A 115,343-nucleotide genomic window follows, 5' to 3' on the forward strand; every position below is an offset into this window, starting at 1 on the left:
CTGCTTTGCGCCAGATTCCGAAGAACCCGGCCCGCATCGCACATCAAGCGCCCACACTTATCGGCTGTTAATTTTTAAAGATCGAGTCCGCATTCACTACCGAACCAGCACCGTATCGCCAACCTCGCAACACCCGGCACCGCTTCGTTCTGCGTCGCTGCATCAGCAGCAGAGAAACGAGATTATGGAGAGCGAGAGACATATCGTCAACCCCCTTCGCGCAATATTTTTCAAAAAGTTGAGGAGCACCGAAACAGACCTCACAGCGACACCGCCAATTTAGTTAGCCATCCGATCTAATTGGCCGCTCGCGGAACAATTCTACTTGCGGCATCGAGACAGTGACCCACGACCGCACCTCTACCAAACCCATCTGGCAATGACCAACCTCGCTATATATAGAGCACTCGCCGCCCAACATAAAGCAGCGCCAGAAGAAACCAAAGCCGAGTCAGCCGAGAAAACTAAAGTTTCCGCCTTGCCGGCCGTCAACCAAGATATCCCGTCACTCCAATTACCGCCGACCATGGACAATCCAGTCGAGGAACACGTCGACGAACGCTCACCCGCCGCGCAAACGCCAGCCCTCAATCTGGATAATGTCCCGGTGGGCACCGCTCTCGACTGGCCGATCGTCGACGCCGACGGCACGCTCCTTTTCACGAGCGGCACCATCCTCGCGACCACGGACGAACGCACCTTCCTGTTCAACCACTTCCGTCCTCAACGAGGCGACCTGCTGGATGCGGGCACACAAGCGCCACCTCAGCCAGACACTCAGGCAGACCCTGGCGGCCCATTGACGCTAAAGGACATGCACCTGGAAATCGGTGCATTGATCGGTGTGCGTCCGCAACTCGGCAGCGGCGCGCCGATGCATCCATGCCGCATCATCGGCTTCGCACCGAATCACGCGCTCTTCGTCACGCCGCCAATGCACGACGGTCGCATGCTCCCCTTGGGCCTCGGCGAAAACATCGAAATCGTCGCGATTGCCAGTCATGCCGTGTTTCGTTTCGTCTGCACGATCGAGGCAATCTGCCGCTCGCCGTTCGACTACGTCGTGTTGTCGAAACCCGGCGTGATCCGTCGCCTGCGCGAGCGCAAGTCGATCCGCGTCCGCACGCACCTCGCGGTGCGTTTCGGCATCGGTGAAAACGGAGATTCGTATGAGGGGCTTGGACTCGCGAAAGGCATTAGCGCACTGGGCATGCAGTTGATCGCCTCCTGGACGCTGGGTGCTGTCGGCGACCGGTTGCGTCTGGCGTTCCGCCTGAAATCGAAAGATCTCGATACGGAGATCGAAACCACGGCCGTAATCCGCAATGTGCACAAAGGCAACGGGCCGGGCGAGCCTTCGACTCATGGGCTCGAACTCGATCAGCTCGACGCGACCCAGCAAATGGCGATGAAAGTCTTCGTATTCGACCGCCAGGACGACGTGGTGTATTGGTCGAACGGCTTGAAATAAATCAGCGCAGGACGGCGAGCGGCGCAACGCACCCGCTGCTCAGCCCATCAATTCTTCCGGCGTACAACGTCGCGCGCCCCACGCATCGGCGAGCACTTCGCAGCGGCCCAACCGTAACGCCTCACGCTCGAAATCGACGAACACGACTTCGTCCACGTCGAGCGGGCGCACGGGCGTATCGTGCGTGCGCCCGTCGGTGAGGATCCACAGCCAGCGTTGCTGCGCAGGTTTGCGGCGCGCGCTGCGCTCCAGCAGCTGGGTCGCTCGCTGAATGCCGGCAGTGAGCGGTGTGCCGCCGCCGCCGCCCACCGGACTCAACCACCGCTCGTTCCACCAACGCGGCACGGCGGGACCGAATCGCACATCCGCCCCCGCACCGCCGAAACAGACCAGGGCGGCCTCGGCACGCGCGGCGCTCGCGTGGTCGAACAAGGCGACCAACAGTCCCTTGGCGAGCGCGAGGCGCTGCCCGCCCAGCATGGAACCCGAACAATCGAGCACGAAACAATGCAGCACGCCGCCACGCGGCGCCTCGCGCATGAAACGCAGATGCCCGGTTCGTAAAGCGCCTTGGCCCTTCGCCGCGAGTGTGTGAGGCCACGCGATGCGCTTGCCCGGCGTCCCATGCAAGCGGCTGTACGCACCCGCACCTTGCCGCCATCGAAAACCGCTGCGCGAGTCAGCGGCGGCGCCCTTCCGATGGCTCAGCGTTTTTTTGCGCTGAGCGGTATGACGCCTTTGACCTGCGTGGTGGCGGCCGGCTCGGGGGCAAGGTAGCCCCACTCGCTGTCGCCCGCCGCATCAACCGGCGGCGCATTACCTTGCGCAGACGCGGACGACCGCCCCGCGCCGCCGCCCTCAGAAGCGCCACTCTCACGCGCGTCACGACGCGCATGGGAATCACGAGAATGTCGCCGATGAATCAACACCGCCTCGGCAACCCGATCGACATGCTCCGCCGTCACCGCAGCCGCCTGCTCGAACGCCGCCAACGCCCGCGCCGCGCGCAGCATCACGAGATCGGCGCGCAAACCGTCCACGGCGGCGTCGATGCACAACGTGCTGACACGCGCGTGCACGGCGTCGTCCAACGCAAGCTGCGGCAGCGTGGCGCGCGCCGCTCGAATCTGCTGCACATAAGCCGCCTGCTGCTGCGCATAACCCGCACGAAACCCCTGCGGATCGAGATCGAATGCCAGCCGGGCTTTTACGATCGCCTGCCGCACATGCTGCTCGAAGCAGTTCTGCAACTCGACCATCAAGCCGAAACGGTCGATCAGTTGCGGCCGCAGCTCGCCCTCTTCAGGATTCATCGTGCCGATCAGCACGAAGCTCGCGTCGTGGCTATGCGACACGCCATCGCGCTCGACGGTATTCACGCCGCTTGCCGCCGCATCGAGCAAGGCGTCGACGAGCGCGTCGGGCAGCAGGTTGACTTCATCCACATACAGCACGCCGAGATGCGCTTTCGCGAGCAGACCCGGCGAGAAGCGCACCGAGCCGTCGCGCAGCACCGTTTCGATATCGAGCGTACCGATCAAGCGGTCTTCGCTCGCGCCAAGCGGCAAATTCACCAGTTGCCCCTCCGGCAACAACTCGGCGAGCGCCCGGGCCGCCGTCGACTTGGCGGTGCCGCGCGGCCCCGTCACCAGCACGCCGCCCAGCGCCGGATCGATAGCGGCCAGCAAGAGCGCCTGCTGCAAGGGCGCCTGGCCGATCAGCGCGGCAAAAGGAAAAACAGGCCGCCGGGCTGCTGAGTTCATGTTTGCATTCCTTCAATCTGTTGCTCGCTCGCGAGCAGATGCTGTTCCACTTGCGCGCGATAGTCGCCGGGCGTCTGCCACAAACCGCGCTGCATCGCTTCGAGCAGGCGCTCGCAAATCGAATGCAACGCGTGCGGGTTGTGCCGCTGCAAGAACGCGCGGGTGTCAGCGTCGTTCAGATAGGCATCGGTCACGAGCGCGTACTGATGATCCGCGATCACGCGCGCGGTCGCATCGTAGCCGTACAGATAATCGACGGTCGCGGCGATTTCCGCCGCGCCCTTGTAGCCGTGACGCTTCACGCCATCGAGCCATTTTGGATTGACCACCCGCGAGCGGATCACGCGGGCAATCTCCTCATGCAGCGTGCGCACGCGCGGCGCGGCCGGATTGCTATGGTCGGCGTGATACACGCTCGGCTGATCGCCGGCCAGATGCCGTACCGCGGCGACCATGCCACCCTGGAACTGGTAGTAGTCGTTCGAATCGAGCAGATCGTGCTCGCGGTTGTCCTGGTTCTGCAGCACCACGTCCAGCGCCGCGAGGCGCGTGCCGAACGCGTGACGCGCTTCTTCGCCCGCGCTCTTTTGCGTGTACGCGTAACCGCCCCACGACTGATAGGCGTTCGCGAGATCGGCGTCGGTCTGCCATTGCCGCGAGTCGATCATGTCCTGCAGTCCCGCGCCATACGCGCCGGGCCGTGCGCTGAACACGCGCCAGCCGGCGCGCTTGCGCGCCTCGGCGGCGTCCATGCCGCGCGCAATGAGCGCATCGCGCTCACGCAGCACGCGCGCGCGAATCGGATTCAGGTCTTCGGGTTCGTCGAGTTCCGCGACCGCCTGCACGGCGGCGTCGAACAGATGCATCACGTTGGCAAAGGCATCGCGGAAGAAACCGGACACACGCAACGTGACGTCGATGCGCGGCCGGTCGAACACCTCGATCGGCATGATTTCGAAATCGGTCACGCGGTGGCTGCCGGGCGCCCACTTCGGCCGCACGCCCAGCAACGCGAGCGCCTGGGCGATATCGTCGCCGCCGGTGCGCATGGTCGCGGTGCCCCACACGGAGAGGCCAATGGCGCGCGGATAGTCGCCCTTCTCCTGTAAATGCCGTTCGATCAGTTGCTGAGCGGACTTCAATCCCAACGACCAGGCCGCTTGCGTGGGAAGCGCGCGCGTGTCGACAGAATAAAAGTTCCGGCCGGTGGGCAGCACATCGGGCCGTCCGCGCGATGGCGAACCGCTCGGTCCCGGCGGCACGAAGCGCCCTTCGAGACCGCGCTTCAGATGAAGCATTTCCTGCGGGCCGCAGGCGTCGAGCCGCGGCAGCACATCGGCACGCAGTCGCCCGATTACGCGCGCCGCTTGCGGCAATCCGGCAGCGAGCGGAGCCGAAGAGATGGCCTCCTGATCGCCGCACACGCCGCGCAACAACTCGGCCGCCAACAACTCCAGCCGTTCACGCGTGTCGCCGCAGTGCCGCCACGGCGTATCGCTGACATTGCGCAGCACGTCGGGGCGCGGCCCGTCCCACACCGCCGACCAGTCCACCGACAACGGATCGAACAAATGGTCCATCTGCAGATCGCGCGCCAACGCATCGATCAGGCCGGCCTTCGCGCCTTGCCCGTCGCCGACAGGAAAACGCCCAAGCGCCAGCAATGTGTCGCGCCGTTGCACACCGTCCGGCGATTGCCCGAACGTATGCAAGCCGTCGCGAATCTGCGCTTCCTTCAACTCGCACAGCCATGCATCGACGCGCGTGAGGAGCGCGTCCTCATCGTCCTGCCCGGTCGGCGCCGCGAGGCTCAACTCCTCATGCAGCTTATGTTCGACGATGGTCGCCAGAATCGTGCGCCGCAACAGCTTCGAGCGGCGCGGGTCGACCATCAGCGCTTCATAGTATTCGTCCACCTGCCGCTCGAGGTCCTGCAACGGCCCATAGGTTTCGGCGCGCGTGAGCGGCGGCATCAGGTGATCGATGATCACGGCCTGCGCGCGGCGTTTCGCCTGGCTACCCTCGCCCGGATCGTTGACGATGAACGGATACAGATGCGGCATCGGCCCGAGAATCAGATCAGGCCAGCAGGCAGCGCTCAACGCGACGCTCTTGCCAGGCAGCCATTCCAGATTGCCGTGCTTGCCGACATGCACGATCGCGTCGATGCCGAACTGGTGGCGCAGCCAGAAATAGAACGCCAGATAGGCATGCGGCGGCACGAGGTCGGCGTCGTGATAGCTGGCGTAATCGCCCTGTTCGCGCGAACGCGCGGGCTGAATGCCGACGAACACCTGCCCGCAACGCCAGCCCGCGATCATGAAACGGCCGCGCCGCAGCGTCGGATCCTGCTCCGGTGCGCCCCAACGCGCGTTCAACGCCTGCCGCGCCTCGAGGGGCAACGCATTGAAGTGCGCGAGGTAATCAGCGAGCGCGAGGCTTTGCAGTGCGGGACGCAGATCGCGCACCACCGGATCGTTGGTCACGCCCTCGGTGAGCTTCTTCAGCAGCGCGTCGCCGTCGGCGGGCAAGTCGGCGAGACGGTAGCCTTCGTCGCGCAGCATCGACAGAATGCGGACCACCGAGGCCGGCGTATCCAGTCCCACGCCGTTGCCGATGCGCCCTTCGCTCATCGGATAGTTGGCGAGAATCAGCGCGACTGTTTTGTCCGCGTTATCGAGTGAACGCAGACGGCACCAGCGTCGGGCCAGTTCCGCGAGAAACGCCACGCGCTCGGCGTCCGGCTGATACCGCACCACGTCGACCTGAGTGTGCGGACAACGGTAAGCCAGCCCCTTGAAGCTGATGGCGCGCGTAATGATGCGGCCGTCCACTTCCGGCAGCGCGATATGCATGGCGATATCGCGCGAATTGAGGCCGTGATTGTCCTTCTGCCAGTCTTCACGATTGCCGCCGCTCAGAATCACCTGGAACACCGGCGCGTCGCCGGCGAGCGCGAGCGGCTCCGGGTCGTCGATCGCGGAAGCGGCGAAGGCGGTCGTATTCAGCACCAGCGCGGCATTGTGCTCTGCGCACAGCGATTGCACGACTTCGCGGCTGAATGCGTCTTTGAGCGAGGTAATCGCGATCGGCAACGGATTCAGGCCTTGCGATTCGAGCGCGTCGATCAGCGCGTCGAACACAGCCGTATTGGCCGCCTGCAGATGCGCCTTGTAGAACAGGATCGCCGCGACCGGCGCGTCCGGTTGCCAGCGCGCCTGCCAGTCGGTGATAGTCGGCGTTTCACGCCCGGGATGATAGAGCGTCGCGGCAGGCAACACGCGCGGCGGCGCAGGCTCGCGTCCCCAGCCGAAGGTGCGGTGCGCGATACAGCGCAGGAACGCCTCGGCATTCTGCGCACCGCCCTCGCGCAGATAACGCCACAGTTGATGGCACAGCTCGGCGCTTGCAGTACTGCGCGCGAGCAGGTTCGGATCTTCCTGCAAATCGCCGGAGAACATCGCGAGCGTCTGCTGCTTGCGCTCGGCGAGCGCCACCACCTGCTCGATACCGTAAGGCCAATACGCTTCGCCGCCGAGGTGATCGACCACCACCACACGCGCGTGCTGCAAGACGTCTTCGACGTAGAAATCGACCGAGGCCGGTTGCCGCAAATACGTGACGTTCGCGAGCCGCACGCTCGGGAAACCTTCACCCAGGCGCGCAATCACGCTCGCGAGCAGCGACAGCGTTGTATCGGCGGAGCTGAGCACGACGATGTCGGCGGGCTGCTGATCGATACGGATCACGCCTTGTGTATCGTCGACGAAACCGCCCGGCGTGGTGCGCAGCAGATGCATGAGCGCTTACGCCTGTTCCGTTTCGACGCTCGACGGCACGCCGAGCGCCACGTCGAACGCACGCTGCAACGCGGCCTGATCGAGATCCTCGCCAATCAGCACGAAGCGGCTCGGGCCGCTTTCGCCAGCCTGCCAGCGTCGATCGAAATAGCTGTCGAAGCGGCGGCCCACGCCCTGAATCACGAGGCGCATCGCCGCGCCCGGCAGCGCCGCGAACCCTTTGACGCGGTAGATCGTATTCGTTTCGACGAGCCCTTGCAGCGCGGCGATCACTGCTTCGCGCGAGAGCGCATTCGCCTGCACGACCACCGAATCGAATTCGTCGTGATGGTGGTCGGCGTCTTCGGCGGAACCGTGGTGATCGTGGCGCAGGTGGATCGTCTCTTCCGAGGCGGCTTCGAGCCCCAGTAACGTATGCAGATCGAGCCGGCCCATCTGCGCGCGCACGATCTTCACTTGCGGCGGAATCTCTTCGCGAATCACCAGCTCGACCGCGTTTTGCTGCGCGTCGTCGAGCAAATCGGTCTTGTTCAGAATCACCAGATCGGCGGCGGACAACTGATCTTCGAACAGTTCGTGCAACGGCGATTCGTGGTCGAGATTCGGATCGGCCTTGCGCTGTGCATCCACGGCGACCGGGTTGTCGGCGAACTGACCGCTTGCCGCAGCCGGGCCGTCCACCACGGTGACCACGGCATCCACGGTAAAGCTGCTCTTGATCTGCGGCCAGTTGAAGGCCTGCACCAGCGGCTTGGGCAACGCGAGCCCCGACGTCTCGATCAGCACGTGATCGATCTGATCGCGGCGCTCGACGAGTTTTTCCATCACCGGAAAGAACTCTTCCTGCACGGTGCAGCACAGGCACCCGTTGGCGAGTTCATACAATTGGCCTTCGGTTTCGACGCCGTTTTCATCGCAACCGATTCCGCAACCCTTGAGAATTTCCCCGTCGATACCGAGTTCGCCGAACTCGTTGACGATCACCGCGATGCGCTTGCCGCCCGCATGCTGAAGAATGTGCCGCAGCAGCGTGGTCTTGCCGCTGCCGAGAAAGCCCGTGACGATGGTGACGGGGATCTTGCGCATTTGAGTTTGCATCGTGAGGTCCATCCGTAGGAGTTGCACGTGCACGCCGGCGTGTTTTTGTGTGTCTGTCTGCGCGTCTGCGTGCATCGGCCGGGTAGCCAGGTAAGCGGCGCGTAAGCCCAGCGAGCCAGGACGACAACACAACACGGGGACGAACGACGGGTTGCCGCGACAACAGAAAAACAGGAAGCGGGAATGAGATCATGAACGCACCGCCGCATCCCCGCGGCGTTCGCCCTTCGTATTCTGGCCGGTATCCGGGCTGGCGAAAGCGCCGCTTCCCCTTCCCGGGCGAGTGATTTCTCGCCCAGTGGTGATATGCCGACGCGGCCTTGCGCGTGGACATCGAAGCCGGCTCCGTGGCGCTAAAGAACTTACCGCAGCACCACATTTCGCTTACCGTTGCGGGGGCAGCACAGGTTGACCCGATCCATGGCAGGCGGGCACCCTGTTTCCCGTTTAACTGCATGCGCACGAGCGCGCACACGAGCACCAAAGTGCGTGCGAGTGTAGGCCCGCGGCCCGGTGCCGTCAAGGAAACGCAAGCCGCAAGCGCTTATCGGGCGGGACGCCATGTGCTATCGTATGCGCGCGTTTGGTGCCCGCACATGCATTCGCGTGTGCAGTTAAACGGGAAACAGGCCGCGCTTTACGCGCTCAACCTGTGCTGTCCCCGCAACGGTAAGCGACCTGCGGCGCGGTGTCTTTCAGCTCGCGCCGCGCATGCGTTTTTTCGATGCCACTGTCCATGACATTCCAACGAATGCGGACGGGAAGGCAAAGCGCATGAGGCCGCCAGCCCGGATACCGGCCAGACGCGGAGGCGGCGAACCTCAGGGCAACATCACGCCGCCGGCCGCCGGAATCCGCGAGGGACGGATGTGAAGGCGCTGAAGCACGACGTGGCGCATCCGTTCGTCGATCCGTTCCCAAAGGGACCGTGGCGAGCCGCGCGTTTCGCCGTGCCTGAATCCGTAGCACTGCATGCCCCCAAAGTCCGTCATCCGGCGCGCCTGCGCGCTTCGCCCCTTTCCGCCCGTCACGACGTGGCGCTCGCCATGCACGTCGCGATGACCCGCGCCTGGCTGATCGGCGCCGGCCCCGGCGACGTCGAACTCATGACCCTCAAGGCGACCCGCGCATTGGCCCAAGCCGATGTGGTGCTGGTCGACGACCTGGTGAATCCCGACGTGCTGCAGTTCGCGCGCGCCGACGCGCAGGTCGTCTACGTCGGCAAACGCGGCGGCCATCCGTCCACGCCGCAGGCCGGCATCGTCGCGCAGTTGCTCGAACACGTGCGGGCCGGGCGCAGCGTCGCGCGCCTGAAAGGCGGCGATCCGTTCGTGTTCGGCCGGGGCGGCGAAGAACAGCAGGCGCTGCATGCGGCGGGCGTCGAGGTGGAGGTCATCAACGGCATTACGGCGGGCATCGCCGCGCCCGCGGCCATCGGCATTCCCGTCACGCACCGCGATCACGCTCAAGGCGTGGTATTCGTCACCGGGCACGGCGCGGGTAGCGGCGAACCCGACTGGGCCGCGCTCGTCGCTACGCGCATGACCCTCGTGATCTATATGGGCATGCGCCGGCTGCACGATATCGTCGACGCGTTGCTCGCGGCCGGCATGAGCGCCGACACGCCATGCGCGGCGATCGAATCGGCCACCCGTCCGGAGCAGCGCCATGCGCTCGCGCGGCTCGGCGAGTTCGCCGACACCGTCGCGCGTGCCGGACTCGGCTCGCCGGCGATCGTGGTGATCGGCGGTGTGGCGTCGCTCGCGCTGGCGCGCGCAGCGGCGCGGGCCGATGACGAAGCGCCTTGCGCAGACGGCGCGGCTACACAATGAAGACGCTGAGCGTGGGCATTGGTTGCCGTGCGCACAGCTCGGCCGAACAGATCGACGCGGCGGTGCGCGCCGCGCTCGGCGCGCATGCGTTCGATGAAATCGGCACCGTAGCGTCCATCGATACCAAAGCCCACGAAGCCGGCCTGCTCGAATTTTGCGCGCGTCATGCGCTGCGGCTGACATTCTTCAGCCGTGAACGGATCGCTGCGATGCCCGTGGCGGAGCCTTCGGCGGCAGCGCGTGAGCACCTCGGCGTGGATGGCGTGTGCGAGCCGTGCGCGCTGCTTGCAGCGACGGACGGACTCGGTGAATCCACCACGTCCGGAGCGCCTCGAGCACGGCTCCTCGTGCGCAAGACCGTCCATGCCGGCGTCACCGTGGCGATCGCCTCGACCACGGCCTAAGCCCAACGCGAACACCCAAACAACGACACTCAGGAACAGAACCTGCCATGAAGACCGATCCCGAATCGCATCAACGCATGACCGAGCGCCGACGCGAAGGCCACGAGAAGAAACAGGCCAACGCCACCGTCGAAAAAGGCCTGCTGATCGTCAACACCGGCACCGGCAAGGGCAAAACCACCGCCGCATTCGGCATGGCCGTACGGGTGTTGGGCCACGGCATGCGCCTTGGCGTCGTGCAGTTCATCAAGGGCGCGCTGCACACGTCGGAGCGCGACTTTCTCGGCGCGATCGCCAACTGCGATTTCGTCACGATGGGCGACGGCTACACCTGGAACACGCAGAACCGCGACGCCGATATCGCGACCGCGCGCAAAGGCTGGGACGAAGCGCGCCGCATGATCGAAAGCGGCGAGTATCAGATGGTGATCCTCGACGAGCTGAACACGGTGCTCAAGTACGAATACCTGCCGCTCGACGAAGTGCTCGCGGTGCTGAACGCGCGCGCGCCGATGCTGCACGTGGTGGTGACCGGCCGCCACGCGCCGGACGCGTTGATCGAAGCCGCCGACCTCGTCACCGAAATGCGCATCGTCAAGCATCCGTATCGCGAGCAGGGTGTGAAAGCGCAGCGCGGCGTGGAGTTCTGAGCGATGTCCGCGTCCCCCGAGGGCACCTCGGCCGGCGAGTCTTCAAAAGAGACGTCCTCCGGTGCATGCCCCGCCCTCTTCATCAGCGCGCCCGCGTCGGGTCAAGGCAAGACCACGATCACCGCGGGTCTGGCGCGCTACCATCGGCGGCTGGGGCGACGCGTGCGCGTCTTCAAGACCGGACCGGATTTTCTCGATCCGATGATTCTGGCGCGCGCAAGCGGCGCGCCCGTCCTCTCGCTCGATCTGTGGATGGTGGGCGAAGCCGCCTGCCGCAGCCTGCTCGCGCAAGCGGCCGCCGAAGCCGACCTGATCCTGATAGAAGGCGTGATGGGTTTGTTCGACGGCACGCCGAGCAGCGCCGATCTCGCCACCACGTTCCGCGTGCCCGTGCTCGCGGTGATTTCGGCGAAGGCAATGGCGCAGACCTTCGGCGCGGTGGCCTTCGGCCTCGCGCAATTCCGGCCGCAAGTGCCGTTTTACGGCGTGCTCGCCAATCGCGTCGGCTCCGCGCGACACGCGCAGATGCTCGAAGAAGCGTTGCCGCCAGGTCTGCGCTGGTGCGGGCACATTGCCGCCAGCGATGAAATCGCCTTACCCGACCGTCATCTCGGCTTGCACCAGGCGGACGAAATCGACGATCTCAATGCGCGCCTGGATCACGCCGCCGATACGCTCGGCCGCACCGCGCTGTGCGAACTGCCGCCGCCGGTCGAGTTCGGCGCGCCCGTGCCGGACGTGCTGCCGCGTCTGCTGGAGGGCAAGACGATCGCCATCGCGCGCGACGCCGCATTCTCGTTCATCTATCCGGCCAACGTCGCGCTGCTGGAAGCGCTCGGCGCGCGGATCGATTACTTCTCGCCGCTCGCCGACCAGCCACTGCCCGAACACGCGGACGCGCTGTACCTGCCCGGCGGCTACCCGGAGCTGCACGCGGCAACGCTGGCGGCCAGCACGCGCAGCGCCGCGAGCATTCGCGCGCACGCGGCCGCGGGCAAGCCGCTCGTTGCCGAATGCGGCGGCATGCTCTATCTGCTCGACCGCCTCACCGACACGCAAGGCGTCAGCACGCCGATGCTCGGCCTGCTGCGAGGCCACGCGACGATGCAAACGCGCTTCACCGCGCTCGGCATGCAACGGATCGACAGCCTGCACGGGCCGATGACCGGCCACACGTTTCACTACTCGAAGCTCGACACCTCGCTCACGCCTCTGCGTTCGGCGATCCGGCCGCAAGGCGACGCGCCCGGTGAGGCCGTCTACCGCGCAGGTTCGATCGTGGCGAGCTACATGCACGCTTATTGGCCCTCCAACCCGGCCTTCGCGGCCGCCCTGTTCCATGGCGAAGCCTTTTGACGATTTCGAGCGCGACGCTGTCTACCGCGCCATTTACGAACGCCGCGACATGCGCCATTTCGTGCGCGATCCGGTCGACGCCGCCGTGCTGCAGCGCCTGCTCGACGCGGCGCATCACGCGCCGAGCGTCGGCTTCATGCAGCCGTGGCGGATCGCGCGAATCACCGATCCGGCGCTGCGCACGGCCTTGCATGACACGGTGGAAACCGAACGCCTCGCCACCGCCGACGCGCTCGGCCAACGCCGCGAAGCGTTCATGAAGCTGAAAGTGGAAGGCATGCTGGACTGCGGCGAACTATTGGTGATGGCGCTGATGGACGGGCGCGAGCGCCATATCTTCGGCCGCCGCACCTTGCCGGAAATGGACCTCGCGTCGGTGGCGTGTGCGATCCAGAACATGTGGCTCGCGGCCCGCGCGGAAGGTCTGGGAATGGGCTGGGTGTCGCTGTTCGATGTCGACGCGGTTCGCCAGCTACTGCACATGCCGGAGGGCGCGCGGCCCGTGGCGATTCTGTGCCTGGGTCACGTCGACCAGTTCTACGACGAGCCGATGCTGGAAACCGAACGCTGGGCGAGCCGCCTGCCGCTCGCCGACTGTGTCTTCGAAAACCGTTGGCCGCAAGACCGCGACGCGCCGGAGTGATCGTGGCGCACTACGGTTGCAGCGGCTTCACCGACATCACCGTCGGCACGCCGCTCGTCTCGTCAGCACGCAGTTTCACGCGCCAGTCGTGCGGCGCGTCGAAGGGAAACCTGGCCAGCGCGCTTTTGACGAGCGCCGGCATGGCATGCAGCGGATCCGCGTCGCGATCGCTGCTCGACGCGCTGACTTTATAGACCTCCCGCCCGCTCGCGCGCTCGAAAAACCGCAGCGTCAGCGCGTGCCGATAGACAGGGCCGCCGAACAGCGAGAACGGTGCATCGGGCGCTCGTTCGCAGGCGCCCGGCGCGCAGCCTTTTTCACTGACGCCGATCGTCGCCGGCCGCGTGTCGTAAGCAATCGAGAGCAGATAACGCGCGGACCGATCCGCCGTTTCAACGAAGCCCTGCTTTGCCAGTTCATCCGCCAGCAAGCTTTCGAAGCGCGGATGATCCGCGCCGGCCTCTTGCGACGGCATGCGCGTGATCGCATAGGTCCGCTCACCTTGCAGCGCGGCGGCGGCGTTCGAGGTGTCGGAGCTATGCACGTCGGCGCTCAGGCCGGTGCAACCGGTCAGACTCGCCGCGGCCAGCGCGGCACAGAACAGGATGGCTTTCACGATCTTCTCGCTTCGATAAGGTGCATAGTCATACGTCACGTGCGCGGCGTGAGGAAAGCGCCGGATTGCGCGTCTTCGAGCACCGGCAGACGGATCGTGAACGCCGTGCCCTGACCGGGTTCGCTCGCCACCTCGACATCGCCGCCGTGGCGCGTGACGACCGTCTTGACGAAGGCCATGCCGAGCCCCGCGCCGCCCACTTCCGGCCGCTCGGCTTCGTGAAAGCGCCGGAAGCGCTCGAACAGGCCCGCCTGCTGTTCCTTCGGAATGCCGTAGCCCTGGTCACGAACCGTGCACGACACGCGCCTCGCCACACCCGGCATCGCCTTCGGTGTCGGGCTCGCCACGCTGCATACGATCCGCGTATCCGGCGGACTGTATTTGACCGCGTTGTTCAGAATGTTGACGAGCGCGCGCGTCATCAACGAACGGTCGGCGCAGATCCAGTGGTCGTCGTCATCGGCGCCGGTCCCGTCGGCCGCGGCGGTTTCGGTGAGCAAAGTAATGCGCTTGGCGTGCGCCTGCGGCCAGACTTCGTCGCTGGCGTCGATCAGCAACTCGTTTAGATTCACCGGTTCCAGCACATAGGTTTGCGATTCGGCGCGCGCCAGTTGCACGAAGTCGTCGGCCAGCGTGAGCGCGCGCTGCGCGTAGCGCTCGATGCGTTCCAGCAAACCGCGCGCGAGCACCGGCTCGCTACGGGCGCGTTCGATCTCCACCAGCGCGAGAATCGACGCCTGCGGCGAGCGCATGTCGTGCGACAGGAGCCGCAGCGCGTCTTCCCGTTGACGCTCGGCCGCATGCAGGGCCGACACGTCGACGAGGCCCGCAATCCAGCCGGTGGTCTCGCCCTGCTCGTTGGTGCAGTTCGCGTAACGCAGCAAATGGTCGCGCTCGCGCGCGTCGCGCACTTCCACGCCGTGCGCCATCAGCGCGGCGAATTCATGGCGCGCCGGATCGAGCGGCGCCGGCCAGTGCGCGCGGGCGAACAGGTTGTTTTCGGCATCCGACGCCGCGTCGCTGTCGATCGTCTTCATGAGCGTCAGGCCGCCCAGCACGGCCTGCATCGGGCGGCCTTCGGGCAGTGGCGCGGCGAGACGCGCGAAATGCGCCTTGGCGGCATGGTTCGCGATCAGCACGACGCCGCGCACGTCGCTGACGAGGATCGGCTCCGGCATGCTGTCGAGGCTGTCCCACACGAAGCGCTTCATGTCCTGCACACGCTGCGCGGCCTGCGCCATCAGCGCCATGTGCTGCTCCAGCACGTCGCCGCCGAACTCGCGGCGGCGCTGCGGCGTTTCCGGCAGCAGATGGGGTTCGTCGGCGAGACGTTGCAGTTCTTCGCGCAGATAGGCCATGGTCATTTCAAGGCGCCGCCAGTTCCAGATCGGATAGACGGCCACCACGCCGACGATCGCCGGCACCGGCGACATCCAGAGCCGCGCGCCGTAGAGCAAGGCGGCGCTGCCGGACGCCGCGAGCAGGCACAGCGCGCCGGTCAGCAGCAGCGAACGGCGCGGCGACAACACCAGAAAACCGGCCAGCAGCGCGGCGAGCGGCACGAGCGACACCGCGAATAGCGCCCAACGCGCGGCCGGCTCGATCTCGCGGCCGGTCAGCAGCGTGTCGAGCACGTTGGCATGGATATACACGCCGGGCAACGGCCCGAGTTCGCCCGACACCGGCGTCGCAAAGCGGTCGTACAAACCGGACGCGGTCACGCCGATCAGCACGATGCGGCCGCGCAACTGCTCCGGCGACACGTCGCCGGCGAGCACGCGGGCAAAACTCAGCTTCGGATAGTTCTGGGCGTTCGGACCGAACGGGATGAGGAAACGGCCGTCGTCGCCGTTGTCGGGTGAGGCCGCGGCCGAAACACGGGTGGGCTGTCCGCCGTTCAGGTGCAGCACGCCATGCTCGACGGCCTGGGCGACCGGCAGCATCAATTGCGGCCAGCGCGAATCGGCGTCGCCCTCATATTGCGCGACGCTGCGCACGATTCCGTCGCTGTCGACTTCGAGATTGATATGACCGAGCCCCGCCGCCGCATGCGCGAGCGGCGCCACCGGCTCGACCACGGTGCGGCGCCCGGCGCTGTCGGGCGCGCCGAGCAGTATCGGCAGATAGGTCGGACTCAGCGCGATAGCGGGGGCCAGTTCGGCGTCTTGCGCATTGGGCTCGGTGAACAGCACGTCGTAGATCACCGCGGCGGGATTCGCTTTCGCGATCTGTTCGAGCAGCTTCGCATGGACACTGCGCGGCCACGGCCAGCGGCCCAGTTGCGCGATGCTCGCGTTGTCGATTTCGAGCACCACGATATCGTGCAGCACAGGCTGTGCGCGCAGGCTCAGAAAGCGGTCATAGACCAGATGATCGACGCTCGCGCTCAGACGGCCGAGCGAACTGAGCAGAATCACCACGACGCCGAGGCAGCCGATGCCCGCCCATTCGATCAGGAAGCGGCGGCCGGCGCGCCGTCCGAGACGGGCGCGCGGATCGAGGCTCAGGCGCGTAGGAGTGGTCGGCAAAGCGTTGTTCGGTTCGAAGCCAGGAAGCGGGCTGATGAATTGCTCAGCCCCGTGAATCTATCAGCGTCAGCGCGCAAGCGTAAACGAGCGCACGGCGCTGCTCTTTTCGTAGAGGCGGCCGTTCTCGAACTGCTCGGCGACGATCGTCCAATAGTAATCGCCAGCCGGCAGATCGCTCACGACCAGTTGGCCGCCGGACAAATCGGTGCGGTCCACGAGCGGATGCCGCAGATCGGCCGTCTTCGCCAGCACGAAACGGAAGCGCGTCTCGACCGTGGCGCGGCTCACGAACCAGCGGAACTCATAGTCGCGGCTGCCGGCGCGCTGGCCGGCCGAGGCGGCCAGCCCGAGCTGACGGCGCTCGAACGCATACACCTGCGGCAGTCCTTCGAGTCCGTTGCCGTCGATCGCGGCGATGCGCACGAAATAGGTGCCGTCGGGCAGGTCGCCGAAATCCGCGTGCGGCCCGCTCGCGCGCAGATCGCGGATCAGGTCGAGCTGGTCGGCGTCGCGTGCGATCTGCACGCGATACGCCACGGCGTGCTCGGCCGGAACGAGGTCGAACGCGACCGTCTTGCCGTCCTGCACCTTGCCCGGCTGCGCGAGCGCGGGCGCGGGCAGCAGTTCGACCGGCCCGCCGATCGTTTCGCCTGCCCGCGTCACGCTGCCGAAGCGCGCCTTCACGAGCTGCGCGGAAGCCTGCAGCGGCACGCCCGGCGGCGGCGGAACGCGCCCGCCGAACGCGGCAGGGTCGACGCCGACCGCTCCGTCCAGCACTTCCACTGCGGTGATTCGCGCGTCGCCGTCGTAGGCGACCTTGAAGCGCGTTCCGCGCACGCCGGCCACGACGGACGGCGAGCGGATCTGGAAGCGGTCGTCTTTTTTCGTCGCATGCGTGACCTGGCTCTCGACTTCGCCGCTGCGCAATTCGAGCACGCGATCGCTGGCGCCGGTCAGCGTGGTGCGCCGCAGCGTGTTGACATCCAGCAGGCCATTCTGCGCAACCGTGACATGCGACCCGTCGGGCAATTCCAGCGACACAAAACCGTTTTCGCCGGTGCGGATGCGATCGCCCTCGCCCAGCGTCGCGCCTTGTGCGAGCGGCACGTAGGGATTCTTGCCGAACGCATGCTCGACCGGGCCGCTCGTCGCGATCACGCGGGCCGATTCCTGTTCCTGTTTGAGCTTGTCGGCGGGCAGGCGCAACACGACTCCGGCCGGCATGCGGCGCGGCGCGGGCACATGATTCACGCGGCTCAACACAGCCCAATCGTTCGGATCGCGCAGATAGTGGCCCGCGATGTCGTACAGCGTGTCGCCCTCGTGCGTCACATACGACAGGTACACGGGCGCACGCATCGACTGCGCAACCGATGATGCCGGCGCGAAGCAGGCCATCGCGAGCACGCCGGCGGCTGCGAGCAACGCGCCACCGCGGCGGCCCGGCGAAACCGCGCTGCCGCGCGGCGCCACACCGGCGGACAACGTCACGCGTCCCCCGCTTCAGGGCGTTGGCCGAGCGCCGCCGACGGCGCGGCGGATTCGATCCGCTCCAGCCGGTAGCCATAGCCGTAAATCGGCGTCAGACGGTAACCGTGCTCCGGGCGCAAACCGAGCTTGCTGCGCAGCATCGATACGTGCGTGTCCATGGTGCGCGACGGAATGTCGGTCGCCTGCTTCCAGATCACGTCGAGAATGTGCGCGCGCGAGAGTGGCCGGCTCAGATGCTGGAACAGCAACAGCGCGAGGTCGAATTCCTTCTGCGTGACGGCAACCGCCGTGCCGCGCACCACCACGTGCTTCGCGCCCAGATCGAATTCGAATTCGCCGAAAACTTCCTTCACCGCGGCCGGCTTGAGGTGATAAGCGCGGCGCAGCAAGGAGCCGACTCGCGCCAGCAAGACTGCGGCGGAAACCGGTTTGACGACGTAGTCGTCCGCACCCGTGTTGAGAATCGACGTGATGTCGGTTTCACGGCCGCGGCTCGTCATGAACAGCACCGGCAAGCGCTCGGAAAGACTTTCCCGCACCCAGCGCAGCACCTCTTCACCCGACATGTCGGGCACGTTCCAGTCGAGCACCAGCAGATCGAACGTCTGGCGCCGCAGCTGCCGCACCAGTTCGCGACCCGCACCGTATGCGTGACAGATATGACCCGCCGCCGACAGCGTTTGGCAAACAAGGTCGGCCTGAGCCGAATCGTCATCCAGGACAGCAATTCTCATAAAACCCCGCAACGCGACATCGTCGTTCGTAACTGGTGGCCGGCTGACCGGCAGATGACCGGGATGACGGCACAAGCACCGACGATCCGGCTTCCAATTTCATCTTCGGCGGCACATTTTTCGACTTGTGGTCCTTTGCCTTGCGCCCTGTTCGATCCCGCCTCCGTCTCAAAATTAGCGCGCAGTGTTCGCTTTATCGCGCCGCGTATCGAGGGGCAGGTCATCATAATCGAAAAAACGGCTGTTCTTTCCCGGATAAGATCACGCGAATCTCCGGTCAGGCGATGCGGTTGTTCAACCATCCCAGCATTTTTCAGCGGCACAGTCGCCCGCTGCGCCGTGTGTGTGCATCGATCGCAAGGGCCGTCGTTTTCAGCGGCTGGTCTCGCCCGCACGGTAGTTGGCCCCGTTCGCCGTTGTCTTTTTCAGGCTGCGTCCCCCACTTGGGAAACCGCGATTTGACAATTTGCGAGTCAGTATAGAAACAGTCTCAAAATAAATCGTTTAAAGATTGTTAAGCCGTGGTGTGATCTGGGAAAAAATGCGGCGTCCCTTCTTTCCAAGGCCGACGCCGCTCAAAACACTACACGCTCGCGGGGGTCTAACCGCACGAGTGACCCAAAAATAGCCGCGCCGAAATTGCAGCTCAAGATGAAAAAACTGCCTTTGTAACGTGGCTTCAGGTAGCTATTACGCAAACGATAATGGGTCACGCATAGAAGCGTTGTGTCGTCTCACTCTGAAAATGATATGAATTGAAGCGGCGGCAACAGCGCATTTACAGATGCAGACGATTTGTTACAGAAGTTGTCGATTGCCGGAACGCCGCGGCAACGCAGTACGTCGTACGGCAAGCGAGTGTCAGGCGACAGCGTTGACGGCATCGCCGCGAGCGCAGCGCGTTATCTGCCGCCTTCGATTTCCGGCATCGGCGCGAACAGCGCGTCGAGGTCGTCGTCCGAGAACTTGGCGGCGCCGGCGGCGTCTTCGGAAAGAATGCTGTCGGCCAGTCCCGCCTTCTGCTCCTGCAACTCCACGATCTTTTCTTCGATGCTGCCCGCCGCAATCAGCTTGTACACGAACACGGGCTTGTCCTGCCCCAACCGATGCGCGCGGTCCGTTGCCTGATTCTCGGCAGCCGGGTTCCACCACGGATCGTAGTGGATCACCGTGTCGGCGGCGGTCAGGTTCAGGCCCACGCCGCCGGCCTTCAGGCTGATCAGGAACAACGGCACCTCGCCTTGCTGGAAACGCTCGACAGGCGTCACGCGATCCGCCGTGTCGCCGGTGAGCACGACGTACGGAATGGCGGCTTCTTCGAGCGCTTCGGCGATCAGCGACAACATGCCGGTGAACTGCGAGAACAACAGCACGCGGCGCCCTTCCTCGATCAGTTCCGGCAGCATCGACAGGAGCAGGTCGAGCTTGGCGGAACGCATGGCGCGCGCGCCCTTCTCGACCTTATCCACTCTGTCGCGCGAGTCCTGCCCCTCGCCCGCCTCGCCGGTGGTCTTGAGCATGCGAACAAGGCGCGGATCGCAGCACACCTGGCGCAGCTTCAGCAACGCATCGAGCACGATGATGTGGCTGCGCGCGAGACCCTGCGCGCTGACCGCCGCGCGCACTTTCTCCTGCATTGCCGTGCGCACGGTTTCGTAGAGGTCGCGCTGCGCGCCTTCCAGGTCCACGGAGCACACAATCGTGGTCTTGGCCGGCAACTCTTTGGCGACTTCGTCCTTGCGACGGCGCAGCATGAACGGCCGGATGCGCCGCGCGAGCAACGCGCGGCGCACGCCGTCGCCGTTCTTCTCGATCGGATTGCGCCAGCGTTTGGTGAAGTCTTTCTGGCTGCCGAGAAACCCCGGCAACAGAAAATCGAACTGCGACCACAGCTCGCCGAGATGATTCTCGAGCGGCGTGCCCGTCAAACACAGCCGATGCCGCGCGCGCAAACCGCGAATGGCCTGCGCGGCTTTGGTGGTGGCGTTCTTCACGTACTGCGCTTCGTCGAGGATCAGCAGGTGATACTCATGCTCGGCGAGCACCTTCTGATCGCGCCACAGCAGCGCGTAGGTGGTCAGAATCAGTTCGTGTTCGCCGATCTGCTCGAAACGCTCCTTGCGCTGCGGGCCGTTCAACACCAGCACCTTCAGTTCGGGCGCGAAGCGTCGCGCTTCCTCGCGCCAGTTGTGCACGAGCGTGGTCGGCACGACGATCAGCACGGGCCGGTTCAGTCGCCCCGCTTCTTTCTCCGCGAGGATATGGGCAAGCGTCTGCACCGTCTTGCCCAGACCCATGTCGTCGGCGAGTACGCCGGCAAGATCGTGTTCGCGCAGAAACTGCATCCAGTTCAAGCCCTGTTGCTGATAGACGCGCAGTTCGGCCTTCAGGCCGCGCGGCACCGGCACCTCGCGCAGCCCCGGACCGGCTTGCAGACGCTGCGCCAGTTGCCGGATCGAATCTTCGCCGCGAAATTGCCAGCGGCCGGTGCCGTTCAAGGCTTCCAGCCGGCCCGCGTCGACGGACGCCACACGCAGCGGCGCACCCTCGGCGAGCGAGCCGCCGAGCGCGTCGAACAGATCGACGAGCACGCGCACCACCGGCTTCAGACGGTCGGCGCGCAAGCGCAAACGCTTGTTCTCCTCGGTCTTCAGCTCGATCGGCTCGTCGTCGGCAATGGCTTCGAGCGCCCCGCTCAGCCAGCGCCGGTCGCGCCGGAACAAATCGGCAAGCAGCGGTTCGAGCCGCACGTTGCGCTCGCCGATGCGGATACCCATTTCCAGATCGAACCAGCCGTCGCCGGCCTGATGCGCGGTGCCTTCGATCGCATCGATTTCGATGACGTTGTAGCGGAACTCGGGCGCCATCGTCACGCGCCAGCCCTTGCTCACGAGCTCCGGCACGGCGTCGTTGACGAACGCGGTCCACGCCTCGGCATCGGGCAGGCCGAGCATGGTGTCGGGCAGCAGGCGCGACGCGTAGACGCGGCTGGTCGGCACCTTCTGCAAGCCGGTCTTGCGCAGTTCGAGCAGACGCTTTTTCTCGGCCTCGTAGCGGCGGCGGATATGAATCACGTCGCCGCCCGGCATTGGCACGAGCGTCACGCTGCTGTCGACATTGATGCTCACGCCGTCGTAATCGAAACTGACGCCCGCCAGTTCGACCGCAGCGGATTGACGCAAACCCGCCTTGCTCGTCGCCGACGGCAGCGCGTGGCTGTTGAGCGTGAGCACCGGCACGGGATCGACGTCGATCACGCGAATCGCGGACGCGTCGTGCGTGGGCGGCAGCGGCAACTCGGGCGCGATCTCGCGCAGCACCGAGGCGACCAGCGGCGCTTCGGCGAGCGAGATAGGCGGCATGGCGAGGTAATCCGGCAACTGCTGGAACGGCAACGACGATTGAACGATGCCAGCTTCATTCGCGACGCCGTCCACATACCAGACCGGTTCGGTGGGCAGCACCATGCTCGCGCGCGGCTCGGTGCACAGCACGGGCCGCAGGCGCTCGTCAGCGAGCGGCTCCCATTCGATCCGGCCGGGCCGGTCGGCGCCGCGCGTGAGCGGCGCGGGTCCGTCGTGACCGGAGCCGGGCGTGAAATCGAAGAACAGCCGGCCGGTTGCGATCAGCTTCTGCAGCATCTCCGCACCGCTCGTGCCGCGCAGGATGAACTGTCCGAAGTCCTCGCGTGAGCGGCCGAGCCACAGGCCGCGCAGGATCGACAGGTCTTCGTCGGAGACGAACTTCGGCTGTTTGAGGAGCGCCGCTTCCACATTGCCCCAAGGTTCGTCGACCGCGATGATCGCGCCGTGCGCATCGCAGCGCGCGCGGTACAGCACGACCTCGTGGCGCATGTGGAAGCTGGACCAGTTAAGCCGGTAAGCCAGGGTCTGCGAACGCGGAGCACTCGCCTTCTGAGCGTCCGCATCCGCAGCCTCAGCGCGGGCACGAAAACGTTCGAGCCAACTGACCAGTTCCGGCCGCACGCCTGACGGCGGCCCGACGTTAGCCATCGGTTCGCGCGGCAGGTCGCGCGCGGTGTCGCCCTCGTCCGGCTCGACGTGGGTGATATGGTCCATCTCGTCGTGATAGTTCAACTCGGCGAGCAGCAACGCGGCAACGTGCTTGCAGTTGCGGCCGACCGGACAACTGCAATCGCCCTGTGCCCAGGGTGAACCGCCATCGGTACGAAAGCGCACGCGCGTTTGATAGGGAAGCCGCTGCGTGCCCTGCACGTCGCCGCTCAGCGTGGCGCCGTGCCATTTCACGTGGGTGACGGGGCCGACCGAGCGCGCCTTGGCGACGGTGTGGTCCCCGAGCCATTCCGCAATGCGTTCCCGATCAAAGAAAACTGACGACATCGGCGTCCATTCCTATTCAAGCCGGCAAAGGCAAGCGCGCGCGGACAGGATCACCCGGGCGGAGCGTGAGCGGCGCCGGCCGGCGAATTTTCGTGCGGCATCGATTGCCTGTGGTAACCGGCCATTTTACGCGTTGGACGCACCTGGCTGTGGGGCCACCTCCACATCCAGCCCGGCCGCGGCGAACACCTGAGCCAGCGCGGGTACCGGCGCTTCATCCGTTACCAGCAGGTCGACGGCATCCGCGCCGAAAGCGTGCACCAGCGCGCTGTGGCCGAACTTCGCGTGGTCCGCGGCGACCACCCGCCGCTCGGCCTGAGCGAAGGCCGCCAGCGAAAAGGCCACGTCGGCGGGCAGCGCGTCCATGAAACGCCCCTGCATGTCGATTGCCGTGACCGAGGCGATCGCGTAGCGCACGTGGAACTGGCGCAGAAAGGCCAGCATGCTGTCTCCGAACGCGGCGCAGTCGTCCGGGCGCAACTCGCCGCCCGCGATGAATACACGGTTGCCATTGCGCGGCGCGAGCACGCGCGCGACTTCAATGGAATTGGTCACGACCGTGAGCCGCGATCGGACCACCAACGCCTGCGCGATATGCAGACACGTCGTGCCGCCCTCGAGGATCAGCGAATCGCCGTCCCGCACCAGTTCGCCGATGCGCGCGCCGATCGCCCGCTTGCCCTCGAGGCTCGCCGCCATGCGCCGCTGGAACGGCGGTTCATCCAGGCGTTCGGGCAGCATGATGCCGCCGTGAACCTTGATCAGCAGGCCGTCGGCGATCAACGGCTTGATATTGCGGCGGATGGTTTCGTCGGACACGTCGAAGCGGCCGGCCAGATCGGTGATCGTGCAGGTGCGCTGCTCTCGGACGAGTCGCAGGATTTCGGCTTGGCGCTGGTTGGAGAACATGGAAATTGAGCGGTGACTGTCAGGTGGAGTCTAGCAAAAGTCACGCGTCTTCGGGGTTGATAGCCACGCGTTTCCATGCAAACCCACACTGTGGCGCCTTCGGGCAGCGGGTGCGCGCCGAGCCGCGGCGCAGGTACGCCTGACCTCGATAAACGACGAGACGCACGGCTGATCAGCGTGACGGTCGTATGACACGAGCGGATTTCCAACAATGACAGAGGTCGTTGCATTTCGTGTCTTTTTGGGGCAATCTACGCCAACTCAATCCACGCACTCCCACACATGTCCACATCCATTCCCAAGCACGCTCGCGTCGTTATCGTCGGCGGCGGGATCATCGGCTGTTCGGTCGCCTACCATCTGACCAAACTGGGTTGGTCCGATGTGGTGCTGCTCGAACAGGGCCAACTGTCGTGCGGCACGACGTGGCATGCGGCCGGCCTCGTCGGTCAGTTGCGCGCCCAGGAGAGCATGACGAAGCTGATCCGCTATTCGACCGCGCTCTACGCCGAACTCGAAGCCGATACCGGACTCGCCACCGGCTGGAAGCAATGCGGCTCGCTCTCGGTAGCCCGCACCGCCGAGCGGATGTCGCAACTCAAACGCACCGCGGCCGTCGCGCGGGCCTACGGCGTGGCCTGCGATGTCATCGGCCCGCAGGAAGCCGGCGACCTGTGGCCGGTCATGCGCACCGACGACCTGCTCGGCGCGGTCTGGCTGCCCGGCGACGGCAAGGCGAATCCCACCGACCTGACCTAGGCCCTCGCCCGCGGCGCCCGCATGCGCGGCGCGCGCATCGTCGAAAACACTCGTGTCACGGCGATCCACACGCGCAGCGCGCAAGACGGCAAGGCAAGCGGCGCGCGCGAGGTCAGCGGACTCGCGTGGCGCAACAAGGACGGCGAAGAAGGCACGATCAGCGCGGACATCGTCGTGAATTGCGCGGGTCAGTGGGCCAAGGCGGTTGGCCGCCTGTGCGGCGTGACCGTGCCGCTGCATTCGGCGGAGCACTACTACATCGTCACGGAACGCATTGCCGGCGTGCATCCGGATCTGCCGGTCATGCGCGATCCGGACGGCTTTATCTACTTCAAGGAAGAAGTCGGCGGCCTCGTCATGGGCGGCTTCGAACCGGATGCGAAACCGTGGGGCATGAACGGCATTCCCGAGAATTTCGAGTTCCAGTTGCTGCCGGACGATTGGGATCAGTTCGAAATCCTGATGAAAAATGCGTTGCAGCGCGTGCCCGCGCTCGAAACGGCCCAGGTGCGGCAGTTCTATAACGGCCCCGAATCCTTCACGCCGGACAACAACTTCATGCTGGGCGAAGCACCTGAGTTGCGGCGCTTTTTCGTCGGCGCGGGTTTCAATTCCATGGGAATCGCCTCGGCGGGCGGCGCCGGCATGGCGCTCGCGGAATGGATCGTGGCGGGCGAGCCAACCATGGATCTATGGCCGGTGGATATTCGCCGCTTCGCGCGCTTCAACGGCAACGATACGTGGCTGCACGATCGCGTGAAGGAAACGCTCGGCCTGCATTACGCGATGCCGTGGCCGAATCGCGAACTCGACAGCGCGCGGCCGTTTCGCCGCTCACCGCTGTATTCGCTGTTGCGTGACGAGGGCGCCTGCTTCGGCAGCAAGATGGGCTGGGAGCGCGCCAACTTTTTCGCGCCCTCGCCTGAAGAAGCAAAAATCGACTACGCCTTCGGCCAGCAGAACTGGCTGCCCTGGAGCGGCGCAGAACACCGCGCGTGCCGTCAAGGCGTAGCGCTGTTCGACATGACGTCGTTCTCCAAATTTCTCGTGAAGGGCCGCGACGCGCAAAGCGTGCTGCAAGGCATCGTCGCCAACGACGTAGACGTGCCGACCGGCACCACGGTATACACCGGCATGCTCAACGAGCGCGGCGGCTACGAATCGGATTTCACGCTCACGCGCCTCGCCGACGATCAATACCTGCTCGTCACCGGCAGCGCGCAAACCACACGCGACTTCGACACCATTGAACGGGCAATTCCGCACGACCAGCACTGCACGCTCGTCGACGTCACCGGACAGTACGCCGTACTCGCCGTAATGGGCCCACGTTCGCGCGAGCTGCTGCAAAGCGTCTCCAAGGCCGACTGGAGCAACGAAGCGTTCGCTTTCGGCCAAAGCCGCGAAGTGGATCTCGGCTACGCGACGGTGCGGGCCACGCGCCTCACCTACGTCGGCGAACTCGGCTGGGAGCTGTATGTACCGGTCGAATTCGCGGTGGGCGTGTACGAAACGCTGCACGCGGCGGGCGAGGCGTTCGGCCTCGTCAACGCCGGCTACTATGCAATCGACTCTTTGCGCATCGAAAAAGGCTATCGCGCGTGGGGCCGTGAACTCACGCCGGACACCAATCCGTTCGAAGCGGGTCTGTCGTTCGCGTGCAAGCTCGACAAGGAGATTGCGTTTCGCGGCCGCGACGCGCTGCTGAGATTGCGCGCCGAGCCGCTGTGCCGCCGCATGGTGGTGCTGACCGCCGACGGCGCCACGCAGCGCATGCTGTGGGGCGGCGAGGCGATCCTGCGCGACGGCAAGCCGGTCGGCTTCATCAGCTCGGCGGCGTTCGGACACACGCTGGGTTGTCCGGTCGCAATGGGCTACGTGAACAATCCCGACGGTGCAGCGGATACCGCCTACCTGAGCAGCGGCCGCTACGCGATCGATGTCGCCGGCGAACGGCTGCCGGCCACCGTGCACCTGAAGGCGCCTTACGATCCGCGTTCGGAACGCGTGAAGCAGTAAAGCGCTGAGCCGCTAACGCTCGCCGCGCGCCATACTCGAAAACACGCCGTCGCGGCGGATCAACCCATGAAACAACGCCGCCGCGAGATGCAGCAGCACCGTGGCGAACAGCGCGAATGCGAGCCACGTATGCAACGCGCGCAGCAACGCGAACAACTCGACGTTATGCGGTGTGATCGGCGGCAGATGCAGTGGACCATACAGCGTGACCGGATAGCCCGCGGCGGACAGCATCGCCCAGCCGATCAACGGCATTGCCGCCATCAACGCATATAGCACGAGATGCGAGGCCTTCGCCGCGAACCGCTGCGGCGTGGGCATATCGTCCGGTAACGGCGGGCTGCCGCGCGTGAGTCGCACGCCCACGCGCACCACCACAAGCAGCAGCAACGCAATGCCGAGCGGCTTGTGAATCGCAATCAGCGTGTTGTGCGCGCGCGAGACGGTAGCGACCATGCCCACGCCGATGAACAGCATCGCGATGATCAAGGGCGCCATTGTCCAGTGCAGCAGACGCGCGAGCGGACTGAAATGGGTGGGCGTCGGCCTCATGAGTGTGCTCCGTTTGTCTGGGCTTGATGAATCGCGGGATGCAACGCTTCCTCGCGCGTGCGGCGTTTGTACGAGAGCGCGTAAGCGGCCGAGCGCGCGGCGAGCAATGGATCGTCCGACGGTTCGATGCCGGCCGGCAGGATCGTCGGATCGAAGTTGACGTCGCGGCACGCGCCGTTTTCCTGCGACGTCGTGTGATCGATCACCAGCGTGCCCGCGTCGATATGCTGACGATCGTCGGGCCATTGCAGCGTGGCGTCGTTCGTGGGGTCGCCGGGTTGGGCGACGGTCAGAATCAGATGCCAGCGCAACGGGCCGTTTTCCAGCCGCTGGTCGAGGTCGGCTTCGAGAAAATTCTTCTTGGCTTTTTCGGCGTCGGTGATCGGCGCGTACGGCGTCTCGGGCACCATCGCCCAGCGCACGGCGCGCGTATGGCCGGCGCCGTCGGTGAAACGGAATGCGTTGATGCTGTAATACGCGCCATTCGCCAGACTCGAAGAAGGCGGATGCGCCTTGACCCATGCCTGGAACGGCTGAGTCTCGGGATTGGCGGCGTAAAACGCCTTAAGCTTGGCGGGATCCGCTTTGCCGGTCGCCGGATCGGGCGTTGCAGCGACCAGTTGCTGATAGAACTGCTCGGGCGTGTGCACCGCGAAAACGGGCGTCGAGTTCATTCCTGTGCGCCACTGCTCGCCGTTGCGCAGCTGGAATTCCAACGCGAGGCTGCGCACGGGCGAACTGGTGTCGGGCGCGGAGGGGTTGCCGCCGGGCACCGCGAAGCGGCCCGTCACCGGCGTGCGCCCCTGCGCGAATACAGCGGCGTGGGACAGCGCCGCGCCATCGCCGTTACTGTCGAAATAGCCTTCGATACACAGGCCCTTGGCATGGTTGCGCCGGTAGCCCGGATGCGGCTGGCCCGCCACTTTCTCGAAGGTGTTGATGAAACGCGGCGCGCTGAGGCGCGCTGGCGTCAGCCAGCCTGCCGTGTAGGCAAAGCCGCCGGCGAGAGCCAGCACGGCCGCGCCGATCACGGCGAGCCTGCAAGGCACGCAGACAGGCCCGGGGTTGGGAACGGATGGTTTTGCCACGAAAACTCCTTGATCGGATAGATGCGCTTACCGGGCTAACACTGCATACCGCGATCTATTCCGTGCGATATCCGGCGCGCCAGTTCCATTTGCGCGCCGGGTATCCAGAGCTTCAATTGACGCTGCCGTCCTGCGCGCTTTGGCTCGCACCATGGCTGGCGGCCGCCGCTTGCGTAGCGAGTGCTTCTCTGTGTTGTGCGACCTGTTGGGCGAACACCGGGCTTACATCCGGATACGATGCGTCGGTGACGTAATTCAGGCCATTCTGCTGCGCTTCGATCAATTCCTGGTACACCTCAGCACGGGTCTTGCCCTGCGCGAAAGCGCTCGATGAAGCGGCAAGAACAGCGACGGACAATGCAACGAAAGCGATCTTCTTCATGATGAACTCCAGCGAGTTTTGTGCGGGTTTGCATCAGGGAGAACCACGCGCTGATGGCTTTTATTCCTGCCTCGAGGGCACAGAAAAAACATATCCGGAAGCGGGAATAAAGCGGCGCGAAATCGGGTTAGCTCGCGATCCGGCGGCTTGGTGAAGGCCTTAAGAAAGTGCTTTTTCGGCAAGCGCGTAGCGTTGAAATCGGCGCGTGAACAGATGGAATAAACTCGGGGCTATACGTGTTCGCCCTCGGTAGCCGCCCTCCAACGCACGCCGACACCATGACCACCGACGCCCCTTCCAATTCGCCGCTTTCCGAAGCGGACATTCAGGCCTATGCAGACGGCACGCTGACGCCGGAGCGCGCCGCGTTTCTGCGGGACTATCTCGGCAAGGATCCGGCGGAGGCGCGCCGGGTGGCGTTTTACGGCCGACTGAACTCGCAGATCCAACAGGCCTTTCAAACAACTGACGAACCGGTGCCGAGCCGCTCCACAGGATGGCGCCGCGCAGTCGCGCGCATCAATGGATCTAAACGCAGCCGCAAACTGCTCAACACGCTGGCGGCGCTCGCGCTCACGCTCGCGGTGGCGAGCGGCTGGCTCGCCGCGACGCAGGTGTCGGCGCAAGCGCTGAACAATGCCGCGGTAATGGCGCTCGCCGAAAGCTCGGCCGGGCAATTCTCCGCGGCGTCGCCGACTCGCGCCGATCCGTCCGCGCCGAATCTCTCGGCGATCGGTTTGCGCCTCGTGGACCAAAGAGTGATCGCGCTGAGCCCGCTTCAGCGGGTCAGCGAATTCATCTATCTGAACGGCGACAATCAACCGGTGGTGCTGCTTTCCGCGTTGGCGTTGCTGGCGCCGGCGCAGCCGCAGTGGTCCGCGCGCCGCATCGGCGACATTCGCCTGTTGCTCTGGACCGCGCAGCGGCAGCGTTTCGTGGTTGCCGGCGACGCCCGCACCCACGGCCTGATGCGCGCCGCCGACGCGATGACCATGCGATGACTGCTGAAACGCAATACGTGATCTCACAGAAAGCAGGGGAATAAAGTGCAAGCAACGGTGTTCGCCCCTCAAACGCGTCTCTTCTTGCGACTGAAGGATGCCCCCTTGCCCGCGAAAAGCCCCACGATCGGGATAGAAAATGGATGTCCGTGACGAGCTGATGGAGCATGTGCCGCGATTGCGGCGCTATGCACGAGCGCTGATCAACAATCGCGACCTCGCCGACGATCTGGTGCAGGACACGCTGGAGCGCGCGCTCGGCCGTACCGGCATGTTCCAGCCGGGCACCGACCTGCGCGCGTGGCTGTTTACGATCATGCACAACGTGTTCGCCAATCAGGCGCGCAAGGCTTCGGCGCGCGCCGTCCACGTGGCGGTCGACGACGAAAGCGTGTCCGAAAGCGAATTTGCCGTGCCCTCCGAGCAGACCCGCTCGCTGGAGATGCGCGACCTCGACTACGCATTGCAGCGCCTGCCGATGGAGCAGCGCGAAGTCGTACTGCTGGTGGGCCTCGAGGAAATGAGCTATGCCGACGTGGCGCTCGCGTTGAACATTCCGATCGGCACGGTGATGTCGCGGCTGTCGCGCGGACGCGAGCGGTTACGGGCGTTGATGGCGGGCACGCAGCCCGGTGCGAAATTACAGGTGGTGCGATGAGCGACCAACAAATGCCGATCGGCGAAGAAGACCTGCATGCGTATGTGGACGGCACGCTGTCCGACGAACGCCGTGCCGATGTGGAGCGCGCGCTCGAACAGAATCCCGAACTGGCCGCGCGCATCAGCGATTATTTCTCCTTGAACAGCATGTTCCACGAGCGCTACGACCGCGTGCTGAGCGAGCCCGTGCCGAAGCGCCTGCAGGCACCCGCGCCGCGCCGCTGGCGGATTGCCGCGAACTGGCCGCAATTCGCCGGAATGGCGGCGGCGCTGGTGTTGGGCGTGGGCATCGGCGTGGGCACGCATATGGGCCAGGACGTCATCGCGCCGGTTGTGGGCGGCCACTCGGACACCCGCCCTGTCAGTGCGGACAGCACCGAAATGTTCGCGCGGCAAGCGGCGGTGGCGCATGTGGTCTACATGCCCGCCGTGGACCGGCCGACCGAGATGAACACTGGCGATCACGAGCAGGATTTCGTGCAGTGGCTCTCCAACCGGCTCGGCACCAACGTGCATCCGCCGATTCTCTCGAAGAACGGCTTCAACCTCTCGGGTGGACGCCTGTTGCCCGGCGCCGACGGACCGACCGCGCAGTTCATGTATCGCGGGCCGAACGGCGAGCGCGTCACGCTGTGCATTTCGCGTCGCCAGCAGAACTCGAACACGACGGCGTTCAAGCTGTACCAGGACGGCCCGGTGAACGTGTTTTACTGGATCGATGGCGACTTCGGCTATGCGGTGTCGGGCGGGATCGACCGCAAGCAGTTGCTGCAACTGTCGCATGACGTCTATGCGCAACTCACGGGTGCGGCCCCGGGCTGACCGCGGCGCTGCGCGGCCTGTCGAGGCTTTATCGCGATGCTGCGATGCGGCCGGCATTGTGCGGATCGAGCGCAACACTGCCCGCCGCAGTCCCATTCGACTTGATCAGCTCGCGTGGCGTCACGCCCAACAGCCGGCCCATCCAATGCGCCATGTGACTCTGATGCGCGAAGCCCGTATCGAGCGCGATCTGACTCGCGTTGAGCTTGCCTTGCAGCAGCAGCGTGCGCGCGCGCTCCACGCGCCGTTGCACCACGTACTGATGCACCGGCGTGCCGAGCGTCTCGCGAAACAGCACCTTGAAATGCGGCACGCTCAACTCGGCGAGCACCGCCAGTTCGCCCAGCGTGAGACGCTGGTCCAGATGCGCTTCGATAAATTCGATCACGCGCGCGGCCGTTTTCGGGGCGAGCGTGCGCCGCTTGTTCTCGAGCGCCGGCGCACCGCCGATCAGGCGCACTACCATCGCCGTACACAGGCTCTCGGCGTACAAAGGATCGGATGCTTCAGCGGCTTCGAGTTCGGCGCGTAATGCCCAGGCGAGATACTGAAAGCGCGGATCGCGTAGCTGGAATTGCGGGCGCAATTGCGCGTCGGCGGAGTTTAACGACAGTTGCTCGACGGTCCGCTGCGCGAACGCTTCGCCGATCCACACGCTGAAAATCGTGCAGGCGGCCTCGTCGCTCCACTGCCCGTCTAGCCCGGCGGGAATCACGTCGGCGTCGCCGTGCGCCTGGATTCGCGAGTAGCGGCGCTCATTGCACAGGCAGCGCGCCCTCACCGGCGCGCCGACGTGCACCCCGACGCGGTGATGCTTGAACGCCGGTATCCGGTGCAGCCCGGCCGACACGTTGACCAGTTCCGCACCAAAACCCTGCCAGCCGAGCAGCCTGCTCGAACGCAACACGACGCGGGAACCACTATGCGGTTGCGGTATCGGTGTCACTGCATTCATTGCGTCCCTCGTGGATGGCGGCCAAGGTTTCCGCATTGTGCGGCGTTTTTGGCGGTTTCGCTCGACTCTACGTGATTCAACGCTTCCGCCAAGGCGCGGCAGTTCAACCCATCATCCGAATCTGCGCAACGCCATCCCTACTCGCGCGAATGCCGGGCGCCGCGTCCCTAAGATGGCGTCATACCGACCCAACGAGGAGCGCATCGTGTTCGTGATTTTTGGAGCAGCCGGCAACGTCGGCAAAGCAAGCGCCGTGGCATTGCGCCGCGCGGGCCGCCATGTGCGTGCGGTGGTCCGCAACGCAAACCAGGGCGAATTCCTCACGAAGATCGGCTGCGAGATTGCCGTCGCCGATCTGCTCGACGCCGCGAGCGTGGCGCGCGCGATCGAAGGCGCCGACGGCGTGCAACTGCTGTGTCCGGTGCCGCATGCGCACGCCGATCCCGCGCAGGCCATGCGCCGCATGATCGACACGAGTGTCGCGGCATTGCGCGCCGACCCGCCTGCGCGCCTTCTCGCGCTCTCCGACTATGGCGCGGAACACGCAACCGGCACGGGCATCACCACGCTGTTCCACGAACTCGAAACGCAACTTCAAACCGTCGACTCGCCGTTGATCTTCCTGCGCGCCGCCGAACACATGCACAACTGGGCTCGCTTGCTGCCGGTCGCGCTCGCGAGGGGCGTGCTGCCGAGTTTGCATCATCCTTTGAGCAAGCGTTTTCCGAGCGTCGCCGCACAGGACGTGGGCGCGCTGGCCGCCGAACTGCTGCTCGACGATCGAGCGCCGCGGGTCGTGAGCATCGAAAGCGATGAGCGCGTGAGCGCATTGGACGTGGCGCGCACGATCGGCGAACTGGCCGGCCGTGCAGTCGTGGCGCGCGAAGCGCCGCGCGGCGAATGGGCCGCGATGCTTGAAGGCGCGGGCCTCAGCGAACCCCACGCGCGTTTGATTATCAATCTGTACGACGCGCACAACGCGGGTCGCATCGACGTGGAAACTGACATCAGCGAGCGGCGTTTCGGCGCGACGACGCTGGCGGAAGTATTGGCGGCGATTCTGCCGCGCGTGGCCCCGGCTACGGCAACCGCACGCTGAACGGCAACCGCACGAGGAGAGACGGCATGGATAGCTGCCCTTGGCTACGCGCCTCGATCGAGGCAAGCAAGGTTTCGACGCCCTGTCGTGCCACGCCGCCTGCGCACGCGAGCGCTCGTCGCCGGCAGACCAGCCTGGCGAGTGTTGCGGAACGGTTGGGCTGGCGCGCGCTGTGGGACCTACTCAACGCGATTCCCGACAGCAACGACGACTTCGGCATGTTCTGACCCACTGTGCTGCCGCGCGAACTCTGCGCAACGAGGGCATACCGAGGACACGACAGGCACACAACAAAGGCGCAAAGCAAAGCGGCCGGAATTCCGGCCGCAAGATATTGACGAACCCGCCGCTACAGCGCCGGCCTCCGTTCAGCTACGGCAGCCGGCGTGTACGCGTGACTCATTCGTTTTCGTCGAAGTAGTGGCCGAACTTGACCTGCTTGGTGCGGATATAACGCTCGTTTTCCTCGCGCATCGGGATGGCCAGCGCAACGCGCTCGCACACCGGAATGCCGTGCTTGGACAGCGTGTCGAACTTCTCCGGATTGTTGCTCATGAGCCGCACCGACGTGACCTTCAGCGTGCGCAGAATGCCCGCGGCGGAATCGTATTCGCGCGAGTCGTCCGGCAAGCCGAGGTCGAGATTGGCCTCGACGGTATCGCGCCCCTGCTCCTGCAGCGCATACGCGCGAATCTTGTTGGACAGGCCGATGCCGCGCCCTTCGTGGCCGCGCAGATACAACAGCACGCCGCAGCCTTCCGCCGCGATGTAGCGCAGCGCGAGGTCGAGTTGCTCGCCGCAGTCGCAGCGGTACGAGCCGAGCACGTCGCCGGTGAGGCATTCGGAATGCAGGCGCGTCAACACGGACGACTTGTTGGCGACGTCGCCCATCACGAGCGCGAGATGTTCGGCGCCGCTCTCACACACGCGAAACACGTAGGAAGTGAACGTGCCGTAGCGCGTGGGAAGCGTGGCGGTGGCGTCGAGAACGACGCATTCGCCGTTGAGTGCGCCGTCTGCTGCAGGCGACGGATCGTGAGACGTGAGCATGGCGTTAGACAGTGGTGCTGACATGAACCCGATCAAACCGGGAATAAGGTACGGACTGGGGAGTTTACCGCTAATCGGCGTCCCGCACCCGTATGCCCTTGCACGCGACACGGAAGCCGCGCGGCGGCGCACCGTCCGTTACCCGAGTTGAACGTCGCGCGCGCCACAGTTATTCCCTGGGTACTCCAGCGCCGTGTCAGGCCTATACTGGAATCGCCTGTCCCTCACGACAGCACGCCGCGCCGGCGTGCTGCACTGCGAAACGGAGCCGCTCCATGACAAGCGTTGCACAGCTTCTTAAAACGAAACCGAACAACACCACTGTGTTCACCATCGGGGCCGACGATTCCGTCTACGACGCGATCAAGCTGATGGCCGAAAAGGGCATTGGCGCGCTGGTCGTCACGGATGGCGACAGCATCGCCGGGATCATCACGGAGCGCGACTATGCGCGCAAGGTCGTGCTGCTGGACCGTTCGTCGAAGGCCACGCCCGTGCGCGACATCATGAGCAAAGCCGTGCGCTTTGTGCGGCCCGATCAGTCCACCGACGATTGCATGGCCCTCATGACGGAGCGGCGCATGCGCCACTTGCCGGTGATCGAGAATGACCAGCTGGTCGGCATGGTATCGATTGGCGACCTGGTGAAGAACATCATCGCCGAACAGCAGTTCACCATTCAGCAGCTCGAGTTCTATATTCACGGCGAGCGGCCCTGACGCGGGGCGCTCGCCCTGCTACCCGCACTAGCAAAAAAAGCCCAATCCGTAAAACGGTTGGGCAAAGCTACCTTGCGGCAGCGGAGGTTCCTTGAATGTGTAGGCCGCGATCTTCGCGGCACAGCGGCGCCACAGCGTTGGCGACGTTGCTGATGCGCGACGCATTCGCATGCGCTCGCTGTTTAAAGCCGTGCGCGCGGCGCCGTCGGCGTGCGCGAATTCGAACTACTACTGCGATTCCCACTTCGTGCGGCTACGGGTAACGGGTGGATGTTGAGAGATGCATTGCCGTCCGATCGGCCTGTCACCCGCCGCAGCCAACTTTCGACCAGCGCCCGGTCACGCAACCCGCCCGTTCAGCTCCCTCACGAAGCTGAACGCGCGTGCCCCGAGCGCCTAGTCAATTGTCGAATCAGTTACCGAAATACACGCCCTTCGGGCCCGACATCGGCTGGATCACGCCGCCGGCTTGAGACGAGCCGTTTGCCACGCCGCCGTAACCGCTTGTGTCAGCGACCGGCTCCTGAGTCTGCGCGATGGCCGGGTTCTGAGCCACTACGCGATGCTCAGCTGCCTGAACATCGGCCGGATACGTCGGATCATTGGACGTGGCTGGGTTATAACCAGCCTGCTCCATCTGGATCAGGTCCTGGCGTACATCCGCGCGGGTGACAGGTTGCTGGCTCGCCTGAGCGAAAGAAGCGATCGGAGCGGCGAGAACTGCGGCAATAGCGACTGCCTTGATGAGCGATTTCATGATGACTTACCTCCAGACTTGGTTTTATTTGCGTCGCTTGAACACGGTGTGTGAGAAGCGAGTGGTTTCAGTCTAGTCACCAGATCGTCGAGGGAAAACCCTTGATTTCGAGATAAATAATTGTCCCGATCGCAATAATGCGCCGAACATTACCGCGAATCCCCATCCAACCAGCATCTTTGGCGTAATAATTGTCGGGATCGTAACCCTTTGTGTCTGACATTTCAAAAATACGACTGATTAGAGTGCGTTTTGCCGGCAGACGCCTCAGCACAGGTCAAATTTACGCCTGTTCGGACGCACCGGACTGGGGCGTCAGCAGAAGCTTTCGAGGCCCGCTGACAAATGCGCTGCCCGGTTCGTAGAACCGCAGCGGTCGATGCATTTCACGCGACAAGCCGATGCGGGTCGTCACGCCCACAGGCAGGTCGCCACGCTCCACGACGCCAATCCACAAATCGCGCCCCGCGCACAGATCCCGACCATCGAACGCCTGGCCGATGCCGAGCGCCATGGTGAGCCGCCCGGGCCCGCGCGCCAGATCGCGCAGCGGCACGCCGGGCCGGCGCGCTTCCATCAGCGGCAAGCCTTCGAGCGGCTCGATCGCGCGAAACAGAATGCCGGCGCCGACTTCCTCGGCCTCGGCGGACATGTTGAGCATGTACGAGAGTCCATAGGTCAGCCGCACATACGCGTAACCGCGGGCGAGAAACAGCGAGCGGTTATACGGACGGCGGCCGACAAATGCATGGCCCGTCGAGTCCCCCACCGGATACGCCTCCGTTTCGACGATTCGCCCGCTCATGCGCCCTTCCGGCAGATCGTGCACGAGGTATTTGCCGATCATGAAGCGCGCGAGTTGCACGGTATCGAGCGGTAAATCGTCACGAAGCAATGGCACGATTGGAAGTTGCTGTTTCCGCATGCGTCAGGCCTTGTATTGAAGCCACGAGAGGCGAGAGATTCGAGTGAGACGAAAGCGTGAGATGCCCCGCCCAATAGTTGACAGTTCGACCGGCCGGTTATTGGCGCCAAAACTCGCCGCAAAATTAGCCCCGAATACAGCAATGCGCGCCCGATATCAAGCGATACGACGCCATCGGTCTGTTTTCATCGGCCCAATCGTTGTAGCAAAACCTCACTTACGTACGGCGTTGCCATCACCATGGCACTAATTGGAGTATCGTGTGTTTCCGGCCTGCAGCACAGCCTTTGCCGGCTCGCGTGTGTTTCGGCCCGCCCGAATCAGCGTAAAGATGTAAAGCATTCGCACGATCCGCAGCACCGTTCCATTCAGATTTGATCCCGATGTACCCGCTGGTGTAGCGCACCGCCCCATTCCGGGGGCGCAGTGCCAATGACAATAGGAGAGAGTTGAATGAAAGCATTTCCGGCAATCAAGATGATCGGCAGCGCGCTGATCGTTCTCGCGTCCCTCAATGCCTATGCGCAAAGCAGCGATGCAGCAGCCCCGGCTGCCACATCGGCATCGCCGTCGGCCAAGCAGACCAAGGCGGCCGACCGCGCCCTGGGACGCAAAGTCCGCAGCGCATTGTCGAAGACCAAGGGCCTGAGCGTGTCGAACATCACCGTGCGCGCGCGCGGTGGCGCAGTGACGCTGGCCGGCTCCGTGCCTGAGCAGCCGCAGGTCGACCTGGCCACTCAGACAGCACAAGGCGTGGCCGGTGTGACGTCGGTCAAGAACGCCCTGACGATTCGTCCGGTCGGCCAGTAATCGGCTGAACCCGTCGTAACGAAACGACCGGGCGCCAGTTCCCTCTCACGGAGCGCTGGCGCCTTGGCGCGACTCCCGGCGGCTTCGCCGGGCGCCGCGCAGTGCAGCGCAGGTTGCCCGCACGCCGGGATTTGCCCGGCCGCTCGGGTCCAGCCAACGAAACCACATGTTCCCGCTCGCCGCGCCCTGGCAGCGCGTGAGCCCATGCCGGCCGCGCCATTCTGCGTTATCCAGTTCCTCTCACTGACAGTTACCATTTGCGCTCACAGGATGCCGAAGGCGCCTCGTCAATCTCCGCGCCAATGGAGCGCCGCCTAGCCGACCATTATTCTTTATAATTTAAAGCGTTAGAGCATACTGCTTACAAGCCACCTGAACATCCAGGCGCGCTTTGGCCCGGAAGGGCAAGCCGTCCGGGCCCGCAGCACCACCGAATAAAAGCATCGAAAAGGAGGCCCCGAATGACCACGCCCGCGACCGTTCTCCCCCGCTGGACCATTGCCGCTCCATTCGTGGCGTGGATCGTGCTCGGCATCGCCTATGCCATGCCGGGCAGCGGCGTGCTGCTCACGCTGGTCGGCGTGGCGCTGTGTGCGGCCGTCTTCACGGCGGTGCATCATGCGGAAGTGGTCGCGCATCGGGTCGGCGAGCCATTCGGTACGCTGGTGCTGGCGGTGGCGGTCACCGTGATCGAGGTCGCGCTGATCGTCTCGGTCATGCTCACGTCCGGCCCGGAAAAGGCGGGTCTCGCGCGCGACACGGTATTTGCCGCCGTGATGATCGTCTGCAACGGGATTGTGGGCATTTGCCTGCTGGTGGGCGGCATCCGGCATCGCGAGCAGGATTTTCAGAGCCGTGGCGCCTCGGCGGCGCTGGCCGTGCTCGCCTCGCTGTCCGTCCTGACGCTCGTCATGCCGAATTACACGACGACCAGCGTGGGTCCGCTTCTGTCGTCTTCGCAATTGGCGTTCGCAGGGGTGTCTTCGCTGGTGCTGTACGGCGTATTCGTGTTCGTGCAGACCGTGCGCCATCGCGATTACTTTCTCGCCGGCACGCCGGATGAAAACGTCCACGCCGCGCCGCCTACCGCCGCTCAGGCGCTGGCGGCCGGCGGCTTGCTGCTGGTGTGCCTCGTCGCGGTGGTGCTGCTCGCCAAGGTGCTCTCGCCGGTGGTCGAAACCGCGGTCAGGAACGCGGGCGCGCCGGCGGCCGTGGTCGGCATTGTGATCGCCGCACTGGTGCTGCTGCCCGAAGGGCTGGCCGCCGTACGCGCGGCGCGCGTCGATCGTTTGCAAAACAGCCTGAATCTCGCCCTCGGCTCGGCGCTTGCCAGTATCGGCCTGACCATTCCGACCGTGGCAGGCGTGTTTTTGTACACCGGTCAGCCGCTCGTGCTCGGGATCGACGGCAAGGAAACCGTGCTCCTCGTGCTCACGCTGATAGTGGGCACGCTCACGCTCAGCAGCGGCCGCACGACGATCCTGCAAGGCGCTGTACACCTGTCGCTGTTCGCGGCGTATCTGTTTCTCTCGTTCGCGCCTTGACCGGGCGCTGGCGCTGCGGACTACTCTTCCCAGTGCGCCGCGATCCAGTCGCGAAACAGATTCAGCTTCTGCTGATGCGCGACCGAATCCGGATAGACGAAGTAATAGCGCCAGCCGGTCTTGAGCACGGTATCGAACGGCCGCACGAGGCGCTTGGCCGCCACGTCCTCGTCGATCAGCGCGAGGTCGCTGATCGCAACGCCGAAGCCCTGTAGCGCGGCGTTGGTCGCCATATCGAGCGTGTCGAAGCTCGGGCCGTGCTCGGCGTCGATGGCGGGCGCGTTCGCCGCATCCACCTCGGTCACCTTGGCGAGCCACATCTTCCAGTCGCGATGATCGCGCGTGGGATGCAGCAGCGTATGGCGCGCGAGGTCGGCCACTTCGGCCAGCGGCTTGTCTTTCAGCAGATCGGGCGCGCACACGGGCGTCAGACGCTCCTCGAACAACGGCACCGCCTGCACATCCGCACCGGGCGACGAGCCGTAGATGATCGCGGCGTCGAACGGTTCGAGCTGGAAATCGACGTCGTGCTGCCACGTGGTCGTGATCTGCACGTGGAGTTCGGGATACTCGGCCTGGAAGCGCATGATTTTCGGCAGCATCCAGCGCATCACACAGGTCGGCACTTTCAGCGCGAGGTCGGTGCGCTGCCGTGTGAGGCGCAGCGAGATTTCCTCGATGCGCGCGAAGCTCTCCTTCACGGCGGGCAGCAGCAATTCCCCTTCGGCGGTGAGCGTCAGGCCTTTCGCATGACGCTTGAAGAGCGGAAACTTGTAGTAGTCCTCGAGCGCGATGATTTGCCGGCTGACCGCGCCTTGCGTCAGGCAGAGATGGTCGGCGGCGCGCGTGAAACTGCGATGCCGCGCCACCGTTTCGAAAATCTGCAGCGCGTTGAGCGGCGGTAGGCGTCGCATCGGCTTATCCGGGATCAGAAAAAATCATTGGTGGACGTTGCGGTACGGCTTAACGCTTGCCGCTGAAACGTCTGTCGAGCCCATAGGATACGCGATCACGGGTTGCAGCACGAGAAGCGGCCGCCGCGGCAACCATGCGTTTGGCTCATGTCGCCGCCCGATCTCGCGGTCCGCCGGCCGGCCACGCACCAACATAGGGAGAGATGCGCTTTCAATCGCACCAGAACTGAGCTTTCCTCATACCTCCGTGGGCAAACGAAACATCGGCAAAACATGGACGTTAACCCGCATGCGCCACTGCCTAGGCGCTCCCACCGTCTGACCGGTGTAGGCCAGCCGGATCGCGTGACGGCCGTCGCATGAGATTACGTCATGCCCTCCATGCGCATATTTCGTTTGTTGAGGGATTTTGGCAAACCTAGAGTGCATCCACACGCAGCATCGGCACGCAACGCGAAGAGGCGCTGCATCGGCGGCGGTTACAGCAATATCACCAGGCAACAGGCGTTCAACACAGGAGACCGCCATGCAAGAGATCAAACGGGGTAGAAGGCAGGCCATCAAGACGATCGGCGCGGCACTCGCGGCGTCCACCTTGCCGATGCCGTTCATCAACCTGCGCGCGCAGGAACACAACTTCAGCGGCAAGACGCTGCGTCTGTTGACCTGGTCGGACGACACAGGCGCGGCCGCGTTGCGCAACATCGCCGCCACCTTCACGGCGAAAACCGGCGCCAAAGTGATCGCCGACCGCGCCGACGGCACCTCCGGCATGGTCGCCAAGGTGAAGGCCGCGGGCGATCGCCCCACCTACGACGTCATCACGCTGGCGGGCGTCGGCGCAGCGGGTCTCGGCGACGCCGGCCTGCTGATGAAGCCCGATCTGGACAAACTGCCGAACCTCAAAGACGTCGCGCCGCAATACCGCACGGGCGCGAACGGCTTCGGCGTCGGCTATCTGCTGTGGTCGGACGGGTTGATCTACAACACCTCGACCGTGAAGACCGCGCCGGCATCGTACGAAGCGCTGTGGGATCCCAAGTACGCCGGCCGCCTGTTCCTGCCGCCGCCCGAGTGGGCCGAAGCGGTCGACCTCGCGATCATCGCCGCGAAGATGAACGGCGGCTCGCAGCAGAACATCGAGCCGGGCTTCAAGAAGCTGATGCAACTGAAAGATCGCGTGATGACGCTCGGCGAGAATCCGAACCAGGTGGCCGATCTGTTCCGCACCGGCTCGCTCGATATTGGCGGCATTTATTCGCCGGCGTTTTTCCCCGACCAGATCCGCAAGCCCGAATACAAGATGGGCGTGACCTACGGCATGAAGGAAGGCTTCGCCACGCAGTTGATGTTCACGGTGATCCCCAAGTCGCACCCGGGCGACAGCGATCTGATCCACGCCTTCATCAACCACTCGCTCGACGCGGGCGTGCAAGGCCGCATGGCCGCCGACGTGCTGAACGGCCCGGTCAATTCGAAAGCGGTGATTCCCGCCGAGAGCCGTGCGTTCGTGCCGAGCCCGCAGCAGATCGCCGAGAAGGCCGTGTTGCATGACGACAAGGCGCTCGCCGTCGTGCAGCCGGCATGGATCAAGCGCTACACCGAAATCTTCTCGGCATGACCACGATGCTCGCGCGCTTTTCGCGGCGTGCTTCGGCGGCGTCCGCTGCTTCGTCAAATACGATGCCGGACGCCGGGCCCGATCTCGTGCCCGATGCGCCCGCCGCCAGCGCGATGGAAAAGGCGCGGCCGTGGCTGCTGCTCGCGCCGATCCTGTTGTTTCTCGCCATTCTCGGCGCGGCGGCGCTGGTGGTGCTGCGCATGAGCTTCGGCACGCAAGGCAACGAGTGGCGCGGCTTCACGCTGCAAAACTACGCGGACCTGCTCGACGGCTACTTCATGAAGTCGTTGTGGCTCACGTTGAAGCTCGCATTCCAAAGCATGATCTGCGCGGTGCTGCTGGCGATTCCGGTCGCGCTGGCCATGGCCCGCACGAAGTCGCGGCTCGCCCGGCGCCTCCTGCTGGCCGGCGTGCTGCTGCCGCTGCTCGTCAACCTGCTGCTGCAAGGTTATGGCTGGCTGATCATTCTCGGGCCGGCTGGCATCCTCAATCACGCGCTGCTCGGCAGCGGCCTCGTGCAACGCCCGTTGATGTGGCTGTACCGCGAAAACGGCGTGCTGCTCGGGCTGATCCAGACCGCGTTTCCGCTCGCCGTGCTACCCCTTTCGAGCGCGATGCGCGCGGTGTCGACTTCTTACGAGGAAGCCGCCGCCACGCTCGGCGCGACGCGCTGGCAAACGCTTCGTCACGTCCTGCTGCCGCTCGCCATGCCCGGCCTCGTGTCCGGCGCACTGCTCGTGTTCGCTTACAACGCAAGCGCGTTCGCCGTGCCGCTTTTGCTCGGCGGACGACGCGTGCCGATGCTCGCCGTGCTGGTCCACGATCAGGTCGCGCCGTTGCTGAACTGGCCGGCGGCGTCCGCGTCGGGTGTCGTACTGATGGTCGCCACGCTGATCGTGATGGCGCTGTCGCAGCGTCTCGTGCGCCGTACCCCACGTCTCGCCGAGGAGCCTCACGCATGAGCACGCCTGTTCAAACCGCGCAAACCGCGCAAGTCGTTCGCCGGCAGCCGCGATCGCCCCGCTCACCGCGCTGGCCTTCCGTCATGCCCGGCCAGCTCGGCAAGGCCACCGCCCTGCTCGCGGCGATCGTCCTGTTCCTCGCCGCGCTGCCGATCCTCACGATGATCACGATGTCGTTCAGCGCGGCCGACACGCTCGAATTTCCGCCGCACGCCTATGGCCTGCACTGGTATCGCGCCGCGTGGCACAGCTTCGTGTCACCGGACGCAAGCGACTCGCTGTCGATGGGCGCCGCCTTGAGCACGAGCCTGATCGTCGCGCTCTCCACCATGGTGATCGCCACGCTCGTCTCCGTGCCCGCCGCCTACGCGCTGAGCCGCTACCGCTTTCGTGGCAAGCCCGCGGTCGAACAGCTGGTCGCGCTGCCGCTCGTCTATCCGCTCGTGATGCTCGGCCTGTCGCTGCTGCTGGTGTTCAACGTGCTGCCGGTCGAACTCGGCGTGTTCCGCCTGATCATCGCGCACGTGATTCTGGCGCTGCCGTTTACCGTGAAGAACTGCGCGGCCTCGGTCGCCGCCATCGGCCCGGAGTTCGAAGAGGCCGCCTGCGTGATGGGCGCGAGTCCTGGCCGCGCGCTCGTCGACGTGATCCTGCCGCTAATGCGCCCCGGCATTCTCGCCGGCATGCTGTTCGCGTTCATTGTCTCGTTCAACGAATTCACGGTGACGTTTTTCCTTTACGGCATCGATACGATGACGCTGCCGGTGTGGCTCTATAGCCGCACGGTGTCGTCGCTCGATCCGACCGTGTTCTGTTTCGCCGTATTCATTGTCGCGATCGACTTCGCGCTGATCTGGCTGCTCGAAAAGCTGATCGGCGACGAAGGCGTCGCACTGTGACTGCCCCCCTCGAACACGCGCTCATGACGACCCGTTGCTGGAGCATCCGATGACCCATTTAACGTTGCAGGCCGTGACCCGGCGCTTCGGCGCGGCGCATGCCGTCGACAGCGTCGATCTGAGCGTGCCCGACGGCAAGCTGGTGTGCTTTCTCGGCCCGTCCGGCTGCGGCAAGACCACGCTGCTGCGGATGATCGCCGGTCTCGAAACGCCCACATCCGGCAGCATTCAATTCGCCGGACGCGACATCACGCGCCTGCCGGCGAACCAGCGCGACTTCGGCATGGTGTTCCAGTCGCTCGCGCTGTTTCCTCACATGACGGTCGCGCAGAACGTCGCGTATCCGCTGAAGCTGCGCAAAACCGCGAAGGACCAGCAGACGCGGCGCGTGGCCGAATTGCTGGACCTGATCCAGTTGCCGCACATGGCGAACCGGCCGGTCACGCAACTCTCCGGCGGCCAGCGCCAGCGCGTGGCGATTGCGCGGGCCATCGCGTCGCAGCCGAAACTGCTGCTGCTCGACGAGCCGCTCTCCGCGCTCGACGCCAAGCTGCGCGAGGCGATGCAGGTGGAAATCCGCCTGCTGCAACAGCGTCTCGGCATCACCACGATCATGGTGACGCACGACCAGCGCGAAGCCATGACAATGGCCGACGAGATCGTCGTAATGGAGAAAGGCCGCATCGCCCAGGTCGGCAAACCGCTCGACATCTATCGCGATCCGGTCAGCGAATTCGTCGCCGACTTCATCGGCCTCGGCAATATCCTGCCGGTCACGTACGATGGCGCGGGCGGCGTGAGCCTGCCGGGCGGCCGTCGCATCAGCGTGGCGCAGCCGGCGCGCGTGCCGGCGTCCAGCAGCGATATCCGTCTGCTGATCCGCCCGGAAGACGTGTGCGTAAAAGCGGCGTCCGACGCGGCGGGCCCGAACCGGCTGCAAGGCACCGTGACGTTTATCCGCGACGTGGGCGCATCGCTCGAAGCGACCATCGACTGCGCCGGCTTTACGCTGACCGCCGCCACCACGCCGCGCGAAACGCCGGGGCTCGCGCTTGGCATGCCGGTGTTCGCGGAATTGCCGCCGCATGCGTGCAAGCTGATCGCCGCGCGCGCCGCACACTGACTTCAGGCAAGACTCAGGCACCCAAGCGCACCGCCGAATCACTCAAGAATTCGCCCATTCCAATACCGATATTTTCGACAGAGGACAGACCATGAACCAGCGCCCCGTTGCCCAATCCAGCACCCGCCGGGTGTTCGCCACACTCGCCGCGACGCTCGCCTTCACCGCTCTCGGCGCGCTGAGCGCGTTGCCGTCCACCGCGCATGCGGATGCGCTCGACAACATCGCCAAGTCGGGCACGGTGCGCATCGGCGTATTCGAAGACTATCCGCCGTTCGGCTCGATCGGACCGGACATGAAGCCGATGGGCTACGACATCGACGTGGCCAACCTGATCGGCCGCGCGCTCAACGCCAAGGTCGAACTCGTACAGGTGACAGGCGACAACCGTATGGCTTACCTCGCCGACCACAAGGCGGACATGCTGCTGTCGGTCGGCCAGACGCCGGAGCGCGAGAAGGTGATCGATTTCTCGCAACCGTACGCGCCCTACTACCTCGCCGTGTTCGGCCCGAAAGCCTTGCCCGTGAAGAACGCCGCCGACCTCGCCGGCAAGTCGATTTCGGTCGCGCGCGGCACGCTGGAAGACCTGAGCGTGACCAAGATCGCGCCACCCACCGCGAACATCAAACGTTTCGACGATCCTAACGGCGCAATTTCGGCGTTTCTTTCTGGTCAGGTACAGTTGATGGTAGTCGGCAACGACGTCGGCGCCACGATTCTCGCGCGTCATCCGGCCAATGATCCCGAGCAGAAGTTCTCGCTGTTCAGCTCGCCCGATCACGTCGGCTTGAACAAGAACGAGCCGCGTCTGAAGCAGAAGGTCGACGAAACGATTGCCAAGGCCCGCAAGGACGGCACCATGAACGCGATTTCGCAGAAGTGGCTGCGCGCGCCGCTGCCGGCCGACCTCTGAACCTTTTTTGCGCGCGCCACGAAGCGTAATCCCGCGAGGAGATTGCCCGCGTGGCGCAGCGCCGGAGTTTGACCTAACGATGAGCGCCACGCCATGACTTATGCGTTCGATTTCAGCGGCTTCGGCCTTTATGCGGGCATGCTCGCGCGCGGCGTCGCCGTGACCTTGGGGCTGACGGCCGTCTCCACCGTGCTCGGCGCGATTGTCGGCATTGCCGGCGCGAGTGTGGCGGTGGCCGGGCCGAAATGGGCGCGCTGGGTGGTGGCGAGTTATGTGGAGTTGATCCGCAATACGCCGTTCATCGTGCAGTTGTTCTTCGTGTTCTTTGGCTTGCCGAGCCTCGGCATTCATATCGACGAAGTGCAGGCCGCGATTCTGGCCATGACCGTCAATCTGGGCGCGTACGCGATCGAAATCGTGCGCGCCGGCATCGACTCGATTTCCCGCGGCCAGGTGCAGGCCGCGCAGGCGCTCGGTTTGCACGGAGGGCAGGTGTTTCGCTATGTCGTGCTGCCGCAGGCCATCGCCAACGTGTTTCCCGCGCTGCTGAGCCAGGTCTTGATCGTCATGCTCGGCTCGGCCGTGGTCTCGCAGATCTCCGTGCCCGATCTCACCTACGCGGCCAACTTTATCCAGTCGCGCAACTTCCGCTCGTTCGAAAGCTACCTGATCATCACCGCGACGTATCTGTTGTTGTCCATCGTCTTGCGGCAAATCATCAACCGGCTCGGCCGCGGTCTGTTCGCGGGCCGCGCGGCGCGCGGCAACGACAGCGCGCCGCGTAACTGGCGCAACCGCCTGATGTGGCGCGGTGCCCGCACTCTGCCCACGGAGCGTTGATCATGGTCGAATTCACGCTGTGGGACATTGCCCGCAATCTGTTGCTCGCCGCCCGCTGGACGGTGCTGCTCTCGTTGATCGCGTTCGTGGGCGGCGGCATCGTCGGGCTGATTCTGCTCGCCATGCGCGTGTCGCCGATCGGCTGGCTGCGCCGTATCGTCGTGGTGTACGTGGAAGTGTTTCAAGGCACGCCGCTGCTGATGCAGCTTTTCCTCGCGTTCTTCGGCTTGCCGCTGCTCGGTGTCGACGTATCGCCGTGGGTCGCGGCCACTGTCACGCTGACGCTCTATACCAGCGCGTATCTGGTCGACATCTGGCGCGGCTGCGTCGAAGCCGTGCCGCGTGGTCAGTGGGCCGCGGGCGCGAGCCTCGGCATGACGTTCGGCCAGCAGTTGCGCTATATCGTGTGGCCGCAGGCGCTGAAAATCGCCGTGGCGCCGACGGTTGGTTTTCTCGTGCAGGTGGTGAAAAGCACGGCGCTCGCGTCGATCATCGGCTTCACGGAATTGACCAAGACCGGCACCATGATCACCAACGCCGCGTTCCGCCCGTTCCCCATCTACGGCATGGTCGCGATGATTTACTTCGCGATGTGCTTCCCGCTGACGTGGTACGCGCGGGTGCTGGAGAAACGGCAGAAGGTGGGCCAGCATCGCTGAAATGTGCAGCGATGGGCGGATAAAAAAGCGTTCAACCGCTCGGCACGGTTGAACGCTTTTTTGTATGCCGCCTGACAGAACTAGCGCGCCGCGTGCGTCGACTTACGCAACTTCGCCACGTCTTCCGCCGTCACCGCCGGCGCGCCGTTGTTCCAACCCGCCCGCACGAAGGTCAACACATCCGCGATCTGCTGGTCGTTGAGCACGGGTGCGTACTTCGGCATCGGATACGGCGCGGGAATGCCGCCGATCACCAGGTCCTCCGTGCCGTTCAGCGTCACGTTGATCAGCGACGACGGATCCTTTTCCAGCACGTTCGGATTGCCGGACAACGGCGCCAGCATCGGCGCGAAGCCGCGTCCGTCGACGCCGTGGCAGTGCATGCAGTACGCCGTGTAGACGCGCGCGCCTTCATTGTTCGCCGGACGGTTCAACGACACTTTGGTCGCCTGCGGATCGTACGCATAAGGCGGCGCGCCGGTGCCGCCCGCCGACGGCAGCGACTTCAGATACGTCGTCATCGCGGCGATGTCGGTGTCGTTCATGTTCTGCGTGCTGTTGTTGATCACGCTGGTCATCGAACCGAACGCCGATGCATGGCGATTCGCGCCGGTCTTCAGAAACGCCTGCAGATCCTGATCGTTCCAGCGGCCCAAGCCGACGTTGTGCTCGCCGGTAAGGTTCGCCGCGAACCAGCCGTCGAGCAGTCCGCCGGTCAGAAACGCGCTGCCGCTTTCATCGAGCGCCTTCTCCTGAAACGCGATACCACGCGGCGTGTGGCACGAGCCGCAGTGCCCCAACCCCTGAATCAGATACGCGCCGCGATTCCAGGCCACGTCTTTGCCCGACTTGTCCTGGTAGACGCCTTTCTCCAGGAACACCATGTTCCAGAATTTCAGCGGCCAGCGCATGTTCAATGGCCACTTGATGTCCGGCTCGCGGTTCGCCTGCTGCACGGGCGCCACGCCGCTCATGAAATACGCGTACAGCGCTTTCATGTCGTCGTCGTTGACCTTCGCGTACGACGGGTACGGCATCGCCGGATAGAGATTGTGGCCGTCTTTCGCGACGCCTTCGCGCATGGCCCGCGCGAAGTCCTCCTCCGTGTAACCGCCAATGCCGGTTTGCGGATCGGGCGTGATGTTGGTGGTGTAGATCTGGCCCATCGGCGTGGTCATCGGCAGGCCGCCCGCAAACGGCTTGCCTTTCGGCGCCGTATGACAGGCGACGCAATCGCCGACCTTCGCCAGATAGGCGCCACGTTGCACGAGCGCAGGATCGGCGGATTGCGCGGCCGCCTGCGCCGGAGTCTGCGCGAACAACGGCAGCGTCACGCTCAACGCGACGGCAAAACCCTTCAGTGTGTTTTTCATATCGGGCTCCGGTCAGGCGGTTTGCAACTGGCTGCCAACGGGCAACTGCCGCAGCCGCTTGCCGGTGGCCGCGAAAATCGCGTTGGTCAGTGCGGGCGCGAGCGCCGCCGTGCCGGGTTCGCCGATGCCGCCGGGCGCCTCGCCGCTCTTCACGATATGCACCTCGATAGGCGGCGTCTGATGGATCCGCAACATCCGGTAGTCGGTGAAGTTGTTCTGCTCGACGCGGCCGTCCTTGATCGTGATCTCGCTATAAAGCGCCGCCGTGATGCCGAAGATGATGCCGCCCTGCACCTGCGCCTCCACCGTGTTCGGATTGACCACCATGCCGCAATCGACCGCGCACACCACGCGCTTGACCGCCACCTCGCCCTGATCCACCGCGACATCCACGACGATCCCGAAGAAGCTGCCGAACGCATGCATGACGGACACGCCGCGCCCTTGCCCCTTCGGCACCGCGCTGCCCCAGTTCGCCGCCTGGGTGGCGACGTTGAGCACGTTCAACGCGCGCGGCGTCTTGCCGAGCAGATCCTGACGGTATTTGACCGGATCGACTTTGGCCTGCGCCGCGAGTTCGTCGATAAAGCTCTCCACCACGAAAGTGCCGCGCGTCGGTCCCACGCCGCGCCAGAATGCGGTGGGGACCGCGTGCGGCTCCTGACGAACGTAGTCGACCAGTTGATTCGGCAAGTCGTACGGCAGGTCCGAAGCGACTTCGACCGCATCCGGATCGAGGCCGTTCTTGAAAGCCGGCGGCGCGAAACGCGCCATCACCGAAGAACCGACGATGCGGTGCTGCCACGCAACCGGCTTGCCGTTCGCGTCGAGGCCCGCGGAAATCTTGTCGTAGTAGTACGGCCGGTACATGTCGTGCTGAATGTCTTCTTCGCGCGTCCAGACCACCTTCACCGGCGTCGACACCTGTTTGCCGACCTTGACCGCCTGCGTGACCATGTCGAATTCGAGCCGCCGCCCGAAGCCGCCGCCGATCAGGTGGTTGTGCACGACGATCTTGTCGGCGGGCAAACCCGTGACCGCCACGGCGGCGTCCACGACCCGCGTCGGCACTTGCGAGCCGAGCCAGACATCGCAGCCGTCGGGGCGCACATGCACCGTGCAGTTGATCGGCTCCATAGTGGCGTGCGCGAGGAACGGCTGTTGATAGACGGCGTCCACGCGCGTCTTGGCATTGTTGAATGCACTGCCGACGTCGCCGTCTTTACGCGCCACCGCGCCGTTGCGCTGCGAGGCGGCGGCCAGGTCGTCGACGATCTGTTTCATCGAAACGTTCGCGCCCGCGCCTTCGTTCCATTTGATCACGAGCGCCTGCACGCCGCGCTTCGCGGCCCAGGTGTGATCGCCGATCACGGCGACCGCGTTGTCGATCTTGATGACCTGACGCACGCCGGGGATCTTTTTCGCGTGGGTGTCGTCGACGCTCGCGAGCGTGCCGCCGAACACCGGACAATTGGCAATCGCCGCATAGACCATGTCGGGCACGCGCACGTCGAGCCCGAACTGCGCGGTGCCGTCCACTTTTTCCGGTGAATCGAGGCGCTTCGCCGGCGTGCCGATCAGCTTGAAGTCCTTCGGGTCTTTGAGCTTGACGTTCTGCGGCGCCGGCAGACCGGCGGCCGCGGTGACCAGCTCGCCATAGCCGATGCTGCGCTTGCTGGCCTCATGAATCACCTGCCCGGCCTGCGCATGGCAGCTCGCCGGATCGACTTGCCATTGCTGCGCGGCCGCGCTGATCAGGACCGTGCGCGCGGCGGCGCCGGCTTTACGCATCGGCTCCCACGCATAGCGGATCGAGGTCGAACCGCCCGTGAGCTGGCCGCCGAGCAGCGGGTCCATAAAGAGCTTTTCGTTCGGCGGCGCGTGGTCGACGGTGATCGAGTCGAGCGGCACTTCGAGTTCTTCGGCAATCAGCATCGGAATCGACGTATAGACGCCCTGGCCCATCTCGACCTTCGGAATCACGAGCGTGACCTTGCCCGCAGTATCGATCTGGATGAACGCGTTCGGCGCGAACACACCGCTTTGCGGCGTTTCGACACCGTCGCCGCCAATCACCGATTTGCCGGCCTTCTGATCCTGGCTGGCGGCCGGCATGCTGAAGCCGAGCAGCAGACCGCCACCGGCCGCCGCCCCCACCGTCACGCCGAACTTCAGAAAGGTGCGGCGGGACAATCCACCTGCGGCGCGCGCGCCGCCTTTCGAAGACGCGCCGCCGTTCTGTGCATCGAGCAATCCCTGGGACATGTCAGGCCCCCTTCGCGGCTTGCTTGATCGCCGCGCGGATGCGGTTGTATGTGCCGCAGCGGCAGATATTGCCGGCCATGGCCGCGTCGATGTCCGCGTCGGTAGGATTGGGGTTGCTCGCGAGCAGCGAAGCCGCCGACATCACCTGCCCGGACTGGCAGTAGCCGCATTGCACCACGTCCAGTTGACGCCATGCCTGCTGCACTTTCTGACCCGCCGGCGTGTTGCCCACTGCTTCGATCGTGGTGATCTTGCGGTCGCCGACCGCCGCTGCCGGCAAGACGCACGAGCGCACTGCCACGCCGTCGAGGTGCACGGTGCATGCGCCGCATTGAGCAATGCCGCAACCGAACTTCGTGCCGGTCAGGCCGACTAGATCGCGCAAGACCCACAGAAGTGGCATGTCGGGAGGCGCGTCGACGGTATGCGTCTGGCCGTTGATATTGAGCGTTGTCATTGAGCGGCTCCGAGAGTCGGGTTTATTGTTGATGAGGCTGTTTAGACAGAGACGTCGAACCAAAACGTGAAGACCTGCCGCGTTTATTCGATAAGCCGAACTAATACGCGATGCGGCTTTCCGATACTTGAAAGCGGCGGTTAATGCATGGCGCGAGCGCGCCGGAAACTGACCGGCAGATTGTAGCCGCGCATTAAGAAGTTCGCCGCCTGGCTGCACGCCGCCGGCCGGCCAAATAATGACCCCAGCGCATATTGCCAGGCTGAAAGCGGATTCGAATCAAAGCGTTACCTTGCGCGCACCCACCCGAGCCGAGCGACTTCGCACGATCGGTTAATCTTGTCGAATCATTGCCGTGCGATTTTGTTAGCATGGATCCGGTCTGACTATCCGAAGGAGCAGCACACATGAACGACTCGCAATGCACTCAATTCCTCTCGGACATTCGCCGGCCGCTATTGGCGCTGCACAAGGCCATTCTCGATCACGAGCGGGCAGCGTATGAGAAGGAATTCGGCCCGGTAACGCCAGCGGCTTTCCTGCAGGCGCTCATCAACGGTTCGGGTTTCCGCTGGCTCACGCCGCTCTCAACGGTGATTGCGAACGTCGACGAAATTCTCGACGACAAGGAAGCCGAGGCCACCGACCGGATCGCGGCGGCCGAAGCGGTAGCGGGACTCTTCTCGCCCGACATGCCGAACAATACTTTTCTGCCGCGCTACCTGCCGCTGCTGCATGCCGATCCGGCGATCCTGCATCAGCACGGTCAGGTGTCGCAGTTGTTGCGCGGGATCGAGTCGAAGTAACCGGCTCCCGAATTTCCTCACCATATAAAGTGCGTGGTTCGATCGCGCTTAACCCTGTTCGCACGATGGCGCCTTGTGGGCGTCATCGTGCGATTACCAGGCGTTTTTGGATGCGGACAATGGTTTTACGCCTTATTTCAAGGCAATTTATGCGCGATTCGTAAGAGTGTGTGTCGCGTGCGCGGCTCGTTTGTCATTGAAACGCGTCTGCGATCGAGCCACGTTTGAATTTGCCTGGCTTTGCTGAATAAAACAAAGGTGAGCTTCTGCGGGAGACGTTCCGGGCCGGCTACGAAAACCCGGTCAGCATGCAGCACGAAGCCCTGCTAAGGTAGCCAAACTTTCTTGCGACGCTCATCGTTATGCAAAACTGGCCGCTCCCCGAAAGCTATACGTTTCGCGATCAAACCGTGCGCTTCAACGTGACCGGCAACGGTCCGCCGCTAGTGCTGGTTCACGGCACGCCGTTTTCTTCGTATGTGTGGCACCGCATTGCCCCTCACCTCGCGCAAACGCGCACGATCTACTACTACGATCTGCTCGGCTATGGGCAATCCGAACAGCGCGACGCTCAGGACGTTTCGCTCGGCGTGCAGAACAGGTTGCTTGCGGAATTGCTCGTGCATTGGCGGGTAAATAACCCGGACGTCATCGCGCATGATTTCGGCGGCGCGACTTCATTGCGTGCGCATCTGATCGACGGCTGCGACTATCGCAGTCTCACGCTGATCGATCCGGTGGCGGTCGCGCCGTGGGGTTCGCCGTTCGTGCGGCACGTGCGCGAGCACGGTGATGCGTTCGCCGGCCTGCCGCCGTACATCCACGAGGCAGTGGTCAAGGCGTATGTGCGCGGCGCGATCGCGCGTGAGATTCCGGATCACGAGCTCGCGCCTTATGTAACGCCCTGGCTCGGGGCAACGGGCCAGGCCGCGTTCTACCGGCAAATCGCGCAGATGGATCAGCGCTACACCGACGAGGTCGAAGCGCACTATCCGCACCTACGTTGTCCGGTGCAGATTCTGTGGGGCGAGGAGGACCAGTGGATTCCGCTGGCGCGCGGCCGTCAACTGGCCGCAGCCATACCGGAAGCGCGATTTCAGCCGGTACCGAAGGCCGGCCACCTGATGCAGGAAGACGCGCCGGAAGCGATCGTCGCCGCGGCGCTGCGGTGGCTGGATTAAGGGCGCGCGCCTAGCCGCGTCCTTGCGGCAGGTACGGCATGGGATCGATCGGCTTGCCGTCGCGGCGCAACTCGAAGCCCAGCGAAACTCGCGAGTTCTTTTCGTCGCCCATTTCGGCGATCTGCTGTCCCTGCACGACGATATCGCCGGTTTTGACCAGCAGCTTGCGGTTATGCGAGTAAGCGGTCAGGAAGTCCTTGTTGTGCTGCACGATGATCAGACTGCCGTAACCGTTCAGGCCCATACCCGCATACATCACCTTCCCGTCCGCCGCCGCCCGCACAGGATCGCCCGGCTTGCCGCCGATTTCGATACCCCGCGTTTCGCCCGGCTGGAATCCTTCGACCACGCTGCCGCCCGCGGGCCAGGCCAGCGACACGGCATTCGCATGCCGCGCGGTTTGCTGCGCCACTTCGCGCGCTTCAGCGGCGCTCGGCGCGGGCGACTGGGCGGACTGCGATTGCGGCGCGCCCGCCACCGATGCGCCAGATGCCGCGGCCTGCCGCGCAGCGGCGGAAGCCGCGGCCCCGGAAGCCGCAGCGGCCTTGGCGGCCGCATTAGCCGCATTCACCGCCCGCACCGTTTCCGGCGACGCGACGTGCAACACCTGCCCGCGCTTCAGCCGCGAGGACGCCTTCAATCCATTCCAGGCTTGCAACTGCCCGACACTGCAATGATGATGCTGCGCGATGCGTGCCAAGGTGTCGCCACGTTTCACGCGATACACGAGCGGCGGTGACTTCCTGAGCAGCGCGCTCTGCTCGGCGCTGAGTGCGGCCGGCGTTGCGGCCGCCGCATCGGATGCCGGCGCACTCGCGGCCGGCACGCCGGACGCAACCGCCGCGCCTGATGCGGCGCCTGTCTGCGCACCCTGCTGCCCCACATTCGCACAACCACTGACCGCCAGCGCGACCCATGCGCCGGCCAGACTGGCCAACATCGTTCTGTCGAAACGCTTTCCCATCTTGTTCGACTCCTGCCTCATTCATTGTCGAGCTGGATGCCGCCTTGCCGCGAGCGATGCGCGCGCCCAACCGCCGCGCTGCTTTCCTCGCGACACAGCCAGGCCGCCTCGTGCGGCGCTCATCCATGCCGTGCCGGCCAACCCAACCCCATGCGTTCACGACCTGCCGGATGCCTCGGGCGCACGGATACCGCCCGCAAAAACAGCCGATCTTCTGCGAAAAGGGTCAGATTACCAATTAAAATTCAAGCGGAATTGTAAAGTGCGTTTTATAAAAAACGCGTCAGCTCACATACTTTGATACAAACCTTACGCACGGTATTGCGGACATCGTTGCTCATGCAACGTGTAGCGCGGCGGCGCGTGGCCATTGCAAGAGCGGTCGTTGTTGGACCGAGCGTCAAGCGCCATGCGCGCGCAGGCGCCCCCATCGGTCAGCCATGCGAGCCGCACCCACGGCTACACCTCGGCAACCGCACGATAACGTTTGCTTTAACGGCAAAGCGCCGCCAAAACTTGAATCGGCAGCGGGACCGACATTGAGCGTGGCGGGAGAATGGCGGCCGCGCGAGGACGGATTTGTTTCCGGCCTGCGCGATGGAAGCCGGCTAGCTGTAGTACTGGCCCTGGTACTTCACATAGCCGATCGGATGATGCGTAAAGTGCAGGACAGGCAGAACGGGATTGCGATTGTCTTGAGTGGGATAGGCGCTGGCGTCGGGGATGTATTCGCCTTGGGCTTCGATCGGCTGACCGGTCTGCAGTGCGGGAATCTCATGGGCGAGACCCTCGTTGTCGCCGAAACGCACGGCGACGAATAGCTCGGTGCCCACAAGATTCTCCGTACCGCCCTCGAACTTCACCACCGTGTCGACCTTGATGAGGAAGTGCTGGTGATTGGCGCCGTTGTGATTTTCCGGGCTGGCGAACACCTTGCTGATCGTGCCTTGCACGCACGCCAGCGGCGCGCCGATCGAATGAACGTAACTGTGGTGAGGAAGGATCTGCGTCGCGCGATTGCTCATGAAGTCTCCGTGAAAGGAATCAGCATTGCCTGCGGGGAAAACGTTGGGCGCGCCGTAAGCGGTAAGCCGCGAGCCGTAAGCCAAGAGCAGGCAGCGGCACCGTGAATTCATTTGAACAGAGCACGGCGCGCAAGTTCATCGCACGTTTGCATGGCGCCCACGGTGCCGGACTGCGTTGGCGGCCCTTCACCCCCGCACATGAAAAAGCCGATGCCCTGAGCATCGCCTTGACGCAGCGTCGAGTTGCCCACCCGATAGCGGGCAAGGGCCGGGATCATCGCGCCAATTCGCCGCAGGATGCGTCAAACTACGTGAAGCCATTTCACAAATGACTGATCCGGTATGAACCGCCATATAACGGTTTTCAGTTCCTAAGCATCCCGAACTATGCCCGCGCTATCGTGATGCCCAACGCCTCGAATGGCGCGGTCAGCGCTTCGGCGGTGTTCCGTTCGACTACGATCGTCCCCGCCGCCGTCACATCGGCGATCTTGTACGCCGAGGCCGCGTTGAGTTTTTCCGCCGACGCCAGCACCACCGTCTCCGCCGCGTGCGCGAGGAACGCGCGTTTCACATAGGCCTCTTCCCTGTCGCCCGTGCTCAGGCCCGCTTGCGGATGCACGCCGGTCACGCCCATGAAATACAGGTCGGCGCGAATGTGGCTGAGCGCTTCGATGGCTGCTGCGCCTACGTTGACCATCGAATGCCGGAACAGGCGCCCGCCGATCATGACGACCTCCAGCCCGGCATGGTCCGCCAGTTCGACGGCGACACTCGGGCTATGCGTGACGATCGTCGCGCGCAAGTCGCGTGGCAGATGGCGCGCCAGTTGCACGGCAGTCGTCCCGCCGTCGACAAACGCAATCTGGTCGCGCGCGATCATGCCGGCCGCCGCGCGGCCGATCGCCGCTTTCGACGCCGATTCGATCCGCTCGCGCCCGGCGAAATCCACCGCCGCCGGCGACGCCGGCAGTGCGCCGCCATGCACGCGTTGAAGCTGGCCCTCGGCGGCGAGTTCGCGCAGATCGCGACGGATCGTATCTTCCGACACCTCGAATTCCGCGCTCAAGGTTTTGGCGACGACTTGCCCGTTACGCTTTAGCGCGTCGAGTATCAATTGCTTTCTTTGCGACGTCAGCATCGGCGGCGATTCCTGGCTGGGTTCATGGTTTGCACGAAATTACTTGTTTTTGCACGATATCGCACGATACCATTGATTCGTATGCGGCATGAGCCGATCTCCCAACGCAACAGGATGCGAGCCATGAACGAAATCGCCAGCCGGGTAAGGATTGTCGATGTCGAGGTGCTGTCGGACGACTGGTACGTACTGAAAAAAACCACCTTCGATTACCAGCGCGCCGACGGCAGCTGGCAGCGCCAAAGCCGCGAAACCTACGACCGCGGTAACGGCGCGACGCTGCTGCTATACGATCCGCGCCGGCGCACCGTCGTGCTGACGCGGCAATTCCGCCTGCCGGCGTTCGTCAACGGCCATCACGGCATGCTGATCGAGGCGCCGGCGGGATTGCTGGAGGCCGCGTCGCCGGAAGAACGGATTCGCGCGGAAGTCGAAGAGGAAACGGGCTACCGCGTACACGAAGTGCGCAAGGTATTCGAGGCCTTCATGAGTCCGGGTTCGGTCACGGAGAAACTGCACTTTTTCGTCGCCGAATACGATGCGGTGGCGAAAGTCGGCCAGGGCGGCGGCCTCGCCGACGAAGGCGAAGATATCGAGGTGCTGGAACTGCCGGTGGATGAAGCGCTTGCAATGATCGAGCGTGGCGAAATCGTCGACGGAAAAACCATCATGCTGTTGCAATACGCCAGACTGAATCTGTTGAGGTGACAGCTGGAACGCGACGAGTTTCCGCATTTTCGGACTTATCCTAGCCACCATTAGGAAAAGGACGATAGGTTGAAGAAGGCAATAAAAATATTCTTACGCATTTCCTTGAGGTTGACCGGCGCCGCAGTCAAGGCCGCGCCGGTCGATCGAATGGAAAACCATCTCCGTCAGAATATTTTTAATTCACCGCTTCGAGCGAGGCGGCGAATGAAGCCGAGGTTCAATTGGATTCTCTCAGTTCAGCAAACAGATTCATGAGTGGTTTTTTCTTCGGCACGCTGATTGCCGCCGTCATCATGCTGCTGCTGTGCAATGCCGGTGAATTTTCGCCGTTTATGGCCAAACTGCATGCGTTGCAACAGGTTATCGTGACCGCGCTGATTTCAATCGTCATCGTCGATGCAAAGCCATTCGCCTACAAAACCGTCTGGCGCGAGCGCCGTTGCAGCTTCGTGCTCGATGAGGATATCAACGCCACCCTGCGCGGCAGAACCTTCGGCATTCCGTTCGGCGTGTTAGTCGGCATCCTGATTCAGAATTACGTGGTGAACTGAGCTGAGCGTCAATCCGTTCGGGATCGATACACCCGCCGCTATTCACGATCTTCATTTCGCCCGCATTCGCCGATAATCGGCAGCGCGGCGTTGGCGCGCCATCAATTCAATCGCAACTAGAATTTATGCCGGATCGCCGCCCGCACCACGACCTGCTTCGACGTCGATGAAGGAGACTGGGTACCGGGCGTGAAGGCTTCGTCCAGAATCGAATAGGTTGTGTCGCCTGTCACCTGCTGATATTCGCCCTGAATGTAGACGTCGGTGCGCTTGGACAGGTTGTAGTCCGCCATCAAGCCGAACGAGTGGATTTTCGGCTTTACGCCGCCGGTCGAGGCGTCGTAGGTTTCCATCGTGTACACGTACTGCGCGCCGACGAACAGCATCGGCGAGATCTGATACTTGCCGTTCACCTCGAAGTTCTGATACTTCAGCGAATTCAGCAGCACGCCCGGCGGCGCGAGCGGCGTCACGCCGAGATAGCCGTTGCCGGTCGGGTCCAGATAGTTCGAATTGGTATAGACGAAACCGGCCGTCGCCGGGCCGAACGTATAAGTGATGCCGCCGCCGAACACCCGCATACGGGCGGCGATGAAGCCGGCGTCGTTCGCCGTGACCGCACCATTCGCGCCGTTGCCGGGATTATTGGCCTGCAGATACGCGGCGGCCACCAGCAAGCCGCCATACGCATACTGACCGCCGAAACTGTACGCGCGATTGTTCGCGAAATTGGTGTCGTTGCTGAAGCTGTAGACGCCACCGAATTGAAAGCCGGACAGCGACGGACTGGTGTACTTGACCGCGTTGTCGAGGCGAAACGTGTTGTCCGTGTTGTCGTTATCGTACGGGTGCGAGAAGAGCGAGCCCGCCCAGTTGCCGTTGGCCGTGGTCTGGGCCAGGTAGTCGACCACCGAGTCGTACTGGCGGCCGAACGTCAACGTGCCGAACCGGTCCGCGCTCAAACCGACGAACGCCTGGCGGCCGAACATCCGGCCACCCTGATTCAGCCGCCCGGAACTCACGTCGAAACCGTTTTCCAGCTGGAAAATGGCCTTCAGACCGCCGCCCAGATCCTCGGCGCCTTTCAGCCCCCAGCGGCTGCCTTGCGCAAACCCGCTCGCCAGCTCGTAGACATGGCCACGGCCGACATTGTTGGTGTAGTTGATGCCTTCGTCGAGCACGCCGTAGAGCGTCACGCTCGTCTGCGCCGAGGCCGACGCGGCAAAAGTGGCGGACACAGCGGTGGAGACAGCTAGCGCGAACACTTGCCTGTTCATGACGATCTCCCTGCACTCGAGCAATGGGACAACTCGATCCGGCCGCTTTTGTTCTTGGCGCTTGGACCCGGGACTGACCGCCCCGGATGCGCTTTACGGAAATCCTCACACGCCGTTAGCCTGCCGTCCATTGGGTGTCGTGTCGATATCTCAAATTGTTGCGAAATCTCCACTTGGTGCGACAGCCCCTTTTATCGCAGCGCTCATTCAGGTAAACGATGCAGCGCCCGGCGGTCTTGAGCCGGGCAACGCTCGACGCGCCGTTGACTTGCGCCGCGCGGAGCGGATTTGTCACGGAAAGAAATATAATAGAAGGCTTTTGCGGCGCCGCAGCGGAACTCCGCGCCGACACGAAGGTCATTTTTACTGCTTGCTCGACCGTGGCAATCGCGCCTTGGCATCCGTGCCGGACCGCGGCCGGTTGAGCGCGGCGCCGTGAATCGCGTACGCGCCGCTGTATTCCAATCCAATTTCTAAAAGCCTTGTGAGACGCCTGCCGCGCTGGATCAGCGCGCCGTCGCACGGGGCTTGCTTTGGGCATCACACAATGCAAAAGTCTCAACCCCGTCTGATCGAGCTCGATTTTTTTCGCGGACTGGTCCTTCTGATCATCGTCGTCGATCACATCGGCGGCAGCATCCTGTCGCGTATCACGCTGCACGCCTACGCGCTGTGCGATGCCGCTGAAGTCTTCGTGTTCCTCGGCGGCTTCGCCACCGCCACGGCCTATGCCGCGCTGGCCGAACGGCGCAACGAGACGATCGCGCGCAGCCGCTTCCTGCGGCGCTCGCTGGAAATCTATCGGGCGTTTCTCGTGACCGCCGCCTTGATGCTGCTGGTCAGCGCGGTACTCACCGCGTTGAGCATCGACGGACCGAATCTCGCCACCACGGATCTCGACGACCTGATCGACACCCCGTTCGCCGCGCTGGGCGACATTCTGCTGTTCCGCCGCCAGCCTTATCTGGCTTCCGTGCTGCCCATGTACGCGTTCTTCGCCCTGCTCGTGCCCATGATCCTGCCGCTCGCGCGCAGCAAGCCATGGCTGCTGCTGGCCGGCAGCATCGCGCTGTGGGCCGGGGCTCCGGCCATCGACGCCTACCTGCCCGCCGCGCCGGACATGCACTGGGACTTCAACCCGTTCGCCTGGCAATTGCTGTTCGTGCTCGGCGTGCTGGCCCGCTGCCAGCCGGTCTATCAGCGCATCAGCACGCACCGCCTGAGCTGGCTCGTCAGCGTGCTGGCGTTCGCCGTGGTGGCGGCCGCGGCTTACTACAAGCTCTTTATCGAGCGCGAGCCGCTCGATGCCAGCCTCAAACAGAACCTCTCGTATCTGCGCGCGGTCAATTTTCTCGCCATCGCCTGGCTCGTCGCGAATCTGATTCAGCTCGGCTGGGCGAAGAAGCTCGCGCAATGGATGCCGTGGGTCGGCGTGATCGGACGCAAGGGGCTCTTGTGCTTTATCGCCGGCGCCGTGATCTCGCTCGTGGTCGATTCCGTGCTGTACGCGGCGACGGACGGCTATCTCAACTATCCGCTCGGACTGCTCGCCGATGCGGCAGCAGTCGCCGCACTGTTCGCGGTAGCGCTGGGCGCCGAGCCGCTCAAGCGGCTGGCTGGGCGGCTCTATAACGGGCGGCTGCGCACGTCGCCCTGAGCGACCGTGCGTGCGTGAGTGAGTGCAACCGTGCGCCAGCGCTAGAAATTCCACAGCCGATCCTGATAGCATCACGGCCGCGCGCGACCTGCGCGGCGCGCCTCCTGATCCGACATGCGTCTATTCCTACGTTCCGCACTCGTTGCACTTTACGCCGCGTCCACCAGCGCGCCGACGCTCGCCAGCACCGTCATCAGCCGAAGCTTCTATTCGGACGCGCTCGGCCGCGACTGGTCCTACACGATCTATCTGCCGACCGGCTACCGCCATGACGCCGGCCGCCTGCCCGTGCTCTACCTCCTGCACGGCAACAACGGCGACGCCAACGACTGGATCACGCAAGGCCATCTGCAAACGGCGGCCGACGCGCTGATCGAGCACAAGGCCATGCCTCCGGTCGCGATCGTGATGCCGCAAGGCGGCACGGACTGGTACGTCGATCGCAAGGAGAAGATGGAGACCGCGTTTTTCGACGATCTGCTGCCCGAAATCGAAGCGCACTACGCGGTCGCGACACAGCGCAGCGGACGGATGATCGGCGGCGTCTCGATGGGCGGCTTCGGCGCGCTGCGGTACGCGATGACGCAGCCGGAACGCTTTTGCGGCGCGCTGCTGCTCAGCCCCGCGATCTATGCGAATGAACCACCGCGCGCCTCGGCGGCACGCCGCGTCGGAGTGTTCGGCGAGCGCGAGTTCGATGCGCGTGTCTGGCACGAGCTCAATTATCCGGCGCAGTGGGAACGCTACATGAGCCGGCCGTATCGCCTGCCGGTGTTCATCGCTGCAGGCGACGACGACCTCGCGATCCAGGCCGAGGCATCGTCGCTCTATACGCACCTCCGGCTGTCGGGAAATCCCGCGGCGCTGCGCATCATCGACGGCGGCCACACCTGGGACGTCTGGAGTGCGCTGCTGCCCGCCGCGCTGAAATACACGCTTGGCTGCGTAAAGCCTGCGCCGCAGGAACATCCGTCGAATCAGCGACCCTGAACGGATCAGGCGTCGCGGCAGACCGGACCGGGCAACACCGTGCAACTATTGCACGAGGTCGGTCCACAACACCATCAGCACGGTCATCAGCGCGGGGCCGATGAAAATACCGAGCAGCCCGAACGTTTCCGCTCCGCCGAGAATGCCGAACAGCACCAGCAGGAACGGCAACCGCGTCGAGTTGCCGATCAGCACCGGCCGCACGAAGTGCTCGGCGACGAACACCACGACCGAGCCGAACACGGCAAGGCCGATGGCCGCCGCCACCGAGCCTTGCGACATCAGCCACACAGCCGCGATGGCAAAGGTGATCGGCGCGCAGAACGGCAGCATCGCCGCGATCGCGGTAATGAACGCGAGCAGCGCAACGTGCGGCAAGCCGGTCACGAAGTAGGCGACGCCCATCAACGCGCCTTCGCCGAGTCCGACCACGACCAGTCCCGAGACAGTGCCGCGCACCGCCGCGGCCATGCGTTGAAGAAGCTGCGCGCCGTCGTCGCCGAAACCCCGCCGCACGCCTTTGAGCAGCGAGCCCGACAAACGCGGGCCTGCCTGAAAGATCACGAACAGCGTGACCAGCATGAACGCGAACACCGTGACGGCATGCACCGCACGCGCGCCGAAGTGCCGGCCGAGCGTCACGACCGCCGGACTATGCAGTCCTTTCATGGCGGCCGACTCGCGCAGCGGCTGAGCGAGGTTGGCCTGCCACCAGCCTGAAATCTGTTGCACGCCGAACGGCAGGTGCTGGATGAAGTCCGGCAGCGGAATGCCGTTTTCCTGCACGGTCTTGAACCACTCGTTCAGGTCATGCGCTTCGCGAAGCGCCTGAGCAATGCCGATACCCACAGGCAGCACCACCAGCAACGCGATCAGCAGCGTGAGCACCGCCGCGATCAGCGTCGTGCGGCCGGTGAACCAGCGGTTGCCCTCGACCTTGCGCAACAGCGGCCACAGCGCGATGGCGATCACGCCGGCCCAGGCGACCACCGCGATGAAATCGCGCACCACCCACAGCGCCAGCAGCACGAGCCCGATGTACAGCACGAGCGAGGCCGTTTTCTGCTTCTTCGGGCGGTCTTGCGCTTCGGGCGGTTCAGGAGGTGCGACTGGTGAGGATGAAATCATGTGAGCTCTTATGGTTCTGGGAAGACGTCCCATCAGGGACTTGTTCGGGGCGTGTGCGAGCCGACCGAAAAAATGCAAAACCGCTACACTGGCGCTGCACGGTCGCTCATCAATAACCACATCTTAAAGGAAGCACCGGCGCCCTTTGCGGGCAGCGGCCTTGTCTCACCGCGTACAACACTGCGTTGCAAAAATCCGGCCTATTACCGTCATAGCAAGACCGCGGCCCGCAAAGCCCCGTCTTATCGGCATAGCTCGAATGTCAAGTTTCATTGTTGCTGTTTCAAGAACAGTGTTTCAACGGCGACACAATGGCTATCCGGCGCGCGTCGGACTACATTCGGCACACCACAATACGGAGCCGACGACGATGACCCTAGAGTCCATCCCCCTGGACGGTGCCAATGGCGTACGCATCGAAATTCTCGAGCGCTCCGACACGACGCTGGTGATTCGCTGGGTCGAGCCGGGACGATGTCATTACGGTGAGCAACGGTGGCGGCGCAGGTCCGCACACACGTCAGGAACCTGCGCGGTGTCCCGCCGCAAGATTCGCCGCGGCGACGCGGTGTTCAAACCGGCCGAGCGGCCGGCGCCTTCCAATGCCTCCGCGATGATTTGCGCTGAACTTCTGGAGTGCGCCGAGGACTGATGCCTCAATCCCCTGCCGGCGTCGCGCGCGTTGACTCGACGCGCCCGATCCGCTCGGCGGAACCACCCACATAGCGGCACGCAACGCATGCGCCCCGCATCGCGCGGTGGGTAAAACACCCTTTGATTGCGGCTCTTCGCCACGTGCGTTAAGGTGGACCTCATTGCGCCGTGTCACCCTGCCGTGCCACGCCCGGCGGTATCGTGACGCGCACTTCCACCACCGCGCCGTGCCCCTCGCGGCGCCGTTTGAGGGCATACCATGGCCGAAGACACGCCGGACACCCGCGCGGCAACTGCGCCTCCCGCACCACTCGTCGCACCGCAGCAATTCTCCCTCGACGTCCTGCTGGAAAAATACGCGAAAGGCGACGAGCAATCGGCCGACGACGTGTTCAAACGCGTCGCGCGCGGCGTGGCCGAGGCGGAACCGCCGGCGCTGCGCGAATCGGTCGAGGCACTCTTCGTCGACAATCTGCGGCACGGTGCGCTTGGCGCCGGCCGCATCATGAGCGCGGCGGGCACCGGCATTGCGGCCACGCTGATCAATTGCTTCGTGCAGCCTGTGGGCGACTCGATTCAGGGTGTCGACGAACAAGGCTTGCCCGGCATTTACGTCGCCCTGCTGCAGGCCGCGGAAACCATGCGGCGCGGCGGCGGCGTCGGCTACAACTTCTCGGCGATCCGGCCCAAGGGCGCGCGCGTTCACACCACCAGTTCGTCGGCGTCCGGACCGTGCAGTTATATGGACGTGTTCGACGCGTCGTGCCGCACGGTCGAGAGCGCCGGTTCGCGGCGTGGCGCGCAGATGGCCGTGCTCGACTGCAATCACCCCGATTTGCTGGAGTTCATCGAGGCCAAACATTCGAAAGGCCGCTGGAACAACTTCAACGTCTCCGTCGGCGTGACCGATGAATTCATGCGCGCCGTCGAAGAAGATCAACCCTGGCAACTCGTGCATCGCGCCGAGCCCTCACCGGCGCAGCGTGCGGCCGACGACGTGCGGCAGCGCGAAGACGGACTGTGGGTCTACAGCGAACGCCCCGCGCGCGCGATCTGGGATCGCATCATGCGCTCCACTTACGACGTCGCGGAGCCCGGCATCGTGTTCATCTCGCGCATGAACGAGGACAACAATCTGCGCGCCGTCGAAACCATCCGCGCCACCAATCCGTGTGGCGAACAGCCGTTGCCGGCCTATGGCTGCTGCAACCTCGGGCCGCTGAACCTCACGCGTTTCGTGATCGACCCGTTCGCGCAGATCAAAGGCCGCAAGCCGTCGTTCGACTGGGACGGCCTCGCGAGGCGCACGCGCACGCAGGTGCGCTTTCTCGACAACGTGCTCGACGTCACGCTGTGGCCACTTCAACAGCAATACGAGGAGTCGCGCGCCAAGCGGCGCATCGGCGTGGGCTTCACGGGCCTCGGCGACACGCTCGTCATGCTCGGCTTGCGCTACAACTCGCAGGAAGGCCGCGACTTCGCCGTGCGCATCGCGCAACTCATGCGCGACGAGGCGTATCGCGCATCCGTGGAACTGGCGCGCGAGCGCGGCGCGTTTCCGCTTTTCGACGCGGCGCGCTATCTGGAAGCCGGCACCTTCGCCTCGCGCCTGCCCGAGGACATCAAGCAGGCGATTCGCCGCGACGGCATTCGCAACAGCCATCTGCTGTCCATCGCGCCGACCGGCACGGTGAGCCTCGCGTTCGCGGACAACGCGTCGAACGGCATCGAGCCGGCCTTCTCGTGGACCTACACGCGCATGAAGGTGATGGCCGATGGCAGCCGCGAATCGTTCGACGTCGAAGACTACGCGTATCGCCTTTATCGCGAGCTCGGCGGCGATGTCGGCAGGCTGCCGGACTATTTCGTCAGCGCGCTGGAAATGTCGGCGCGCGATCATCTCGACATGATGGCCGCCGTGCAGCCGTACGTGGACACGTCGATCTCGAAGACCGTGAACGTGCCTGCCGACTATCCGTTCGAAGCGTTCGAAAGCCTCTACTTCGACGCATGGAAAAACGGGCTCAAGGGTCTCGCCACCTATCGGCCCAACGAGACGCTCGGCGCGGTGCTCAGCGTGAGCCCGCCGCAAGCCGACGACACGCTGGCCGAGAGCGATCTCGATCCGCTGCGTATCGCAATCGATCATCGACCTAAAGGCGAGTTGCCGGCGATCATCGAGAAAGTCGAGTATCTGACCCAGGCGGGCAAGAAGTCGCTCTACGTGGCGGTGTCGTTCATCGAGGTCACGGGGCGGCTGGGCGGTGAAGACGTCACTATCGAGCGGCCTATCGAGTTCTTCATTCCGACCGGCCAGCGCGACGAATCGCAGCAATGGATCACGGCGACGATGCGTTCGCTCTCGCTGGCGGCGCGCGGCGGTTTTGTCGCGCGAAACCTGCAGGATATGCGCAAGGTTTCGTGGGACCGCGGGCAGGTTCGGCTCGGCGAAGTGCAGCGTCTGGACGGGCACCGCACGCCGCGCTGGCACGATTCGGAGGTGGCCGCCCTCGCCTTTGCGATCCAGCAGATTCTGCATCGGCGCGGCTTTCTCGACGCCGAGGGCAATCAGGTGTCCTCGCGCATGCTCGCGCGTCTGCCGCGCGGACAGATGCGGGCCGAGACGGCGTTGCCGGCGGATTTCGGCATTCGTCCGCATCCCGTCGAAACCGACGCCGGCGCTCTCGCATTGACGCAGCCTGGCGGCGCGCAAGGGCTGCATACGATGCTTGGACGCAAATGCGGGTCGTGCGGGGCGAACGCGGTGATTCGCAAGGATGGGTGCGACTTTTGTACGGCGTGCGGTGAAGTGGGTGCGTGCGGGTAGGACGACGGCCCGCACCGCATGGTGCGGCCTGTGGACGATCTCGCGGCGCAACGCCGCATCGTCGTACAGACGCTGGCGCCGCGAGGCGTTAGCGTTGCGGAAGCCACCGGCGCACCCGAGACACCGCAGTGGCTCGGGACCACTTCCGCCGATCTGATCGTGATTTCAATCACGCTGGCGAGACTGGAGCCGTTCGTCGAATCGGCGAATTACCCTCTCAGGTCCCTTTGTCCAATCTCGCAATTATCGGGTCAATTTCTGCCACTTTTGCCTACGACCGTCGGCGTTCGACAATCATTCACCGATAACGGTTGAGCAAGCATGCGCGCTTTATTCGTGTGCGGGTGTTTTAGAAGGCCAGGAATTTCATGCAAAAACATTTCAGCAAAGCAATCGAATGCAGCCTCGCACATTCGAAGGAAAATTTATGATTCTGGTAACGGGCGGCGCCGGTTTTATCGGCGCCAATTTCGTGCTCGACTGGCTCAACGCGTCGGACGAAGCGGTACTGAACGTGGACAAGCTGACGTACGCCGGCAATCTGGGTACGCTCAAGTCGCAACAGGGCAACCCGAAGCATATCTTCGTGCGCGCGGATATCTGCGATCGCAGCGCGCTCGACGCTTTGTTCGCCGAGCACAAACCGCGTGCGGTGCTGCACTTCGCCGCGGAAAGCCACGTTGACCGTTCGATTCATGGACCGGCTGATTTCGTGCAGACGAATGTGGTCGGCACCTTCACGCTGCTCGAAGCGACCCGCCAGTACTGGAATGCGCTCGGCGAGGCCGACAAGGCCGCTTTCCGCTTCCTGCATGTGTCGACCGACGAAGTGTTCGGCTCGCTGTCCGCTACCGATCCACAATTTTCCGAAACCACGCCGTACGCGCCGAACAGCCCTTACTCGGCGACCAAGGCGGGTTCGGACCATCTGGTGCGCGCGTATCACCATACGTATGGCCTGCCGGTGCTCACCACGAACTGCTCCAACAACTACGGTCCGTATCAGTTCCCCGAGAAGCTGATTCCGCTGATGATCGCCAACGCGCTCGCGGGCAAGGCGCTGCCGGTGTACGGCGACGGCCAGAACGTGCGCGACTGGCTGTATGTAGGCGACCACTGCAGCGCGATCCGCGAAGTGCTCGCGCGCGGCACGCCGGGCGAGACGTACAACGTGGGCGGCTGGAACGAGAAGAAGAACCTCGAAGTGGTTCACACGCTATGCGACCTGCTCGACCAGTTGCGTCCGAAGGCGGGCGCTTCGTACCGCGACCAGATCACTTACGTGAAGGATCGTCCGGGCCACGACCGCCGTTATGCGATCGACGCCCGCAAGCTCGAACGCGAGCTTGGCTGGAAGCCGGCGGAGACGTTCGAAACGGGCCTCGCGAAAACGGTGCAGTGGTATCTGGACAACCAGGTGTGGTCGGACGAAGTCGCCTCGGGCGAATACCGCAAATGGGTTGAGACCAACTACGCGCAACGCGCGTAAGGGCACGGCAATGGCGCGCAAAGGCATTATTCTCGCGGGCGGTTCGGGCACGCGCCTGTATCCGATCACGCACGTCGTATCCAAGCAGTTGCTGCCGGTGTACGACAAACCGATGATCTACTACCCGCTGTCCACGCTGATGGTGGCGGGCATCCGGGACGTGCTGATCATATCGACGCCACAGGACACGCCGCGCTTCGAGGCGATGCTCGGCGACGGCAGCCAGTGGGGGATGAATATCCAGTACGCGGTGCAGCCTTCGCCGGACGGGCTCGCGCAGGCGTTCATCATCGGCCGGGATTTCGTGGGTAACGATCCGTCGGCGCTGATTCTCGGCGACAACATTTTCTACGGTCACGATCTGGCGAAGCAGCTGGAAAACGCCAACGACAAAACCGAAGGCGCCACTGTCTTTGCGTACCACGTGCACGACCCGGAACGGTATGGCGTGGTCGAGTTCGACCGCGAGTTCCGTGCGCTTTCGATCGAGGAGAAGCCCGCGAAACCGCGCTCGAACTATGCGGTCACGGGTCTCTATTTCTACGACAAGCAGGTGTGCGACATTGCCGCGGACATCAAGCCGTCGCCGCGTGGCGAGCTTGAAATCACCGACGTCAACTCGCGTTATCTCGCCAACGCAGCGCTCAATGTCGAGATCATGGGCCGCGGTTACGCCTGGCTCGATACGGGCACGCACGACTCGTTGATCGAAGCGGCGACCTTCATCGCCACGCTGCAGAAGCGTCAGGGACTGGTGGTCGCGTGTCCCGAAGAGATTGCGTACCGGCGGCAATGGATCGACGGCGAACAATTGCAGGCTCTCGCCAAACCTCTCGTCAAGAATGCTTACGGCAAGTATCTGCAAAGCCTTCTTACGGAGCAGGTGGCGTGGCAATCAAGTTAATCGCAAGCGCGTTACGTCGCAAACCGAAATGAAATTCTTCGACCTGTCAGGAGCGGCAGTGAGACCTTTGCGCGCGTGTTTGCTGTGTCTTTTTGCAATGTCCACGTCCGGCTTCGCTCAATATCACACCGCATCGAGCCGGCAAACCGCTCAGTCGACTTATTCCACCGGCAATGCGAGCGACCTGGACTATACGTCGGTTGATCCGGCCACATTGACCTCTTACTCATCGATCGGTTTGCCTGTGCCGGAGGACTCGAACACGTCGAAATTGGGGCATTACAGGCGTCGCTATGCGGACCACCAACGTCGTCGGGACCTCGACGACAAGAAGGACGCCAACAGTTCGCCTTACGCGCCACCCAGCCTGACCAAGGAAGCGACCGTAGGGAAGGATTTGATAGATGAGCCGGATTACCTCACCGACATGATGCTTGAATCCGCATCGGAAAGCGGCGACGATCTTGCACTTGGCGACAAAAACAAAAAAGGGCGTCAATTGAAGTTTCAAATGTCAAAGAAGCGCGCACTTCAATCGTCGCTTCTATCCCAAGGCAGTTCGGCGGACACGAGTAACCTTGCGTCCTATTCCGAAATGACTTCAACGCATGGCGACACTGATGCGCCGTCCGGCAATAAGCGCTTCAGGCTAAGCCCCGCAATGAAGTCTTACAAAAGCATGCTCGGCGGCGCGGACGCCAACTGACAAAGCGCTTTCCGAACAAATACGCTGCTCATTCCACCTCCGCTAATACGGCTTGCGACGCTAATCGTGGTCCCCGCCGGCAGGACTGCCCTTCGCGAGGCGTACCGATCGCGCGCGTAAATGCTTGCTCAAGGCTCGTCGAAGCCCGCCGTTCCGAACTGGTAGACTAAGGCGCTGCCTGCCTTGGAGCCATCGTGCGAGATTCGCGAACACTGACACGCTTACGGAACATTGGCGAAAGTCTCGCCCTGGTGTTCCTTGCCATGGCCGTTTGCATTGCCGTCGTGATCAGCAAGGTCTGTGGCGGCGTAGGTCGCCTGTGGGGACGCCGTAAGCGTCGCCCTCCGCAGGACGGTGCAATGGACGATTACGTGCGGTCGCTGCAGGAGGCACGCACGAGGAGTGCGTCGGCAGATCGGATCGAGCATGGTCTGAGAACGCCGAACGGATCCGACCAGCAGTTGGAGCGATCGGCTAACCACGAGAATGCCTCGGCTCCGCGCTGCGCGGCCGAAGACGCTCACGGCCGGGACTGAGCGCAAGATCAGAACTCGGTCTTGCACGCGCCGACACCGGAAGCCAACTTACTGATCAAGAGTGGGCGCATCGCGGAGATCCTGAACCACGTTGTCTTGCACAGAAACCCTCCCCGGATTGTCGGAGCGAATCCAGGCAGTAATCCTCGCCGCGTTTTTCTGCCCCGCTTCAGTGGAGAGCAAATTTGCGGACTGAGTCGTGTCAGTCGAAACAAAAATCCGGTTTCTGGCAACCTGCCATTGCCTGGAAAGACTTCCCGGGCCAATCCAGATTGCGTAATAGCAATCGCCAATCAACTGGTTCTCGTCAATTCGGCCAAAATTCCATCCCTTGCTTGCCGAATTGGCGCCCGTTACGATGTGGCTGCCCCGCCCCAGCATCTGTTCTTTTCTCACCCGTCCACCCGCGACCCATTGGGGAGAAAAACTTTTATTCTGGTAAATCTCCGCATTCCCAGCACAGTAGAAGTGAATATTATTGCATTTATACAAAATATTATTCATTACCCTGATACCGCGATTCCGCTCGGAGATCCAGATCCCACCTACCTCCGCATATCTGCTATTGGACGCGATAGCGCATTGATTCAACGCGTTATGGTGGATATCCACGTTCAGATTCGAGTTATTCACACCGTTAGCATAGAAAAACTCGGAAGACCGGTCCACTGTATCTCTGGCCAGTAGAATGCCAATGGCGTCGGTTCTCGATATCCTGTTGAAACAGACCTCGCCTCCCGACACGCCCCCAAGAAAAATTCCCCGAGCAGCACCATCCTCGCAAATATTATTCGCTATTCTGACGTTCGAGCTATATTTCTCACCCGCGCTATTTCCGACGTAGGATTCATCATTTCCCGTGAACCACGTTACGGCGACACAGTCGTCGCCCGGCAAGCTCACGCGGTTGGAAATAATGCGTATATCGTCTCCGCAACCCTGACAGGTTATGCCGTCTGCTTTGGTGTGATGGACATAATTATCGTGGATATAAACATGGGTCGATTTTTGTACCCAGATCCCCGCCGACCAGCTTCCATCGATCTCAATTCCGGAAATCTCCAGTCCCCGAGCCCCCTCCACATAAATCGAAAAATTGTTGTCGATTCTTGCAGAGGGCGCCGATACATAAGCGATTTTTCCATGACTCAATTTCAGATTCTGACATCCACCTAAGCTGGACGAAGATTTGAAGGTGAGCCCCGACGGCGAAGGACCTGTCGGGGTAGGACGGTCTACCAGCAGGGTTGAACCGTTCAGATCCAATGCTGCGTTTTTTAAATCAACGAATACGAGCGGCCTGACGCGATAGACCTTTCCCTTTCCGGCCACGACCGTGACGCCGGACCGCATGGCACGCGTGAAATATTCCGTATCGTCGTCAACTCCGTTACCCTTCGCACCCAGCTCGTCGATACGCACGCTGCTCTTTTTACCGTCTGGCCTTGCAATGCCGGAAGAAGCAGATGCATCGCTTTCTGCCGGTCGCGCCAAAGAGGGCAACAGACAATACACCCCGGTCAGGATAACTTTCACAACGGAGCGTCTTTTCTCCAGGCGATCGACCAGTTTCATCGGCTCTCCGTCGACCGCGAACCGAACGTCTTCGCCGGCTGAACGGCCTCCTCCACCAGTTCGTCAGTCAGCGGTTGCGAGGCGGGCATCATTGCGGCATACACCCCCTCGTGTTGGGCCGCTATCTCGTCCCAGGTAGGCGCAATCGTCCTTCTCACCGGTGGACTCCATGGTCGCGTCCAGTCCAGAATCCTCGCCGCTATGTTGGCAGGATCATCGTCTGCGGGAACCAGCAACACACGCTCGTCATTCGAAGGCTCATAACCTGTTCCACACTGCTCGAACTCGTCCTGCGCGCCCGGAAACGTGGAAAGAACCTGCGTGCCCAGCTCGGCCGAGTACCAGAAACTTCCTCGTCTTGCCGAAAGACCATCAGAGAACAGCTGAAGAACTACGTCACACGCAGAAAGCCGTAACGCCAGTTCATCCGCCCGCTCGACATAGCCGCACAATTCGACATTGCCTTCGAGCCGATACTCCGCGATTTTCTTGCGAAAATTTTCACGTTTCTCGTCGTGCCCATCCGGAAAATCGCCGCACATAACCAGATTCACTGCGCAACCTTTGTTCAGCAGCGCTTTGACAATATGGAGCATTTTTTCCGGCTGTTTCCATTCATAGACGAATCCGAAAAAGCCTAGCACCAACTGGCGAGCGGACTCGCCGTGGCCGAGCCTGCTTCTTCCGAGGCCCAGCCGCGACAGTGCGCTTTCACGTGCCGCCAGAATATCCGCTGTTTCAAGCTCTGGAATATCAACATTCACGGCGATCGGAATGACCACCTGTTGTTGAGCGCTCCTCGTATACTTTGCAATCCGTGAACTTAAAAATGCTTTTCGTTCCCGTTCAGAGGCAAAGATCAGGACGTCTGCCAGAAGAATCGTCAAATAGACGCTTGCACGGCGCAACACGTGCATGCTTCGCCATTCGTGCAACGTGATAGCCAGGCGGCTCGATCGAAAAAAGAGCCGACCTATGACTGGCACGACGCCAGGCATGACCGATGTCCCCCACCCCTCAACCGGATACTGGATATGTACAATGTTCGATCGGTTAAAGAATCGAAGAAATCCAAACCATTTAAATATACTCGCCGGTTTGAATCTCGAATGAACAAAGCCAATCTTCGAGCCGAGCGTTGCGCGTCGGCCCAGAGCTGCTGCCACTTGTTCCGCATAGTCCCCGATACCGTCACGATCAATTGCGGGATCGTGACCAACCACATAGTCGACATGAATCATATTGTCCTCGATAAATCGGGGCCACCTACTCCATAAACCCCGCGGTGCCCACCGCCTCTGCGTGCGGAATGACGGCTTGATACATCTGCAGCATCTTTTCGTTCATCGCCTGGGATTTAAAAACGCTGGTATAGCGCTCACGCGCTGCATCCCTCAAGTGGGCCAGGTGTTCAAGCTTCAGCTCAGCGAAGAAAGCCACCGCCTTCTCTGTATTTTCAAAATCGAGGTGATAACCGCTAATCCTGTGTTCCACGATATCCGGCAACGCTCCCGCCACGTTGCATATCACCGGCGTGCCCGATCGGAGTGCTTCGACAGCAACGAGGCCAAAACCTTCCCAACGTGAAGGCACCACGAGAGCGTCGGCGAGCTCATAAAAAAGCTGCAGCGCATCCCGTTCCTGCCAGCCAATGATTTGCACATTCTCAGGACACGATCCGCGAACCTGCGCCCACCAACCGGAATTGACAACAGCCTCCCCGACTATCGTCAACTCGATATCGTTTCGCGCAGCCGACCGAAGCGCATTGAACAATAGATCGATACCCTTCTGGTAATCCAGCCTGCCGACGAATAACAGGCGTATCGCGCGGCCTTCGCGTGAGATGACCCGATTCCGCAGCGCGTCCGACACGACATCCGAAATTCCGCTTACGATCAGTTCCAGCTTATGTTCTGGCAAGCCGGCGTTGAGTGCGGCGGTGTACTCGTGCTCGGAAATGCAAACGATCTTGTGGCACGCTACCGCCAGCATCGTTTCGATCTTTTTCCACAGCCAGTTCGTACGTTCTGCACCCTGGCGCAGATAGGACCAACCGTGCGGACAATAGACAACCTTCGTCTCCTTGCGTAAAGCCATCAACACAACGCGACCAATGGCGCCGGCAAAAGAACTGTGCAAATGGATAACGTCTGGCGCCTGCGTCTTGACGAGCTTGAGAATCGCCACGCAGAGATTCAGCATCGTAGAGAAAGAACGGCCTTTTCTCCTGAATTCCCAGACAACGGCTTCGTGAAACTCGCTTCGCCCGCCCGCTCCGTCGCGGGGGACGATGATGTGGACATTGTCCGCTCCGTAAAGACCCACCTGGAACGGAATAATCTCCGCCAAATAGGATTCGATGCCGCCCTTCAGCGTCTCGCATACGTGCACTATTTTCATCAGGTCCCCCCGATTGCATCTCGAGCCAGAATCAAACTCACTTGCTGGGCAATGTAGTTTTTCGAGGTCAGCGTTTCCTTGCGCGCACGCTCGAACGCCGCACGCTGATAACTCCGTCGCGCCGAGACATCCGTGGCAAATCTCCTGACTTGCGAACCAAGCGATTCGGCACTACCCGTCTCGTAGTACATCACTTCGCCATCTTCGAAATAGTCAGTCAGGCCTCCGGTATTTGCCGCGATGACAGGCACGCCCAGAAATGCCGCTTCCAGTACGCAGGTAATGCCGGACGCGTGCATGTTGCTTTTCAGCGGCACCACGACGAGGTCCGCCCATGCATACGCGTCCTTTACCTCACCGAGCGAATTCGCGGACTCTATTTCCCATTCATCCGGATATGACGCAACCGATTTCTTGAAGGTACGGCTAAGCACTCGTACGCGGATGTCACTCACTTCGGAGAGAGCCGCACAAAACGTGTTCCAGTCTCGATGTTCGTCATTACCGATCGCAAGAACTCTCACTGCCGAATCGTCCCGAATAGCCGGAAGCTCCTCAGTCAAAAAGCTGTCGCGACAAATGCCGAATTTCACCGATCTCGCGTTGATCCGGCTGTCGAGCTGGTTCAACCAGTCCTGGTTCTGGCTGGACAACGTGATGACCAGATCCGCCTTCCTCAACACAGCTCCGAGAATCCTTGCGCCGAACTTACTCTGCTGTTTCAGCACGTCTGGGGTCCAGATAATCTGGCACACGGTCCTCGCTTTGATCAGCCACGGGAAAACTGTTCTCAACAGCAGAACAGAGAACGTCTCTTTATCCGTATGGGTAAAGATGTAGTCCGCTTTTGCCATTCCCCTGATATTTCTCAGCGCATGTACGAGATCGGCACGAAATATCCTGGATACAATTTTTCTGAAAATACGGGAAAGGGGGTTTTCGTTAAACGACTTCGAATAAAGCACGTCGAATCCAGACTCCTCCAGATAATGATATCCATAGGGCGTTCTGTCCGGCCTGAGGCCTTCGTCGAATGACTTCTTCCAGTTCTCAACGGAAATCTCAGCCCAAAGCAATACGAATGCTGTGCGCACGGCTCACACTCCGCTGGCAGAGAGGACCACATTCGGAAGTGCCTTCGTCCAGCACTCGTAATAACCTGAGTTTTTGCCATACGAGTTATCAATCAGAACAATTTCTTTGTCCAGCAAGGCACCGAGAATGTGCCCATGCAATCTCGATGTCACAACGCGCTCGTATTTCGAGAAGAAATGCACATTCGCCTCGATAATTGAGCGCACCACCGGCAGGTACATTTTCCATGGACGAACCACCCTGACCGGAGCCATTCCCGCTAAGCGATGAAATTTGGTCGACCACTGTTCGAGAAACGGCGCCGAAAACTTCTGCAAATCGTTCCAATCTCCTTGAAAGTCCCGCCCAGGGACCGGCAGTTCCGAAACTTGCGAAGCCTGCGGCTGCTCTTTGTCTCCACGAATCAACCAGAGCGTACCGTTCGCTGCATCGCGCATTGCCGGTTTGAACGGTGATGATCCGTAGAGCCAATGCGCCATGTCGGGCAACAAATACACTTTGTCGCTCAGAAAATCCGCGGCAAACTTGTAGCTTTTTTCGTCTCGAACACAGATATGTAGATTTTTATGCCTTTTGAAAATTGCAGCCGATTCCTTGGCCTTCTTCACATCAGAAAAGTGGATCGTCTGCGGCAGGAGAACAATCTTATTGTCGGGAAATTGACTTACGATCTGTTCACGAAAGGACTGATGCCACGGATAAAGGTCACCGAAGTTACCTCCCCCCTGCAATACGATCGCCCTGTCGCCAACCGTATTTCTGGAAAGCTGCGACTTTTCCTTCAGACTGAATCGGTCATCGATGATGATATTGTTATCACGAAAGAAATTTTCACTCCCCTGAAATATCAGCAGATCCCCGATGTTGAAATAAACGGGATAGTCGGCAAATATTATGTGCTCGCCTTGCGGAATGATTTCCAGCAACGACGTCAGTTTGTTTTTTAGTGAATTCATTTAGCCTCCCCGTTTTAAAAAACCTAATGCCCCGCCCCAATCGGTGCGTGAAGGCATCCAATTTTCAGATCGCGTTTCAAAAGCGCCCTTGAACATGACCCACGCTACAGTGAGTTTTAGAACGGAGGACATCAGAATCCCGGTCGCAACGCCGACTACACCGAACTGCAACCCGAGCAGATAGGCAAATACAATCGCAGACAAGCCACCCACCAGTTGGCGAACCGCCCCCTTGTGCGGTTCGCCAACCGCACTGAACGCCTGAGAAACAATCAGGCTTCCACCCGCTACACAGGAATCAATTGAGAGAATGCACAGGACCTTGAGGAATCGGGAAATCTCCACGTTCGTGATAAAGAACGAGGACAGCATGACCGGTGTCAGGCACGCCGCCATCAGCACCGACAAAACCGTGATATATCGGAAATTGACGGCAGTTTGTTCCACCACTGCATTTCTTGATTTCCCAATCGCCTTTGCCAGCAGCACCTGACTCAACGAAATCGGAATTTGGCCTACGCCCCGCGCAATTGCTGCGACGATCGTATAGATGCCTACCTCCCGCATCGGCATGGACAGTGCGATTAACGCGATCTTGTCCACCTGCCAAACCAGGATGTTCATTACATCGCCAATCCAGTACAGCGAGGCGAGACGGCCGAGTTCGCGTACATCCTTCCGTCCCAACACGCCTCTATTTTTATATTCCTTGATGCACACGACGATCGTGAATGCACTGCTTGCTAGTGATCCAGCGGCGTAGGCAGCCAGATAAGCTTGCGTTTCCACCACCGAGAACAGACCGAAAACGAGAATTCCCACCGCGGTCACCGCTGGCGACATCAATCGCGAGACACTAAATACATGGAACAGCTTTTCGGTTTGACAGGCACCCGAAAACAGCGCGTAGACGATCGTAGAATCGGTCAGAACGATGGTCCAAATCGTCACCAGCGTCCTATCGGCCGAAATTTTGCTTGCGATATACGGTGCAATTGTCAAGCTGACGAGCGTGCCTGCGCCAAGGGAGAAAATGGCGCAGACAATCAAACATTTAAAGAGACTTTCCGCGCGTTCAGGGAACCGTTGCGTCAGATAAACGAACCCCAGATGAAGCCCAAAACAGCATATCGAAGCTAATAAGGGCGGATACGTCATAATCGCCGTCACCGCGCCGCGCGTATTTAGACCGGCGAACAGCGACGTAAGGGCTACATTGCCGAAATTCAGCCCCAATATCGCGACGTTCGATCCCAGCGCCTGACGGAATAGTGAATTGAAGTGTCGCGTCATATCCGCACTCTCATTGAGTTCGCGGTAGCCATTCGCCTCGAACCACGGTTAAACACCCATTCAATCAAGGCAACGAAAATCACCAGGAACAAGTACCGATTGGTATAAAACACCGCCAATACAGGGTCACCGTTTCTAAATAGAAACCAGCAATACATGATGAAAATCATGTATGCGCTCAGGAAACTCCAACTCTTTCGGGTTCGATTTTTCAACCAACGGTCAACACGGCCGATCAGGTATCCAAGCGCAATACCATACGGAATCAGACCAATCCAGCCAAATACCAGAAAGGCGTAACCAAAAATTGTCGGCGGAATTCCCCAGCCGGAAATTCCCATTGATCGCTCAACCAGAATGTGGTCCAGGGGGACATATGAATCGAACGGCATGAAAGGCGAGACGAGCGCCATGACATGAAGCCAGCCATAGTCGTAATCGGTCAGTCCGATGCCATTCTGGTACACGTTGATAATCTGATCGAGCACCCAGAATTCGGAGGTGTCGAGTAGCGCCAACGGAACCGCAGCGGCATCGCCCGGCTGAAATCCGGATCTGACGAGAAACAGCAGGAAGAGCATTCCCGCGGCCGCAAAACCGATCAGGGCGAGCTTTTGCAGTCTAACCACGGACTTTCTTGCAACCAGCGTGACGATAATCGCCATCAATACGTCAAACGCATACTCGCGCTTGATGAAGCAGACCGCCATCACCAATGAGATGCCGCACAAAATGGAATAAGAAATAACCATTTTGCGCGATTTGCGAAGCGCAAACAGCGCCGCACTGACGATAGCAAATCCCGAAATCAGCGTGTAGATCGACCCATTCTTGCTTGCAGATCCCACCTCGTCCTGAGTTGCCGCGAAATAGGTTTCCGCGTTGTAATTCGCAATCAGGCCTTGCACTCCACCCACAGCCTTCAAGTAGCTGAAAAAGAACAGAATGGAACAGGCAATCATGAACAGACTGATCACGACTGCCAGCTTTGAACCCTTTGCCGGTGCACCAAGTGCAACGCCATCGGTCCCACTGAGCTTGGTTCCGGATAGAAACGCATAGACAAACAGAACCGTTCCAATGATCCATTGGTTGTCGTCACTCAAGTCGAAACCCGAGAATTTGTCGATCGCACCTAGCAGAACCAAGGCGGCGCGCGGCAACACGTAAAGGCTGAACACAATGAGCATGACGAACGCCGGCCCGGCGAGATTCTTCTTTGTCGCCTCCAATAGCGAACACGCGATCGTCGCCAAACAGATGATTCCGAAAACGGGAAAGATCTGAGCGCCGAGCGCGGCAAAGAGCGCGCTCAACGCCAACAGCAAACTTAGCGGGAGCGGCCGTCGTGGTGCCGTATAGGTTCCAATGGTTGCCATAGCGGTTCGTCAGCCGGGACGCCGAAGTTGACCGGACAGGCCATGTGCTACTCCGGTCGCAATTGCCACGGCCCCTGCGTAATTGCCCTTGATAACACGGCGAGCAAGCCTGCCCGACAAGGAGACAAGCAGTGGAATGACCCAGTGATACCTGAAATGGCTTCTAAGGAAAATGACCGAACCGCGAGAAAAGAAGTAGTCGAATCGAGGACTCCCCTTACCAACCGTGTTCGACTCCGCATGCATGACGATTGACTTCTCGGCAAAGGAAATCAACCAGTTCCTCTTTGCCAGCCGGAAGCTGTAATCGGCGTCTTCCCAGTAAAGAAAGTACTTCTCCGAGAGTGGCCCGATATCCAGGTACGCGTCCCGGCGAATCAGACAACTTGCCCCACACAGGTAGTCCAACTTTGTCTGGGCCGTGAAATTCTCGATGTGCATGGATCGACCGGTAATACGGCTGATTACGCCTCCGCCGGCACAGATCGTCTTCTCGACATCGTGTAGATCGACGATCCTCGATCCGACGGCGCCTATGGCATCACTTTGTTGAGCGATCTTGACCAGCTCTGAAAGCGTGTCTTTGCGAACGATTGTGTCGTTGTTCAGCAACCAGAAGTATCTGACGGCCGAATCCCGCAACGCATTCATCGCCAGGTTACATGCGGCAGCGAAGCCGTCGTTGGAATCCGAGCGTATAACCCTGACCGACGGCCCAAGCTCCAGGAACTTCTCGTAGGAGCCGTCACCCGAACAATTGTCTACAACGACGATGGAGTAGGAGCCATAGTCCAGTTGCCCAATCGATTCGATACAGCGCAATGTATCCTTGGCGTTTTTATAATTCACCAGGATCACTGCCACGTGATGGTCGTTCGTCAACGGGATCGATGGATCACATTGTCCGTCGAGACGACGCTTCCTGTTTGCCAAGCGTTCGTTCATTTCGTTAGCTGCCCATATTCGTACGCGTAATACCGCCCATACCTGCGCCCGTAGCCGAGAGCGGTTCGCGGCAGATCATTGAGCAATGCACCTTTCAGTGCAACGCCACCGTGCTGCAATCGCCGAACGGACTCAACGATCTCGTGCAGTGGGTGCTGCGCATAGCGCAAGGCCAGAAGTGTTGTCCCGGCATGTTTGCCGATAATTGCCGCATCGGTCACGGCGAGGACCGGTGGACTATCCACGATCACTACGTCGTACGAAGTGCGCAGTTTCTCCAGCAATTCCGAGAATCTCGCGTTTGTCAGCAGCTCGGAGGGATTCGGCGGTACGGTCCCGGTCGAAATGAAATCCAGACCGGGAAGAACGTCCCGCTGAATAACCTTCTCGAGACTGATCTCACCCAATATGAAGTCACTCACGCCCGGCTCCCGTGCCAAACCGAAGCAATCGTGCACGTGGCCTCGCCGCAAATCACAATCTATTAGCAGCACCTTTTTACCGGACGAGGCAAGTATCGTCGCGAGGTTGGCGACAATGAACGACTTACCCACACTGGGGCTGGGACTCGTGACCATCGCAACGTTATTCTCAGCCTCAAGCATGGCAAACTGAATTGCCGTTCTCAGGCTGCGCAGACTTTCGACTGCCGTATCGGCAGGATTCTGGTGCGCAAGGATATGAAAGCCTTTTACGCGCTGACGAACGGCATCATCCAGCGCGCGTTGTTCGTCACTGTGCGGAATCGTTGCGTAGATGGGCAGGCCAGTGGCGCGCTCAATCGCGTCACCACTCTCGACGCCACCAAAAAACGCCTTCCGCACGAATGCGGTTGTCACGCCGAAAATCGCGCCCAACACAACGCCCATTACGATCACCAACGCCTTCTTCGGCTTGATCGGTTCTTCCGAATCCTGCGCAAAATCGACCACACGCACGTTGCCGACTTTGCCTGCCTTCAGGACACGAAGCTGCTGCGCGCTATTCAGAAGACCCGTGTACAGATCGGTATCTACAGCGACGTCGCGCATGAGACGCAATGCGCCCTGCTCCAGGTTGGGCAACCCGGAGATTCTGCCGCCAAGGGACTCTGTTTGACCTTTTGCAGCCGCAATCTGCTTATCAAGCGCGACGACACTCGGATGTTCTTCGGTGAAGCGCTGCCTCAACTCGAGACGTCTTTGCTGCAGTTCGAGAAGCGCTGTATTCGAATCGACCGATTGCTGCAATATGAGCTTCGCTTCCTCGCTCAGATTGACGGTTCCCTTCTCATTTCTGAAGCGGTTGTACTTGGCTTCGGCGTCGTCAAGCTGGCTTTTCAACTGCGGGAGTTGACGATCGAGAAACTCGATGGTTTGTTGTGCTTCCGCTGATTTCAACGCGACGTTTTGCGTTACGTATTCGCTGGCCACCGCATCCAATATACTCTTCGTCTTCTTTGGATTGGGTCCGTTCAAGGTAACACTGAGGATGCCGGATTGCTTGCCCTTTTCCTCAATCTTGAGATCGTCCTGAAGGTCTTCCACCGCCTGAAGTTCGGAACTGCGCTTGATAATGAACTCGGTTTCTGGACGCGCGGTCAGCCTGGATACGAGCAGCGTGACTTCGCCGTCTTCGATCCGGCCTTTCGCGACGCGGTTCAGCTTCCCTTCGAGCACCACGTCGCCTGAGCTCTTCAATACATACGAGTCACGACCGATAGCCACCAGCGTGAACTTCTTCTTCCAATACGTTCTTGGAACGTCGAATTGATCGACTTGAATGCTCTCACCACCCCACGCAAAACGACTCAGGCCAAGAAATGCGGGCGCGATCTCTGCCGGGCCAGTCGCTGACATCCGGCTCTCGTAGCGATTGCTCACCCATCCGCCAATGATCGGAAAGTGCCGGGGCGTAGCCTCGATAAAAAGCCTCAGACTCGAAACCGCGGACCCGACCACAAGCCGCGACCGCAGAAGTTCGATCTCGGCGGTGGTTGCCGATTTGGCGTCCAATAAGGGAGCAAGATCTCCAAGCAGATTCTTTTCGGAGAGGTCGGAATCTTCGACCTGAATCAGAATATTGGCTTCGTAGATGGGGCGCGCGCCGAAAGCGTAGATGACACTGAGCGCGACGACAAACGCCATGATTCCCGCAATGAGCCACCGCCCTTCGTATATCAGCGAAAGGTAATCAGCAAACGAAACGTCTTCATCGGCACTCGTGGCGTCAAGCGACGCGGGTAGATTAGCAGCCATTTGTTACCTATATTTATACGTTCAGTTCTTCCAGCACGTAAGACCAATGCTTCAGGCCGGCTTCGATCGACGCAAACGCTTCTTCAAATTCGGCTTTGCTTTTCTGGTAAGGATCAGCCACGTCGAATTTCTGAAAGTGCCCCACTCGATAGGTTCGCCCTGTTGCGAATCTGTACGTGTCTTCGACCCTCTTCTTCTGCTCTGCGGACATCACCAGAATCATGTCCGCGGCCTTCACCATCGACCAGCCGAGTTGCCGGGCCACGTGCGTATCCAGACAGAGCCCTCGCTCCGTCACGACCGATCTGGCAAAAGGATCGGCCTTTTTCCCAATCAGCGCGTTTAAACCAGCTGAGCTGATATGAAGCCGTGGAAACAGATCGATGGCCAGCGCTTCGGCCATAGGGCTTCGGCAGATATTTCCCTCACAGACAATCAGAATGGAATGGACGCTCATTTCGTCACAATTGCTGCGGTTAGACCTGCGTTGATCGCTGGCAGGAGCAGGCTAAGGACACGGCTGAATCGGACAAGTCCGCTGCCATCCACATACACCACGTCCTTGGGTTGCAACTGGAATTCGTTCGCCAGAATCATTGAAACGGGTGATCGGGCATCCAGATGGAAGACTTCGGGATTAGTGCCCTGCGAACTGCGTATCACGTAGAGCTGAGCGGCGTCGGCAGAATTCGAGTTGATACTTCCCGCCTGAGCCAGCGCTTCACTCAGTGTCAACGCGCCGGTTCTCAGCGGATAGGCGGTAGACGGCTTATTCACTTCGCCCATGACGTAGACGCCGCTTTCGTCTCGCGAGACCACTCGCAACAGGTCCCCGTTCTGCAGCACGATTTTCGAAGGGTTCTCTCCGCGAGCGAGCATCTTCGCGAGATCCAATTGATAGGAGACACCGTCGCGCACCAGTATCAGGCGGCTCTGGTCAGCGCTATCAGCGAGGCCGCCTGCTCGAGTAATCGCCTCGTAGAGCGTCATCGGGATGTCGGTTATGGACACGACACCGGGACTTCTGACCTGACCGTCTACGTAGACCTCTTTTGCACGGTAGGACGCCACCCTGACAGTGACCTGCGGATTCTCGAAAACGCGCTTCAACGCCGCGGCAATTCGATCCTGAGCTTCGCCTACCTGAAGACCACGGACAGCGATCTTCCCTGCGTACGGAAAGCGGACAGTACCGTCTCTTTCAATAATGAAGCCAGCTGCGGGATCGGTACTGCGCTGCACGTTTGTCTGGGTCTGCTGCATGCCTTGCGCGACTGCGAGTTCAGGATGATCCCAAACCGTAATCTGCAGTACGTCACCGACTCCGAGCGTATAGCCGGACGTGTTCGAAAACAGCTTATTGCTTTCGACCGCGGTGGGTTGCCCCACTTCATCACGCATCTTCCTGATCAATGCGGTATTGATGTCGACTATCGGAACCTGGAGGTCGACCGGCGGAGTCTGTGCGTCGCCACTTGTCAGCGGCAACGTTGGAGGTGTTGTCATTCGCATTCCGGGGGCAACCGAGCACGCCGACAGAATGACGCTTGCAGCCAGTCCGGACAGCAATTGATAACCGCGACGGCAATCAGTTTCTTTACAGCGACTGACCCACTTCCAAAATAATGCCATCAGATAATCCTTCAAATTCTTTTTCATTGATTTCGAATTCGGCGGCAGCGTCAACTGCAAAAAAATTCGCACGATCTCCCTGCGAATCGTGTATGAAAATTGGTGTTGCCGTCTTTCGGGTTGCGGTCTGATTGACCAGCGGATTTCCGTGGAATCGTCACCGAAACCTCGCCATGACTGCAGTACACGCCGGCAGGCTTGTGTTTCCATGCCGCTGCGAAGACCACGCACTGAAGTAGATAAAATTCGTTCGAGTGGCTGACGTGTTAATAGGCGTTACTGCTCGCCAGCCCCTTTACCATCGTCGCAATCACGATCCGCATGTCCAAACCAAACGACCAGTTCTGCAGGTAGTAGAGATCATGCTCGACTCGTTTCTGCATTTTCTCGAGTCGGTCGGTCTCCCCCCTGAACCCATTTACCTGCGCCCAACCAGTGATACCAGGTTTAATCCGATAGCGATGGATATAGCCGTCAACAACCTTTTTATACATCTCGTCATGTTCGATCGCATGCGGCCTTGGCCCGACCACTGACATTTCGCCGCGCAGCACGTTGAAGAATTGCGGCAGCTCATCGAGACTAGTCCGGCGCAGAAGCGCACCTACTCGCGTGATGCGCGGATCGCCCTTGGTGGCCTGAGTGACGACGCCCGCTTTCTCAGCATGAGCACGCATGGACCGGAACTTATAGATGCGAAACACCTGTCCATCAGCCCCCTTCCGGTATTGCGTAAAGAAGACCGGGCCGCGCGACGAGCACTTCACCGCGATCGCGATGATCAGCAACAAGGGTGTCAGCGCGAGTAGCGCCAGCGCTGCGAACAACCGGTCGAAGATCTCTTTCTGTACCATTGCCCGAGCGGGCAGCGGCGACGCAACCAGGCTGATCGCCGGCGAGCCGATCAGATCCACTACGCCGGCGTCGAACAACGCCATGCTGCGCACATCCGGAATGAAACGGATGTTCACCAGATCACCACGAAATTCGTTGACGAAACGGAGCATGGTCTGGGCTTCCGACAACGGCAAAGCCAGCCAGATCTCCTTAATCGCGTTTTTTCTAACGTGTTCGGAGAACTCGTCGAAGTTCTTGAATACCGGAATGCTCTTGGGCGCGAAGACTTCGCTTGCGCCGACCTCGAATAGAGCCGACATGCGAAATCCGCTTGCCGGAATCGCCTGCACCTTACTCACAACATCCTTGCAATGAGACCCGCCGCCTACCACAGCGACGTTGCGCAAGTTCATACCAGCGTGGCGCATGCTACGCAGCACCGAATGCAGCACCAACCGCGACCCAATCAAGCCAGCCGCGCTCGTCGCGGTCCAATAGATGAACCAGAGCCGCGAGATCATATCCGTGCGATGAACGGAGAACATCAGAACGAGCCCACCCGCCTGGACCAGCAGCCAGGCCAACGAGACCTGCCCCGTCAGCCGCCACAATGAGCGACCGCGCCACGATTCATAAAGTCCGAATGCCGGGAACGACACCAGAGCAAGCGCGACCGAGAACGTAATGAATGCGCCATCCACCCGAGTCTGAACGAGATCTTCAAAGCGAATGTGCGACGCCAGAAGTGCGCCCGCCACGATCAGAATCACGTCGACAAGCCGCGCCAATAACCCCTGTAATCCGAGCATGTTGTGATCTCCCCGCCAGAAGGTGGACAGCGTGCGTAACCGAAGTGTCACGCCCGCCCGTATGTATCATCAAGACGAACAATGTCGTCTTCACCGAGATACGGCCCGGACTGAACTTCGATCAATTCGAGCGGCAGCTTCCCCGGGTTCTCGAGTCGATGCGTCACGCCCAATGGAATGAAAGTCGACTGGTTCTCGCTCAACAGAAATTCTTCGTCCCCACGCGTGACCAAAGCAGTGCCACTCACCACGATCCAATGCTCGGCGCGGTGGTGATGCAGTTGCAGCGACAGGCGACCGCCGGGATTGACCAGGATCCGCTTGACCTGGAAGCGCTCGCCATGATCGACCGAATCGTAATAACCCCACGGGCGTCGAACCTTGCGATGAACCTCGGCTTCAGGGGCCTGCAATGCCCGCATCCGGCTGACCACGCTCTTCACTTCCTGAACACGGGAACGGTCGACCACCAGCACGGCGTCGTCCGTTTCAACCACCACCACGTTGCTCACGCCAACGCATGCGATCAGACGCTTCTCCGAACGAGCGAAGCTGGACGTGGCCCCCTCGAAAACGACCCGACCATGGGAAGCATTTCCGTCACCGTCTTTCTCTAGTGCATCCCAGACCGCATCCCACGAACCGAGGTCGGACCAGCCCGCGCTGAGCGGCACTACGACACCTTCCGCCATGCCTTGTTGCGCCCCGAGGTGTTCCATCACCGCGTAGTCGATCGAGTCGGCCGGGCACGACTTGAATGCTTCAGCGCCCGGCCTGAAGAACGAAGCGTCGCTGGAACCCTGCGCCTGCGCTTGAAGACACGCGTCATACATTGCCGGTTGGAGGCGCTTGAGCGTCGCAAGCCATACACTCGCGCGCAAAACAAAGATGCCGCTGTTCCACCAGTACTGACCCGACGCCACGTATTGGGCAGCGATCTCCGCTGCGGGTTTTTCGACGAAACGCTCGATGCGATGCGCCTCGCCACTAATCTCGTCGCCAAGCTTGATATAGCCGAAGCCCGTCTCGGCACGCGTGGGCGGCACGCCCAGTGCCACGATCGCACCGCGCTCGGCGTGCTCTGCGGCTTGAGCGACTGCCACCTGGAAAGCAGCGACGTCGACGATCGCGTGGTCCGCCGGCATGACCAGCACAATCGCATCATCTCCATCCGCGCACGCAGTCGTGGTCGCCAACGTCAGTGCAGGTGCAGTATCGCGACGAGCCGGTTCCACCACGATGCGCGCCTCGACACCCCGTTCACGCAACTGTTCCGCCGTCACGAAACGGTGCTCCTCTCCACAGATAACAATCGGAGCACCCACCAATCGCCCGTGCGCGCCGAAACCTTTCATCCGCTGCACGGTAGCTTGCAGCAGCGATTCCGAACCGAGTACGTCAATTAGCTGCTTCGGATACTGCTCACGCGAAATGGGCCACAGCCGTGAACCGGCGCCACCTGCGAGCACCACCGGAACAAGCCGGACGGACGCCGCGGAGAACTCCTGTTCCGTCGGAACCGACCTGCTGTCACCAGCGCGCACAACAGCTTCATCCGTTGAGGTGTTCAGCATATGCAGTCCTATTCGTAGTTCCGGCTTGAACAGATTCACAGAGCATTTTTTTCTTTGCATCAGTCACTTCTTGTCACTCAACCGCTGATTCCAGTCAACACTCAAGCACTCGGTTACGCGAGCATTTAGACAGCAGATCAAACAATGCGATGCCATACCCTTCGTGTACTGGTCATCGTGATCCAGCAACGGGGGTAGTTCGTGGTTCCAAAAAAAGGGACTTGCCCATCGTCACGACAGCGTCGGCGGTGGGCTTACCGATGTGGTGTTCGTGGCGTCTCCAGCCACTTCCGGCTTCCGCCCGCCTATCGCGCGAGCGAGTTCAACTTGAAGGCCGAACCTGCTTTTGCATCCGTTCGCGATCGTCCGGCTAACGACCTGCCCCAATCCAATCGGTCAATGCTCATTTCTCTTTCACTGATAACGCTGTTAGTGGTCGTGTTATCAGCAAGAAAATCGAGATTTCCCTTTCGTATTTCGGGTGTCGCCCCAACCGCTCACTTTCTACAAGTACCCCGACCTCAGTTGCAGTGCATCATACATAGGCCATCTTCTGACTTTGAGCGACTGACGGAAAACGCCAACATGTTGGCGTTTTAGCCCATTCGCTTGCCATGCCCTGAATCAGGCACCATCCCGATCTCACGAATGCATCCATGTATTGGCAAGAGGAAGCTGCAAATCCCGGAAGCAATCGCTTTTTCCGCACTTCAAAATTTCCTCTCGCGCCATCTTATGGATCGCAAGATTCCTCGGTGGCCGGTGCGTTTTAGCGAGTTATCCATGCAGGTCATGGCCCACATTCTGGCCGTCCGGCGCCAATTCTATTGGCGACTGCAGACAAGAGAAGGCCGCAGAAAGACCTCTCAGCGACGGCCTTTAAGGGAACGATAGAGCCGCGGTCAGAGACCCAATTCCAATCAACACGCCGAGAATTGCCCATAGCCGCAAGCGGATCATGAGCCTCGCCCGCGATGCTTCCCAGTTCCCACGCGCCCGATGCGGCTGAAACTCAAGAAATATCAATGTCTGGAAGTGCCGGCGCCCAACCTTCAACGCGGAAAACACGCTGAAAAGCAGGTAGGCGATCGCCCCACCGAAGCAGAGATTTGCGAGAATCGAAAGGACAATTACCATATATTTCACCAACTTAGAACCAGCGATTGAGGTTCTTGAAGACTAGCGGCCGGCGCGTCCCGTTTCATGACAAACATTTGGCCGTATCCGTCTTATTCATTCATAGTCCAGATATGCTTCGCGCTCACTGCGCATAACACGATCATCCTTCGTCGCACGAACGCCGAGCCGACATCCGTTTCCTAAACGCATCCGTCAAAGATGTGGCTCAATCCGCCAAAGGGAACATAGCTCTCCGCAGTGGTGTGTACAGTACGGTAGCCAGCAGGCCCGTATGAGAGGACGCCTTGTCCTGCCCCACCGTGGCACAAGGATTTGGCTACGCGCTCATGACCGCGTCATCATCTCAACAGCGGCCAGCTCGCCGCCTTTTCACCGCATAGAGATTCACATGTTAGAACCGACTATCGACTCCCTGCACGGCCAGATCCTCGCTCTGCTCAGCTTCCAGAGCTCGCTTCTCGATGTTTTGCCCGCCGAGCAACGCGCGATTCTCACCGGCGCTTTCATTTCGTCTCTGGAAGCAAATCGGAAAAACATGACCGCGCTTGCCAATAGCGACGCGACGGTCAATGCATTTGATAGAACCGCTGCAGCGCTTCTCGCGTTGATCTAGCGCATTCCTTGCAATAGCCGATGCCCTAATCCGCGTCGCACCAAAACTGGTGTTCGGTGCATTTGTATGCTGACGTGACCTGCAGCCTGCAGGCTTGGTGAACGGCGACTACCACGGGAGACCGATAGTCGAGATGCCCTGAACCGACGAATGCCTCCGCAAGGGCCTTGGCGTCGAACAACTGCTTCGATTCACGCAACATTTTCGCTGCGAGTGCTTCCGAACGGCCGGCCAACGATACGCGCGCCAGCAGATCAAGCGGGCCATTCACATACATCCACAAATGTGTGAATTCGGCTGCGTGCTCGGCGGTCAGCCATTTTCCGGTTAGATGATGCCTCAACAATTGAGACACGACGAGATAGGTTAGAAGTTCAGTACAAGAACGAGTGTCGGCGTAATTTGACCAGGACATGTCGAGTCAGTGGAATTAGCTAGGTCGCACATGCGGCGTGCAGCGAGTTACTCTGTTGCGAGGGTTCGCATTCCTTTCAACCGCCCTGCCTGTGAAAGACGATCTCTCCGGGCAGATTCGCCACACACGCGACGAAGATTTCGATCACCACCTGGGAGCGCCAGTCCAGCCTCACGCCGCAAAAGAACATGCGCGCCAGACTGCGTGCGTCGAACCGCTCCGGCGAGGTTCGCTCGAGTTGCTCGGCCAGCCGTTGCGTACGGCATGCCAGCGTCACACGCTGCAGCCAATCGGCGCGACGGCCATTCAGGCGCAGCCACAGTCGAGTGGATTCGATCAGTTGGCCAGGCTTCAACCACTGGCCGGTTTTCTGGCGTGCGACCAGTTGTAACGCAACCAGATAGGCGAGCAGTTCCGTACGCGCCTGAAGATCTAATTCGAGCAGACGGTTCATTATTGGTGACTTAAGTGGACGCGCCCAGTTGGTCGCGTGCTTTTGGAAATGAGCATGGCGCCCCGGGTATGCAATGGATGAAGCCGACCCACTCCACCGCCTACGGGTAAATGCCTAACGCCAGCCGGATTTGTTATCACGCGACGGATAGTCCTATGGACAATCTGATCGGGTCCGCCAAAACATTGAGGGATTCCGCCGAGCTTCGAAATTCGCGGGTGAGGGGTCGGGACTTTGCCGATCACACAACCTGGCATCGCACGATGCCGATCGGCTCCCCTTGCCGAAATACGCAAATGGCGTATCACACCAAACTTTTGGCGATCAAGGATAAACGGCCACTTGTAAGATTAACGGCTTAACAGATAGGTACTCCCGCGATGTGGTTTCCGGGGGCTCATCAGAACTGGCCTCCAATCCGTTTCGCAGGCAATCGATATGGATAACGGCGCACCGAAGGCGCCGTCCAGTGGCTGCCCGCTGCCGAGATCGACAGTACACACGCGGCGCTATCGCACAGAACGAACAGCACCTCCCGCAGAACGCCATGCAGGGTGTCCGCAATTCTTCATCCTATTCGTCACAATGGCAATCCAGGTCAAGCACACGGCAATTCGCGACGTCAAACTGATCGAGCCACGCATTGTTCACGATGCAAACGGCATTTCGTTCGACAGCTTCGATCAGGAGGAATTCGAGGAACACGTAGCGCGTGGCTATCGTTTTGTGCAGGAACGTCATACCGTTTACCCCCACAACGTATTGTGTGGTCTGCACTATCAGATTCAACGGCCACAGGGAAAGCTGGTGCGCGTCGTCAATGGAGAAGTCGTGAACGTCGCCGTCGATCTGCGCCGTTGGTCGCCCAGCTTCGGCCGTCATATCAGCGCGCGACTTTCGGCTGCCAACTGTCATCAGCTATGGATTCCGCCCGGCTTCGCGCACGGTTTTCTGGTGCTGTCCGACGTGGCGGAGGTTCTTGGCAAGACTACCGAACGCGGTTTAGCGGAGCACGAACGCACGCTGCAGTGGGACGACCCGGATATCGCTATTGAGTGGGATCTGGAAACGGCGCCGATCACGTCGGAGCGCGATTCCGTGGGTACTCGCTTCAGCATGGCTGAAGTGTACTGACAAGAGCCGCCATTCTCGCCTTGAACGCCCTTCCCGTTGAGCGATTACTGGTTCTCCCACTGCCGGTCTCACGAACCTGGGCGCGACCTCCTCAAGCCGGGTTGAAAGCGCGCTTGCTCGCACGGTACTCGGTCGGCGTCACGCCAAGATACCGGCGAAATACTTTCGAGAGTTGGCCGCCGCTGCCCATACCGCAACGTCGCGCGATCTTGTCGACAGGCAGATCCGTTTCCGACAGAAGGTGGCGACACCTATCGATACGAACGTAGAGAAGATAGTCTGACGGCGTCACGCCCATTTCCATCTTGAAGCGACGCAGGAAATTGCGCTCGCTCATCGCGACGAACTGCGCCGCTTCTTCAATCGTGATCGCCCTGCCGCAATTCATCTCCAGCCACTGCACCGAAGACTGAATTTTTTCGCTCACCACGCCGAGCACGTTTTTGTTTGGCGCGGCAGTAAACTGCGCCTCAAAGCGCAATCTGACCACTCCTGTGATCTCGCGCGCGACTTCTGCTCCAAGGTCTTCTTCAATTATCGTAAGTGCTCCACGCAGCGGAGTATTGGATCGGTGTGGAATCGACACTTTCAATCCGCGCTGGTCAATCGTATGAGCGTCTTCGCCAAGGCCGAATTTGCGGGACTTGCTCGGGAATTCGGCGGCATCCAGAAGCAACTGTCCTTCGGCAATTGGAAAAATCCTTTCGCTTCGCAAGTCGAGCCAGCGCAGCCATGCAATGAGACGCTCCTCGCTTAACATGTTTTGAACGCCGGCGCCGCCGGCAATGAAGAGTGCGTGAAAATCGTCAGCGCGACCGCGTGATTCGATACTGTCGGTCCAGACGAACACCGACGATGAACTCGCTATTCTTCCACCGCCTACCGAGAGCAAATGAACATCGTAGAGCGGGCCACCAATGCGCATGGAGGTACAGAATGCATTAGCCGACTGAAAGATTTCCGCTACCGTGGCGGCCTCCGGCAGCGCGAATCCATTGAAAAGAGTTATCCCGATGCGTTTCACCGAGCGAACGCCATGTAACACCTGAGGCTGAGCCGCATGGCGACTAGCACGGGAAAAGAAACCTGCCATCCAGCCATCCTCTGAAGATAATTGGCCGCCCACGGCTACATATGGGCCGTTTGGGAAATCGTACACAGGCGCTCTGCATAAAACTGATGGCTGGCTGTCCGGATGACCGTGCTTCTGCTGATCCAATTGGCGGGTCGGATTCGGTCGCCCACGTGCGGATTCTTACCGTGCAAGCGAGCACCGAGTCCGGACACGCTGACGATTTCACAACGGCGACAGAGACAGATACTCATCGAGGTACTCACGAAACTCGGCACCGACCTCAGGATGGCGCATCGCGAATTCCACTGTGGCCTTCAGATAGCCGATTTTGCTGCCGCAGTCAAAGCGTGTGCCGCGATACTTGTATGCCAGCACCTGCTCATCGGCGAGCAGCGACTCGATTGCATCTGTCAACTGGAGTTCGCCACCGGCTCCCGGCTTGATTGCGCGCAGATGTTTGAAAATGCGCGGCTTCAATACATATCGGCCCACAACCCCGAGGTTTGAAGGAGCCACGCTCGGCTCAGGCTTTTCAACAATGCCCGACATCTTGATGATCGACTTTTCCCATTCCTTGCCGTCGACGATTCCGTAGGACTTGGTATCCTGCGCCGGGATTTCCTCAACGCCAATCACCGAGCTATGGTAGTGATCGAACACCTCGATCATTTGCGTCAACACTGGGGGACTGCCGTATAGCAGGTCGTCCGCGAGAATCACCGCGAACGGGCTATCGCCAACCAGCTTCTCCGCGCAGAGCACCGCGTGCCCGAGGCCAAGCGCCTCCGGTTGGCGTACGTAAAAACAATCGACATGGCTGGGCTTGATGCTGCGTACCAACTGCAGCAGCTTGTCCTTGCCGCGCGCTTCCAGTTCCGCCTCCACCTCATACGACTTGTCGAAATGGTCTTCGATCGCGCGCTTGCTGCGACCCGTCACGAAAATCATTTCAGTGATGCCGGCGGCCATGGCCTCCTCGACGGCATATTGAATGAGAGGTTTATCGACAATCGGCAGCATCTCCTTTGGGCTCGCCTTCGTGGCAGGGAGAAATCGTGTGCCAAGACCCGCTACCGGAAATACTGCCTTCGTAACTTTTAGCATGAGGGACTCCGAGTGTCATTAATATGGCCAAATCGCGCGTGCTTGATCCCGACCCCACGGATAGGCACGCAAGGCGAGGCGCGTTCAACGGAATACGCCGAGGAAAAATGCGCGCAGGTCAACGCGTGAAGCCGGGACCGGTGGTTCGGCGGATGTTGCCGCTCACGCGGGTCGAAACAAAGAAGCGGGAGCATAAGGCTGAAGTGGGTCACTTAGCCGCGCATGGCGCAAGCGATTCGAATTTTGGCCGAACCGGCCCTGCTCAATGTATTTTCTCTCGATCAGTTCGCCGTCGCGCCGGTCTTTCCTTTGGCTCTCGACCGTTAATACAGCTTGAATTCAGGGATTTTCTCCAGCAATTATTAAGCCCTCGCACATCGCTTTAACATAAGCCAATTTGCCGAGCCTCGCTGTGCGCGGGCAATGAATATCGCCGAACTATCACGGCGCAAATTATTCACAACGAACACTGATTTTTTTGTCAGCAATCTGATTCGCGTCACTTTAACCAGAAAAGTCGAGGCATAACGAAAACCACGGGAATTTCCAAAAACAAACAATTTGAATTACTTCTACCATGGTCAATCAATGAAGACGGCGTGAAGAGGAACGCGATTCCGCGATCAAACCCGCTTGCGCATACGATACTCCGTGGGCGTTGTCGTTAGATGCTTGCGAAAGAGTTTCGCTAGCCGGCCGCCGCATCCAATGCCGCAATGGCGCGCCACCTTGTCGACTGGCAAATCAGTTTCGACAAGCAGGCGACAACTCATATCAAGCCGCACGTACAGCAAGTAATCGGACGGTGTCACACCCATTTCAATCTTGAAGCGCCTGAGAAAATTACGCTCGCTCATGCCCGCGATCTGCGCTGCCTCGTCGATCGAAATATGGCGTTGCCCGTTCGTTTCCAGCCATTTTGCCGATGCCTTGATCTTCTCGCTCACGCCAATCGAAGCACTCTTGCGCACAATCGCCGTAAACCTGGTATCCGCGGATGGCGCGACCCAGTCAGCTATCTGATGCGCAATCTCGGCGCCGAAATCTTCCTCGATCACCGCAATAGCTGTTCGAAACGGGCTGACGGAAGCGCTCGAAGAGCCTTTACCAGCGCCAGTCTGCGCGATTTCGCCCTCGCGTTCGCCGTCACCCCTGACACCGGCTGCGTGTCCGAAACCAGCGGCGTCGAGCAACGCTCGTCCTTCACCGATCGGGAATACCAGTTCCCCGCGCCCATGCGTCCGCCGAAGCCACGCAACCAGCTGTTCATCGCGCAGCGCATCGATCACGCCTTCGCCACCAGCAATAAACAAGGCGTGAAAGCGCTCTGACTCGCGCTGAGCTCCTATGCTTTCGGTCCAAACGAACACCGATGAAGAACTCGCGACCCTGCCTCCCGTTGCCGACAACAAACTCACGTCGTAACGCGTCTTGCCATACTGTTCCCCTTCGGTGAGCGCATTTGCCGACTGGAATACCTCCGCGATCGCTGCTGCCTCGGGAAGGGCGAAGCCGCCAAACAAAACGATACCGATACGTTTCGCGGTGCCGCTCTCTGGCAAAACGTGACGTACCATTGGGCTGTTGCGGTCAGCGACTGAAAAACACCCCATCAGATTTTCCCCGGAAATTGTTGTCCGCTTCGATTTGCTTTGAGTCTGACTAATTATGCGGATTGATCCTACATAAGGATGGTCTGCGACGTATTTTTCTGGCTGAATCGACCAAGATGTTGGCGGATATGATCAATCCTTTAGACAACATATAAGGCGATCACGCCAAAGCAATAAATTTAATAGCCTTATGAAAATAATCAGAAAAACGCAAAAAATAAATCAGGTTATTGAGAACACCAATATTTATATTTGACGCTTTCAATTTCATAAAGCATTGGATGAACACTTGAAGTCCGCGTGCGTGGCGGCCGCTCGCAACCAGCGTGGCATGCGCACCCCACGATCCTGTCGTGCCAATCGTCGCTAATCGCGCATAGTGGCTCGCCAATGCGGATCACGCTGAATTGGCAGGACTCCCTATAACAAAACTACCGAGCCACGTATGCAGTTTCCCTGGCAGCCACTCTACGAAATGACCACGCTCCTTGCCATGGGAACACTCTCATGAACGAGACGGGTACGCGCTGCAGCGAACGGTAGCGAAGAATGGTCGACAAGCATACGTGTCGACATAAATGCGTCACCGGGAACGGCGAGTCGTCCGCGGCTCTGTGACCGGTATCACACTCGAACGTCGAGGTCGTTTCCTGCCCGGAAGACACTTTCTCATGTCCCCCTCAGTCAACATTTTGACTCAATCCGCCATGCACATCCGCTGCCCGCATCGACCGACTAGACTGTGCTTTGGTCTTTCGAGGGGGCGCTTTTCCAAGGCAACCCCGCCCCTCGATTTCGCCTGCCGCGCTTCGGGCGGCAGGCTTTTTTTCTTGGACCCTTCTTTTGAGTTCGCTCGATTGGGTCGACGATGCATCAGCCAGCACTGCGCGCGCGTGCATCCAAGTGCTCAATTCGTGCCTCCTATATGGAAGTCACGAGCATCGGACTCGATACACGTAAACGGAACAGGTATGGACGAGAAGGTAACGTATGTGTACGAATACACGGGCGGCTTTGGTACTTACCGTACCACTGGGTCGCAGATGGCACATCTGCTTCCTCTTGTGGGAGACAACGTAACCATGGTGGTCGACGAACCAGGGTTCGATGGTGTTCTAAAGGTGAAGTCGCGGCTCTTTGAGTACGACAGGATGGGCTCATTGACTATCATTTTCAGTCTCTCCCATACAATCGCTTAAGATTCCCAATTACTCAGTCATCTTTGGAACAGAGCACATTAGCACCTGGAAAGATGAAGGTTGGTCTTATTAGATTTTTTGTAAGCGCACAAGAGCGCGCCGACTCGCACCTCAACCAACCCTCGCGTAATACAGATTCTGCGGATGCTTCGCCTCGGCAAAGAAAAACCAGCGTTCCGCGACCAGCCCCGCGTATTGCACGAAACACGCGGCGGCCAGCAAGCCGAGCGAAGCGCCGATCGAATGCAGGCTCGCGCCGAGCGCCATCAACACGACCGGCGCGACGAACGCCGTCGCCAGAAAACCCCATTTGACACCGCGCAGGGTGCGCGCCGATTTGCCGTGAAAGAACTCGCGCAGATTGAACGCACCGGCGGTAAAGCCACGCGACACCTGCACCAGCTTCGGATTGTGAATACCGGTGGCGCTCTGTACCGTCGACTTCGGCCGCAAGCGCGCATTGCGCATGAGCGATGCCGAGCGGCTCGCGCAACCGGCGAGCGTCAACCCGCACGCGCACACGGCGAGCCCCGCGGTCAGCGCGGGCGCGAGCCACGCGCTCAACGCTGTCGCCAGCGTGAAGCCCGAAGCGCAACCGAGCAGCGCGAAGTTGACCAGCGTGAGCGGCGTGGCCCATTCCTGCAGAAAGCGCAAACACGCGTAGATCATCGCCGTACAGACGAACAGCACCGCGCTCGCCAGCACACCGAGCCAGCCTATCGCCAGCGCCCATGGTGATGCAAACGCATGGGCGACGCCGTAGAAAAAGGCGCAAGCGAGAAACGCCGGTAGGCACAGACATTCGCGCGACAGCCACGAGGTTCGCCACATGGCGATCGCGCGCCATGCACGTTCCGGATGGCCAAGATGGAAGAACGATGCGAGCAGGCCGAGTGCGCCCAATATTACCGACACGGCCGCGCCGGTGATATAGAACGGATCGGTGGGCGACGCGAGCAGGCCGAGATGCGCGGCCGTTTCCACGCCGACGAGCGCAATCAGCAAGCCCTGCGCCGCGCCGCTCAAGGTGGTGAGGAAAACCACGGAGAATGCGGGGTTCATCGTGAGGTCCTATCGGTGTTTCAGATGCGCGTCGCCATCGACGCAAGATGCAACTCACCGCGCTCGATTTGCGCGTCGAGCGATTCCGGCGATTGGACCGGCTCCGACATCGAGCCGGACGATTTGCACGAGCACGAATCGCTGCCACAACCCGCGGCCTGCGTCGGCACGCGCGGCAAATAATGGTTTGCCGGCCGCGTGTTCCACTCAGGCATCAACTGATAGCCGCCGCGCTCCTCGATGGCTTTCGACACCACCGAGTCCGGGTCGTGAATATCGCCGAACAGCCGCGCGGAGGTCGGGCATGCGAGCACGCACGCCGGCTGGCGGTCACGTTCGGACAGATTCTCATCGTGGATCCGATCGACGCACAGCGTGCACTTCGTCATCTCCTTGCGGCTTTCGTCGAGTTCACGCGCGCCGTACGGGCACGCCCACGCGCAATATTTGCAGCCGATACAGCGGTCGAAATCCACCAGCACGAGCCCGTCTTCCTTGCGCTTATAGCTCGCGCCGGTCGGACAGACCGGCACGCACGGCGGGTCCTCGCAGTGCAGACAGGACTTCGGAAAGTGGATCGTCTCGGCGTTGGGAAAGCTGCCGGCTTCGAAGCTCTGCACCCGGTTGAAGAAAGTGCCGGAGGGATCGGCGTCGTACGGATTGAGGTCGGCGAGGCTGCCCGACTCACCCGAGGTATTCCACTCCTTGCAACTCGTCACGCAAGCATGGCACCCCACGCACACGTTCAGGTCGATCACCAATGCCATCTGTGTCATCAAAGGCTCCTTGCGGCTGACTATGCTATTTGCGCCCCGACGCGCCACGCAGCCGCGCAGCGAACTCCCCGCGTCCCGCGAAATAGGTTTGCACGATGCGTGAGATCACGCCGTTCTCACCCGGCACCGCGGGCATCGCCGCGAACTGCGGCAGTGTGTGACGCGCGTCGGCTTCTGCCGGATAGATGCGCACGCGCACGTCGTACCATGCGGCCTGGCCCGTCACGGGATCGGAGTTCGACATGCGTCGCGCCACGTCGTCGTCTCGGCCCGGCAACTCGTCGGTGATCAGGTGATTGAGCAGGAAACCGCGCTGTGATTCGTTCGCGCCCGAACCGAGGTTCCATGCGCCCGCTGCCTTGCCGATTGCGTTCCACGTCCATACCGTGCCGGGCTCCACAGTCTCGCTGAAGCGCGCCATGCAGCGCACGCGGCCCCATTGCGATTCGGCGTAGATCCAGCTGCCGTCGGCGATGCCGTTTTCGGCCGCCATCAACGGATTCATGTAGAGATAGTTTTCGCCATGAATCTGCCGCAGCCACGCGTTCTGAGAGTCCCATGAGTGGTACATCGCCATTGGCCGCTGGGTCACGGCGGCGAGCGGAAAACGCGCGAGGTCGGTGGCCGCGCTTTCGAGCGGCGCGTACCAGAACGGCAGCGGATCGAAGTACTTTTCAACGCGCGCGCGTAAGTGGTCTGGCGGCTGCCTGCCGCTCGTGCGGCCCTGCGCGGCGAGCCTGAACTTTTGCATTACGTCGGAGTAAAGCTGGATCAGGATCGGCTCGCTGAACTTGCGAAAACCGTTTTTGACCGCCCACTCGAGATACGGTCCGTTGCAGTTGCGCATGTATTGCAGCGTCTCGGGCAGCGGGTAATGGAACACACAGTTGTTCTTCGCGTACTCCTCCCATTGCCGCGGATTGGGCTCGCCGACCAACGCCTTGTCGCCGTCCTTGCCGCGCCAGCCGCTCAAAAAGCCCACGCCGGAATTCGGTGAAGTCGTGAAGTTGATGACGAAGTCGGGATAGTCCCGAAAGCGCCGCGCGCCTTCGGCGGTCGTGAAAGCCGGAAACTTCAGGCGCGACGCGAGTTCGATCAGCACTTCCTGGAATGGCTTGCATTCGCCGGTGGGCGGCACGACCGGCACGCGCACCGAATCCACCGGACCGTCGAACTCGGAGATCGGCCGGTCGAGCATCGACATCGCGTCGTGCCGTTCCAGATAGGTCGTGTCGGGCAGGATAAGATCGGCGAAGGCCGTCATCTCCGACTGGAACGCGTCGCACACCACCAGAAAAGGAATCTTGTACTCGCCGTCGTCGTGCTTGTCGACGAGCATCTCACGCACCTTCATCGTGTTCATCGACGAATTCCACGCCATGTTGGCCATGAAAATCATCAGCGTATCGATCGGGTACGGGTCGCCGCGCCATGCATTGGTAATCACGCTGTGCATCAAGCCATGCACGGCCAGCGGATATTCCCACGAGAAGGCCTTGTCGATGCGCACCGGGCCGCCCTGGTCGTCGATGAACAGGTCCTCGGGCGCGGCGGGCCAGCCGAGCGGACCGGTGGCGAGCGGCGTATTCGGCTTGACGGCGTCGGGGCTGTTCGGCGGTTTCGCCGACGGCGGCACGGCACGCGGAAACGGTGACTTGTGACGAAAACCGCCGGGCCGGTCGATCGTGCCGAGCAGCGACATCAGCACGGCCAGCGCGCGGATCGACTGGAAGCCGTTGGAGTGCGCCGCGAGGCCGCGCATCGCGTGAAAGGCCACCGGGTTGCCGCTGACCGTTTCGTGCGTCTCGCCCCATGCGTCGGTCCAGCGGATCGGCAACGTAATGCGGTGATCGCGGCAAGTCTGGATCATTTCACCGGCAAGGCGTCGAATCGTCTCCGCCGAAATGCCGGTAATGGCGGCGGCCCACTCGGGCGTGCAATCGGCCACCCGTTCGCGCAGCAACGCGAACGACGGCGTGACCGGCGTGCCGTCGTCGAGCGTATAGCGGCCGTCGAGCGCGGGCGTGACACCCGCCGTGTGATGCGGCACGGCGCGCGCGGCATCCGCATCCCACCACAAATGATTCTGCGGAAACAGTGGATTGCCGACCGGCCGCTCAGGATCGCGCACGAACAGGCCGAAGTTTTCGCTGGCTTCGTCGAGATCGACGAGTTCCGCTGCGTTGGTATAGCGGCGCACGAACTCGTGATCCCATGCGTCGGCGGCAATCAGTTCGTGTAGAAACGCCATGAACAGCGCTCCGTCTGTGCCGGGTTTGATCGGCACCCATTCGTCGGCGATCGCCGCGTAGCCAGTGCGGATCGGATTGATCGCAATGAAGCGGCCGCCCGCGCGCTTGAACTTCGAAATCGCGATCTTCAGCGGATTCGAATGATGATCTTCCGCCGTGCCGATCATGAAGAAGAGTTTGGCGCTGTCGAGATCCGGGCCGCCGAATTCCCAGAACGAGCCGCCGATCGTATAGATCATGCCGGCCGCCATGTTGGCCGAGCAGAAGCCGCCGTGCGCCGCATAATTAGGCGTACCGAACTGTTTGGCGAACAGTCCGGTCAGCGCCTGCATCTGGTCTCGCCCGGTGAAGAGCGCGAATTTCTTCGGGTCCGTGGCGCGAATCGTGCCCAGGCGCTTTTCGAGCACCTCGAAAGCCTGCTCCCACGACACCGGCTCGAACTGCGCGCTGCCCCGCTCCGCGCCGGGCTTGCGCATCAACGGCCGCGTGAGGCGCGCGGGCGAGTATTGCTTCATGATGCCCGAGGCGCCCTTCGCGCAGATCACGCCCTGGTTGAGCGGATGCTCCGGATTGCCGTCGATGTAGCGCACCTCGCCTTCACGCAGATGCACTCGAATGCCGCAGCGGCAGGCGCACATGTAGCAGGTGGTTGTCTTGACGTCGAGACGTTCGTTCTGCGTGCGGGCGTGGTGTTCCATGCGGGATCTCCGTCGCGGCTTCGGGCGGGCCGAAGCAGTGGTGATGCGATACCGCCCATCCTATGCGCGGCGACCTCACAAGGGAAATCGCCATTTTCGACGGAAAGTATCCGCCACGCCGATAGTTTTGGTTTGCCTTTCAGTGATGCGCCGGCTCGCACCGAGCGAGAAAAGGCGGCCGCGCCGGCGTGCAAACCGGGCGGGCGCGTTGCCGCTCGTCAGCGGACTGGCACTACATGGCGACCCCGCGATGAATGCGCGAGCGCGGGTCGTCAGATCGGCGTCAACACCGCCTCGCCCGCGAAATGCCGCGTGGCGTTGCTCAGAAAGTTGTCGACCGAGGCCGTGATTGCTTCCGGCGAGCGGCCGCCCACGTGCGGCGTCAACACGACGTTCTGCAGCATCAGCAAAGCTTGCGGCGGATCCGGCTCGCCCTCGTAGACGTCGAGCGCCGCACCGGCAATCGTCCGCGCCGTGAGCGCGTGAGCGAGCGCCGCCGTGTCGAGCACGCTGCCGCGCGCGACGTTGACCACGAAGCCGTGCGGCCCGAGCGCCTCGAACACCGCCGCGCCGATCAGATGACGCGTGCCCGCACCGCCCGGCGTTGCGACGATCAAAAAGTCGCTCCAGCGCGCGAGGTCTTCCACACTGTCGAAGTACCGATGCGGCGAGCCTTCACGCGGCTTACGGTTGTGATACCCGACCTCCATCTCGAAGCCCGCGCCGCGCCGCGCGACCTTCTCGCCGATGTTGCCGAGCCCGACAATGCCGAGGCGCTTGCCGGAGACGTTCGGGCGCATCGGCAGGTTGTCGCGCCAGACGCCCTTGCGCGTGGCCTGATCGAGCTGCGGCACGTCGCGCACGACCGCGAGCAGCAAGGCGAACGCATGATCGGCCACGCAATGATCGTTGGTCCCCGCGCCGTTGACGAGAACGATCCCGCGTGAGCGGGCGTGTTCAACGGCAAGGTTTTCATAGCCCGCACCCAGCGCGCTGACGAGTTGCAACAGCGGCATGCGGTCGATTTCCGCGGCGGTGAGTCCGGTCGTGCCGTTGGTCAGCACGGCGCGAATCGTCTCGCCGTGCGCGTCGATGGCGGCGGCTCGCTGGGCGGCGTCGGGTGCGTAGATGACGTGGAACGCCGCTTCGATACTCGCGCGGCTTGCATCGTTCAAATGGATCAGAACCAGAAGGGATGGCTTCATGTCGGCGCTTTCGTCGGCAACGTGGATGGACGGAATAGATTTCGAGCCAGTGTAGCAAGGCTCGCCAAGGCATGCAGGCGAGCGACCGGGCCGCCCCGGCGCGCCTCAAGTCAATTGGAATACGGCCGTTATCTTGTTGAATGGCGGAGGCGAAAATGATGCGTAACCGGTCTTTCTTTTCAGCGACCGCCCAACCGGCTTTAAAATAGCGGCACTTCCGATTCCGAGAACTCCATGCTGGACATCCTGCCGCGTGGCCCCGCGCCCGCCAACGACGATTCCGAGATGTTCGAACTCGCGCCCGTCTCGCTGTGGCTCGAAGACTTCAGCGGCGTGCGCGCACTGTTCGACGCATGGCGGGCCGACGGTGTGACCGATCTGCGCGCGCATTTCGCCGCCAATCCGGGCTGCGTCGCGCAATGCGCGCATAGCATCCGCGTCATCAAGGTCAATCAGAAAACGTTGACCCAATTCGAGGCTGCCGATTTCGACGCGCTCAACGGCAATCTCGCCTCGGTGTTCCGCGACGACATGCTCAAGACCCATCTGGAAGAGCTATGCCAGCTGTGGGCCGGGCAATCGCAGTTCACCAGCCAGACGGTCAACTACACGCTCGGCGGACGGCGCCTCGACGTGCTGCTCAAAGGCGCCGTGCTGCCCGGCCACGAGGCGCACTGGGACCGGGTGCTGGTGTCGGTCGAGGACATCACCGAACTGGAAGGCGCGCGGCATCGCGTGACGCTTGCCGAGCAGTATGTGCGCGGCTTGTTCGAGTATTCGCCGGTATCGCTCTGGGTGGAGGATTTCAGCGCGGTCAAACGTCTGCTCGACGAAGCGCGCGCGGCCGGCATCAACGATTTCCGCGTGTTTACCGACGTGCATCCCGAGTTCGTCGAGCGCTGCATGCAGGAAATCCACGTGCTCGACGTGAACCAGCACACGCTGGACATGTTCGCGGCCAAAGACAAGAAAACGCTGCTGGCGCATCTGCCTGATGTGTTCCGCGACGACATGCGCCCGCATTTCCGTGAGCAGTTGATCGATCTGTGGGACGGCAAGCTGTTCCAGCAGCGCGAGGTGCTCAACTATTCGCTCGATGGCAGCGAGGTGCACGTGCACCTGCAATTCTCCGTGCTGCCCGGCCATGAAAAGAACTGGGATCTGGTGTTGGTGGCGCTCACGGACATCACGGCGCGCAAGAAAGCCGAAGCCTATCTCGAGTTCCTCGGCAAGCATGACGTGCTGACCAAGCTGCGCAACCGCTCCTTCTACGTGGACGAACTGAACCGGCTTGAACGCAAGGGTCCGTGGCCCGTCACGATCATCATGGCCGACCTGAACGGTTTGAAACGCGTGAACGATCAACTCGGCCACGCGGCAGGCGACGCGTTGCTGCGGCGCGCCGGCGAGGTGCTCGCCAAAGCGACCGAGACGCCGTTTCATGCGGCGCGCATTGGCGGAGACGAGTTTGCGATCCTCATGCCCGACACCGACGAGCGCGGCGGCGTCGCAATGGTCGATGCAATCAGGCAACTGGTCGAGATGAACAATCAGTTCTATCCCGGCTCGCCGCTGAGCTTCTCGATGGGCGCGGCCACCTGCCAACGGGGCGACCGGCTCGAAGCAGGCGTGCAGCGCGCCGATCTGCTGATGTATGAGGACAAGCGCGCAACCTATGCGAACCAGCCGGCCGCCGGCGCCGGCGACGCGGCAGGCCGCTGACAAACAGTCGCGCGGCCCGCCGCTCGTTTAGCCCGGCAGTTTGGCCGCCAGCACGTCGACCTTCTCGATACTGGGTGGCGAGGCGAACAGTTCGCCCGCCTTCGCCATCAACGCGGCGGCCACCTTGCCGTTCAGGTGCGCGTCACGGCCGCCTTCATCCGCGAAGGCATCGAAAATACCGAATGTGGACGGCCCCAGCTTCAAGGCGAACCATGCGATGGTGCCCGGCTCCTCCTCGACGAGCGGCAAGCCGCCGAGCAGGAACGCTTCGATCTCTTTTTCCTTGCCTGGCCTGGCTTCAAGACGAACGTACAGGGCGAGTTTGACCATGACAGAACTCCTGCTGTGAGATTCGGGCAATAGGCGTGCATTACAAATGCATTGCTAGCGTGGCGGCACACGCAGGATCGCCACGCTATCGGAAAAGTATAGTCCGCCGCTCCTTTGGCATCGCCACGCGCCCTTCAGGCGGGTATTTAAACGTGCCGGTTTGCGCTAGCGCAGCATTGAGCGTGCCGGACACCGGCGTCCCGGCACGCGTCCGCTATACTCGCGGACCCTGAAGTTATCCGCGGCCCACCGCGGTCCGGAACCACAATCATGTCGACGATTCCCGCCTGCCCGCAATGCGCAATGGAAAACACTTACCCCGACGGCGACAATTACGTCTGTCCGGATTGCGCGCATGAATGGCCGATCCACGCCGCCGCATCCGCCGACGACGCCGACCAACGCGTCGTCAAGGATGCCAACGGCAATCCACTCGCCGATGGCGATGCGGTCGTGCTGATCAAGGACCTGAAAGTAAAAGGCTCGTCGATCACGCTGAAAATGGGCACCAAGGTGAAGAGCATTCGCCTCGTGGGCGGCGATCATGAAGTGGACTGCAAGATGGACGCCGGCAACTTCATGCTGAAGGCCGCTTATCTGAAGAAGGTCTGAGCGAACAGCGCCGGCCGCGAACGCCGGCGCTCAAACGCCCGGAAAGCGCAATTCGAAACGCACCACGCCCGGCGCCGGACACACCACGCACGCGGTGCCGCTGTGCAGATGCATGATCGCCTTGACGATCGCGAGGCCCAGACCACTCGATTCGGTGAACGCGCTGCGCGCCGCATCCGCGCGATAAAAGCGGTCGAACAAACGCCCCAGCTGCTCTTCGGGAATGGGCGCGCCGTCGTTTTCGACCACCACCGTGGCGCCCTCTTCGTCCTGCGAGCCGCGCAAACGCACCACCGTATCGCTCGCGCCGTAACGCACCGCATTGACGACCAGGTTGTTGATCGCACGCCGGCACAGCATGGGATTCACCCATGCCACACCGTCTGCCTCGACCACGAAGCGCATGCCGCGTTCGTCGGCGGGACCTTCGAAATAGTCTGCGATCCTGACGAGTTCCTCGCGCAGGTCGATCGGCTCACGTTCGACTGAGAGCGCCGCATGGTCCGCATGCGCAAGAAACAGAATGTTTTCCGCGATGTGACTGAGGCGACTCAGCTCCTCCAGATTCGATTCAAGCACCTGCTGATACTCTTCGGGCTCGCGTGTCCTCGCGAGCGTAACCTGGGTCTGCCCGATCAACGCGCCAACCGGGGTGCGGATTTCGTGCGCCAGGTCGGCGGAAAACTGCGACAGATGTTCATAACCGTCGGCGAGACGGTCGAGCATGGCGTTGAACGCGTGCGTGAGCTGGCGCAATTCGAGCGGCGCCGCCTCGCTGTCGAGCCGCACGGACAGGCTCGCCGGGCTGATCTGCGCGGCCCGCGTGGCAATCTCGCGCACCGGGCGCAACGCTCGGCGCAGCACGCAATAGGCGAGCAGCGTCGCGGCCAGCATGCCGATCAGCGTGGCCAGCAGGATGCGGTTGCGATAAGCGGCCAGCATGCGCACTTCCTGCGTCATCGGGTGACCGGCGATCACTTCGACCTCGGTGCCGTCTTCGCGCGCTCGGGCGGTGGCGATCGCCCAATGCACCGGCACGCCGTCGGCGAGCCGGGTCTGGCGAATGTCGGCAAAGGTCGGCAGACGGCCCTCCTCGCCGGCCTGCAACGCGGGCACCGCCACGCCACCCGGGTTCACGTCGATAAACGGCGCCTCGCCCGGACGGCGAAACAGCAGCACGTCCTGTTCCGCGCCGAGCATGGTCTCGAACAGCAACGGCCGGTCCTTCAGTTCGCCGACCGAGTAGAGATCGCGCACAATCCGGCTGAAATGCTCGACGCGCCCGGTCAGCACCACGTCGGCGCGGCGCTGCAACGACAGCTCCGCGGAGCGGTAGAAATACGCGCCCAACGTTCCGATCACCACGCAGGCAATCGACGCGAACAGCACGGTGGTGCGAGCCGTGAGCGAGCGCCCGGTCCAGAATTTCATGAGCCGTCGCCGAAGGTGTAGCCGATGCTGCGCACCGTATGAATCAGCTTCTTTTCGAACGGATGATCGACCTTGGCGCGCAGCCGTTTGATGGCCACGTCGACCACGTTGGTGTCGCTGTCGAAGTTCATGTCCCACACTTCGGACGCGATCTGCGTGCGCGACAGCGCTTCGCCCTGACGGCGCACGAGCAGATGCAAAAGCATGAACTCCTTGTTGGTGAGCGGGATCTCGACGCCTTCGCGCGTCACCTTGCGACGCAGCACGTCGAGCTTCAGGTCGGCGATCTCGAACACGTCGCTCTCGCGGATCACGCCACGGCGCAGCAGCGTGCGGATTCGCAGCACCAGTTCGGTAAACGAAAACGGCTTGACGAGGTAATCGTCCGCGCCGAGTTCGAGACCGCGAATACGGTCGCTGACATGGTCGCGCGCGGTGAGGAAAATCACCGGCAGATCGCGCCGTGCCCGCAGCGCGCGCATGATTTCCCAGCCGTCGATACCAGGCAGCATCACGTCGAGCACCACGAGGTCGTAAGGATTTTCGAGCGCCATGTGCAGGCCGTCCGTGCCGGTGCGGGCTAGATCGACCGCATAGCCGCTCTCGCGCAAACCCTTCTTCAGGTAGTCGCCGGTTTTCGGATCGTCTTCTATGACGAGGATGCTCATGGTGCTCGGTGCTCCAATTCGGGCTTCGGCCCGGAGGCTCGCTCGAAGGCTCGCTGACATGCGGGACGTGGATATGCCGGTCATTTTACGTGGCCGTTGCGCGCCATTCATGACGTTTTTGTCATCCATCTGTCACTCGCCGGAGCCGGTCCCGAGTCTAATCTGCCCCCATCGTTCACCACCTGGAGCAGATTCATGAAGATGGTTTCCGCGCGTGCGTTGCGCACCTTCGTCGCCCCGGCACTCGCCGCCGCTGCGTTCCTCACCGCCGGTCCGGCCGCATACGCCCAGAACGCCATGCCGACCGGCGTGCGCGGCACGGTAACATCGTTGTCGGGCGACCTGCTCAAGGTCCACACGCGCGACGGCAAGGACGTCGACGTGAAGCTCGCCAAGGACACGCCGATTCGCGGCGTCGTGCTCGCCGACGTGAACGACATCAAGCCGGACAGCTACGTGGGCACCGCCGCGATCCCGCAAGCGGACGGCACGCTGAAAGCACTCGAAGTCCACGTGTTCCCCGCGAGCATGCGCGGTGCCGGCGAAGGGCACCGTCCGTGGGATCTCGGCGGCAACAGTTCGATGACCAACGGTACGGTCGGTTCGCTCGTGGTCAGCAACGGCCGCACGATCACCGTGAAGTACAAGGACGGCGAAAAGAAGATCGTGATTCCGCAAGACGTCCCTATCGTCGCGCTGGAACCGGGTGACCGCTCGCTGCTCGTGCCGGGCGCGAAGGTCGTGCTGTTCGCACACAAGGAAGCCGACGGCTCGATGGCGGCCAACTTCATCTCCGCGGGCGAGCACGGCGTAACGCCGCCGATGTAACACGACATTGCCGTTTTCCGGTTTGTTCGAGCAGCCGCGCTTTTTTAAATGGCGCGGCTTTCCAGCTCCCGTTCGCCTCGCGATCCTTTCCATGCCCGAACCGCAAATGCGCCTGCTCCTCCACCCGCTCGTCGTCCGTATCACACACTGGATCAACGCGTTCGCGATGGTCTGCATGGTGATGAGCGGCTGGGCCATCTATAACGCGTCGCCCTTCTTCCCATTCAGATTTCCGGCGTGGGCGACCGTCGGCGGATGGCTGGGCGGCTCGATCGCCTGGCACTTCGCGGCGATGTGGCTGCTCTGCGCGAACGGCCTGCTGTATTTCGCGTATGGCCTCGGCGGTGGGCATTTCCGGCGCAAGCTGTTGCCGGTTCATCCCCGCGACGTAATACATGACGCAAGCCTCGCGCTGCAATTCAAGTTGCCGCACGATACCGGCAGATATAACGCGGTGCAGCGCGCGCTGTATCTCATCGTATTGGCTCTTGGCGTGTTGCTGGTCGCGTCGGGGCTGTCCATCTGGAAGCCGGTGCAATTTTCGTGGCTCACAGCCTTATTCGGCGGCTTCGATTTCGCACGGCGCGTGCATTTCATCGCGATGGCGGGTGTGGTCGGTTTCGTAGTGGTGCATCTGGCGCTGGTGCTGCTCGTGCCGCGCACGCTGCTGCCAATGCTGACCGGTCGCGCGCGGCATGCAGCGCATGGAGGAACCCAGGCATGAGCGCATCTGAACGCAACGGCGACGAACGCCGAGCCCGCATCGTCCTTGCCGATCATCAGCCGCAAATCGAGCGGCTGCAGCGGCGCCTGTTTCTGCGCTCGTCGCTTTCCATCGGCGCGCTGGCGATGCTTTCCGGCTGCAACATGCAGGATGGCGATTCGGTCGACAAGGTGCTCTGGGCCATGTCGCGCTGGAACGATCGCGTGCAGGGCTGGCTGTTCGACCGCAACAAGCTGGCACCTACCTACTCCGCGCGCGAAATCACCGATCCGTTTCCGTTCAACGCGTTCTATCCGGAGTTCGACGCGCCGGACATCGACGGTTCGACCTATCAGCTCGAAGTCTCAGGGCTCGTGTCGGACAAGCGCAGCTGGAATCTCGATCAGCTGCGCGCGTTGCCGCAGGTCTCGCAGATCACACGCCACATCTGCATTGAAGGATGGAGCGCGATCGGACAATGGCGCGGCGTGCCGTTTCGCACGTTTCTGGAGCGCATCGGCGCGGATCTGAGCGCTCGCTATGTCGGCTTCAAATGCGCGGACCGCTATTACTCCAGTCTCGACATGGCGACGGCCCTGCATCCGCAGACGCAACTCACGCTCGATTTCCGCAATGAGCCGCTGCCGGCCAAATACGGTTATCCACTGAAGCTGCGCGTGCCGACCAAACTTGGCTTCAAGAATCCCAAGCACATCGCGGCGATCTTCGTGACGAACACGAACCCTGGCGGCTATTGGGAAGATCAGGGCTACAACTGGTTCAGCGGTTTGTAATGCGGCCCGTTTGCCCGCTCACACGGCGGTGACGTAGCGCGCCACCGGTTTGACCACGCGTGGTGCCGGCGAATCGTACAAGGTGCGCATGCGCTTCACTTCGTCCACTGGACTGAGGCCGAAAAGGCGCTTGAACTCACGGCTGAATTGCGACGCGCTTTCATAACCGACGCGCGCCGCGGCCGCGCCCGCATTCAAACCATCCTGCACCATCAGCAAACGCGCATGATGCAAACGTGTGGTCTTCACGTATTGCATCGGCGAAGTGGCGGTGACGGCTTTGAACTGCGCGTGAAACACGGCGAGGCTCATGCCGGCTTCGGACGCGAGCGTATCGACATCGAGAACGCCGTGGTAATCGGCATGAATCCGCCGCAATGCTTTGGCAATGCGGCCGAAATGATTCTGATGCGTGAGTGCCGCGCGAATCGCGTCGCCCTGCTCGCCGGTCAGCACGCGATAACAGATCTCCCGCACCACGCCGGGCGCGAGAATGCGTGCGTCGAGCGGCGAAGCCAGCGCGTCCATCAGACGCTGCACCGCGTTGCACAGCGCCGGGTCGAGTGGCGTCGAATAGATGCCGACGGGTTCGTGCTGCGCGGCGCCTTGCGTCTCGTTCAACGCCATCAGCAATTCCGCCACCATGGTGAGATCGACGCGCACCGAGATGGCGAGAAAAGGCTCATCCGGGCTCGCCTCGGTCTCGCATTCGAATGGCAACGGCACCGAGAGCACCAGATACTGCTGCGCGTCGTACTGAAACACCTGATCGCCGAGAAAGCCGCGCTTGCGTCCCTGGCAGACGATCACGATGCTCGGCTCGTACATGACAGGCATGCGCGGCATGGGACTATTCGCGCGCATCAGATTGACGCCTTCGAGACTCGTGCGCGTGAAGCCCGGGTTGGGCGCGAGCACGTCGAATAATTCGACCACACGCTGCTGGGCGGGATCGAGCGGGACGGGTTCAGCGGAACGGGTTGACATGACGGTATAGTGACGTGCAAGAGAATAATGCTTGAAATTTAGCACCAAACGACCTATCGCGCTGCTCGCCAGGAGTTTTAGGCAAACCTTCAAGACATTCAGGTATTCCCGGGCTCCTCGCCCGCTCCTATCATGGGAACCCTGCCGGATCATCTATTTCCGCGCTGCGCCGGGCTCGATTGGCCATTGCCTGTTTGACGAATTTGCCAGCCACCGCCCGCGCCGTGATCCCGGTTCATGACGAGGTTGGCCTCATCGGCGACATGCGTCGCCCATCGCCGGCGCCTTGCGACTTCACCCTCTTTGCTGGAGCTACCCATGAGCACGACTTATGCCTATGCAGCGACCGACGCTACCGCGCCGCTCGCACCGTTCGAAATCCAGCGCCGCGAACTTCGCCCCCTTGATGTGCAAATGGATGTGCTGTTTTGCGGCGTGTGCCATTCCGATTTGCATCAGGCGCGCAATGAATGGAAGAACACCGTATTTCCGGTGGTGCCGGGCCATGAAATCGTCGGCCGCGTGACCGCGGTCGGTGCGGACGTGACGAAGCACAAGGTGGGCGATCTGGTCGGCGTCGGCTGTCTGGTCGATTCGTGCCGCACGTGTGCGAGTTGCGAGGAAGGTCTCGAGCAGTATTGCGAGAACGGTTTTGTCGGCACGTATAACGGAGTCGACCGGGTCGACGGTCAGATCACTTACGGCGGCTATTCCACGCAACTGGTCGTGGACGAAGCGTTCACCTTGAGCGTGCCGGACAATCTCGACCCTGCCGGCGTGGCGCCGTTGCTGTGCGCGGGCATCACCACCTATTCGCCGCTGCGCACGTGGGGCGCCGGTCCCGGCAAGAAGGTCGGCATTGTCGGCCTTGGCGGCCTGGGTCATATGGGCGTGAAGCTGGCGCGCGCGATGGGTGCGCATGTCGTGTTGTTCACCACGTCGCCCTCGAAGATCGAAGACGCGAAGCGGCTGGGTGCGCATGAGGTGGTGATTTCGAAGAATGCCGAAGAGATGGAAGCGCATTTGAACAGCTTCGATTTCATTCTGAACACCGTGGCTGCGCAACATGATCTGAATCCGTTTTTGAATCTGCTCAAGCGTGATGGAACCATGACGCTGGTCGGCGCGCCGGAGCACGATCATCCGTCGCCGCAGGTGTTCAATCTGATTTTCAAGCGTCGCCGGTTGGCTGGGTCGTTGATTGGCGGCATTGCCGAGACGCAGGAAATGCTGGATTTCTGCGGTGAGCATGGGATTACTTCGGATATCGAGGTGATTCCTATGCAGGGGATTAATGAGGCTTATGAACGGATGCTGAAGAGCGATGTCAAGTATCGGTTTGTGATTGATCTGGATTCCTTGCGGAAGTAAATTTTGGGTGGGCCGCGCTGCGGGGGTGTTGTTTTTTTTGCCTGCGGCGCGGTCGGGGTTGGGTTGTTTTTTTTGGCTTTGGCCTTTCCTTGAATTCGTGGTGGTCTATTGGCGTTGCCCCTGTGCGGGGCGGCACTTACTTTCTTTGCCGCCGCAAAGAAAGTAAGCAAAGAAAGCGGCTTCACACCGCTAATTTTTAAGCGGGTCCCCCGCACAGCCACGGCAGTGGTTCATCTGGAATCCGTGCCCTCGCACATTCCACTCCAGTGACAAAGCCATCATCCGCTCCCACTCCGCACTGCGTGCGTCGCGGACGGGTATGCGCGGGAACCCGTCAGTAGGACTAACGCCGTGGGGGCCGTCTGCTTCGCCTCGGCGACACCCTAAAAAGGCCACTGTTCAATGAAGACCGCTGCGGCGCGCGCAGCGCCGCCGGAAGCATGACTGCCTTGTCACCGGGGCGGAATGTGCGAGAACGCGGATTCCAGATGCGCCACTCCCCCCTCCAAGCCAGGGGACCCGCTTATGAGCTAGCGGTGTAAAGCCGCTTTCTTTGCTTACTTTCTTTGCGGCGGCAAAGAAAGTAAGTGCCGCCCCGCACAGGGGCAACGCCAATAGACCACGAAGAATTCAAGGAAAGGCCAAAGCCCAAAGATCACAAACAAAAACCGCCCCGCAGCCAACCCCCAACCCCAGACTGGAGCACAACCCGTGATCGACCGAATAACCGCAATGCGCACATTCATCCGAATCGTGGACACCAACAGCTTCACCCGCGCAGCGGAATCCCTCAACATTCCCCGCGCCACGGCGACCACCATCGTCCAGAATCTGGAAGCGCTGCTAGGCACAGTTCTCCTCGCCCGCACCACGCGGCGCCTGAGCATTACACCCGAAGGCGCGGCCTACTACGAGCGCTGCGCGCAAATCCTCGCCGACATCGACGAAATGGAAGCCAGCATCCGGCACGCCACGGATAACCTGACCGGGCGCCTGCGTATCGAAATGCCCGGCGCGGTGGCCAGCACGATCGTCCTGCCGGCCCTGGACGACTTCCACACGCGCTACCCGAACCTCGATCTCGCTATCGGCATCAGCAACCGCACCGTCGATCTGATCTCCGAAGCAATCGACTGCAGCATCCAGCTAGGCGAATTGCCGGATTCGAATCTGGTCGCGCGCCAACTCGGCACGCTCGAACACGTGACCTGTGCGAGTCCGGCCTACCTGACCCGTCATGGCACACCCACGGACCTCGACGATTTGCACGGACATACGGCCGTCAATTGCATGTCGCCGCACAACGGACGCGAAGTGGATTTCGATTTTGAAGTGGACGGCGAAGCGCAAAATGTCAAGGTAAAAGGCTTCGTCAAAGTCAGCGACGAACAGGCCTATCTCACCTGCGGCTTGCAAGGCCTCGGCTTGATTCAGCCCGCCCGCATCGCCGCGCAACCCTATCTGGATTCTGGACTTTTGCGCGAAGTCCTGCCGCAATGGAAGCCGGTGCCGATGCCGGTCTCGGTCGCGTATGTGAAGAATCGCCGCGTCTCGCCACGCGTGCGCGCGTTCGTCGACTGGCTGGCGGAGTTGTTCGAGAAAGCAGAGCACGTCGATCAGGATCTGTCGCGTGTCCGTCAGTTACTGCGCGGCCTGCATCCCGCCTGAAGCGGGTTCAATGCGGGCGCGCAGTCCGCGCGACAATTCCGTTGGTTCTGTAGTGTGATTGGCGTCGTTCGCGCCAGCAGATCGACATGAAACCAAAAAATCCCGACCATAAAAGCGATTAAGGCTCGTCTTCTGCAATCGCACAGGCGCGCAAAGCGTATAGCCGGCAGCGTTGCCATCCTCGCCGCCAAAGCTCCCTTACTTCCCCCATCCACCACGGTTTTCGCGGCAAATAAAGAATGCGTCAAGGCTGGCGTGCCTGCTGCGCCGAAGCCGGACAGGCCGGATCCTTACCCCAGTGACCGTCGCATACGCGCCAGCGGCACAACTGGTCTTCGAAGAAGCCACGCTTGCCGCACTCTTTCACGCGTTCAGCCAGTTTGGCGTTGCCGGCAGCGCTTGCACTGACCTTGGTCGCCGTGTCCTGTGCCGCGGGCTTGGTGTCCGCCGGTTTGGTCCGGGCGACGAGAGCCGCCAATAGATCGGCATCCGAATCATCCTTCGAAGCATTGCTGGTCGCGCGCGCTTTCTTCGACTGCGCGACCGCAGTCGGCGCGCTCGCGTGACGGTTCACCGCCGCCATGCTTTCCTTCTTGCCGTGCGCCGCGCTCTCGTGCTTCTCCTTGGTGGCTACAGCCGTCGCGTTTTTGCCGTGCTTCGCCGCCGGCACCGTGACCGCTGAAGCAGCCGTTGCGGATGCAACCGGTGCAGGTGCGCTGCTCGGTTCCGCACCGTCGGCGAGCGCGCGCGACAGGCGGCTGGCGTCACCACTGGCGGGCGCCGTGGCGGATGCCGCAGCGGCCTTGCTATCGCTGTCGTCGGCAACGATGGTCGCCGCTTGCGACGACGCCGCGGCCGGCACCTCTGCTTTCGCGACAACCTGCGGCACGTTGCTTGCAGCAACCGCGGGCGCGGCAGCCTTCTCGACGCTGGCAGGCGTGACCTCCGCCAGCGACTCGCTCTGCACGCGCCGCTGCATATGCCACGCTCCCCAGCCGCCGGCTGCGATCACGAGCAAGGCGACCAGCGCGAGCACCGCTTTCGACCGGCGTGGTTTTTCCGTAGGCGGCGCAACGCGGCCTTCGAGGTTCGCAAGAATTCGCGAACCATTGCCATCAGCGCCTTTAGCCTTATCGGATAACAGGCTAGGCGGGGCTTTGGAATTCGAACTTTCCGGCGCACTCATTCACTGTCTCATTGAATCCTGGATTATTTCGCCGTGATAATACGCTCCGGCTCCTCTCAGAGCAGGCCTGATTCTAAGAGCAAGCATTACAAAATACAATTCTTTCCAATTTCCGGGGTCGCCTTTGATTGCCGTAGTACTTTTCGCCTATTTCGCGCTCGCCGTCGTGATCGCCGCAATGCTGCTATTGCCGACAGTACGCGCCTCTTTATTGGACGCGGCTCTCACTATTCATGGTCGCTTTATGCGCGGAGCATCGCGAAGTGCATCTCGCGCACGCGGCCAATTAGTGCGCTCGGCAAAAATTTCGCAATCGACCGCAATCGATATGCAAAAGTTACTGGTAAAGCGGCGCTTGCTGATTTTTACCACCACAGGTATTCTTGCGACGCCTCCATTGGTGGCATTGGCTTTACGCGGCCGGCAATTATTCCAATTCGATGACACTGCGCGGGTACCGGACGAGAAAATTGCCGCGTTATTGAACGGCGAACAGCTCGTGCCCCCGCCGCCGCTGCCACCGGAGGTATTTGCCACGCAGGAAGTCGAGCAGATCCGGCCCGCGCTTAAAGACGCGAGCCGCGACTGGAATTTGCTCGAAGCCGATTTCAGAACACGTTTATTGCTCGTTTACAAAATCATGCACGAGCAATACGGGTATGAAATGGCCTTACTGGAAGGTTATCGCAGTCCGGAGCGGCAAAACCGGCTGGCGCAAATGGGGGGCAACGTCACTAATGCCGCAGCGTTTCAAAGCTACCACCAATACGGGCTTGCCGCGGACAATGCATTTTTGCGCGACGGCAAACTCGTCATTTCAGAAAAAGATCCCTGGGCCATGCGAGGTTATCAGCTATACGGACAGACAGCGGAACAGGTCGGTCTGACGTGGGGTGGGCGCTGGAAAATGATGGATCTCGGGCACGTCGAATATCACAAACCCGGCTTCGTCCTCGGGCGCGGTCATTAGGATAAAGCGTGGAATAAGAGGTTGACAATGGGGCGTTCAATCAGATTTTCTGGCGAAAAGCGGCAATGCCGCATGCATAATGGCATTGCGCCGATCACATTCTCTGCGGCTTTTTTTCGCGGATTTAACAATCTTGCCGTATTCGCTTTCGCCTGAACATGCACTCGATTTATTTCAAACGCCATACGCGCACCATGCCGTGCGCCACAGCACGCGCCACGACATTCATCACCCAGACCTGAACGGCTTATGCGACGCATTCTCAACGTGTTGACCCACACACGCACGCTCTCGATCATCGGCTTGCTCGCGCTCGCTGCTGTTCTATTCATCGGCGCGGATACCTTGCAGATCGACCTGATGTGGCCAGCCATCGCGCTCGGCGTCGTGGTCGCGCTGTGGCTGCTGGTGTGGGTGGTACGCCGTCTGCGCGCGCGGCGCGCGAACCGCAAGCTCGGCGAAATGCTCGAGCAGCAGGCGGAAAAGCAGACTGAAGCCGGCCCCGCGCCCACCCCCGCACGCCAGGCCGAACTCGACGTGCTGCGCACGCGCCTCGTCGAGGCGGTGAAGACCATCAAGACCTCGAAGATCGGCCAGGTCTCCGGCGGCTCGGCGCTGTACGAGTTGCCGTGGTACATCGTGATCGGCAACCCCGCCGCGGGCAAGAGCAGCGCGGTGTTGAATTCGGGTTTGCAATTTCCGTTTGCCGACAAGAACAACGCGGTAATTCACGGCATTGGCGGCACGCGTAATTGCGACTGGTTCTTCACGACCGAGGGCATTCTGCTCGACACCGCGGGGCGCTATTCCGTGCACGAGGAAGACCGCACCGAATGGCTCGGTTTCCTCGGCCTGCTCAAACGTTTCCGCCCGAAGGCGCCGATCAACGGCATTATCGTCACGGCGAGCATTGCGGAGCTGACCAACAGCAAGCCTGAATTCGCGATCAATCTCGCCAAGAATCTGCGCCAACGCGTGCAGGAATTGACCGAGAAGCTCGAAGTCTTCGCGCCGGTGTATGTCATGTTCACCAAGGCCGACCTGATTACCGGCTTCACCGAATTCTTCAGCGGCAGCGACCGCCACGAATACGACCGCGTGTGGGGCGCCACCCTGCCCTACGAGCCGGACGAAAAGCGCGACGTGGTGGGTCTCTTCGACGAGCACTTCGAGGAGCTGTACGACGGCCTGAAAGAAATCAGCGTCGCGCAGATGTCGATCAAT

General features: G+C 61.7%; 98 protein-coding genes, 1 pseudogene and 2 riboswitches (1 of these 101 running past the window's edge). Of the genes and pseudogenes, 46 read left to right on the plus strand and 53 right to left on the minus strand.

What is annotated here, in order from left to right; translation table 11 throughout:
- Window positions 1-526: 526 nt before the first annotated feature.
- Window positions 527-1,471 carry a flagellar brake protein gene (locus tag P0D71_RS11610; RefSeq protein WP_091801640.1) on the plus strand — a complete coding sequence of 315 codons (945 nt, stop codon included), beginning with the start codon at window positions 527-529 and terminating at the stop codon, window positions 1,469-1,471.
- 39 nt (window positions 1,472-1,510) lie between these two features.
- Here the strand turns inward: P0D71_RS11610 and P0D71_RS11615 are convergent, their stop codons facing one another.
- The 4 genes from P0D71_RS11615 to cobW form a co-directional block, all read right to left on the minus strand.
- Window positions 1,511-2,101 carry a vWA domain-containing protein gene (locus P0D71_RS11615; RefSeq protein WP_408480089.1) on the minus strand — a complete coding sequence of 197 codons (591 nt, stop codon included), beginning with the start codon at window positions 2,099-2,101 and terminating at the stop codon, window positions 1,511-1,513.
- Between the two features lie 74 nt (window positions 2,102-2,175).
- Window positions 2,176-3,234 (minus strand): magnesium chelatase ATPase subunit I, encoded by a 1,059-nt coding sequence (locus tag P0D71_RS11620; protein ID WP_408480091.1) that lies wholly within the window; start codon window positions 3,232-3,234, stop codon window positions 2,176-2,178.
- Window positions 3,231-7,034, minus strand: coding sequence for a cobaltochelatase subunit CobN (gene cobN / locus P0D71_RS11625; protein ID WP_408480092.1), 3,804 nt, complete (start codon window positions 7,032-7,034; stop codon window positions 3,231-3,233). Before cobN ends, P0D71_RS11620 begins: the two co-directional genes overlap by 4 nt.
- A gap of 6 nt (window positions 7,035-7,040) precedes the next feature.
- Window positions 7,041-8,132, minus strand: coding sequence for a cobalamin biosynthesis protein CobW (gene cobW / locus P0D71_RS11630; RefSeq protein ID WP_408480093.1), 1,092 nt, complete (start codon window positions 8,130-8,132; stop codon window positions 7,041-7,043).
- A 219-nt stretch (window positions 8,133-8,351) separates the two neighbouring features.
- Window positions 8,352-8,632: riboswitch (cobalamin riboswitch) on the minus strand.
- Between the two features lie 67 nt (window positions 8,633-8,699).
- Window positions 8,700-8,950, plus strand: a riboswitch (cobalamin riboswitch).
- A 240-nt stretch (window positions 8,951-9,190) separates the two neighbouring features.
- Between cobW and cobA the strand changes: the two genes are divergently transcribed.
- The 5 genes from cobA to bluB are packed head-to-tail and all read left to right on the plus strand — an operon-like array spanning window position 9,191 to window position 13,017.
- Entirely contained in the window at window positions 9,191-9,964 is a 774-nt protein-coding gene (gene cobA / locus P0D71_RS11635; protein WP_177205179.1) for a uroporphyrinogen-III C-methyltransferase, read from the plus strand.
- Window positions 9,961-10,368, plus strand: a complete 408-nt coding sequence (locus P0D71_RS11640; protein WP_408480094.1) for a cobalamin biosynthesis protein — start codon at window positions 9,961-9,963, stop codon at window positions 10,366-10,368. Before cobA ends, P0D71_RS11640 begins: the two co-directional genes overlap by 4 nt.
- A 47-nt stretch (window positions 10,369-10,415) precedes the next feature.
- Complete coding sequence (gene cobO / locus P0D71_RS11645; RefSeq protein ID WP_091801661.1) at window positions 10,416-11,018, plus strand: cob(I)yrinic acid a,c-diamide adenosyltransferase; 603 nt, start codon at window positions 10,416-10,418, stop codon at window positions 11,016-11,018.
- A 3-nt stretch (window positions 11,019-11,021) separates the two neighbouring features.
- Window positions 11,022-12,374 carry a cobyrinic acid a,c-diamide synthase CobB gene (locus P0D71_RS11650; RefSeq protein WP_408480096.1) on the plus strand — a complete coding sequence of 451 codons (1,353 nt, stop codon included), beginning with the start codon at window positions 11,022-11,024 and terminating at the stop codon, window positions 12,372-12,374.
- Window positions 12,358-13,017, plus strand: a complete 660-nt coding sequence (bluB, locus tag P0D71_RS11655; protein ID WP_408480097.1) for a 5,6-dimethylbenzimidazole synthase — start codon at window positions 12,358-12,360, stop codon at window positions 13,015-13,017. The genes P0D71_RS11650 and bluB overlap by 17 nt, the downstream gene beginning before the upstream one ends.
- Before the next feature lie 10 nt (window positions 13,018-13,027).
- Here bluB and P0D71_RS11660 read toward each other — a convergent pair whose 3' ends face one another.
- The 6 genes from P0D71_RS11660 to P0D71_RS11685 all read right to left on the minus strand — a co-directional run bounded on the left by P0D71_RS11660 (window position 13,028) and on the right by P0D71_RS11685 (window position 23,656).
- Window positions 13,028-13,672, minus strand: a complete 645-nt coding sequence (locus tag P0D71_RS11660; protein WP_408480099.1) for a DUF4136 domain-containing protein — start codon at window positions 13,670-13,672, stop codon at window positions 13,028-13,030.
- Window positions 13,669-16,161: a CHASE2 domain-containing protein gene (locus tag P0D71_RS11665; protein ID WP_408480100.1), complete on the minus strand. Its 2,493-nt coding sequence runs from the start codon at window positions 16,159-16,161 to the stop codon at window positions 13,669-13,671. The genes P0D71_RS11660 and P0D71_RS11665 overlap by 4 nt, the downstream gene beginning before the upstream one ends.
- Window positions 16,162-16,227: 66 nt before the next feature.
- Window positions 16,228-17,652 carry a FecR family protein gene (locus P0D71_RS11670; protein ID WP_408480102.1) on the minus strand — a complete coding sequence of 475 codons (1,425 nt, stop codon included), beginning with the start codon at window positions 17,650-17,652 and terminating at the stop codon, window positions 16,228-16,230.
- Window positions 17,649-18,386, minus strand: a complete 738-nt coding sequence (locus P0D71_RS11675) for a response regulator transcription factor (RefSeq protein WP_091801678.1) — start codon at window positions 18,384-18,386, stop codon at window positions 17,649-17,651. Before P0D71_RS11675 ends, P0D71_RS11670 begins: the two co-directional genes overlap by 4 nt.
- A 902-nt stretch (window positions 18,387-19,288) precedes the next feature.
- A complete protein-coding gene (locus P0D71_RS11680; protein WP_408480104.1) occupies window positions 19,289-22,747 on the minus strand; it encodes a DEAD/DEAH box helicase in 3,459 nt (1,152 codons plus the stop codon).
- 126 nt (window positions 22,748-22,873) lie between these two features.
- Window positions 22,874-23,656 (minus strand): DeoR/GlpR family DNA-binding transcription regulator, encoded by a 783-nt coding sequence (locus P0D71_RS11685; protein ID WP_408303561.1) that lies wholly within the window; start codon window positions 23,654-23,656, stop codon window positions 22,874-22,876.
- Window positions 23,657-23,938: 282 nt separating this feature from the next.
- Between P0D71_RS11685 and P0D71_RS11690 the strand changes: the two are divergent.
- Window positions 23,939-26,434, plus strand: a pseudogene (locus P0D71_RS11690) (GcvT family protein).
- Window positions 26,435-26,446: 12 nt separating this feature from the next.
- Here P0D71_RS11690 and P0D71_RS11695 read toward each other — a convergent pair.
- The 3 genes from P0D71_RS11695 to P0D71_RS11705 all read right to left on the minus strand — a co-directional run bounded on the left by P0D71_RS11695 (window position 26,447) and on the right by P0D71_RS11705 (window position 28,456).
- Entirely contained in the window at window positions 26,447-26,986 is a 540-nt protein-coding gene (locus tag P0D71_RS11695; RefSeq protein ID WP_408480105.1) for a cytochrome b, read from the minus strand.
- A complete protein-coding gene (locus P0D71_RS11700) occupies window positions 26,983-28,074 on the minus strand; it encodes a catalase family peroxidase (protein WP_408480107.1) in 1,092 nt (363 codons plus the stop codon). Before P0D71_RS11700 ends, P0D71_RS11695 begins: the two co-directional genes overlap by 4 nt.
- A gap of 112 nt (window positions 28,075-28,186) precedes the next feature.
- Entirely contained in the window at window positions 28,187-28,456 is a 270-nt protein-coding gene (locus tag P0D71_RS11705; RefSeq protein ID WP_091801696.1) for a DUF4148 domain-containing protein, read from the minus strand.
- A gap of 278 nt (window positions 28,457-28,734) precedes the next feature.
- Between P0D71_RS11705 and P0D71_RS11710 the strand changes: the two genes are divergently transcribed.
- The 3 genes from P0D71_RS11710 (at window position 28,735) to P0D71_RS11720 (ending at window position 30,939) form a co-directional block, all read left to right on the plus strand.
- Complete coding sequence (locus P0D71_RS11710; protein WP_408480110.1) at window positions 28,735-29,457, plus strand: anti-sigma factor family protein; 723 nt, start codon at window positions 28,735-28,737, stop codon at window positions 29,455-29,457.
- Window positions 29,458-29,596: 139 nt separating this feature from the next.
- Window positions 29,597-30,115 (plus strand): sigma-70 family RNA polymerase sigma factor, encoded by a 519-nt coding sequence (locus tag P0D71_RS11715; protein ID WP_091801701.1) that lies wholly within the window; start codon window positions 29,597-29,599, stop codon window positions 30,113-30,115.
- Complete coding sequence (locus P0D71_RS11720) at window positions 30,112-30,939, plus strand: anti-sigma factor family protein (RefSeq protein ID WP_408480112.1); 828 nt, start codon at window positions 30,112-30,114, stop codon at window positions 30,937-30,939. Before P0D71_RS11715 ends, P0D71_RS11720 begins: the two co-directional genes overlap by 4 nt.
- A gap of 28 nt (window positions 30,940-30,967) precedes the next feature.
- On the opposite strand, the gene P0D71_RS11725 is transcribed toward P0D71_RS11720, so the two are convergent.
- Window positions 30,968-31,894, minus strand: a complete 927-nt coding sequence (locus P0D71_RS11725; RefSeq protein ID WP_408480114.1) for an AraC family transcriptional regulator — start codon at window positions 31,892-31,894, stop codon at window positions 30,968-30,970.
- Window positions 31,895-32,099: 205 nt separating this feature from the next.
- Here P0D71_RS11725 and P0D71_RS11730 point away from each other — a divergent pair, with 205 nt between their 5' ends.
- Both P0D71_RS11730 and P0D71_RS11735 read left to right on the plus strand, forming a co-directional pair.
- Window positions 32,100-32,993, plus strand: coding sequence for an NmrA family NAD(P)-binding protein (locus tag P0D71_RS11730; protein WP_408480117.1), 894 nt, complete (start codon window positions 32,100-32,102; stop codon window positions 32,991-32,993).
- A gap of 26 nt (window positions 32,994-33,019) precedes the next feature.
- Window positions 33,020-33,220 (plus strand): hypothetical protein, encoded by a 201-nt coding sequence (locus P0D71_RS11735; RefSeq protein ID WP_091801709.1) that lies wholly within the window; start codon window positions 33,020-33,022, stop codon window positions 33,218-33,220.
- Window positions 33,221-33,392: 172 nt separating this feature from the next.
- On the opposite strand, the gene ribA is transcribed toward P0D71_RS11735, so the two are convergent.
- Window positions 33,393-34,043 carry a GTP cyclohydrolase II gene (ribA, locus tag P0D71_RS11740; protein ID WP_035516591.1) on the minus strand — a complete coding sequence of 217 codons (651 nt, stop codon included), beginning with the start codon at window positions 34,041-34,043 and terminating at the stop codon, window positions 33,393-33,395.
- Window positions 34,044-34,318: 275 nt separating this feature from the next.
- Here ribA and P0D71_RS11745 point away from each other — a divergent pair, with 275 nt between their 5' ends.
- Window positions 34,319-34,762, plus strand: coding sequence for a CBS domain-containing protein (locus P0D71_RS11745; protein WP_408480119.1), 444 nt, complete (start codon window positions 34,319-34,321; stop codon window positions 34,760-34,762).
- Between the two features lie 412 nt (window positions 34,763-35,174).
- Here the strand turns inward: P0D71_RS11745 and P0D71_RS11750 are convergent, their stop codons facing one another.
- Complete coding sequence (locus P0D71_RS11750; protein WP_091801715.1) at window positions 35,175-35,519, minus strand: DUF4148 domain-containing protein; 345 nt, start codon at window positions 35,517-35,519, stop codon at window positions 35,175-35,177.
- 283 nt (window positions 35,520-35,802) lie between these two features.
- A complete protein-coding gene (locus tag P0D71_RS11755; protein ID WP_408480121.1) occupies window positions 35,803-36,444 on the minus strand; it encodes a DNA-3-methyladenine glycosylase in 642 nt (213 codons plus the stop codon).
- Between the two features lie 453 nt (window positions 36,445-36,897).
- Between P0D71_RS11755 and P0D71_RS11760 the strand changes: the two genes are divergently transcribed.
- Both P0D71_RS11760 and P0D71_RS11765 read left to right on the plus strand, forming a co-directional pair.
- On the plus strand, window positions 36,898-37,254 hold the full coding sequence (locus P0D71_RS11760) for a BON domain-containing protein (RefSeq protein WP_091801721.1): 357 nt from the start codon (window positions 36,898-36,900) through the stop codon (window positions 37,252-37,254).
- Window positions 37,255-37,715: 461 nt separating this feature from the next.
- Window positions 37,716-38,798: a calcium:cation antiporter gene (locus tag P0D71_RS11765; RefSeq protein ID WP_408349720.1), complete on the plus strand. Its 1,083-nt coding sequence runs from the start codon at window positions 37,716-37,718 to the stop codon at window positions 38,796-38,798.
- Between the two features lie 20 nt (window positions 38,799-38,818).
- Here the strand turns inward: P0D71_RS11765 and P0D71_RS11770 are convergent, their stop codons facing one another.
- Window positions 38,819-39,712 (minus strand): LysR substrate-binding domain-containing protein, encoded by an 894-nt coding sequence (locus P0D71_RS11770; RefSeq protein ID WP_408480124.1) that lies wholly within the window; start codon window positions 39,710-39,712, stop codon window positions 38,819-38,821.
- A 526-nt stretch (window positions 39,713-40,238) separates the two neighbouring features.
- On the opposite strand from P0D71_RS11770, the gene P0D71_RS11775 reads away from it, so the two are divergent.
- The 7 genes from P0D71_RS11775 to P0D71_RS11805 all read left to right on the plus strand — a co-directional run bounded on the left by P0D71_RS11775 (window position 40,239) and on the right by P0D71_RS11805 (window position 46,732).
- A complete protein-coding gene (locus tag P0D71_RS11775) occupies window positions 40,239-41,333 on the plus strand; it encodes an ABC transporter substrate-binding protein (protein ID WP_091801731.1) in 1,095 nt (364 codons plus the stop codon).
- Window positions 41,330-42,295, plus strand: coding sequence for an ABC transporter permease (locus tag P0D71_RS11780; RefSeq protein ID WP_408480126.1), 966 nt, complete (start codon window positions 41,330-41,332; stop codon window positions 42,293-42,295). Before P0D71_RS11775 ends, P0D71_RS11780 begins: the two co-directional genes overlap by 4 nt.
- On the plus strand, window positions 42,292-43,194 hold the full coding sequence (locus P0D71_RS11785; RefSeq protein WP_091801737.1) for an ABC transporter permease: 903 nt from the start codon (window positions 42,292-42,294) through the stop codon (window positions 43,192-43,194). Before P0D71_RS11780 ends, P0D71_RS11785 begins: the two co-directional genes overlap by 4 nt.
- Window positions 43,195-43,243: 49 nt before the next feature.
- Window positions 43,244-44,317 carry an ABC transporter ATP-binding protein gene (locus P0D71_RS11790; RefSeq protein ID WP_408480129.1) on the plus strand — a complete coding sequence of 358 codons (1,074 nt, stop codon included), beginning with the start codon at window positions 43,244-43,246 and terminating at the stop codon, window positions 44,315-44,317.
- A gap of 91 nt (window positions 44,318-44,408) precedes the next feature.
- Window positions 44,409-45,233, plus strand: coding sequence for a transporter substrate-binding domain-containing protein (locus tag P0D71_RS11795; RefSeq protein WP_408480131.1), 825 nt, complete (start codon window positions 44,409-44,411; stop codon window positions 45,231-45,233).
- Between the two features lie 93 nt (window positions 45,234-45,326).
- A complete protein-coding gene (locus tag P0D71_RS11800) occupies window positions 45,327-46,073 on the plus strand; it encodes an amino acid ABC transporter permease (protein ID WP_408480133.1) in 747 nt (248 codons plus the stop codon).
- A 2-nt stretch (window positions 46,074-46,075) separates the two neighbouring features.
- Complete coding sequence (locus P0D71_RS11805; protein ID WP_408303574.1) at window positions 46,076-46,732, plus strand: amino acid ABC transporter permease; 657 nt, start codon at window positions 46,076-46,078, stop codon at window positions 46,730-46,732.
- 80 nt (window positions 46,733-46,812) lie between these two features.
- Here the strand turns inward: P0D71_RS11805 and P0D71_RS11810 are convergent, their stop codons facing one another.
- The 3 genes from P0D71_RS11810 to P0D71_RS11820 are packed head-to-tail and all read right to left on the minus strand — an operon-like array spanning window position 46,813 to window position 50,827.
- Window positions 46,813-48,105: a c-type cytochrome gene (locus P0D71_RS11810; RefSeq protein WP_408480135.1), complete on the minus strand. Its 1,293-nt coding sequence runs from the start codon at window positions 48,103-48,105 to the stop codon at window positions 46,813-46,815.
- A 12-nt stretch (window positions 48,106-48,117) separates the two neighbouring features.
- Entirely contained in the window at window positions 48,118-50,370 is a 2,253-nt protein-coding gene (locus P0D71_RS11815; RefSeq protein WP_408480137.1) for a xanthine dehydrogenase family protein molybdopterin-binding subunit, read from the minus strand.
- A 1-nt stretch (window position 50,371) separates the two neighbouring features.
- A complete protein-coding gene (locus P0D71_RS11820) occupies window positions 50,372-50,827 on the minus strand; it encodes a (2Fe-2S)-binding protein (RefSeq protein ID WP_091801759.1) in 456 nt (151 codons plus the stop codon).
- Window positions 50,828-51,234: 407 nt separating this feature from the next.
- On the opposite strand from P0D71_RS11820, the gene P0D71_RS11825 reads away from it, so the two are divergent.
- Both P0D71_RS11825 and P0D71_RS11830 read left to right on the plus strand, forming a co-directional pair.
- A complete protein-coding gene (locus P0D71_RS11825) occupies window positions 51,235-51,633 on the plus strand; it encodes a hypothetical protein (protein WP_091801762.1) in 399 nt (132 codons plus the stop codon).
- Between the two features lie 362 nt (window positions 51,634-51,995).
- Entirely contained in the window at window positions 51,996-52,814 is an 819-nt protein-coding gene (locus tag P0D71_RS11830; protein WP_408303577.1) for an alpha/beta fold hydrolase, read from the plus strand.
- 10 nt (window positions 52,815-52,824) lie between these two features.
- On the opposite strand, the gene P0D71_RS11835 is transcribed toward P0D71_RS11830, so the two are convergent.
- Window positions 52,825-53,778 (minus strand): peptidoglycan DD-metalloendopeptidase family protein, encoded by a 954-nt coding sequence (locus tag P0D71_RS11835; protein WP_408480139.1) that lies wholly within the window; start codon window positions 53,776-53,778, stop codon window positions 52,825-52,827.
- 608 nt (window positions 53,779-54,386) lie between these two features.
- On the minus strand, window positions 54,387-54,803 hold the full coding sequence (locus P0D71_RS11840; protein ID WP_408480141.1) for a hypothetical protein: 417 nt from the start codon (window positions 54,801-54,803) through the stop codon (window positions 54,387-54,389).
- Between the two features lie 101 nt (window positions 54,804-54,904).
- Between P0D71_RS11840 and P0D71_RS11845 the strand changes: the two genes are divergently transcribed.
- Window positions 54,905-55,135 (plus strand): hypothetical protein, encoded by a 231-nt coding sequence (locus P0D71_RS11845; RefSeq protein ID WP_408480143.1) that lies wholly within the window; start codon window positions 54,905-54,907, stop codon window positions 55,133-55,135.
- Window positions 55,136-55,188: 53 nt separating this feature from the next.
- Here P0D71_RS11845 and P0D71_RS11850 read toward each other — a convergent pair whose 3' ends face one another.
- Window positions 55,189-55,944: a DeoR/GlpR family DNA-binding transcription regulator gene (locus tag P0D71_RS11850; protein ID WP_408480145.1), complete on the minus strand. Its 756-nt coding sequence runs from the start codon at window positions 55,942-55,944 to the stop codon at window positions 55,189-55,191.
- Window positions 55,945-56,067: 123 nt separating this feature from the next.
- Here P0D71_RS11850 and P0D71_RS11855 point away from each other — a divergent pair, with 123 nt between their 5' ends.
- Together P0D71_RS11855 and P0D71_RS11860 are read left to right on the plus strand one after the other, a co-directional pair.
- A complete protein-coding gene (locus tag P0D71_RS11855) occupies window positions 56,068-56,652 on the plus strand; it encodes an NUDIX domain-containing protein (protein WP_408187800.1) in 585 nt (194 codons plus the stop codon).
- A 224-nt stretch (window positions 56,653-56,876) separates the two neighbouring features.
- Window positions 56,877-57,206: a hypothetical protein gene (locus P0D71_RS11860; RefSeq protein ID WP_091801777.1), complete on the plus strand. Its 330-nt coding sequence runs from the start codon at window positions 56,877-56,879 to the stop codon at window positions 57,204-57,206.
- Window positions 57,207-57,322: 116 nt separating this feature from the next.
- On the opposite strand, the gene P0D71_RS11865 is transcribed toward P0D71_RS11860, so the two are convergent.
- Window positions 57,323-58,483, minus strand: a complete 1,161-nt coding sequence (locus P0D71_RS11865) for a porin (protein WP_408187801.1) — start codon at window positions 58,481-58,483, stop codon at window positions 57,323-57,325.
- Between the two features lie 547 nt (window positions 58,484-59,030).
- On the opposite strand from P0D71_RS11865, the gene P0D71_RS11870 reads away from it, so the two are divergent.
- A complete protein-coding gene (locus tag P0D71_RS11870) occupies window positions 59,031-60,140 on the plus strand; it encodes an OpgC domain-containing protein (protein WP_091801783.1) in 1,110 nt (369 codons plus the stop codon).
- 114 nt (window positions 60,141-60,254) lie between these two features.
- Window positions 60,255-61,130 carry an alpha/beta hydrolase gene (locus tag P0D71_RS11875; RefSeq protein WP_408187802.1) on the plus strand — a complete coding sequence of 292 codons (876 nt, stop codon included), beginning with the start codon at window positions 60,255-60,257 and terminating at the stop codon, window positions 61,128-61,130.
- A 45-nt stretch (window positions 61,131-61,175) separates the two neighbouring features.
- Here P0D71_RS11875 and P0D71_RS11880 read toward each other — a convergent pair whose 3' ends face one another.
- Window positions 61,176-62,258, minus strand: coding sequence for an AI-2E family transporter (locus P0D71_RS11880; protein ID WP_091801790.1), 1,083 nt, complete (start codon window positions 62,256-62,258; stop codon window positions 61,176-61,178).
- Window positions 62,259-62,628: 370 nt separating this feature from the next.
- On the opposite strand from P0D71_RS11880, the gene P0D71_RS11885 reads away from it, so the two are divergent.
- From P0D71_RS11885 to P0D71_RS11910, 6 genes are all read left to right on the plus strand, one after another.
- The gene (locus tag P0D71_RS11885; protein WP_091801793.1) at window positions 62,629-62,910 is read left to right on the plus strand and encodes a DUF3331 domain-containing protein; all 282 of its coding nucleotides are present in this window, start codon (window positions 62,629-62,631) and stop codon (window positions 62,908-62,910) included.
- 261 nt (window positions 62,911-63,171) lie between these two features.
- Entirely contained in the window at window positions 63,172-65,739 is a 2,568-nt protein-coding gene (locus tag P0D71_RS11890) for an adenosylcobalamin-dependent ribonucleoside-diphosphate reductase (RefSeq protein ID WP_408480148.1), read from the plus strand.
- A 30-nt stretch (window positions 65,740-65,769) separates the two neighbouring features.
- Window positions 65,770-66,054, plus strand: a complete 285-nt coding sequence (locus P0D71_RS11895; RefSeq protein WP_408480150.1) for a hypothetical protein — start codon at window positions 65,770-65,772, stop codon at window positions 66,052-66,054.
- 112 nt (window positions 66,055-66,166) lie between these two features.
- Entirely contained in the window at window positions 66,167-67,228 is a 1,062-nt protein-coding gene (gene rfbB / locus P0D71_RS11900) for a dTDP-glucose 4,6-dehydratase (protein WP_408480152.1), read from the plus strand.
- 10 nt (window positions 67,229-67,238) lie between these two features.
- The gene (rfbA, locus tag P0D71_RS11905) at window positions 67,239-68,132 is read left to right on the plus strand and encodes a glucose-1-phosphate thymidylyltransferase RfbA (RefSeq protein ID WP_408480154.1); all 894 of its coding nucleotides are present in this window, start codon (window positions 67,239-67,241) and stop codon (window positions 68,130-68,132) included.
- A 28-nt stretch (window positions 68,133-68,160) separates the two neighbouring features.
- A complete protein-coding gene (locus P0D71_RS11910; RefSeq protein WP_408480156.1) occupies window positions 68,161-68,838 on the plus strand; it encodes a dTDP-4-dehydrorhamnose 3,5-epimerase in 678 nt (225 codons plus the stop codon).
- Window positions 68,839-69,422: 584 nt separating this feature from the next.
- Here P0D71_RS11910 and P0D71_RS11915 read toward each other — a convergent pair.
- From P0D71_RS11915 to P0D71_RS11975, 13 genes are read right to left on the minus strand one after another with little or no spacing between them, the layout of a single operon-like run.
- Window positions 69,423-70,949 (minus strand): right-handed parallel beta-helix repeat-containing protein, encoded by a 1,527-nt coding sequence (locus P0D71_RS11915; protein ID WP_408480158.1) that lies wholly within the window; start codon window positions 70,947-70,949, stop codon window positions 69,423-69,425.
- Window positions 70,946-72,190, minus strand: a complete 1,245-nt coding sequence (locus tag P0D71_RS11920) for a glycosyltransferase family protein (RefSeq protein WP_408480160.1) — start codon at window positions 72,188-72,190, stop codon at window positions 70,946-70,948. The genes P0D71_RS11915 and P0D71_RS11920 overlap by 4 nt, the downstream gene beginning before the upstream one ends.
- A 25-nt stretch (window positions 72,191-72,215) precedes the next feature.
- Window positions 72,216-73,352: a glycosyltransferase gene (locus tag P0D71_RS11925; protein WP_408480162.1), complete on the minus strand. Its 1,137-nt coding sequence runs from the start codon at window positions 73,350-73,352 to the stop codon at window positions 72,216-72,218.
- Window positions 73,352-74,446 (minus strand): glycosyltransferase, encoded by a 1,095-nt coding sequence (locus tag P0D71_RS11930; protein ID WP_091801816.1) that lies wholly within the window; start codon window positions 74,444-74,446, stop codon window positions 73,352-73,354. The genes P0D71_RS11925 and P0D71_RS11930 overlap by 1 nt, the downstream gene beginning before the upstream one ends.
- A gap of 3 nt (window positions 74,447-74,449) precedes the next feature.
- Window positions 74,450-75,403, minus strand: a complete 954-nt coding sequence (locus tag P0D71_RS11935; RefSeq protein ID WP_408480164.1) for a polysaccharide pyruvyl transferase family protein — start codon at window positions 75,401-75,403, stop codon at window positions 74,450-74,452.
- Window positions 75,404-76,696 (minus strand): MATE family efflux transporter, encoded by a 1,293-nt coding sequence (locus tag P0D71_RS11940; RefSeq protein ID WP_408301287.1) that lies wholly within the window; start codon window positions 76,694-76,696, stop codon window positions 75,404-75,406.
- The gene (locus P0D71_RS11945; protein ID WP_408301289.1) at window positions 76,693-78,075 is read right to left on the minus strand and encodes an O-antigen polymerase; all 1,383 of its coding nucleotides are present in this window, start codon (window positions 78,073-78,075) and stop codon (window positions 76,693-76,695) included. The genes P0D71_RS11940 and P0D71_RS11945 overlap by 4 nt, the downstream gene beginning before the upstream one ends.
- A 9-nt stretch (window positions 78,076-78,084) precedes the next feature.
- Window positions 78,085-79,020 (minus strand): glycosyltransferase family 2 protein, encoded by a 936-nt coding sequence (locus P0D71_RS11950; protein ID WP_408480166.1) that lies wholly within the window; start codon window positions 79,018-79,020, stop codon window positions 78,085-78,087.
- Window positions 79,017-81,257 (minus strand): polysaccharide biosynthesis tyrosine autokinase, encoded by a 2,241-nt coding sequence (locus P0D71_RS11955; protein ID WP_408480168.1) that lies wholly within the window; start codon window positions 81,255-81,257, stop codon window positions 79,017-79,019. The genes P0D71_RS11950 and P0D71_RS11955 overlap by 4 nt, the downstream gene beginning before the upstream one ends.
- Before the next feature lie 13 nt (window positions 81,258-81,270).
- Window positions 81,271-81,714, minus strand: a complete 444-nt coding sequence (locus P0D71_RS11960; protein ID WP_091801831.1) for a low molecular weight protein-tyrosine-phosphatase — start codon at window positions 81,712-81,714, stop codon at window positions 81,271-81,273.
- On the minus strand, window positions 81,711-83,099 hold the full coding sequence (locus P0D71_RS11965) for a polysaccharide biosynthesis/export family protein (protein WP_459252301.1): 1,389 nt from the start codon (window positions 83,097-83,099) through the stop codon (window positions 81,711-81,713). Before P0D71_RS11965 ends, P0D71_RS11960 begins: the two co-directional genes overlap by 4 nt.
- 56 nt (window positions 83,100-83,155) lie before the next feature.
- Window positions 83,156-84,535: an undecaprenyl-phosphate glucose phosphotransferase gene (locus P0D71_RS11970; RefSeq protein ID WP_091801834.1), complete on the minus strand. Its 1,380-nt coding sequence runs from the start codon at window positions 84,533-84,535 to the stop codon at window positions 83,156-83,158.
- A gap of 47 nt (window positions 84,536-84,582) precedes the next feature.
- On the minus strand, window positions 84,583-86,109 hold the full coding sequence (locus tag P0D71_RS11975; protein ID WP_408480170.1) for a mannose-1-phosphate guanylyltransferase/mannose-6-phosphate isomerase: 1,527 nt from the start codon (window positions 86,107-86,109) through the stop codon (window positions 84,583-84,585).
- A gap of 1,411 nt (window positions 86,110-87,520) precedes the next feature.
- Between P0D71_RS11975 and P0D71_RS11980 the strand changes: the two genes are divergently transcribed.
- Window positions 87,521-87,862, plus strand: a complete 342-nt coding sequence (locus P0D71_RS11980; protein ID WP_408480172.1) for a hypothetical protein — start codon at window positions 87,521-87,523, stop codon at window positions 87,860-87,862.
- Between the two features lie 25 nt (window positions 87,863-87,887).
- Here the strand turns inward: P0D71_RS11980 and P0D71_RS11985 are convergent, their stop codons facing one another.
- Window positions 87,888-88,277: a hypothetical protein gene (locus P0D71_RS11985; protein ID WP_408480174.1), complete on the minus strand. Its 390-nt coding sequence runs from the start codon at window positions 88,275-88,277 to the stop codon at window positions 87,888-87,890.
- Window positions 88,278-88,353: 76 nt separating this feature from the next.
- Window positions 88,354-88,731 (minus strand): hypothetical protein, encoded by a 378-nt coding sequence (locus tag P0D71_RS11990; protein ID WP_091801846.1) that lies wholly within the window; start codon window positions 88,729-88,731, stop codon window positions 88,354-88,356.
- 585 nt (window positions 88,732-89,316) lie between these two features.
- Between P0D71_RS11990 and rfbC the strand changes: the two genes are divergently transcribed.
- Window positions 89,317-89,865, plus strand: a complete 549-nt coding sequence (gene rfbC / locus P0D71_RS11995; protein ID WP_408480296.1) for a dTDP-4-dehydrorhamnose 3,5-epimerase — start codon at window positions 89,317-89,319, stop codon at window positions 89,863-89,865.
- Window positions 89,866-89,956: 91 nt separating this feature from the next.
- On the opposite strand, the gene P0D71_RS12000 is transcribed toward rfbC, so the two are convergent.
- The 7 genes from P0D71_RS12000 to P0D71_RS12030 all read right to left on the minus strand — a co-directional run bounded on the left by P0D71_RS12000 (window position 89,957) and on the right by P0D71_RS12030 (window position 100,849).
- Complete coding sequence (locus P0D71_RS12000) at window positions 89,957-90,958, minus strand: GlxA family transcriptional regulator (RefSeq protein ID WP_091801851.1); 1,002 nt, start codon at window positions 90,956-90,958, stop codon at window positions 89,957-89,959.
- A gap of 204 nt (window positions 90,959-91,162) precedes the next feature.
- Entirely contained in the window at window positions 91,163-92,044 is an 882-nt protein-coding gene (gene galU, locus P0D71_RS12005) for a UTP--glucose-1-phosphate uridylyltransferase GalU (protein WP_091801853.1), read from the minus strand.
- Window positions 92,045-92,667: 623 nt separating this feature from the next.
- Window positions 92,668-93,657 (minus strand): GlxA family transcriptional regulator, encoded by a 990-nt coding sequence (locus tag P0D71_RS12010; protein ID WP_408480176.1) that lies wholly within the window; start codon window positions 93,655-93,657, stop codon window positions 92,668-92,670.
- 1,310 nt (window positions 93,658-94,967) lie between these two features.
- Complete coding sequence (locus P0D71_RS12015; protein ID WP_408301302.1) at window positions 94,968-95,918, minus strand: dimethyl sulfoxide reductase anchor subunit family protein; 951 nt, start codon at window positions 95,916-95,918, stop codon at window positions 94,968-94,970.
- Window positions 95,919-95,938: 20 nt separating this feature from the next.
- Window positions 95,939-96,694, minus strand: coding sequence for a 4Fe-4S dicluster domain-containing protein (locus tag P0D71_RS12020; RefSeq protein ID WP_408186945.1), 756 nt, complete (start codon window positions 96,692-96,694; stop codon window positions 95,939-95,941).
- A gap of 25 nt (window positions 96,695-96,719) precedes the next feature.
- Entirely contained in the window at window positions 96,720-99,644 is a 2,925-nt protein-coding gene (locus P0D71_RS12025) for a molybdopterin-dependent oxidoreductase (RefSeq protein WP_408301304.1), read from the minus strand.
- A gap of 272 nt (window positions 99,645-99,916) precedes the next feature.
- The gene (locus P0D71_RS12030; protein ID WP_408301306.1) at window positions 99,917-100,849 is read right to left on the minus strand and encodes a 2-hydroxyacid dehydrogenase; all 933 of its coding nucleotides are present in this window, start codon (window positions 100,847-100,849) and stop codon (window positions 99,917-99,919) included.
- Window positions 100,850-101,083: 234 nt separating this feature from the next.
- Between P0D71_RS12030 and P0D71_RS12035 the strand changes: the two genes are divergently transcribed.
- Window positions 101,084-102,571 (plus strand): sensor domain-containing diguanylate cyclase, encoded by a 1,488-nt coding sequence (locus P0D71_RS12035; RefSeq protein WP_091801871.1) that lies wholly within the window; start codon window positions 101,084-101,086, stop codon window positions 102,569-102,571.
- Window positions 102,572-102,598: 27 nt separating this feature from the next.
- Here P0D71_RS12035 and P0D71_RS12040 read toward each other — a convergent pair whose 3' ends face one another.
- Window positions 102,599-102,901, minus strand: coding sequence for a putative quinol monooxygenase (locus P0D71_RS12040; protein WP_408480179.1), 303 nt, complete (start codon window positions 102,899-102,901; stop codon window positions 102,599-102,601).
- Window positions 102,902-103,171: 270 nt separating this feature from the next.
- Here P0D71_RS12040 and P0D71_RS12045 point away from each other — a divergent pair, with 270 nt between their 5' ends.
- Entirely contained in the window at window positions 103,172-103,513 is a 342-nt protein-coding gene (locus P0D71_RS12045; RefSeq protein WP_091801875.1) for a zinc ribbon domain-containing protein YjdM, read from the plus strand.
- Between the two features lie 30 nt (window positions 103,514-103,543).
- Here the strand turns inward: P0D71_RS12045 and P0D71_RS12050 are convergent, their stop codons facing one another.
- On the minus strand, window positions 103,544-104,944 hold the full coding sequence (locus P0D71_RS12050) for a heavy metal sensor histidine kinase (RefSeq protein ID WP_408480181.1): 1,401 nt from the start codon (window positions 104,942-104,944) through the stop codon (window positions 103,544-103,546).
- Window positions 104,941-105,612, minus strand: coding sequence for a heavy metal response regulator transcription factor (locus P0D71_RS12055; protein ID WP_091801881.1), 672 nt, complete (start codon window positions 105,610-105,612; stop codon window positions 104,941-104,943). Before P0D71_RS12055 ends, P0D71_RS12050 begins: the two co-directional genes overlap by 4 nt.
- A gap of 195 nt (window positions 105,613-105,807) precedes the next feature.
- On the opposite strand from P0D71_RS12055, the gene P0D71_RS12060 reads away from it, so the two are divergent.
- From P0D71_RS12060 to P0D71_RS12070, 3 genes are all read left to right on the plus strand, one after another.
- A complete protein-coding gene (locus P0D71_RS12060; protein ID WP_091801884.1) occupies window positions 105,808-106,440 on the plus strand; it encodes a hypothetical protein in 633 nt (210 codons plus the stop codon).
- Between the two features lie 91 nt (window positions 106,441-106,531).
- Window positions 106,532-107,164: a cytochrome b/b6 domain-containing protein gene (locus tag P0D71_RS12065; RefSeq protein WP_091808738.1), complete on the plus strand. Its 633-nt coding sequence runs from the start codon at window positions 106,532-106,534 to the stop codon at window positions 107,162-107,164.
- Entirely contained in the window at window positions 107,161-107,937 is a 777-nt protein-coding gene (locus P0D71_RS12070) for a molybdopterin-dependent oxidoreductase (protein WP_091801887.1), read from the plus strand. The genes P0D71_RS12065 and P0D71_RS12070 overlap by 4 nt, the downstream gene beginning before the upstream one ends.
- 18 nt (window positions 107,938-107,955) lie before the next feature.
- Here the strand turns inward: P0D71_RS12070 and P0D71_RS12075 are convergent, their stop codons facing one another.
- Window positions 107,956-108,924, minus strand: coding sequence for an AraC family transcriptional regulator (locus tag P0D71_RS12075; protein WP_408186939.1), 969 nt, complete (start codon window positions 108,922-108,924; stop codon window positions 107,956-107,958).
- Between the two features lie 318 nt (window positions 108,925-109,242).
- On the opposite strand from P0D71_RS12075, the gene P0D71_RS12080 reads away from it, so the two are divergent.
- Both P0D71_RS12080 and P0D71_RS12085 read left to right on the plus strand, forming a co-directional pair.
- Window positions 109,243-110,295 (plus strand): NAD(P)-dependent alcohol dehydrogenase, encoded by a 1,053-nt coding sequence (locus P0D71_RS12080; RefSeq protein ID WP_408301313.1) that lies wholly within the window; start codon window positions 109,243-109,245, stop codon window positions 110,293-110,295.
- 711 nt (window positions 110,296-111,006) lie between these two features.
- Window positions 111,007-111,963, plus strand: coding sequence for a LysR family transcriptional regulator (locus P0D71_RS12085; RefSeq protein WP_408301315.1), 957 nt, complete (start codon window positions 111,007-111,009; stop codon window positions 111,961-111,963).
- A 244-nt stretch (window positions 111,964-112,207) separates the two neighbouring features.
- Here P0D71_RS12085 and P0D71_RS12090 read toward each other — a convergent pair whose 3' ends face one another.
- Window positions 112,208-113,149: a hypothetical protein gene (locus P0D71_RS12090; protein WP_408301317.1), complete on the minus strand. Its 942-nt coding sequence runs from the start codon at window positions 113,147-113,149 to the stop codon at window positions 112,208-112,210.
- Window positions 113,150-113,273: 124 nt separating this feature from the next.
- Here P0D71_RS12090 and P0D71_RS12095 point away from each other — a divergent pair, with 124 nt between their 5' ends.
- Together P0D71_RS12095 and tssM are read left to right on the plus strand one after the other, a co-directional pair.
- Complete coding sequence (locus tag P0D71_RS12095) at window positions 113,274-114,119, plus strand: M15 family metallopeptidase (RefSeq protein ID WP_408480184.1); 846 nt, start codon at window positions 113,274-113,276, stop codon at window positions 114,117-114,119.
- Window positions 114,120-114,368: 249 nt separating this feature from the next.
- Window positions 114,369-115,343, plus strand: the 5' end (the start) of a protein-coding gene (gene tssM / locus P0D71_RS12100) for a type VI secretion system membrane subunit TssM (RefSeq protein WP_408480186.1). Its footprint extends 2,907 nt past the window's final position; the window shows 975 of its 3,882 coding nt (coding positions 1-975); its start codon is at window positions 114,369-114,371; the stop codon falls past the right edge of the window.

This window comes from Paraburkholderia sp. RL17-383-BIF-A, assembly GCF_046028015.1.
Lineage (GTDB): Bacteria > Pseudomonadota > Gammaproteobacteria > Burkholderiales > Burkholderiaceae > Paraburkholderia.

Bases quoted from the DNA above. Each gene is read 5' to 3' on its own strand.
- rfbB (WP_408480152.1), top strand. From the start codon at position 66,167: ATGATTCTGGTAACGGGCGGCGCCGGTTTTATCGGCGCCAATTTCGTG.
- P0D71_RS11780 (WP_408480126.1), top strand. From the start codon at position 41,330: ATGACCACGATGCTCGCGCGCTTTTCGCGGCGTGCTTCGGCGGCGTCC.
- P0D71_RS11970 (WP_091801834.1), bottom strand. From the start codon at position 84,535: ATGCTCGGATTACAGGGGTTATTGGCGCGGCTTGTCGACGTGATTCTG.
- P0D71_RS11950 (WP_408480166.1), bottom strand. From the start codon at position 79,020: ATGAACGAACGCTTGGCAAACAGGAAGCGTCGTCTCGACGGACAATGT.
- P0D71_RS12065 (WP_091808738.1), top strand. From the start codon at position 106,532: ATGCCCGAACCGCAAATGCGCCTGCTCCTCCACCCGCTCGTCGTCCGT.
- P0D71_RS11620 (WP_408480091.1), bottom strand. From the start codon at position 3,234: ATGAACTCAGCAGCCCGGCGGCCTGTTTTTCCTTTTGCCGCGCTGATC.
- P0D71_RS11775 (WP_091801731.1), top strand. From the start codon at position 40,239: ATGCAAGAGATCAAACGGGGTAGAAGGCAGGCCATCAAGACGATCGGC.
- P0D71_RS11960 (WP_091801831.1), bottom strand. From the start codon at position 81,714: ATGAGCGTCCATTCCATTCTGATTGTCTGTGAGGGAAATATCTGCCGA.
- P0D71_RS12055 (WP_091801881.1), bottom strand. From the start codon at position 105,612: ATGAGCATCCTCGTCATAGAAGACGATCCGAAAACCGGCGACTACCTG.
- P0D71_RS11850 (WP_408480145.1), bottom strand. From the start codon at position 55,944: ATGCTGACGTCGCAAAGAAAGCAATTGATACTCGACGCGCTAAAGCGT.
- P0D71_RS12060 (WP_091801884.1), top strand. From the start codon at position 105,808: ATGAAGATGGTTTCCGCGCGTGCGTTGCGCACCTTCGTCGCCCCGGCA.
- P0D71_RS11835 (WP_408480139.1), bottom strand. From the start codon at position 53,778: ATGGGAAAGCGTTTCGACAGAACGATGTTGGCCAGTCTGGCCGGCGCA.
- P0D71_RS11915 (WP_408480158.1), bottom strand. From the start codon at position 70,949: ATGAAACTGGTCGATCGCCTGGAGAAAAGACGCTCCGTTGTGAAAGTT.
- P0D71_RS11720 (WP_408480112.1), top strand. From the start codon at position 30,112: ATGAGCGACCAACAAATGCCGATCGGCGAAGAAGACCTGCATGCGTAT.
- P0D71_RS11990 (WP_091801846.1), bottom strand. From the start codon at position 88,731: ATGAACCGTCTGCTCGAATTAGATCTTCAGGCGCGTACGGAACTGCTC.
- P0D71_RS11715 (WP_091801701.1), top strand. From the start codon at position 29,597: ATGGATGTCCGTGACGAGCTGATGGAGCATGTGCCGCGATTGCGGCGC.
- P0D71_RS11855 (WP_408187800.1), top strand. From the start codon at position 56,068: ATGAACGAAATCGCCAGCCGGGTAAGGATTGTCGATGTCGAGGTGCTG.
- P0D71_RS11790 (WP_408480129.1), top strand. From the start codon at position 43,244: ATGACCCATTTAACGTTGCAGGCCGTGACCCGGCGCTTCGGCGCGGCG.
- ribA (WP_035516591.1), bottom strand. From the start codon at position 34,043: ATGCTCACGTCTCACGATCCGTCGCCTGCAGCAGACGGCGCACTCAAC.
- P0D71_RS12035 (WP_091801871.1), top strand. From the start codon at position 101,084: ATGCTGGACATCCTGCCGCGTGGCCCCGCGCCCGCCAACGACGATTCC.
- P0D71_RS12025 (WP_408301304.1), bottom strand. From the start codon at position 99,644: ATGGAACACCACGCCCGCACGCAGAACGAACGTCTCGACGTCAAGACA.
- P0D71_RS11945 (WP_408301289.1), bottom strand. From the start codon at position 78,075: ATGGCAACCATTGGAACCTATACGGCACCACGACGGCCGCTCCCGCTA.
- P0D71_RS11920 (WP_408480160.1), bottom strand. From the start codon at position 72,190: ATGATTCATGTCGACTATGTGGTTGGTCACGATCCCGCAATTGATCGT.
- P0D71_RS11755 (WP_408480121.1), bottom strand. From the start codon at position 36,444: ATGCGGAAACAGCAACTTCCAATCGTGCCATTGCTTCGTGACGATTTA.
- rfbC (WP_408480296.1), top strand. From the start codon at position 89,317: ATGGCAATCCAGGTCAAGCACACGGCAATTCGCGACGTCAAACTGATC.
- bluB (WP_408480097.1), top strand. From the start codon at position 12,358: ATGGCGAAGCCTTTTGACGATTTCGAGCGCGACGCTGTCTACCGCGCC.
- P0D71_RS11675 (WP_091801678.1), bottom strand. From the start codon at position 18,386: ATGAGAATTGCTGTCCTGGATGACGATTCGGCTCAGGCCGACCTTGTT.
- cobW (WP_408480093.1), bottom strand. From the start codon at position 8,132: ATGCAAACTCAAATGCGCAAGATCCCCGTCACCATCGTCACGGGCTTT.
- P0D71_RS11830 (WP_408303577.1), top strand. From the start codon at position 51,996: ATGCAAAACTGGCCGCTCCCCGAAAGCTATACGTTTCGCGATCAAACC.
- P0D71_RS11650 (WP_408480096.1), top strand. From the start codon at position 11,022: ATGTCCGCGTCCCCCGAGGGCACCTCGGCCGGCGAGTCTTCAAAAGAG.
- P0D71_RS12015 (WP_408301302.1), bottom strand. From the start codon at position 95,918: ATGAACCCCGCATTCTCCGTGGTTTTCCTCACCACCTTGAGCGGCGCG.
- P0D71_RS11975 (WP_408480170.1), bottom strand. From the start codon at position 86,109: ATGCTGAACACCTCAACGGATGAAGCTGTTGTGCGCGCTGGTGACAGC.
- P0D71_RS11770 (WP_408480124.1), bottom strand. From the start codon at position 39,712: ATGCGACGCCTACCGCCGCTCAACGCGCTGCAGATTTTCGAAACGGTG.
- P0D71_RS11760 (WP_091801721.1), top strand. From the start codon at position 36,898: ATGAAAGCATTTCCGGCAATCAAGATGATCGGCAGCGCGCTGATCGTT.
- P0D71_RS11955 (WP_408480168.1), bottom strand. From the start codon at position 81,257: ATGGCTGCTAATCTACCCGCGTCGCTTGACGCCACGAGTGCCGATGAA.
- P0D71_RS11695 (WP_408480105.1), bottom strand. From the start codon at position 26,986: ATGAGGCCGACGCCCACCCATTTCAGTCCGCTCGCGCGTCTGCTGCAC.
- P0D71_RS11785 (WP_091801737.1), top strand. From the start codon at position 42,292: ATGAGCACGCCTGTTCAAACCGCGCAAACCGCGCAAGTCGTTCGCCGG.
- P0D71_RS11980 (WP_408480172.1), top strand. From the start codon at position 87,521: ATGAGAGGACGCCTTGTCCTGCCCCACCGTGGCACAAGGATTTGGCTA.
- P0D71_RS11870 (WP_091801783.1), top strand. From the start codon at position 59,031: ATGCAAAAGTCTCAACCCCGTCTGATCGAGCTCGATTTTTTTCGCGGA.
- galU (WP_091801853.1), bottom strand. From the start codon at position 92,044: ATGCTAAAAGTTACGAAGGCAGTATTTCCGGTAGCGGGTCTTGGCACA.
- P0D71_RS12020 (WP_408186945.1), bottom strand. From the start codon at position 96,694: ATGACACAGATGGCATTGGTGATCGACCTGAACGTGTGCGTGGGGTGC.
- P0D71_RS11725 (WP_408480114.1), bottom strand. From the start codon at position 31,894: ATGAATGCAGTGACACCGATACCGCAACCGCATAGTGGTTCCCGCGTC.
- P0D71_RS11795 (WP_408480131.1), top strand. From the start codon at position 44,409: ATGAACCAGCGCCCCGTTGCCCAATCCAGCACCCGCCGGGTGTTCGCC.
- P0D71_RS11805 (WP_408303574.1), top strand. From the start codon at position 46,076: ATGGTCGAATTCACGCTGTGGGACATTGCCCGCAATCTGTTGCTCGCC.
- cobA (WP_177205179.1), top strand. From the start codon at position 9,191: ATGACCCGCGCCTGGCTGATCGGCGCCGGCCCCGGCGACGTCGAACTC.
- P0D71_RS11735 (WP_091801709.1), top strand. From the start codon at position 33,020: ATGGATAGCTGCCCTTGGCTACGCGCCTCGATCGAGGCAAGCAAGGTT.
- P0D71_RS11820 (WP_091801759.1), bottom strand. From the start codon at position 50,827: ATGACAACGCTCAATATCAACGGCCAGACGCATACCGTCGACGCGCCT.
- P0D71_RS11680 (WP_408480104.1), bottom strand. From the start codon at position 22,747: ATGTCGTCAGTTTTCTTTGATCGGGAACGCATTGCGGAATGGCTCGGG.
- P0D71_RS12080 (WP_408301313.1), top strand. From the start codon at position 109,243: ATGAGCACGACTTATGCCTATGCAGCGACCGACGCTACCGCGCCGCTC.
- P0D71_RS12050 (WP_408480181.1), bottom strand. From the start codon at position 104,944: ATGAAATTCTGGACCGGGCGCTCGCTCACGGCTCGCACCACCGTGCTG.
- P0D71_RS11800 (WP_408480133.1), top strand. From the start codon at position 45,327: ATGACTTATGCGTTCGATTTCAGCGGCTTCGGCCTTTATGCGGGCATG.
- P0D71_RS11750 (WP_091801715.1), bottom strand. From the start codon at position 35,519: ATGAAATCGCTCATCAAGGCAGTCGCTATTGCCGCAGTTCTCGCCGCT.
- P0D71_RS12075 (WP_408186939.1), bottom strand. From the start codon at position 108,924: ATGTCAACCCGTTCCGCTGAACCCGTCCCGCTCGATCCCGCCCAGCAG.
- P0D71_RS11935 (WP_408480164.1), bottom strand. From the start codon at position 75,403: ATGAATTCACTAAAAAACAAACTGACGTCGTTGCTGGAAATCATTCCG.
- P0D71_RS11890 (WP_408480148.1), top strand. From the start codon at position 63,172: ATGGCCGAAGACACGCCGGACACCCGCGCGGCAACTGCGCCTCCCGCA.
- P0D71_RS11875 (WP_408187802.1), top strand. From the start codon at position 60,255: ATGCGTCTATTCCTACGTTCCGCACTCGTTGCACTTTACGCCGCGTCC.
- P0D71_RS11885 (WP_091801793.1), top strand. From the start codon at position 62,629: ATGACCCTAGAGTCCATCCCCCTGGACGGTGCCAATGGCGTACGCATC.
- P0D71_RS12010 (WP_408480176.1), bottom strand. From the start codon at position 93,657: ATGGGGTGTTTTTCAGTCGCTGACCGCAACAGCCCAATGGTACGTCAC.
- P0D71_RS11925 (WP_408480162.1), bottom strand. From the start codon at position 73,352: ATGAAAATAGTGCACGTATGCGAGACGCTGAAGGGCGGCATCGAATCC.
- P0D71_RS11640 (WP_408480094.1), top strand. From the start codon at position 9,961: ATGAAGACGCTGAGCGTGGGCATTGGTTGCCGTGCGCACAGCTCGGCC.
- P0D71_RS11910 (WP_408480156.1), top strand. From the start codon at position 68,161: ATGAAATTCTTCGACCTGTCAGGAGCGGCAGTGAGACCTTTGCGCGCG.
- P0D71_RS11765 (WP_408349720.1), top strand. From the start codon at position 37,716: ATGACCACGCCCGCGACCGTTCTCCCCCGCTGGACCATTGCCGCTCCA.
- P0D71_RS11880 (WP_091801790.1), bottom strand. From the start codon at position 62,258: ATGATTTCATCCTCACCAGTCGCACCTCCTGAACCGCCCGAAGCGCAA.
- P0D71_RS11710 (WP_408480110.1), top strand. From the start codon at position 28,735: ATGACCACCGACGCCCCTTCCAATTCGCCGCTTTCCGAAGCGGACATT.
- P0D71_RS12045 (WP_091801875.1), top strand. From the start codon at position 103,172: ATGTCGACGATTCCCGCCTGCCCGCAATGCGCAATGGAAAACACTTAC.
- P0D71_RS11745 (WP_408480119.1), top strand. From the start codon at position 34,319: ATGACAAGCGTTGCACAGCTTCTTAAAACGAAACCGAACAACACCACT.
- P0D71_RS11825 (WP_091801762.1), top strand. From the start codon at position 51,235: ATGAACGACTCGCAATGCACTCAATTCCTCTCGGACATTCGCCGGCCG.
- cobN (WP_408480092.1), bottom strand. From the start codon at position 7,034: ATGCATCTGCTGCGCACCACGCCGGGCGGTTTCGTCGACGATACACAA.
- P0D71_RS11685 (WP_408303561.1), bottom strand. From the start codon at position 23,656: ATGTTCTCCAACCAGCGCCAAGCCGAAATCCTGCGACTCGTCCGAGAG.
- P0D71_RS12090 (WP_408301317.1), bottom strand. From the start codon at position 113,149: ATGAGTGCGCCGGAAAGTTCGAATTCCAAAGCCCCGCCTAGCCTGTTA.
- P0D71_RS11985 (WP_408480174.1), bottom strand. From the start codon at position 88,277: ATGTCCTGGTCAAATTACGCCGACACTCGTTCTTGTACTGAACTTCTA.
- P0D71_RS11810 (WP_408480135.1), bottom strand. From the start codon at position 48,105: ATGAAAAACACACTGAAGGGTTTTGCCGTCGCGTTGAGCGTGACGCTG.
- P0D71_RS12040 (WP_408480179.1), bottom strand. From the start codon at position 102,901: ATGGTCAAACTCGCCCTGTACGTTCGTCTTGAAGCCAGGCCAGGCAAG.
- P0D71_RS11865 (WP_408187801.1), bottom strand. From the start codon at position 58,483: ATGAACAGGCAAGTGTTCGCGCTAGCTGTCTCCACCGCTGTGTCCGCC.
- P0D71_RS11815 (WP_408480137.1), bottom strand. From the start codon at position 50,370: ATGTCCCAGGGATTGCTCGATGCACAGAACGGCGGCGCGTCTTCGAAA.
- P0D71_RS12000 (WP_091801851.1), bottom strand. From the start codon at position 90,958: ATGGCAGGTTTCTTTTCCCGTGCTAGTCGCCATGCGGCTCAGCCTCAG.
- P0D71_RS11610 (WP_091801640.1), top strand. From the start codon at position 527: ATGGACAATCCAGTCGAGGAACACGTCGACGAACGCTCACCCGCCGCG.
- cobO (WP_091801661.1), top strand. From the start codon at position 10,416: ATGAAGACCGATCCCGAATCGCATCAACGCATGACCGAGCGCCGACGC.
- P0D71_RS11965 (WP_459252301.1), bottom strand. From the start codon at position 83,099: ATGGAAACACAAGCCTGCCGGCGTGTACTGCAGTCATGGCGAGGTTTC.
- rfbA (WP_408480154.1), top strand. From the start codon at position 67,239: ATGGCGCGCAAAGGCATTATTCTCGCGGGCGGTTCGGGCACGCGCCTG.
- P0D71_RS12030 (WP_408301306.1), bottom strand. From the start codon at position 100,849: ATGAAGCCATCCCTTCTGGTTCTGATCCATTTGAACGATGCAAGCCGC.
- P0D71_RS12070 (WP_091801887.1), top strand. From the start codon at position 107,161: ATGAGCGCATCTGAACGCAACGGCGACGAACGCCGAGCCCGCATCGTC.
- P0D71_RS11840 (WP_408480141.1), bottom strand. From the start codon at position 54,803: ATGAGCAATCGCGCGACGCAGATCCTTCCTCACCACAGTTACGTTCAT.
- P0D71_RS11940 (WP_408301287.1), bottom strand. From the start codon at position 76,696: ATGACGCGACACTTCAATTCACTATTCCGTCAGGCGCTGGGATCGAAC.
- P0D71_RS11705 (WP_091801696.1), bottom strand. From the start codon at position 28,456: ATGAAGAAGATCGCTTTCGTTGCATTGTCCGTCGCTGTTCTTGCCGCT.